117 protein-coding genes and 2 pseudogenes (2 of these 119 cut by a window edge) are annotated in these 110,282 nt (G+C 62.3%); 50 read left to right on the plus strand and 69 right to left on the minus strand.

Annotated features, from left to right (window positions below):
• The 5 genes from XH98_RS01220 to XH98_RS01240 all read left to right on the plus strand — a co-directional run.
• Positions 1-269, plus strand: partial view of an ABC transporter substrate-binding protein gene (locus XH98_RS01220; RefSeq protein ID WP_271601487.1) — the 3' end only. It extends 676 nt beyond the left edge of the window; 269 of the gene's 945 nt are visible here — the last part of the coding sequence; its start codon lies off the left edge, out of view; the stop codon is at positions 267-269.
• A gap of 64 nt (positions 270-333) precedes the next feature.
• On the plus strand, positions 334-1,107 hold the full coding sequence (locus XH98_RS01225; protein WP_271617533.1) for an ABC transporter permease: 774 nt from the start codon (positions 334-336) through the stop codon (positions 1,105-1,107).
• Complete coding sequence (locus XH98_RS01230) at positions 1,104-1,889, plus strand: ABC transporter ATP-binding protein (RefSeq protein WP_271617534.1); 786 nt, start codon at positions 1,104-1,106, stop codon at positions 1,887-1,889. The genes XH98_RS01225 and XH98_RS01230 overlap by 4 nt, the downstream gene beginning before the upstream one ends.
• Entirely contained in the window at positions 1,882-3,120 is a 1,239-nt protein-coding gene (locus XH98_RS01235) for a Zn-dependent hydrolase (RefSeq protein ID WP_271617535.1), read from the plus strand. Before XH98_RS01230 ends, XH98_RS01235 begins: the two co-directional genes overlap by 8 nt.
• 265 nt (positions 3,121-3,385) lie before the next feature.
• Positions 3,386-4,429 carry an FkbM family methyltransferase gene (locus tag XH98_RS01240; protein ID WP_271617536.1) on the plus strand — a complete coding sequence of 348 codons (1,044 nt, stop codon included), beginning with the start codon at positions 3,386-3,388 and terminating at the stop codon, positions 4,427-4,429.
• 19 nt (positions 4,430-4,448) lie between these two features.
• Here XH98_RS01240 and XH98_RS01245 read toward each other — a convergent pair whose 3' ends face one another.
• The 5 genes from XH98_RS01245 to XH98_RS01265 all read right to left on the minus strand — a co-directional run bounded on the left by XH98_RS01245 (position 4,449) and on the right by XH98_RS01265 (position 8,316).
• Positions 4,449-5,339 (minus strand): sigma-70 family RNA polymerase sigma factor, encoded by an 891-nt coding sequence (locus XH98_RS01245; protein ID WP_271617537.1) that lies wholly within the window; start codon positions 5,337-5,339, stop codon positions 4,449-4,451.
• Positions 5,340-5,359: 20 nt separating this feature from the next.
• Complete coding sequence (locus XH98_RS01250; RefSeq protein ID WP_057750972.1) at positions 5,360-5,668, minus strand: hypothetical protein; 309 nt, start codon at positions 5,666-5,668, stop codon at positions 5,360-5,362.
• 320 nt (positions 5,669-5,988) lie between these two features.
• Entirely contained in the window at positions 5,989-7,470 is a 1,482-nt protein-coding gene (locus tag XH98_RS01255; RefSeq protein ID WP_271617538.1) for an aldehyde dehydrogenase family protein, read from the minus strand.
• A 26-nt stretch (positions 7,471-7,496) separates the two neighbouring features.
• Positions 7,497-7,748: a hypothetical protein gene (locus tag XH98_RS01260; RefSeq protein ID WP_271617539.1), complete on the minus strand. Its 252-nt coding sequence runs from the start codon at positions 7,746-7,748 to the stop codon at positions 7,497-7,499.
• Between the two features lie 55 nt (positions 7,749-7,803).
• Positions 7,804-8,316, minus strand: a complete 513-nt coding sequence (locus XH98_RS01265) for an Lrp/AsnC family transcriptional regulator (RefSeq protein ID WP_057750980.1) — start codon at positions 8,314-8,316, stop codon at positions 7,804-7,806.
• Positions 8,317-8,450: 134 nt separating this feature from the next.
• On the opposite strand from XH98_RS01265, the gene XH98_RS01270 reads away from it, so the two are divergent.
• Genes XH98_RS01270 through lpdA form a run of 5 tightly spaced genes read left to right on the plus strand, consistent with a single transcriptional unit; the run spans position 8,451 to position 13,656 of the window.
• The gene (locus tag XH98_RS01270) at positions 8,451-8,717 is read left to right on the plus strand and encodes a hypothetical protein (RefSeq protein ID WP_271617540.1); all 267 of its coding nucleotides are present in this window, start codon (positions 8,451-8,453) and stop codon (positions 8,715-8,717) included.
• Positions 8,714-9,973, plus strand: coding sequence for a 3-methyl-2-oxobutanoate dehydrogenase (2-methylpropanoyl-transferring) subunit alpha (locus XH98_RS01275; RefSeq protein ID WP_057750986.1), 1,260 nt, complete (start codon positions 8,714-8,716; stop codon positions 9,971-9,973). The genes XH98_RS01270 and XH98_RS01275 overlap by 4 nt, the downstream gene beginning before the upstream one ends.
• Before the next feature lie 3 nt (positions 9,974-9,976).
• Positions 9,977-10,990: an alpha-ketoacid dehydrogenase subunit beta gene (locus tag XH98_RS01280; protein ID WP_271601497.1), complete on the plus strand. Its 1,014-nt coding sequence runs from the start codon at positions 9,977-9,979 to the stop codon at positions 10,988-10,990.
• Between the two features lies 1 nt (position 10,991).
• A complete protein-coding gene (locus tag XH98_RS01285; RefSeq protein ID WP_271617541.1) occupies positions 10,992-12,251 on the plus strand; it encodes a dihydrolipoamide acetyltransferase family protein in 1,260 nt (419 codons plus the stop codon).
• A gap of 7 nt (positions 12,252-12,258) precedes the next feature.
• Positions 12,259-13,656 carry a dihydrolipoyl dehydrogenase gene (lpdA, locus tag XH98_RS01290; RefSeq protein ID WP_271617542.1) on the plus strand — a complete coding sequence of 466 codons (1,398 nt, stop codon included), beginning with the start codon at positions 12,259-12,261 and terminating at the stop codon, positions 13,654-13,656.
• A 146-nt stretch (positions 13,657-13,802) separates the two neighbouring features.
• Here lpdA and XH98_RS01295 read toward each other — a convergent pair whose 3' ends face one another.
• The 3 genes from XH98_RS01295 to XH98_RS01305 all read right to left on the minus strand — a co-directional run bounded on the left by XH98_RS01295 (position 13,803) and on the right by XH98_RS01305 (position 16,816).
• Positions 13,803-14,621, minus strand: coding sequence for an ATP-binding cassette domain-containing protein (locus XH98_RS01295; RefSeq protein ID WP_442868531.1), 819 nt, complete (start codon positions 14,619-14,621; stop codon positions 13,803-13,805).
• On the minus strand, positions 14,597-15,679 hold the full coding sequence (locus XH98_RS01300; RefSeq protein ID WP_157083617.1) for an ABC transporter permease: 1,083 nt from the start codon (positions 15,677-15,679) through the stop codon (positions 14,597-14,599). The genes XH98_RS01295 and XH98_RS01300 overlap by 25 nt, the downstream gene beginning before the upstream one ends.
• A gap of 117 nt (positions 15,680-15,796) precedes the next feature.
• On the minus strand, positions 15,797-16,816 hold the full coding sequence (locus tag XH98_RS01305) for a sugar ABC transporter substrate-binding protein (protein WP_442868532.1): 1,020 nt from the start codon (positions 16,814-16,816) through the stop codon (positions 15,797-15,799).
• A 216-nt stretch (positions 16,817-17,032) separates the two neighbouring features.
• Here XH98_RS01305 and XH98_RS01310 point away from each other — a divergent pair, with 216 nt between their 5' ends.
• From XH98_RS01310 to edd, 4 genes are read left to right on the plus strand one after another with little or no spacing between them, the layout of a single operon-like run.
• Positions 17,033-18,268 (plus strand): ROK family transcriptional regulator, encoded by a 1,236-nt coding sequence (locus XH98_RS01310; protein ID WP_271617544.1) that lies wholly within the window; start codon positions 17,033-17,035, stop codon positions 18,266-18,268.
• 34 nt (positions 18,269-18,302) lie between these two features.
• Positions 18,303-19,259 carry a carbohydrate kinase family protein gene (locus tag XH98_RS01315; RefSeq protein WP_271617545.1) on the plus strand — a complete coding sequence of 319 codons (957 nt, stop codon included), beginning with the start codon at positions 18,303-18,305 and terminating at the stop codon, positions 19,257-19,259.
• 58 nt (positions 19,260-19,317) lie between these two features.
• The gene (zwf, locus tag XH98_RS01320; protein WP_271617546.1) at positions 19,318-20,796 is read left to right on the plus strand and encodes a glucose-6-phosphate dehydrogenase; all 1,479 of its coding nucleotides are present in this window, start codon (positions 19,318-19,320) and stop codon (positions 20,794-20,796) included.
• 49 nt (positions 20,797-20,845) lie between these two features.
• Positions 20,846-22,675, plus strand: a complete 1,830-nt coding sequence (gene edd / locus XH98_RS01325) for a phosphogluconate dehydratase (protein WP_271617547.1) — start codon at positions 20,846-20,848, stop codon at positions 22,673-22,675.
• A 213-nt stretch (positions 22,676-22,888) separates the two neighbouring features.
• Here edd and XH98_RS01330 read toward each other — a convergent pair whose 3' ends face one another.
• The gene (locus XH98_RS01330; RefSeq protein WP_271617548.1) at positions 22,889-23,146 is read right to left on the minus strand and encodes a hypothetical protein; all 258 of its coding nucleotides are present in this window, start codon (positions 23,144-23,146) and stop codon (positions 22,889-22,891) included.
• A 528-nt stretch (positions 23,147-23,674) separates the two neighbouring features.
• Here XH98_RS01330 and XH98_RS01340 point away from each other — a divergent pair.
• The gene (locus tag XH98_RS01340) at positions 23,675-23,857 is read left to right on the plus strand and encodes a hypothetical protein (RefSeq protein ID WP_271617550.1); all 183 of its coding nucleotides are present in this window, start codon (positions 23,675-23,677) and stop codon (positions 23,855-23,857) included.
• A gap of 49 nt (positions 23,858-23,906) precedes the next feature.
• Here the strand turns inward: XH98_RS01340 and XH98_RS01345 are convergent, their stop codons facing one another.
• Both XH98_RS01345 and XH98_RS01350 read right to left on the minus strand, forming a co-directional pair.
• On the minus strand, positions 23,907-24,215 hold the full coding sequence (locus XH98_RS01345; protein WP_271617551.1) for a hypothetical protein: 309 nt from the start codon (positions 24,213-24,215) through the stop codon (positions 23,907-23,909).
• A gap of 18 nt (positions 24,216-24,233) precedes the next feature.
• A complete protein-coding gene (locus XH98_RS01350) occupies positions 24,234-24,545 on the minus strand; it encodes a PilZ domain-containing protein (RefSeq protein ID WP_271617552.1) in 312 nt (103 codons plus the stop codon).
• 627 nt (positions 24,546-25,172) lie between these two features.
• Here XH98_RS01350 and XH98_RS01355 point away from each other — a divergent pair.
• Positions 25,173-25,523 (plus strand): hypothetical protein, encoded by a 351-nt coding sequence (locus XH98_RS01355; RefSeq protein ID WP_271617553.1) that lies wholly within the window; start codon positions 25,173-25,175, stop codon positions 25,521-25,523.
• Positions 25,524-25,530: 7 nt separating this feature from the next.
• On the plus strand, positions 25,531-25,815 hold the full coding sequence (locus XH98_RS01360; RefSeq protein ID WP_271617554.1) for a PilZ domain-containing protein: 285 nt from the start codon (positions 25,531-25,533) through the stop codon (positions 25,813-25,815).
• Positions 25,816-26,067: 252 nt separating this feature from the next.
• Here XH98_RS01360 and XH98_RS01365 read toward each other — a convergent pair whose 3' ends face one another.
• Positions 26,068-26,316, minus strand: a complete 249-nt coding sequence (locus tag XH98_RS01365) for a hypothetical protein (protein ID WP_271617555.1) — start codon at positions 26,314-26,316, stop codon at positions 26,068-26,070.
• A 478-nt stretch (positions 26,317-26,794) separates the two neighbouring features.
• On the opposite strand from XH98_RS01365, the gene XH98_RS01370 reads away from it, so the two are divergent.
• Complete coding sequence (locus XH98_RS01370; protein ID WP_271617556.1) at positions 26,795-27,184, plus strand: response regulator; 390 nt, start codon at positions 26,795-26,797, stop codon at positions 27,182-27,184.
• A gap of 160 nt (positions 27,185-27,344) precedes the next feature.
• Here the strand turns inward: XH98_RS01370 and XH98_RS01375 are convergent, their stop codons facing one another.
• A complete protein-coding gene (locus tag XH98_RS01375; RefSeq protein WP_271617557.1) occupies positions 27,345-27,482 on the minus strand; it encodes a hypothetical protein in 138 nt (45 codons plus the stop codon).
• 2,220 nt (positions 27,483-29,702) lie between these two features.
• On the opposite strand from XH98_RS01375, the gene XH98_RS01380 reads away from it, so the two are divergent.
• Positions 29,703-30,101: a hypothetical protein gene (locus XH98_RS01380; protein WP_271617558.1), complete on the plus strand. Its 399-nt coding sequence runs from the start codon at positions 29,703-29,705 to the stop codon at positions 30,099-30,101.
• Positions 30,102-30,597: 496 nt separating this feature from the next.
• The gene (locus XH98_RS01385) at positions 30,598-31,212 is read left to right on the plus strand and encodes a LabA-like NYN domain-containing protein (RefSeq protein WP_271617559.1); all 615 of its coding nucleotides are present in this window, start codon (positions 30,598-30,600) and stop codon (positions 31,210-31,212) included.
• Between the two features lie 917 nt (positions 31,213-32,129).
• On the opposite strand, the gene XH98_RS01390 is transcribed toward XH98_RS01385, so the two are convergent.
• Both XH98_RS01390 and XH98_RS01395 read right to left on the minus strand, forming a co-directional pair.
• Complete coding sequence (locus XH98_RS01390) at positions 32,130-33,158, minus strand: glycosyltransferase family 4 protein (RefSeq protein ID WP_271617560.1); 1,029 nt, start codon at positions 33,156-33,158, stop codon at positions 32,130-32,132.
• A gap of 79 nt (positions 33,159-33,237) precedes the next feature.
• The gene (locus XH98_RS01395; protein WP_271617561.1) at positions 33,238-34,857 is read right to left on the minus strand and encodes an alpha-amylase family protein; all 1,620 of its coding nucleotides are present in this window, start codon (positions 34,855-34,857) and stop codon (positions 33,238-33,240) included.
• Positions 34,858-35,549: 692 nt separating this feature from the next.
• On the opposite strand from XH98_RS01395, the gene XH98_RS01400 reads away from it, so the two are divergent.
• The 5 genes and pseudogenes from XH98_RS01400 (at position 35,550) to XH98_RS01415 (ending at position 38,266) form a co-directional block, all read left to right on the plus strand.
• Positions 35,550-36,626, plus strand: a complete 1,077-nt coding sequence (locus XH98_RS01400; protein WP_333931490.1) for a YihY/virulence factor BrkB family protein — start codon at positions 35,550-35,552, stop codon at positions 36,624-36,626.
• A 27-nt stretch (positions 36,627-36,653) separates the two neighbouring features.
• Complete coding sequence (locus XH98_RS01405) at positions 36,654-36,797, plus strand: hypothetical protein (protein ID WP_271617563.1); 144 nt, start codon at positions 36,654-36,656, stop codon at positions 36,795-36,797.
• A gap of 7 nt (positions 36,798-36,804) precedes the next feature.
• Positions 36,805-36,921, plus strand: a pseudogene (locus tag XH98_RS40980) (winged helix-turn-helix domain-containing protein); the annotation flags it as partial.
• A 108-nt stretch (positions 36,922-37,029) separates the two neighbouring features.
• Positions 37,030-37,704, plus strand: coding sequence for a hypothetical protein (locus XH98_RS01410; RefSeq protein ID WP_271617564.1), 675 nt, complete (start codon positions 37,030-37,032; stop codon positions 37,702-37,704).
• A gap of 7 nt (positions 37,705-37,711) precedes the next feature.
• Entirely contained in the window at positions 37,712-38,266 is a 555-nt protein-coding gene (locus tag XH98_RS01415) for a tetratricopeptide repeat protein (protein WP_271617565.1), read from the plus strand.
• 2 nt (positions 38,267-38,268) lie between these two features.
• Here the strand turns inward: XH98_RS01415 and XH98_RS01420 are convergent, their stop codons facing one another.
• From XH98_RS01420 to XH98_RS01430, 3 genes are all read right to left on the minus strand, one after another.
• Complete coding sequence (locus tag XH98_RS01420) at positions 38,269-38,673, minus strand: DUF1003 domain-containing protein (RefSeq protein WP_271617566.1); 405 nt, start codon at positions 38,671-38,673, stop codon at positions 38,269-38,271.
• Entirely contained in the window at positions 38,673-39,080 is a 408-nt protein-coding gene (locus tag XH98_RS01425; protein ID WP_271617567.1) for a low affinity iron permease family protein, read from the minus strand. The genes XH98_RS01420 and XH98_RS01425 overlap by 1 nt, the downstream gene beginning before the upstream one ends.
• 377 nt (positions 39,081-39,457) lie before the next feature.
• Positions 39,458-39,922, minus strand: coding sequence for a thermonuclease family protein (locus XH98_RS01430; protein ID WP_271617568.1), 465 nt, complete (start codon positions 39,920-39,922; stop codon positions 39,458-39,460).
• Between the two features lie 832 nt (positions 39,923-40,754).
• On the opposite strand from XH98_RS01430, the gene XH98_RS01440 reads away from it, so the two are divergent.
• Positions 40,755-41,006 carry a hypothetical protein gene (locus tag XH98_RS01440; protein ID WP_333931491.1) on the plus strand — a complete coding sequence of 84 codons (252 nt, stop codon included), beginning with the start codon at positions 40,755-40,757 and terminating at the stop codon, positions 41,004-41,006.
• A gap of 393 nt (positions 41,007-41,399) precedes the next feature.
• Here the strand turns inward: XH98_RS01440 and XH98_RS01445 are convergent, their stop codons facing one another.
• Entirely contained in the window at positions 41,400-42,560 is a 1,161-nt protein-coding gene (locus XH98_RS01445; protein ID WP_271617570.1) for a L,D-transpeptidase, read from the minus strand.
• Positions 42,561-42,982: 422 nt separating this feature from the next.
• Between XH98_RS01445 and XH98_RS01450 the strand changes: the two genes are divergently transcribed.
• The 3 genes from XH98_RS01450 to XH98_RS01460 all read left to right on the plus strand — a co-directional run bounded on the left by XH98_RS01450 (position 42,983) and on the right by XH98_RS01460 (position 45,755).
• On the plus strand, positions 42,983-43,684 hold the full coding sequence (locus tag XH98_RS01450; RefSeq protein ID WP_271617571.1) for a hypothetical protein: 702 nt from the start codon (positions 42,983-42,985) through the stop codon (positions 43,682-43,684).
• A gap of 276 nt (positions 43,685-43,960) precedes the next feature.
• A complete protein-coding gene (locus XH98_RS01455) occupies positions 43,961-44,167 on the plus strand; it encodes a hypothetical protein (RefSeq protein WP_271617572.1) in 207 nt (68 codons plus the stop codon).
• Positions 44,168-45,572: 1,405 nt separating this feature from the next.
• Positions 45,573-45,755 carry a hypothetical protein gene (locus XH98_RS01460; protein ID WP_271617573.1) on the plus strand — a complete coding sequence of 61 codons (183 nt, stop codon included), beginning with the start codon at positions 45,573-45,575 and terminating at the stop codon, positions 45,753-45,755.
• Between the two features lie 116 nt (positions 45,756-45,871).
• Here the strand turns inward: XH98_RS01460 and XH98_RS01465 are convergent, their stop codons facing one another.
• The 8 genes from XH98_RS01465 to XH98_RS01500 form a co-directional block, all read right to left on the minus strand.
• Positions 45,872-46,129: a hypothetical protein gene (locus tag XH98_RS01465; protein WP_271617574.1), complete on the minus strand. Its 258-nt coding sequence runs from the start codon at positions 46,127-46,129 to the stop codon at positions 45,872-45,874.
• Positions 46,130-46,522: 393 nt separating this feature from the next.
• Entirely contained in the window at positions 46,523-47,080 is a 558-nt protein-coding gene (locus tag XH98_RS01470; protein WP_271617575.1) for an HdeD family acid-resistance protein, read from the minus strand.
• Between the two features lie 121 nt (positions 47,081-47,201).
• Complete coding sequence (locus tag XH98_RS01475; protein WP_271601516.1) at positions 47,202-47,681, minus strand: DUF992 domain-containing protein; 480 nt, start codon at positions 47,679-47,681, stop codon at positions 47,202-47,204.
• Positions 47,682-48,275 carry a hypothetical protein gene (locus XH98_RS01480; RefSeq protein ID WP_271617576.1) on the minus strand — a complete coding sequence of 198 codons (594 nt, stop codon included), beginning with the start codon at positions 48,273-48,275 and terminating at the stop codon, positions 47,682-47,684.
• Between the two features lie 2 nt (positions 48,276-48,277).
• Positions 48,278-49,411: an AI-2E family transporter gene (locus tag XH98_RS01485; protein WP_271617577.1), complete on the minus strand. Its 1,134-nt coding sequence runs from the start codon at positions 49,409-49,411 to the stop codon at positions 48,278-48,280.
• Between the two features lie 21 nt (positions 49,412-49,432).
• Positions 49,433-49,651, minus strand: coding sequence for a hypothetical protein (locus tag XH98_RS01490; protein ID WP_271617578.1), 219 nt, complete (start codon positions 49,649-49,651; stop codon positions 49,433-49,435).
• Positions 49,652-49,683: 32 nt separating this feature from the next.
• Positions 49,684-51,123 carry a basic amino acid/polyamine antiporter gene (locus tag XH98_RS01495; protein ID WP_271617579.1) on the minus strand — a complete coding sequence of 480 codons (1,440 nt, stop codon included), beginning with the start codon at positions 51,121-51,123 and terminating at the stop codon, positions 49,684-49,686.
• A gap of 153 nt (positions 51,124-51,276) precedes the next feature.
• Entirely contained in the window at positions 51,277-51,510 is a 234-nt protein-coding gene (locus XH98_RS01500) for a DUF6894 family protein (RefSeq protein WP_271617580.1), read from the minus strand.
• A 234-nt stretch (positions 51,511-51,744) separates the two neighbouring features.
• Here XH98_RS01500 and XH98_RS01505 point away from each other — a divergent pair, with 234 nt between their 5' ends.
• On the plus strand, positions 51,745-52,458 hold the full coding sequence (locus tag XH98_RS01505; protein ID WP_271617581.1) for a Bax inhibitor-1/YccA family protein: 714 nt from the start codon (positions 51,745-51,747) through the stop codon (positions 52,456-52,458).
• A gap of 11 nt (positions 52,459-52,469) precedes the next feature.
• On the opposite strand, the gene XH98_RS01510 is transcribed toward XH98_RS01505, so the two are convergent.
• The 7 genes from XH98_RS01510 to XH98_RS01540 all read right to left on the minus strand — a co-directional run bounded on the left by XH98_RS01510 (position 52,470) and on the right by XH98_RS01540 (position 57,282).
• On the minus strand, positions 52,470-52,976 hold the full coding sequence (locus XH98_RS01510; protein ID WP_271617582.1) for a DUF1269 domain-containing protein: 507 nt from the start codon (positions 52,974-52,976) through the stop codon (positions 52,470-52,472).
• Between the two features lie 187 nt (positions 52,977-53,163).
• Complete coding sequence (locus tag XH98_RS01515) at positions 53,164-54,936, minus strand: complex I subunit 5 family protein (RefSeq protein WP_271617583.1); 1,773 nt, start codon at positions 54,934-54,936, stop codon at positions 53,164-53,166.
• On the minus strand, positions 54,936-55,289 hold the full coding sequence (locus tag XH98_RS01520) for an NADH-quinone oxidoreductase subunit K (protein ID WP_442868533.1): 354 nt from the start codon (positions 55,287-55,289) through the stop codon (positions 54,936-54,938). The genes XH98_RS01515 and XH98_RS01520 overlap by 1 nt, the downstream gene beginning before the upstream one ends.
• Positions 55,277-56,230, minus strand: coding sequence for an MnhB domain-containing protein (locus tag XH98_RS01525; protein WP_271617584.1), 954 nt, complete (start codon positions 56,228-56,230; stop codon positions 55,277-55,279). Before XH98_RS01525 ends, XH98_RS01520 begins: the two co-directional genes overlap by 13 nt.
• Positions 56,227-56,520: a monovalent cation/H(+) antiporter subunit G gene (locus tag XH98_RS01530; protein ID WP_271601525.1), complete on the minus strand. Its 294-nt coding sequence runs from the start codon at positions 56,518-56,520 to the stop codon at positions 56,227-56,229. The genes XH98_RS01525 and XH98_RS01530 overlap by 4 nt, the downstream gene beginning before the upstream one ends.
• Positions 56,517-56,807 (minus strand): monovalent cation/H+ antiporter complex subunit F, encoded by a 291-nt coding sequence (locus XH98_RS01535; protein WP_271601526.1) that lies wholly within the window; start codon positions 56,805-56,807, stop codon positions 56,517-56,519. The genes XH98_RS01530 and XH98_RS01535 overlap by 4 nt, the downstream gene beginning before the upstream one ends.
• Positions 56,800-57,282 carry a Na+/H+ antiporter subunit E gene (locus tag XH98_RS01540; protein ID WP_271617585.1) on the minus strand — a complete coding sequence of 161 codons (483 nt, stop codon included), beginning with the start codon at positions 57,280-57,282 and terminating at the stop codon, positions 56,800-56,802. Before XH98_RS01540 ends, XH98_RS01535 begins: the two co-directional genes overlap by 8 nt.
• A gap of 316 nt (positions 57,283-57,598) precedes the next feature.
• Here XH98_RS01540 and XH98_RS01545 point away from each other — a divergent pair, with 316 nt between their 5' ends.
• The 7 genes from XH98_RS01545 (at position 57,599) to XH98_RS01575 (ending at position 67,236) form a co-directional block, all read left to right on the plus strand.
• Positions 57,599-58,654 carry an efflux RND transporter periplasmic adaptor subunit gene (locus tag XH98_RS01545; RefSeq protein ID WP_271617586.1) on the plus strand — a complete coding sequence of 352 codons (1,056 nt, stop codon included), beginning with the start codon at positions 57,599-57,601 and terminating at the stop codon, positions 58,652-58,654.
• Positions 58,651-61,713 carry an efflux RND transporter permease subunit gene (locus XH98_RS01550; RefSeq protein WP_271617587.1) on the plus strand — a complete coding sequence of 1,021 codons (3,063 nt, stop codon included), beginning with the start codon at positions 58,651-58,653 and terminating at the stop codon, positions 61,711-61,713. The genes XH98_RS01545 and XH98_RS01550 overlap by 4 nt, the downstream gene beginning before the upstream one ends.
• A 144-nt stretch (positions 61,714-61,857) precedes the next feature.
• Positions 61,858-63,291 (plus strand): basic amino acid/polyamine antiporter, encoded by a 1,434-nt coding sequence (locus XH98_RS01555; protein ID WP_271617588.1) that lies wholly within the window; start codon positions 61,858-61,860, stop codon positions 63,289-63,291.
• 26 nt (positions 63,292-63,317) lie between these two features.
• On the plus strand, positions 63,318-64,580 hold the full coding sequence (arcA, locus tag XH98_RS01560; RefSeq protein ID WP_271617589.1) for an arginine deiminase: 1,263 nt from the start codon (positions 63,318-63,320) through the stop codon (positions 64,578-64,580).
• Positions 64,581-64,943: 363 nt separating this feature from the next.
• Positions 64,944-65,711 carry a sensor histidine kinase gene (locus XH98_RS01565; RefSeq protein WP_271617590.1) on the plus strand — a complete coding sequence of 256 codons (768 nt, stop codon included), beginning with the start codon at positions 64,944-64,946 and terminating at the stop codon, positions 65,709-65,711.
• 88 nt (positions 65,712-65,799) lie between these two features.
• Entirely contained in the window at positions 65,800-66,429 is a 630-nt protein-coding gene (locus XH98_RS01570; protein ID WP_271617591.1) for a response regulator, read from the plus strand.
• A gap of 171 nt (positions 66,430-66,600) precedes the next feature.
• A complete protein-coding gene (locus tag XH98_RS01575) occupies positions 66,601-67,236 on the plus strand; it encodes a response regulator (RefSeq protein ID WP_271617738.1) in 636 nt (211 codons plus the stop codon).
• Positions 67,237-67,398: 162 nt separating this feature from the next.
• Here XH98_RS01575 and XH98_RS01580 read toward each other — a convergent pair whose 3' ends face one another.
• The 12 genes from XH98_RS01580 to XH98_RS01635 form a co-directional block, all read right to left on the minus strand.
• Positions 67,399-69,246: a putative bifunctional diguanylate cyclase/phosphodiesterase gene (locus XH98_RS01580; RefSeq protein WP_271617592.1), complete on the minus strand. Its 1,848-nt coding sequence runs from the start codon at positions 69,244-69,246 to the stop codon at positions 67,399-67,401.
• Positions 69,222-69,503 carry a PAS-domain containing protein gene (locus XH98_RS01585; RefSeq protein WP_271617593.1) on the minus strand — a complete coding sequence of 94 codons (282 nt, stop codon included), beginning with the start codon at positions 69,501-69,503 and terminating at the stop codon, positions 69,222-69,224. The genes XH98_RS01580 and XH98_RS01585 overlap by 25 nt, the downstream gene beginning before the upstream one ends.
• Positions 69,504-69,530: 27 nt before the next feature.
• On the minus strand, positions 69,531-70,886 hold the full coding sequence (locus XH98_RS01590) for a globin-coupled sensor protein (RefSeq protein ID WP_271617594.1): 1,356 nt from the start codon (positions 70,884-70,886) through the stop codon (positions 69,531-69,533).
• A 60-nt stretch (positions 70,887-70,946) separates the two neighbouring features.
• Complete coding sequence (locus tag XH98_RS01595) at positions 70,947-71,408, minus strand: protoglobin domain-containing protein (RefSeq protein ID WP_333931495.1); 462 nt, start codon at positions 71,406-71,408, stop codon at positions 70,947-70,949.
• Between the two features lie 217 nt (positions 71,409-71,625).
• The gene (locus XH98_RS01600) at positions 71,626-72,621 is read right to left on the minus strand and encodes a PAS domain-containing protein (protein WP_271601538.1); all 996 of its coding nucleotides are present in this window, start codon (positions 72,619-72,621) and stop codon (positions 71,626-71,628) included.
• A 132-nt stretch (positions 72,622-72,753) separates the two neighbouring features.
• Complete coding sequence (locus XH98_RS01605; protein WP_271617595.1) at positions 72,754-73,023, minus strand: DUF3551 domain-containing protein; 270 nt, start codon at positions 73,021-73,023, stop codon at positions 72,754-72,756.
• Positions 73,024-73,215: 192 nt separating this feature from the next.
• Positions 73,216-74,139 (minus strand): LysR family transcriptional regulator, encoded by a 924-nt coding sequence (locus XH98_RS01610; RefSeq protein ID WP_271617596.1) that lies wholly within the window; start codon positions 74,137-74,139, stop codon positions 73,216-73,218.
• Positions 74,140-74,185: 46 nt separating this feature from the next.
• Positions 74,186-74,662 carry a hypothetical protein gene (locus XH98_RS01615; RefSeq protein WP_271617597.1) on the minus strand — a complete coding sequence of 159 codons (477 nt, stop codon included), beginning with the start codon at positions 74,660-74,662 and terminating at the stop codon, positions 74,186-74,188.
• A 13-nt stretch (positions 74,663-74,675) separates the two neighbouring features.
• Positions 74,676-77,825, minus strand: a complete 3,150-nt coding sequence (locus XH98_RS01620; protein ID WP_271617598.1) for an efflux RND transporter permease subunit — start codon at positions 77,823-77,825, stop codon at positions 74,676-74,678.
• Complete coding sequence (locus XH98_RS01625) at positions 77,822-78,898, minus strand: efflux RND transporter periplasmic adaptor subunit (RefSeq protein WP_271617599.1); 1,077 nt, start codon at positions 78,896-78,898, stop codon at positions 77,822-77,824. The genes XH98_RS01620 and XH98_RS01625 overlap by 4 nt, the downstream gene beginning before the upstream one ends.
• Positions 78,895-80,010, minus strand: coding sequence for an efflux RND transporter periplasmic adaptor subunit (locus tag XH98_RS01630; RefSeq protein WP_271617600.1), 1,116 nt, complete (start codon positions 80,008-80,010; stop codon positions 78,895-78,897). Before XH98_RS01630 ends, XH98_RS01625 begins: the two co-directional genes overlap by 4 nt.
• Positions 80,007-80,756, minus strand: a complete 750-nt coding sequence (locus XH98_RS01635; RefSeq protein WP_271617601.1) for a histidine kinase dimerization/phosphoacceptor domain -containing protein — start codon at positions 80,754-80,756, stop codon at positions 80,007-80,009. The genes XH98_RS01630 and XH98_RS01635 overlap by 4 nt, the downstream gene beginning before the upstream one ends.
• Positions 80,757-80,989: 233 nt before the next feature.
• Between XH98_RS01635 and XH98_RS01640 the strand changes: the two genes are divergently transcribed.
• A complete protein-coding gene (locus tag XH98_RS01640) occupies positions 80,990-81,643 on the plus strand; it encodes a TetR/AcrR family transcriptional regulator (RefSeq protein WP_271617602.1) in 654 nt (217 codons plus the stop codon).
• A gap of 40 nt (positions 81,644-81,683) precedes the next feature.
• Here the strand turns inward: XH98_RS01640 and XH98_RS01645 are convergent, their stop codons facing one another.
• Both XH98_RS01645 and XH98_RS01650 read right to left on the minus strand, forming a co-directional pair.
• Entirely contained in the window at positions 81,684-82,331 is a 648-nt protein-coding gene (locus XH98_RS01645) for a TetR/AcrR family transcriptional regulator (protein ID WP_271617603.1), read from the minus strand.
• Positions 82,332-82,335: 4 nt separating this feature from the next.
• On the minus strand, positions 82,336-82,773 hold the full coding sequence (locus tag XH98_RS01650) for a hypothetical protein (RefSeq protein WP_228749192.1): 438 nt from the start codon (positions 82,771-82,773) through the stop codon (positions 82,336-82,338).
• Positions 82,774-83,263: 490 nt separating this feature from the next.
• Here XH98_RS01650 and XH98_RS01660 point away from each other — a divergent pair, with 490 nt between their 5' ends.
• From XH98_RS01660 to XH98_RS01700, 9 genes are all read left to right on the plus strand, one after another.
• Complete coding sequence (locus XH98_RS01660; protein ID WP_271617605.1) at positions 83,264-83,464, plus strand: hypothetical protein; 201 nt, start codon at positions 83,264-83,266, stop codon at positions 83,462-83,464.
• Positions 83,461-83,643, plus strand: coding sequence for a hypothetical protein (locus XH98_RS01665; protein WP_271601550.1), 183 nt, complete (start codon positions 83,461-83,463; stop codon positions 83,641-83,643). The genes XH98_RS01660 and XH98_RS01665 overlap by 4 nt, the downstream gene beginning before the upstream one ends.
• The gene (locus tag XH98_RS01670; protein ID WP_271617606.1) at positions 83,637-83,855 is read left to right on the plus strand and encodes a hypothetical protein; all 219 of its coding nucleotides are present in this window, start codon (positions 83,637-83,639) and stop codon (positions 83,853-83,855) included. The genes XH98_RS01665 and XH98_RS01670 overlap by 7 nt, the downstream gene beginning before the upstream one ends.
• 58 nt (positions 83,856-83,913) lie before the next feature.
• Positions 83,914-84,195, plus strand: coding sequence for a hypothetical protein (locus tag XH98_RS01675; protein WP_271617607.1), 282 nt, complete (start codon positions 83,914-83,916; stop codon positions 84,193-84,195).
• A gap of 23 nt (positions 84,196-84,218) precedes the next feature.
• Entirely contained in the window at positions 84,219-84,818 is a 600-nt protein-coding gene (locus tag XH98_RS01680; RefSeq protein ID WP_271617608.1) for a PepSY domain-containing protein, read from the plus strand.
• A gap of 37 nt (positions 84,819-84,855) precedes the next feature.
• Positions 84,856-86,022: a DUF3734 domain-containing protein gene (locus tag XH98_RS01685; protein WP_271617609.1), complete on the plus strand. Its 1,167-nt coding sequence runs from the start codon at positions 84,856-84,858 to the stop codon at positions 86,020-86,022.
• A 29-nt stretch (positions 86,023-86,051) separates the two neighbouring features.
• Positions 86,052-86,843 carry an acetoacetate decarboxylase gene (locus tag XH98_RS01690; RefSeq protein ID WP_271617610.1) on the plus strand — a complete coding sequence of 264 codons (792 nt, stop codon included), beginning with the start codon at positions 86,052-86,054 and terminating at the stop codon, positions 86,841-86,843.
• Positions 86,844-86,912: 69 nt separating this feature from the next.
• Positions 86,913-87,176, plus strand: a complete 264-nt coding sequence (locus tag XH98_RS01695) for a hypothetical protein (RefSeq protein ID WP_271617611.1) — start codon at positions 86,913-86,915, stop codon at positions 87,174-87,176.
• Positions 87,177-87,272: 96 nt separating this feature from the next.
• Positions 87,273-87,878, plus strand: a complete 606-nt coding sequence (locus tag XH98_RS01700; RefSeq protein ID WP_271601557.1) for a hypothetical protein — start codon at positions 87,273-87,275, stop codon at positions 87,876-87,878.
• Between the two features lie 117 nt (positions 87,879-87,995).
• Here the strand turns inward: XH98_RS01700 and XH98_RS01705 are convergent, their stop codons facing one another.
• The 12 genes from XH98_RS01705 to XH98_RS01760 all read right to left on the minus strand — a co-directional run bounded on the left by XH98_RS01705 (position 87,996) and on the right by XH98_RS01760 (position 97,317).
• Complete coding sequence (locus XH98_RS01705; protein ID WP_271601558.1) at positions 87,996-89,030, minus strand: Gfo/Idh/MocA family protein; 1,035 nt, start codon at positions 89,028-89,030, stop codon at positions 87,996-87,998.
• Positions 89,031-89,036: 6 nt separating this feature from the next.
• Positions 89,037-89,486: a type II 3-dehydroquinate dehydratase gene (aroQ, locus tag XH98_RS01710; RefSeq protein WP_220001223.1), complete on the minus strand. Its 450-nt coding sequence runs from the start codon at positions 89,484-89,486 to the stop codon at positions 89,037-89,039.
• 13 nt (positions 89,487-89,499) lie between these two features.
• Positions 89,500-90,246 carry an amino acid ABC transporter ATP-binding protein gene (locus XH98_RS01715; RefSeq protein WP_220001157.1) on the minus strand — a complete coding sequence of 249 codons (747 nt, stop codon included), beginning with the start codon at positions 90,244-90,246 and terminating at the stop codon, positions 89,500-89,502.
• Between the two features lie 61 nt (positions 90,247-90,307).
• Complete coding sequence (locus XH98_RS01720; protein ID WP_271601560.1) at positions 90,308-91,135, minus strand: transporter substrate-binding domain-containing protein; 828 nt, start codon at positions 91,133-91,135, stop codon at positions 90,308-90,310.
• 51 nt (positions 91,136-91,186) lie between these two features.
• Positions 91,187-91,843, minus strand: a complete 657-nt coding sequence (locus XH98_RS01725; RefSeq protein WP_271601561.1) for an amino acid ABC transporter permease — start codon at positions 91,841-91,843, stop codon at positions 91,187-91,189.
• A 10-nt stretch (positions 91,844-91,853) separates the two neighbouring features.
• Positions 91,854-92,522, minus strand: coding sequence for an amino acid ABC transporter permease (locus XH98_RS01730; protein WP_220001160.1), 669 nt, complete (start codon positions 92,520-92,522; stop codon positions 91,854-91,856).
• A gap of 51 nt (positions 92,523-92,573) precedes the next feature.
• A complete protein-coding gene (locus XH98_RS01735; RefSeq protein WP_271601562.1) occupies positions 92,574-93,428 on the minus strand; it encodes a shikimate dehydrogenase in 855 nt (284 codons plus the stop codon).
• A 15-nt stretch (positions 93,429-93,443) separates the two neighbouring features.
• Positions 93,444-94,271 (minus strand): shikimate dehydrogenase, encoded by an 828-nt coding sequence (aroE, locus tag XH98_RS01740; protein ID WP_271617612.1) that lies wholly within the window; start codon positions 94,269-94,271, stop codon positions 93,444-93,446.
• A gap of 3 nt (positions 94,272-94,274) precedes the next feature.
• Positions 94,275-95,501 carry a CaiB/BaiF CoA transferase family protein gene (locus XH98_RS01745; protein WP_220001163.1) on the minus strand — a complete coding sequence of 409 codons (1,227 nt, stop codon included), beginning with the start codon at positions 95,499-95,501 and terminating at the stop codon, positions 94,275-94,277.
• Complete coding sequence (locus XH98_RS01750; RefSeq protein WP_271617613.1) at positions 95,498-95,968, minus strand: MaoC family dehydratase; 471 nt, start codon at positions 95,966-95,968, stop codon at positions 95,498-95,500. Before XH98_RS01750 ends, XH98_RS01745 begins: the two co-directional genes overlap by 4 nt.
• A 13-nt stretch (positions 95,969-95,981) precedes the next feature.
• Positions 95,982-96,368 (minus strand): VOC family protein, encoded by a 387-nt coding sequence (locus XH98_RS01755; RefSeq protein ID WP_271617614.1) that lies wholly within the window; start codon positions 96,366-96,368, stop codon positions 95,982-95,984.
• Positions 96,369-96,372: 4 nt separating this feature from the next.
• On the minus strand, positions 96,373-97,317 hold the full coding sequence (locus tag XH98_RS01760) for a ketopantoate reductase family protein (RefSeq protein WP_057751140.1): 945 nt from the start codon (positions 97,315-97,317) through the stop codon (positions 96,373-96,375).
• A 104-nt stretch (positions 97,318-97,421) separates the two neighbouring features.
• Here XH98_RS01760 and XH98_RS01765 point away from each other — a divergent pair, with 104 nt between their 5' ends.
• Both XH98_RS01765 and XH98_RS01770 read left to right on the plus strand, forming a co-directional pair.
• Entirely contained in the window at positions 97,422-98,390 is a 969-nt protein-coding gene (locus XH98_RS01765) for a LysR family transcriptional regulator (protein ID WP_057751143.1), read from the plus strand.
• A 79-nt stretch (positions 98,391-98,469) separates the two neighbouring features.
• Entirely contained in the window at positions 98,470-99,369 is a 900-nt protein-coding gene (locus XH98_RS01770) for a LysR substrate-binding domain-containing protein (RefSeq protein ID WP_057751146.1), read from the plus strand.
• Positions 99,370-99,459: 90 nt separating this feature from the next.
• Here the strand turns inward: XH98_RS01770 and XH98_RS01775 are convergent, their stop codons facing one another.
• The 8 genes from XH98_RS01775 to XH98_RS01810 all read right to left on the minus strand — a co-directional run bounded on the left by XH98_RS01775 (position 99,460) and on the right by XH98_RS01810 (position 108,973).
• Positions 99,460-100,923: an amidase gene (locus tag XH98_RS01775; protein ID WP_271617615.1), complete on the minus strand. Its 1,464-nt coding sequence runs from the start codon at positions 100,921-100,923 to the stop codon at positions 99,460-99,462.
• Between the two features lie 17 nt (positions 100,924-100,940).
• Positions 100,941-101,738, minus strand: a complete 798-nt coding sequence (locus XH98_RS01780; RefSeq protein ID WP_271617616.1) for an FAD binding domain-containing protein — start codon at positions 101,736-101,738, stop codon at positions 100,941-100,943.
• An 11-nt stretch (positions 101,739-101,749) separates the two neighbouring features.
• Positions 101,750-104,137 carry a xanthine dehydrogenase family protein molybdopterin-binding subunit gene (locus tag XH98_RS01785; protein ID WP_271617617.1) on the minus strand — a complete coding sequence of 796 codons (2,388 nt, stop codon included), beginning with the start codon at positions 104,135-104,137 and terminating at the stop codon, positions 101,750-101,752.
• A gap of 2 nt (positions 104,138-104,139) precedes the next feature.
• Positions 104,140-104,631, minus strand: coding sequence for a (2Fe-2S)-binding protein (locus XH98_RS01790; protein WP_194479802.1), 492 nt, complete (start codon positions 104,629-104,631; stop codon positions 104,140-104,142).
• Positions 104,632-104,652: 21 nt separating this feature from the next.
• Entirely contained in the window at positions 104,653-105,753 is a 1,101-nt protein-coding gene (locus XH98_RS01795; protein ID WP_057751153.1) for an ABC transporter ATP-binding protein, read from the minus strand.
• A gap of 2 nt (positions 105,754-105,755) precedes the next feature.
• The gene (locus tag XH98_RS01800; RefSeq protein WP_271601572.1) at positions 105,756-106,661 is read right to left on the minus strand and encodes an ABC transporter permease; all 906 of its coding nucleotides are present in this window, start codon (positions 106,659-106,661) and stop codon (positions 105,756-105,758) included.
• The gene (locus XH98_RS01805; RefSeq protein ID WP_271601573.1) at positions 106,658-107,536 is read right to left on the minus strand and encodes an ABC transporter permease; all 879 of its coding nucleotides are present in this window, start codon (positions 107,534-107,536) and stop codon (positions 106,658-106,660) included. The genes XH98_RS01800 and XH98_RS01805 overlap by 4 nt, the downstream gene beginning before the upstream one ends.
• A gap of 75 nt (positions 107,537-107,611) precedes the next feature.
• Positions 107,612-108,973, minus strand: a complete 1,362-nt coding sequence (locus XH98_RS01810; RefSeq protein ID WP_271617618.1) for an ABC transporter substrate-binding protein — start codon at positions 108,971-108,973, stop codon at positions 107,612-107,614.
• A 234-nt stretch (positions 108,974-109,207) separates the two neighbouring features.
• On the opposite strand from XH98_RS01810, the pseudogene XH98_RS01815 reads away from it, so the two are divergent.
• Positions 109,208-109,285 (plus strand): annotated as a pseudogene (locus XH98_RS01815) (YciI family protein); the annotation flags it as partial.
• 63 nt (positions 109,286-109,348) lie between these two features.
• On the opposite strand, the gene XH98_RS01820 reads toward XH98_RS01815, so the two are convergent.
• Positions 109,349-110,282, minus strand: partial view of an MFS transporter gene (locus XH98_RS01820; RefSeq protein ID WP_271617619.1) — the 3' portion only. Its footprint extends 392 nt past the window's final position; 934 of the gene's 1,326 nt are visible here — the last part of the coding sequence; its start codon lies beyond the right edge, outside the window; its stop codon occupies positions 109,349-109,351.

A 110,282-nucleotide genomic window follows, 5' to 3' on the forward strand; every position in this document is an offset into this window, starting at 1 on the left:
CCGACAGCTATTTCGAATCGCTCGAGATGATCGCCAAGGACCAGGCCAAGTCCTATGAGATCATGGGCGCCGACGTGAAACAGACCGGCGAGCAGTTCGGCAACTCGGCAAAATATCTGCGCTGGCAGGACAAGGCCGCGAACCAGAAATTCTTCGCCGGCGATTTCCTCGCCTTCAACAAGGATGCCGCCGACCTTCTGCTCGAAATCGGCATCATCAAGTCGGCGCCGAAGGTCGAGGACCTCTTCGACGCCAGCTTCATCAAGTAAGACTTTCCCGATTGCCGGTTCCGCGGAGACGCGGGACCGGCTCGACCATTCGGATCAACTATCGATGCGTCCCCTGGATTCCGTGACATCGAAGCAGCGCGTGGCCTATGGCCTCGCTTTCTTCGTGCTGTTCGTCGCCCTCTGGTCGTGGGCAACCTTCGGCGGCCATGTATCGAAGACGTTTCTCGCCAATCCGCTGACCATGGTGCAGGAAGGCTACGACCTGCTGGTTAAGCAAGGTTTTGTATTCGACATCGGCATGACGATCTGGCGCGTCGTCGGCGGGTTCGCGCTGGCTGCGATCATCGCGGTGCCGCTCGGCGTGCTGATGGGCGCCTACAAGCCGATCGAAGCCTTCCTCGAGCCCTTCGTCTCCTTTGCGCGCTATCTGCCCGCCTCGGCCTTCATTCCGCTCCTCATCCTGTGGGCCGGCATCGGCGAGTTGCAGAAGCTGCTCGTCATCTTCATCGGCTCGGTGTTCCAGGTTATCCTGATGGTCGCCGTCACCGTCGGCGCGACGCGGCGCGATCTGGTGGAAGCCGCCTATACGCTCGGCGCCAGCGATCGCGGCATCATCCGCCGCGTGCTGCTGCCCTCCTCCGCACCCGAGATCGCCGAGATCCTGCGGCTGGTGCTGGGCTGGGCCTGGACCTACGTTATCGTCGCCGAGCTGATCGGCTCGTCCGCCGGCATCGGCCACATGATCACCGACAGCCAGGCGCTGCTCAACACCGGCCAGATCATCTTCGGCATCATCGTGATCGGCCTGATCGGCCTGCTCTCGGACTTCATGTTCAAGGCGTTCAACGCCTGGCTGTTTCCGTGGAGGCTGGCATGACGATCCTCAAGGTCGAGCGGGTCTCGCGCACCTTCCCGGCGCGCCACGGCAATGCGCCGACCCACGCGCTGGAGCCGACCGACCTCACCATCGGCAACAACGACTTCGTCACCATCCTCGGCCCTTCCGGCTGCGGCAAGTCCACCCTGCTGCGCATCGTCGCCGGCCTCGACCGTCCGACCAGTGGGCGCGTTACGCTCGACGGCCGCGAAGTCACCGGCCCCGGCGCGGATCGCGGCATGGTGTTCCAGTCCTACACGCTGTTTCCCTGGCTCACCGTGCGCGAGAACATCGCCTTTGGCCTGCGCGAACGCGGCGTGCCGGAAGGCGAGCGCAACAAGGTGGCCGACGCCTTCATCCGCCGGGTGGGGCTATCAGGCTTCGAGAACCACTGGCCGAAGCAGCTCTCCGGCGGCATGCAGCAGCGCACGGCGATCGCGCGCGCGCTTGCCAACGATCCAAAAATCCTGCTGCTCGACGAGCCCTTCGGCGCGCTTGATAACCAGACCCGCGCCCTGATGCAGGAAATGCTGCTCGGCATCTGGGAACGCGACCAGAAGACCGTGCTGTTCGTCACCCACGACATCGAGGAAGCGATCTTCCTCGGCAGCCGCGTCATCGTCATGAGCGCCCGTCCCGGCCGGATCAAGGCCGAGATCGCCGTGGACCTGCCGCATCCGCGCTCCTACAAGATCAAGACCACGCCGGAATTCGTCCAGCTCAAGGAACGGCTGGTCGAGGAAATCCGCACCGAGGCGCTGAAGGTTGCCGAACATGCCTGACATCAATCTGCACGCCGACGGTCAGCGCGTCCTCGCCGATCTCAATGCGCTCCGCGCCTTCGGCGCCTACAAGACCGGCGTGCACAAGCCGACCTTCTCCGAGCCGCACAGGCAGTCGCTGGACTGGCTGGTGCGGAAACTGCCCGAGGCCGGCCTCACCGGCGGGATCGATGGTATCGGCAACATCGTCAGCACCAGCGCAAAACCCGGACCGAAGCTGCTCGCCGGATCGCACCTGGAAAGCCAGAACTATGCCGGCTGGCTCGATGGGCCGCTCGGTGTCGTCTATGCGCTCGAAGCGGCGCGCGTGCTCAATTCCGATGCTTCCGTGAAAGGCGCGGTCGAAGTGGCCGCATGGTGCGATGAAGAGGGCCATTTTGGCAGCTTCCTCGGCTCGCGCTCTTATGTCGGTCAGGTCAGCGAGGCCGAGATCGACGCGGCGCGCGACCGCACCAACGGCCGCACCATGCGCGATGCCCTGGCCGACATGGGGCTGGCTGGACGTCCGCGTATTGCCGCCGAACCGGGGCGGCACGTCGGCTATCTCGAAGCACATATCGAGCAGGGCGACACGCTCGAGAGCGGCAAGCTCGCGATCGGCGTCGTGACCTCCATCGTCGGCATCTGGCAATATCGCATCACTTTCACCGGCGAGCAGAACCACGCCGGCACCACGCGTATGGCGGTGCGAAAAGACGCAGGGCTCGCGCTGGCAAAATTCTGCGTGGCGATCGACGAGCGCTTTCCAGCCGCGTGCGGGCCGCGCACGGTATGGACCACCGGCCGCATCACGCTCGATCCAGGCGCGCCAAGCATCATTCCCGGCGGCGCGGAGATGCTGTTCCAGATCCGCGACGACGATCCCTCCGTCATCGCACGGCTGGAGCAGTTGCTGAAGACCATGGCGGATGAGGCGACAGCCAAGGGCCCCTGCATCGTCAGCGTGGAGAAAATCCGCACCGGCGCCCCCGCCATGATGAACACCGGCATTCAGGACGCGATCGAGGCCGCGAGCAAGGCGCTTGCCGGGGGACGATCGCTGCGCATGCCGAGCGGCGCCGGCCACGATGCGCAGATGCTGGCGACCGTCATGCCTGCGGGCATGCTGTTCGTCCCGTCGATCGGCGGCATCAGCCATCACTGGACCGAAAACACCACCGATGCCGACATCGTCACCGGCGCGCAGGTTTTCGTCGACGCATGCCGGCGGATCCTGGCCGGACCGCGCTAAAGCGCTCCCGAATCAGCGACGGCCCGCCCCCGCGCCTTGATGGACGAGGGCGCCAGCTTCGCACCAGCATCGCACCGGAAACTCTCTCAACCGGGCGCACCGGCCGCGCCCGGTGGACCCCGCAAGCACGGCTGACCGCGAACTGACGGCACGAGAGGATTCTGCCGGCCGCCGGCTCAAGAGAGGTTCAGCCATTCACATGTCTTCAAACGTTCAAATGTCTCCAGAGGTCGCAATTTCGTTCCTGTCTCACCTGCAGGCCAAATTGTACGAGATTGCCACGAGAGATCTTGAACAGAACCACGAGGCGGATCGTTATGGACCCGAGCCCAGGCGAACGCTGGGCCCCGATCTCCAAAAGCATCAGAGCAGGCTCGAGGCCATCGCGCGATTGAAGAACTCGAAGACGCTTCCTCTGGTCTTGCTGGATACCTATCAGTTGCTGCAGGACGACTATTCCAGGGACGTCCTGCTGGAGTTGTACCTTCAACGCGTGATCGGGCACGACCTCGTCAAGATCTTCCGAAACTCTCCGAAATACTGGCAGGAACGGAGCCTGGCACGGAGGCTGCAAACGAACTGCCTGCCTGCGAAAAAAATCAGGAATATGAACTTCGAGTTGACTCATTTCGATCTGAAGGAGATCGGCTACGATCTCAATCTGTTTTCCGCTCCCATCGGGATCGACGCCACCTTCCTGAAAACGCAGTACGAGTACAGCGGGGTCAAGCCGGCGATCGCAGCGAAGACCGGGGATGTCGTCATCGAGGCCGGAAGCTGCTACGGCGATACGAGCCTGTATTTTGCATCGAAGGTGGGACCCACGGGGAAGGTCATCGGATTTGAATTCATACCTGACAATCTCGATATCCTGCGTCAGAACCTCGAACTGAATCCAAGATATCGGTCAAATATCGAGATCATCGAGCGACCGGTATGGGAGTCATCCGACAAGATTCTCTATATGCTGAACAATGGTCCGGGGAGCCAGGTTTCCGAACGCCCCCTCTCCCACGGCGCGACCGAAATCAGAACCGTCTCCATCGATGATGTGGTTCGCGACAGAAATCTGCCGCGTGTCGATTTCATCAAAATGGACATCGAGGGCGCCGAGCTTTCCGCGCTCAAGGGCGCCGTGCGCACGCTCGATCGGTTCAAACCGACATTGGCGATCTGCGTCTATCACAAGCCCAATGACTGGGTCGAACTTCCCCTCTTCATCAGTTCCTTGAACCTTGGCTACAAGATGTGGCTGGATCATTTTACGATCTACCCCGAGGAAACCGTGCTGTTCTGCAGGGCTGTCTGAAGCAGGCTGGAAGACGAGTTCACCCTCTATCGACCACGCACTCCGCACCATCGATGACATACGCCGCGTGACGAAAATCCCGGATGGTGGCGAGCTTGTCGGCGGACCAGTTCAGCAGCACGAAATATTTGGGCCGCCCGTTCGGCTCATTCGGATCGAACACCAGGATCGCCGGACGTCCCTCGACCTGTCCCGCCTCTAGGTGCCAATCGCTGACCTTCGAATAATTGCCGAAATAGCGCGACACCTCAGCCTTGCCTTTCAGCCGGGTGCGGTTGACGAGCTCGAGCCTGACGTCGTCGGCGATCATGGCGCGGATCGCGTCGAAGTCGCGGGCATTGAAATGGCTGACATAGGCGTTGAGCCGCGTCCGGTCGGCCTCCGACAGGCCCGGCTGCGGCACATCGTCAGGCTCCTCGGCGAACTCACGCAGCTGCGTGCGCCCACGATGCAGCGCGGCCTTCACCGCGGACATACTGAAATCCATGATGTCGCAGACCTCGGCAAGCGAGCAGCCGAGCACGTCCATCAGGATCACGCTGGAGCGCTGCGCCACCGGCAGCCGCATGAAAGTCCGCAGGCTGGTCGCGGCGATCTGGCGGCTTTCGACATCGTCAAGCTGGCCGGCGATCATCTCCACCTCCTCAGCCGAATGCAGCGCCGCCTGCCGGTTGCGGCGACGCAGGAAATCCAGCGCGGTGTTGTGCGCGATGCGGAACAGCCAACCTTGCGGATTGACGACGGGCGAGACCGATGGCAGCGCGTCGATCGCCTTGATCAGCGCATCCTGCAGCACGTCCTCGCCGTCGATGACCGAGCCGACCATGCGGGCGCAGTAGCGATGCAGCTTCGGCCGCATCCGCGCCAGCAGGGCCTCGATATCGACGGTGGCCAGCGGGTCTGGCGCCATTGCTCCTCCGCCTCGCCTGGTCAGGACTGGTCCAGCATACGATAATTGCCGACGATCCTCACATCACGAACCAGCGGCGGCTCCGCGCAGCGGTCCCGGATGCCGTCCTGGAACGCCTGAAACGCCTTCAGCTTCGGGATCGGGCTCGATCCGTCCTCGGCCGCGGCCTCGACGAGATGGATGAAGGTGTCGTCCTCCAGCCGCAGCGTGAGATAGCGCACGCCATCGGGGCTGGCCGCCTTCAACTCCGCAAATACGGCCGAGACCAGCTCGGCGTTCCGATCGGCCAGCTCCGGCTTGGCCTTGTATCTGATCAACGTCCTTCGCATCGCGCGCTCCTCAGCTATTCACCTGGTTGCTCGTCGCGCCATCGTCCACAGTAGCAATACTTTCCCGGAAGGCCGATGCCGCGTCACCCCCAGGACGTTTGACGACCGCTCAAGGATTCGGTCCGCAAAAGATTATTTCGGGACGCACCCTTTCCCCCGGCGAGCGGCCGCTGGTGGTGACGGGATTGCTGATGCAGGCGGTCGGCCTCGGCTGGATCGCGGAGATCGCGAGTCCCGCCGTGACCTACTCCGCTCTGGTGGCGCCGCTGGTGCTGGCCGGCGTCGTCGGGACTGATCGCCAGGCCGACAGAATGATCGGATCAGTCCAGCTTGATCCAGACCCCCTTCGTGTTCAGGTACTCGTCGAGCTGTTCAGTGCCGCCCTCACGGCCATATCCGCTCATCTTGTAGCCGCCGAAGGGCAATGCAGGATCGATGGCGTGGTAGGTGTTCACCCAGACCGAGCCTGCGCGCAGGCTGCGCGAGACGATGTGGGCCTTGCTCACGTCGCGCGTGAAGACACCGGCCGCAAGCCCATATGGCGTCGCATTGGCCCGTTCCACGGCTTCATCGAGCGTGTCGAACGGCAGCGCGGAGATGACAGGACCAAAGATTTCGTCACGGGCGATCTGCATGGTGTCGGAGACGCCGGCGAACACCGTCGGCTCGACGAAGTTGCCCTTGGCGAGGTTTCCTTCCTTCAACCGCCTGCCACCGGCCACGATCTTCGCGCCCTCGTCGCGTCCGCTGCGCAGGAAGCCTTCAACCTTGTCGAGTTGCCGCTCGGAAACGAGGGGGCCGATGTCCGTCGAGGGATCGGCGCCATCGCCAATTTTCAGGGCCGAGGCAAACTTGCCCAGCCGTTCGACCAGTTCGTCGTGAATGGCCCGCTCGACGAACAGCCGCGAGCCGGCGATGCAGATCTGGCCTGAATTTGCGAATGCCGCCATTGCGGCAATCGGAACGGCCTTGTCGAGGTCGGCATCGGCGCAGACGATGACGGGTGACTTTCCGCCAAGCTCGAGCGACACCCGCTTGAGGTTACCGGCCGAGGCACGAATGATGGCCTGCCCGGTTGCCGTGGAGCCCGTGAAGACGATCTTGTCGACGCCTTGATGTTCGGCCAGAGGCGCACCGGCCTCCGGCCCGGTCCCTGTCACGACGTTGACGACGCCGGGCGGCACGCCTGCCTCGTTCATCAAATCCGCGATCAGGAGCGGCGTCAGCGGCGCCTCTTCCGAGGGCTTGAGCACGATCGTACAGCCGGTCGCCAGCGCAGGTCCGATCTTCCAGACCGACGCCGCCGTGGGCGCGTTCCAGGGAATGATCGCGCCGACCACGCCGACGGGCTCCTTCCGCGTGAACGAGACGATGTCGCCTGGAAGCGAATTGTCGATCGTCTGCCCGTGAATCGCGGTCGCCATGCCGGCGTAATATCTCAGCATGCCGAGCACGCGAAGCTTGTTCGCCCGCGTCCTCACGATCGGCATGCCCATGTCCGCCGTGTCGGACTGGCTGATCTCCTCCCAATGCTTCTCAAACAGATCGGCGATGCGCAGCAGCAGCGCCTGCCGCTCGAATGGCTTGAAGCGGCTCCATGGTCCGACAAGGGCGCGGCGAGCGGCGGTGACGGCGATGTCGACGTCGCCGGCATCGCCACGCGGGACACGGCCGATCACTTCGCCCGTTGCCGGGTTGCGCGTCTCGAAGACCTTCCCCGAGCGCGCCTCGACCCACCTGCCATCAACGAACATCTTGCGAGTTCGGCCGTCTACGGGAAATCGGATCTCGGTCTTTGTCATTCGCTCAGTCTTTCCTGTCTCAACGCTCATTCTCTGGCCGGGGCTGCCGGCTTCGCCTTGCGAAGCAGCTGTGCCAGGTCCGAAATATAGGCTCGGCCATGGCCGCCTTCGACCACGGCTGCGATGGCAGAGCGGACGCCGTCTGCGATCGCCTTGGAGGCGCCGGAGCCGTTCGCCATCGTCTGGTCGTAACCGATATGCTTTAGCGCATTGGCGACGAAGAATGGAACGGTGCCGACGTCACCCGTCATCAGGGCCGGAAGAGGCACATCGATCATTGAGAAAGACTGATACCCCGTTCAGGATTACTGTGGTGACACGGGACGCATTTGGCTAGACCTGCACCGAGGTCAGCTTTTTCAGGCAGCGCAGCGCAAACGATGAGCGGCTGTGGCGAATGCCTGGAATGCGATAGAGCTTCTCGCGCAGAAAGCGTTCGTAGCCGGCGGTGCTTTCGACCGCGACCTTCACGACGTAGTCGTAGTCGCCGGTGGTGAGATAGGCCTCGATCACCTCCGGCAAGCTCGTCAGCAATTGGCCGAAACGCTCGAGCATCTCCTCATCGTGGCGATCGAGCGTCAGCTCTATGATAACCGTCTCGGGCAGGCCGAGTTTGTCCTGATTGAGCAGCGCAACGTAGCCATCGATGTAGCCCTGCGTTTCCAGACGCTTCAGCCTGTTCCAGCACGGCGTGGTGGAGAGCCCGATTCTTTCGGCGAGTTGCGCCGTGGTCAGGCGTGCATCCTGCTGCAGGGCGCGCAGGATCTTGCGATCGATCTCGTCGAGCCGAAGCGCATCCTTGCGCGGTGCCTTGACCGGCCTTGTGGCACGCCTGGCTGGCGCCATACCGAGAACTTCTTTCTGGATTTTCCAACAATATGTAGAAAATTCCTCCTAGCTATCCATGGTATACCGAGATTAATGGAACGACAATCCTGACGTTTGGCAGTACCGTTTCCTAGAAGAATGAGATCAACGCGGTGTTTTTGCTCGAACTCCAGACCAGCGATATGCACGCCGCACTCGGCCGCCTGCTCGACCAGACGCGTGTCGCGGGACTACGGCTCGCGGCCGTCAGCGCACGGGCGGACGCGAGCGAATGCCGCATCTCGGCTTCCATAGACATCGATGATCGCGACGCTGTCGACCGGATCGCTCGCCGCGTCGGCGCGTTGTTCTGCATCGATGCGATCGAGGTGAGAGGTGAAAGCCAATGCCCGACTCGGACCTCACACATGACACCATGAGCCCGCGGCGCGAGGTGGCTCCATCCCCCGCGCCTGCGCCACTGAAGCTGCACGTGCCCGAGCCGGCAGTGCGCCCGGGCGGCACGCCCGATTTCTCGAACATCCGCATCCCGCGCGCCGGCCAGGTCGATCGTCCCAGCGTCGACGTCGATCCCGAGGCCATCCGCGATCTCGCCTTCTCCGTCATCCGTGTGCTCAATCGCGACAGCGAAGCGGTGGGGCCCTGGGCCGGGGCGCTCTCGGACAGTGAATTGCTCGAGGGCCTGCGCCACATGATGACGCTGCGTGCGTTCGATGCGCGCATGCAAATGGCGCAGCGCCAGGGCAAGACCTCGTTCTATATGCAGCATATGGGCGAAGAGGCGGTGAGCTGCGCCTTCCGCAAGGCGCTTCTTCCGGGCGACATGAATTTTCCGACCTATCGCCAGGCGGGGCTCTTGATCGCCGGTGGCTACTCGCTGGTCGAGATGGCCTGCCAGATCTACTCCAACACGCACGATCCCCTGAAGGGGCGCCAATTGCCCGTGATGTATTCCTCCAGGGAACACGGCTTCTTCTCGATCTCGGGCAATCTCGCCACCCAGTACATCCAGGCGGTCGGCTGGGCGATGGCGTCCGCCATCAAGAACGACACCAAGATCGCCGTTGGCTGGATCGGCGACGGCGCAACCGCAGAATCGGACTTCCATGCCGCGTTGGTGTTCGCTTCGACATATCGCGCGCCGGTCGTGCTCAACATCGTCAACAATCAATGGGCCATCTCGACCTTCCAGGGGATCGCGCGCGGTGGCTCCGGCACGTTCGCCGCGCGCGGTCTCGGCTTCGGCATTCCGGCGCTGCGCGTCGACGGCAACGACTACCTCGCAGTCCATGCGGTCGCGAAATGGGCTTGCGAGCGCGCACGCCGCAATCTCGGCCCGACCCTGATCGAACACGTCACCTACCGCGTCGGCGCTCACTCCACCTCCGATGACCCGGCAGGCTATCGGCCGAAGACGGAATCCGACGCATGGCCGCTCGGAGATCCCGTGATCCGGCTGAAGAACCATCTGATCGTTCGCGGTGCCTGGTCGGAGGAGCGGCACAAGCAGACGGAGGCCGAGATCCTCGACACCGTAATCTCGGCGCAGAAGGAGGCCGAAAGCTACGGCACACTCCATTCCGAGCAGCGGCCTACGGCACGCGACATGTTCGAGGGCGTGTTCGCCGAGATGCCTCCGCATCTGCGCCGCCAGCGCCAGGAAGCCGGAGTCTGAACCATGACACGCCGGACCATGATCGAGGCTATCAGGGATGCCATGGACGTGATGATGTCGCGCGACGACGGTGTCGTCGTGTTCGGCGAGGATGTCGGCTATTTCGGCGGCGTGTTTCGCGCCAGCCAGGGACTGCAGGCGAAATACGGAACGAGCCGCTGCTTCGATACCCCGATCAGCGAGCTCGGCATCGTCGGCATCGCGGTAGGCATGGCGGCCTACGGATTGAAGCCCTGCGTTGAGATTCAGTTCGCCGACTACATGTATCCAGCCTACGACCAGATCGTCTCGGAGGCTGCACGGCTGCGCTATCGCTCCAACGGCCAGTTCACCTGCCCGCTTGTGGTTCGCATGCCGACCGGCGGCGGCATCTTTGGCGGGCAAACGCACAGCCAGAGCCCGGAAGCGCTGTTCACCCACGTCTGCGGTATCAAGACCGTCGTGCCGTCGAACCCGCGCGACGCCAAGGGTCTGCTGATCTCGGCCATCGAGGATCCCGATCCCGTCATCTTTCTCGAGCCGAAGCGTCTCTATAACGGTCCGTTCGACGGCCACCATGACCGGCCGGTGACGCCGTGGTCGAAGCACGATCTAGGCGAAGTCGACGACGGCCATTTTGCAATTCCGCTCGGCAGCGCCGCGATCCGCAGAGAGGGCAACGCCGTCACCATCCTCGCCTACGGGACGATGGTTCATGTCGCCGAGACCGCCGCGAACGAAACCGGTATCGACGCCGAGATCATCGATCTTCGCTCACTGCTGCCGCTCGATCTGGATACCATCGAAGCCTCGGTGAAGAAGACCGGACGCTGCGTCATCGTGCATGAGGCAACGCTTACCTCCGGCTTCGGGGCCGAGCTCTGTGCGCTGGTCCAGACGCGATGCTTCTATCATCTTGAAGCTCCCATCCTGCGCGTCGCCGGCTGGGATACGCCCTACCCGCACGCGCAGGAATGGGACTACTTCCCTGGCCCGGCGCGCATTGGCCGCGCGCTGATCGAAACGATGGAGGCCTGAGATGGCCGAGCGCGTGGTCAGGCTGCCCGACGTCGGCGAAGGCATTGCGGAAGCCGAACTGGTGGAATGGCACGTGAAGGTCGGCGATGTCGTTCGTGAGGACGCCGTGCTCGGCGCCGTCATGACCGACAAGGCGACCGTCGAAATCCCCTCGCCGGCTGATGGACGCGTCACCTGGCTCGCCGGCAATGTAGGCGACCTTCTCGCCATCGGCTCGGACTTCGTGCGGATGGAGGTCGATGGCAAGAGCGAGCCGACGCCGGAGGCGGCGAAAGTGGCATCACCCGCGGCAAGCGCCGAGGCCAAAGGGGCGGATCACGGCGCAACCATCCCGCGCGCGCCGGCGGGTGCACAGAAATCGAAGCCCTCCGCTGCGCCACTCCATCACGCGGCCGAACGGCCTTTGGCCGCTCCTGCCGTCCGGCTCCGTGCGCGCGAAGCTGGCGTCGACCTGCGGCAGATCCGCGGCACCGGTCCGGCTGGGCGGATCACTCACGACGATCTCGACGCTCTTCTCTTGCGCGGCCGCGCTGGAACGCCAGCGACGCCGCACCAGGCCCAAACTGCTGTCACCGACATCAAGATCGTCGGCTTGCGGCGCAAGATCGCCGAGAAGATGTCGATTGCGAACGCGCGCATCCCGCACATCACCTATGTCGAGGAGGTCGATGTCACGGCGCTCGAGGATTTGCGCGTGAAGGTCAACGGCCGCAAGCTGCCGGACAAGCCGAAGCTGACATTGCTGCCGTTTCTGATGCGCGCGATGGTGCGCGCGATCGCCGAGCTGCCGCATCTCAATTCCCATTTCGACGATGAGGCAGGGATTGTGCACCAGCACGCCGGCGTTCATATCGGAATCGCCGCCCAGACCCCGACCGGCCTGATGGTCCCCGTCGTCAGGCATGCCGAAGCGCGCGACCTCTGGGGTTGCGCCAGTGAGATCGCCCGGCTTGCGGAAGCCGCCCGAAACGGCAGCGCCACCCGCGACGAACTCACCGGCTCAACCATCACCATCACATCGCTCGGCGCCCTCGGCGGGCTGGCGACGACGCCCATCATCAATCACCCGGAGGTCGCGATCGTCGGCGTCAACCGGATCGCGATCCAGCCGCACTGGGACGGTTCGGCTTTCGTACCGCGCCAGATGATGAACCTGTCGTCCAGCTTCGATCATCGGGTGATCGATGGTTTCGATGCCGCTCAGTTCGTGCAGCGCATCAAGCTGCTTTTGGAGACGCCGGCCATGATCTTCATTGACTGAAAATGCGATGACCGAGATCAGCTGCAAGCTCCTCGTCATCGGCGCCGGCCCCGGCGGCTACACCTGCGCGATCCGCGCCGGCCAGCTCGGCATCGATACGATCGTCATCGAAGCCGAAAGGCCGGGTGGCACCTGCCTCAATGTCGGCTGCATTCCCTCGAAGGCCCTGATCCACGCGGCCGGCGAGTATGAAACGATTGCGATTGCCGCCGGGGGCAAGAGCCTGCTCGGAATTTCGACCGCAAGGCCGTCGCTCGACTTCGCCAAGACCATCGCCTGGAAAGACGGCATCGTCAGGCGCTTGAACGGCGGCGTGGCCGGCCTGCTGAAGAAAGCCGGCGTCAGGCTGATTCCCGGGCACGCTCGCTTTCGCGACGGCAAGTCGATCGAGGTCAAAACGCAATCCGGCTCGCAGATGATTCATGCCGAAGCGGTGGTGATCGCGACGGGGTCTGAGCCGATTGCGATTCCGACTCTGCCGTTCGGAGGTCGCGTGATCTCCTCCACCGAGGCCCTTGCGCTCACCGAGATTCCGGACAGGCTGATCGTGGTCGGCGGCGGCTATATCGGTTTGGAGCTCGGCACGGCGTTTGCAAAGATGGGCGCGGCCGTCACGGTCGTCGAGGCCGCTCCACGCATTCTGCCGCAATATGATGCCGAACTGAGCGCGCCTGTGGGAAGGCGCCTCGCCGCGCTCGGGGTGGGCGTTCTGACAGGTGCGAAGGCGAAAGCTCTCGTTTCGGACGGTACAGCGCTCGCGGTCGAGACCGCCGACGGCCAGCAGACGACCCTCGATGCCGACAAGATTCTGGTGACGGTGGGCCGCAGGCCTGTGACATCAGGATTCGGCCTCGAGACCCTCGATCTCGACATGAACGGATCTTTCATCCGGATTGACGACCGATGCTGTTCTTCGATGCGCGGCGTCTTCGCCATCGGCGACGTCACGGGCGAGCCGATGCTGGCGCATCGCGCCATGGCGCAAGGCGAGATGGTCGCGGAGATCGCCGCCGGCCGTCACCGCGCCTGGGACAGGGTTTCGATCCCGGCGATCTGCTTCACCGATCCCGAGATCGTCACGGTCGGCTTGTCGCCGAGCGAGGCAAGCGGTCAGAGCTTCGACATCAAGACGGACCGCTTTCCGTTCAAGGCCAACGGCCGCGCACTGACGCTGGAGCGCGAGGACGGCTTCATCCGGACCGTGGCGCGGGCGGACAATCATGTTCTGCTTGGCATCCAGGGCGTCGGAGCCGGTATCGCCGAGCTCTCTGCGGCCTTCAGCCTGGCACTGGAAATGGGCGCGCGGCTCGAGGACGTCGCCTTCACCATTCACGCGCATCCAACCCAAAGCGAGGCCTTCCATGAGGCTGCTCTGAAGTTGCTGGGCCACGCAATTCACATCTGAAACATAGAGGGAGAAGCCGTGAGCCGGAGAAGGGACCGACAGCTACGTGCTCGGCAAGATCAACGTCAACTCAGTCTTCCCGATCCCGGATGGCGCGCCGGCAGAGCTGCGCAGATGAGAATCTGTTCTCCGGCCCCGGCGCGCAGTCACGCGGCAACTTCGATCGGTGCCTTCGCGCCGGTCATGAAGGCAACCGCATCCGACATCGTGTAGGCCTTGGGATCGATCACCGTGAGCCGCCGACCGAGTCGATGAATATGGATGCGATCGGCTATTTCGAACACGTGCGGCATGTTGTGGCTGATCAGGACCACCGAAACGCCACGCCGCCGCACATCGAGGATCAGTTCCAGCACCCGACGCGATTCCTTGACGCCGAGCGCCGCAGTCGGTTCGTCCATGATGACGACGCGCGAGCCGAAGGCCGCAGCCCTCGCAACCGCCACACCCTGGCGCTGACCGCCCGACAAGGTTTCGACCCGCTGATTGATACTTTGCACGGTCATAAGGCCAAGCTCGGTGAGCTTCTCGCGGGCGATGCGCTGCATGGCCTTGCGATCGAGCATGCGGCCGATCGTTCCGAGCGGCCCAGCCCGGCGCAGTTCGCGGCCGAGGAACATATTGTCGGCGATCGATAGGCTGGGCGACAGAGCAAGCGTCTGGTAAACCGTCTCGATGCCGGCCGCCTGAGCGTCGAGCGGCGAACGAAATGCGACTGTCTTGCCGGCGAGTTTGATCTCGCCTGAGTCCGGAACCAGTGCGCCCGAGAGCGCGCGGATCAGCGATGACTTTCCGGCACCATTGTCTCCGATCACGGCCAAGATCTCGCCCGGATAGAGATCGAAGTCGGCATGATCGAGCGCCGTCACGCGGCCATAGCGCTTGTTGAGGCCGCGTGCCTGAAGGAGCGGAGTTGTACCGGGAACGTTCGATCCTGTGCTCATGCCGACACCTTGCGAATCCATTGATCAAGCGCCACTGCGATGATGATCAGCCAGCCGACGGCGAATTCTTGCCAGAGCACGTCGACATCGGACAACGCGAGCCCGTTGCGAAATACGCCGACGATCAGCGCGCCGATCAGCGTGCCGATAATCGAACCACGCCCGCCGAACAGACTAGCGCCACCGACGACCACCGCAGTGATGCTGTCCAGATTGGCTGTCTGGCCGGCCTGCGGGCTGATCGACCCAATGCGTCCGATCAATGCCCAGGCACCAAGCGCGCAAATCACGCCGGCGATCACATAGACACTGAAGAGAATGCGGTCGGTCCGGATGCCGGAAAGCCGCGCCGCATCGGGATCGTCGCCCACCGCATAGAGATGGCGCCCGAAGGCGGTGCGATTCAGCACGAACCAGATCAACGCCACGAGGCCGAGCATGAAGAAGGAGCCGTAAGTGAAGCGGGCGCCAAGAATGTTGACCGGCGTTCCCAATGCCTGCAGCAGCGGGGCGATTTTCGCGACCTCCTGCGAACGGATGGTCTCGGACGCCGAATACCAAAGATTGAGCGCGAAGAAGATCGACCACGTCCCGAGCGTCACGATGAAAGGCGGCAGCTTGAGCCGGGTCACGAGCGTACCGTTGATCACGCCGCAGCCGGCACCTGCGGCAACGCCGACAACGAGCGCGATCGGAGCCGGCAGTCCCATGGTGACCGCGAGCTTGCCCATGATGACGGAGCACAGCACCATGATGGCCCCAACCGAGAGATCGATGCCGGCGGTGATCACGATCAACGTCTGCGCCGCCCCGATCACGCCGATGATCGTGACCTGCTGGATGATCAGCGACAGGTTGAACATCGACAGAAAACGCGAGCCGACGGTGAAGCCGAACGCCGCAACGCTGAGCAGCAGCACGATCGCCGGCACTGCTGTCGGATTGGCGTGCAGGAAATGCTGAAGCTTCTGCAGCGGCGATCGCGCACGAACCTCGAACTCGGCGACGCGACTCTCGCCCTTGTCGAGCACGAGCTCGAAAGCCTGGGCAACCGGGCGGCTACTGCCGATATCGGTCATGACCATTTTCCTCGTTGCATGCGGGGATCTGCCCGTCCGATCGCGGAAGGGTTTCCGGCTTTTGGCGCCCGGCTCGCGGGCGCCAATCCTTGGCGGCGACGACAGTCAGAGCTGCGATCAGCCCCAGCACTTCTTCAAGGCAGCAGCGCTGTCGATCGACGGCATTTCGCCAACAGGCTTGTCGGTGACGAGTTCGACGCCGGTATTGACGAAGTCGAGACCGGGCGACGCCTTCGGCTTGCCGCCGCCGGTGGCAAAGGTCTTCACCGCCTCAACGCCCTTCGCCGCCATCAGCAGCGGGAATTGCATGGAGGTGGCGCCGATGACGCCGTCCTTCACGTTGCGCACGCCAGGGCAACCGCCGTCGACCGAAACGATCAGCACGTCCTTGTCGCGGCCAACCGAGCGCAACGCCTCGTAGGCTCCCGCCGCCGCAGGCTCGTTGATGGTATAGACGAGCGAGATGTCCGGATTCTTCTGGAGCAGATTCTCCATCGCCTTGCGGCCGCCTTCCTCGCTGCCGAGCGTCACATCGTGACCGACGATGCGCGCATCCTTCTCGTCACCGATCTTGGCGGGGTTGCCGAGATCAATGCCAAAGCCTTTCAGAAAGCCCTGATCGCGCGCGACATCGACCGAGATCTGGTTCACGTTGAGGTCGAGCAGCGCAATCTTCGCCGATGCCGCCTTGGCGCCCAGCGTCTTGGCAGCCCATTGGCCGATCATTTCACCGGCCAGGAAATTGTCGGTGGCGAACGTTGCATCAGCCGCATTCGCCGGATCGAGCGGGGTGTCGAGGGCGATGACCAGAATGCCCGCCGCCCGCGCCTTCTCGACAGCGGGGACGACCGCGCGGGAGTCGTTTGGTGTGATCAGGATGCCCTTGGCACCGGCGGCGATCAGGTTCTCGATAGCCGCGACCTGGCTCTCATTGTCGCCGTCGACCTTTCCGGCAAACGAGCGGAGCTCGACATCATTCGCCTTGGCCGCCTGGTCGGCGCCGGCCTTCATCTTCACGAAGAACGGGTTGGTGTTGGTCTTGGTGATGAGGCCCACGATCGGCTTGTCGGCCGCGAAACTGCTGGTGGCGCCCAGAGCCAGCGCGAACGCTGTGAATAGTCCGAGTGACTGACGCATCAATTCCCTCCTCATTAGTCGTCTTGTTGGCCTGCACGGTTTCGACCGCGTGGTGGGGCATCCTAGAGAGCGCAAAACGACCTTGTCAATAAATAAATCATCCCGACTTATTAATTGACACGCATCGCCATCTGCGGTCATTGTAGCGGCCGACTGCCGGGAACGGCCAATTGACCTGTCGCAAGGACGGATTCCCCGGATTGTGAGGAGCCGAAGATGGAAGAAACAGCCGCGGTTGCTGGAACTACGGTGGCCTTCCCCGGCGACAGCCGCGGCACCACTCAAACCGGCGTGAGACTGTACAACGAGCGCCTGATCCTCTCCCTCATTCGGCGCCATCGTAGTCTCGCCAAAGTCGAGATCGCGCGCCTCACCGGGCTTTCGACTCAAACCACGACGGTGATCATCAATCGGTTGGAAGCCGACGGACTGCTCCGTGCAGGCGAACCGCAGCGAGGCCGCATCGGCCAGCCGTCGGTCCCCTATTCGCTCAATCCGGACGGCGCGTTTGGACTGGGCCTCATGATCGGCCGTCGCAGCTCCGATCTGGTGATGATGGATTTCGCCGCCGGCATCCGCGCCAGACGACGCGTGATCTACTCCTTCCCGGCCCCCGAAGAGATCATGACATTTGCCGAACGCGAGATGCCTGGTCTTCTCGCCGAATTGCCAGAAGCCCAGCACGACAGGATCAGCGGCATTGGCGTCGCGATGCCATTTGAGTTGTGGAATTGGGAAGCTGACCTGCAGACGCCACCCGGCGCGCTCGGCAAATGGCGTGACTTCAATGTTGCTGCCGAACTGTCGCGCCGTTTCGCCCCTTGGCCGGTGCGCGTCAGCAACGACGCGACTTCGGCATGCGCAGCCGAACTCACCTTCGGTGCTGGCGCGGCGTATCGGGATTTTGCCTATTTCTACATTGGCGCCTTCATCGGCGGCGGCATCGTTCTGAACGGCAGCCTCTTCCCGGGACGCAGCAGCAATGCCGGCGCGCTCGGTTCCATGCCGATCATGCGGCGGGAGGAAAATGGTGAGGCAAGCCTTCAGCAATTGATCCGCACCGCTTCCATCTATCAGCTCGAGCGCCGACTGATCGCCGCTGGCCGACCGGGCACCGACATCTGGCTCTCGCCCGACGACTGGTCGAGCTTCGAGGAACCGCTGGAAGCGTGGGTTTCCGAGGCGGCCGCAGCGCTGGCGCAGGCGATCACCGCCCTGCTCGCAGTGATCGACTTTGAAGCCGTCATCATCGACGGTGCCTTTCCGGTCGATGTGCGCCATCGCCTCGTCGAGCGCACAAAGGAACATTGGGCCGGTATGGACCGGCAGGGCCTCACCGACGCTGTCGTGGTGGAGGGCTCGATCGGGCGCGATGCGCGCGCGATCGGCGGCGCGGCGCTGCCGTTGCTCGCGGCGTTCGCTCGCGACCACGACGTGCTCTTCAAGGATTGAGCATGGTCGTCCTGATGAACGAGGGTCACGCATTATGATTCTTGTCTGTGGCGAAGCCCTGATCGATCTGTTTGTGACGGCGCACGGCGGGTCCGCGATGTCGACCCATGCCGTTGCCGGCGGCTCTCCCTTCAATGTTGCTGTTGGTCTCGCTCGGCTCGGGGTTCGAACGGCCTTCCTGAGTGGCATCTCGCGCGATCATTTCGGCGCATTCCTCGCGGACAGGCTCGCTCGCGAGGGCGTGGACGACAGCTTTCTCGTGCGAAGCGACCGGCCGTCCCCGATCTCGATCGTGGCGACGACCGGTGACGGCCAGCCAAACTATACTTTCCACGGCGAAGGCGCGGCAGATCGCTCGCTGAGACTTGCCCATCTCCCCCGCACGCTGCCGGACGATATTCAGGCCCTGACCTTTGGCTCTTATTCCATGGCTGTCGACCCGGTCGGCTCCACGTTTGCCGCGCTCGCTGAGCGGGAGCATGGCCGCCGCGTCATCAGCGTCGATCCGAACGTGCGACCGACCGTCGTCGGCGACATGAAAAGCTGGGCCGTCGCCGCGGAACGCTTCTACCGGACGGCTACAATGATCAAGGCGAGCGACGAGGATGTCCGCATTGCGTGGGGTGGTCGTGCCTCGATCGCCGATGCGGCCGCCTACTGGCTCGCGTGCGGCGCGCATCTGGTGGTCGTGACCGAGGGAGCAAAGGGCGCAACCGCCTTTTCGACCACTGGCAGCGTCTCGGTGCCCGGTCGTTCCACGGTCGTGCGCGACACCGTGGGCGCCGGCGATACATTCCACGCCGCGCTGCTTGCGCAGCTTGCGAAAACCGGCCGGCTCCGTCCCGAGGCCATTGCGGCGCTCGAGCCGCCGGCAATCCGCGAGTTGCTCGCTTACGCGACGGCTGCCGCTGCCATCACGGTGTCCCGCGATGGAGCCGACCTGCCGACCGCCGCCGACATCGATGCGAGTACGGAGCCATGCCATGCTTGACAGAGTGACGGACACAACGCGGCACATCAAAGAGGCTCGAATTGAAGAGGGGGCGGGCATGACAAGCCGCGTCATCCCGGTGGCCCCCTTCGTCCTGACCGTTTTCGGCGTGACAGGTGATCTCGCACGCCGCAAGCTGTTGCCGGCGCTGTTTCGCCGCGATTTCGCCGGCCAGTTGCCGGATGACGCCACCATTCTCGGCGTCGCGCGCGGTGCAATGTCGCGCGATGACTTCCTCGCCATGGTGCGCGAGGCGATCGTGCAACATGTGCCGGCATCGGAAACGACGGGAGCGGAACTCGATCGCTTCCTGGCTCGCATCTCCTACATGGCCGCCGACGCGGAAGGCGAGCATGGCTGGACCGAACTGGCGGCGGCGCTATCGGCCTATGCCGACCGCATCCAGGTCCACTATCTGGCGACGGCACCGCATCTGTTCGGGCCGATCTGCGAAAGGCTCGGTCACTACGGTCTTTCAAAGGGCGATTCCCGCATCGTCATCGAGAAGCCGATCGGCAAGGATCTCGAATCCGCAATCCGGTTCAATCAAACCGTCGGGATGATTTTTCCGGAGGAACGCGTCTATCGGATCGATCACTATCTCGGCAAGGAGACGGTGCAGAACTTGATGGCGCTGCGGTTCGCCAACGCGCTGTTCGAACCGCTGTGGAATGCCGCCCACATCGACCATGTGCAGATCACGGTCGCCGAATCCATCGGCGTGGAGGAACGCGGCCCCTACTACGACAAGTCCGGCGCCCTGCGCGACATGGTTCAGAACCATCTTCTGCAGCTGCTCTGTCTGGTGGCGATGGAGCCGCCACATTCGCTCGAGGCCGACGCCGTGCGCGACGAGAAGCTCAAGATCCTGAAGTCGCTCGAACGGATCGACGAAACGAACGCTGCATTCCTGACCGTACCGGGCCAATACCGCGCCGGCGCATGCAATGGCATCGCCGTGCCCGGCTACGCGGAAGAGATCGCAGATCGCCCAAGCTCGACGGAGACGTTCGTTGCGCTCAAGGCGGCCGTTGCAAATTGGCGCTGGACCGGCGTTCCCTTCTACCTGCGCACCGGAAAGCGGCTGCAACAACGCAGCTCCGAGATCGTCGTGACCTTCCGCAAGGTCCCACATTCGATTTTCAATTCGAATTCGGCAAAGGCGTTGCAGACGCGGCTCGTGATCCGTCTGCAGCCCGACGAGGGAATCAAGCTCTGGCTGATGATCAAGGAGCCCGGACCGGGCGGCATGCGGTTGCAATATGTCCCTCTCGACATGAGCTTTGCGGAAGCATTCGACGTCTCCGTGCCGGACGCTTACGAGCGGTTGTTGATGGATGTGGTCCGTGGCGATGCGACCTTGTTCATGCGCCGGGACGAAGTGGAAGCGGCATGGCGCTGGATCGACCCGATCCGTCAGGCGTGGAGCCGGATGAATGAAATCCCGCGTCCCTACGTTGCCGGCAGCTGGGGCCCCTCCGCCGCCGTCGCGCTGATCGAACGCGACGGCCGGACATGGATGGAGGACGGTCCATGACCACGGAGCAGCTTATTGCCCATGCCAAGTCCGCAGTCAGGAGGCGTGTATGACGATCGAAGCAAAGGTCAATGCGCGGGTGGCCGAAGTGACGGACCGCATCATCAGGCGCAGTCACGACAGCCGAGCACGCTACCTCGACCGTATTGCGAACGCGGCGAGCACGCCGGTCCGCCGGCGGCTCGGATGCGCCAACCAGGCCCACGCCTTCGCGGCCTGCGGCGGGCACGACAAGAAGCTGATGCAGGACGGTCACGTTCCCAGCCTCGGAATTGTCACGGCCTACAACGATATGCTCTCGGCGCATCAGCCCTACGAGCGTTTCCCTGAACTCATCCGACGGAGCGCGCGCGCAGCCGGCGGGGTCGCCCAGGTCGCGGGCGGCGTACCGGCGATGTGCGACGGCATCACCCAGGGCGAGGCGGGAATGGAGCTCTCGCTGTTCTCGCGCGAGGTCATCGCCTTGTCCACCGCGGTCGCACTGTCGCATCAAACCTTCGACGCCGCGGTGTTTCTCGGCATTTGCGACAAGATCGTGCCGGGCCTCGTGATCGGTGCATTGTCGTTCGGGCATCTGCCCGCGGTCTTCATTCCATCCGGTCCGATGACCTCGGGCCTCGCCAACGACGCAAAAGCAAAAATCCGGCAGGCTTACGCGGAAGGAAAGGTCGGTCGCGACGCCTTGCTGGAAGCCGAGGCGCAGGCCTATCACGGCGCGGGGACGTGCACGTTTTACGGCACCGCCAATACCAACCAGATGCTGATGGAGATCATGGGCCTGCAGCTGCCGGGCGCATCCTTCGTGAACCCGAACACGCCCCTGCGCGATGCGCTCACCTGTGCCGCCACCGAACGCGCGTTGGACATCACTTCGCTCGGCAATCAGTATATCCCGATCGGTCGCGTGCTCGACGAGCGCGCCTTCGTCAACGGCATCGTGGGGCTGCATGCCACCGGCGGTTCAACCAATCTGACGCTGCATCTGGTTGCCATGGGCGCGGCGGCCGGCCTTGCTTTGACCTGGGACGATTTCGCCGACCTTGCGGAGGTGACGCCGCTGATCGCGCGGATCTATCCCAACGGCTCCGCAGACGTGAATCATTTCCATGCCGCCGGCGGCATGAGCTTCCTGATCCGGGAATTGCTTGCTGCCGGGCTCCTGCACCGCGACGCCCTGACCGTCTGCGGCGCCGGGCTCGAGGCGTACCTGCAAGAGCCGCGGCTCGATGTCGGGGGAATGCTGACGTGGCGCGATGGACCGGCCGCAAGCGGCGATACCGCCGTGCTACGGGGGATTTCTGACCCGTTCCAAACCACAGGCGGCCTTCGGGTTCTGAACGGCAATCTCGGGCGCGCCGTCGTCAAGACGTCCGCGGTGGCGCCGCAGCGCCATGTGATCGAAGCACCGGCTCGCGTGTTCCATTGCCAGGAGGATCTGCAACGGAGCTTCGCTGCCGGCGAGCTCACGGGTGATATGGTTGCGGTGGTGCGTTTCCAGGGCCCGAAGGCAAACGGAATGCCGGAACTGCACAAGCTGATGCCGCTCCTCGGCGTTCTTCAGGACCGCGGGCTGAGAGTTGCACTCGTGACCGACGGGCGGCTTTCGGGCGCGTCGGGCAAGGTTCCCACAGCGATTCACGTGACGCCTGAAGCGGCTGACGGCGGTGCGATTGCGCGGATTCGCGACGGCGACGTCATCAGGCTCGACGCTGTCACCGGCCGGCTTGACGTGCTCGTCGCCCCGGGCGAGTGGGCCGCGCGAGCCTGCGCGCAAGCCGATCTCTCCGCGGCGCATACAGGGATTGGCCGCGAGCTCTTCGGTTTCTTCCGCGAGCGCGTCAGCTGCGCAGATCGCGGCGCAAGCGTTTTTGTGACGTGAATGCAAAAGGGGGCCGGCGCAGTTGAGATCGGTTTGCATGGATAACTCGTTGCCCGGCGCGATTTGCCTTCTTGCCTGATGATGGCTCCATCCGGCTCGCAGCGCCGCGCTCATGGCCCGACGCTCTCGCGGCGTGTTTTCACCCGAGCTTTGCCTTGTCATTTCATTCTCTTGCTGCCCTCAAAACCAGAGTAGACCGGCGATCAGACGGGCTCAAGGCTGGTGCTGGCGCACCCCCGCCTTCGGCGGCTGACGTTCCAGCTCATCCCGAGCAGTACGCGCTACCGTCGGCGCCGTCTCCAGCGCGACATCGCGCTTCAGCGCTTCGGGCCGCAGGCGCCGACTAGGAAGTTCATCCCAATAGAAGCAGCGGCTCGGCCGACCATCGCCGTACCGCACCTCGAAGCTGCCGCAGTCGGGCACAGCCTCGTGCTTTATGAGGCGGATCGAAGTGATCTTCGACGCTTGCATGCCACTCATCAAAGCAGCGATGCAAGTAGCTCGCAAATTAATCCATAGTGGGTCGCATCATCGGCGAGCTACTGGCAGTCGTGGGCGTTGAAACGAGCAGCCTTGCATTCTCTCGACCACCGATCTACTCGCCTTCGATCACCCTGTCCTTTGTGGACCGCAAGCTGCGAACGTAATAACCCCGCCGCTGAACAGCCGATTTGATCTCATCGCTCACCTTCAGAATTCTTCGTCTACTCTTGCGCCACCTCTTGCCGGAGTAAGCTGCCGGGATCGGCGAGCCCAATTCTAAAACGAGCAAGTCGCTCGTCCCGTTGCGACGATAGACATCAAACACGTTCCGCCCCCGCGATCTTTTAATTTGAACCAAGAATGGAATGCGCTTTGGTCGTGTGAATGGACCAGCTTAGAGCCTAGGATGATCGCGCAGGTTGCAGCCTCCCAGCAACATATTCTGCTTGTGAATTGCGGGGAAAATGCCCGGGCATTAACACGTTCAACTTAGCTTTCTGTTTGGATGTTGTCCAAATGCCACGTCAACGCACCAATTCTGGTCTCGATCAATACGAGCTTGCGGTCGATGAGATCGTCGCCGCTTGTGACGGTGATCTGCGCGGCGCACTGAGAGCGCTGATGCTGCTGAATGAGCAATTGGAGCAGCGATTGGTTCTGATGAGTGAGGTCCGTTCTCCACATCAGCGGCTGCATTAGGCGGAAGTTCGCCAACACTCCGGCATAGCAGATGACCCGAGTTGCGTTTTCACATACGCAAATGGCTGATCGTCCTTAAGATCTTTTCCAGTGTCTCAGTAATCTGACCTGCGCGCCCATCATCGGCAAGAAGCTGCTGTAGCTCGCTTATGTTGTCGTCGAGGGCCATCGAGAGCAATGCGCTTTGTTGTTGTACTAGCGGGTCGAGCCCGCCCCTGGCCAATTTGCGGATCAACAAATCATAAGCATCTCGCATATCCGCAACGTTTACTGTTCTCCATTCGTGGTCGATAGTTGCTTCTGTTGCACAGTGCGCGATGCAATCCAACATCGCGGATGTAAAGCTTCGCATATCCATTTTGCACAATGCCCCGTCCTACCGCGAACCTATAACCGCTGGTTGAGGGTTTCTCTTTGTCTTGGCGCTAACAAACCGAACGCCAACGCGTGTCCCGTCAACCCAAATCAGTTCGCACCGTCGAAATGCCAGTCCCGTAGACGATAGCACCAGAAAGAATTCCTGTGCCTTCAGCGGCTCGACCGAGCCCGCCACCTCAAGCTGGGCACCCGTTGTTGAAGCGTCAAGGAGGATGCAGCTTCGCTGCCATGTCCCATCTACGCCCATGATCCTGACAGTATGCTTGTGGTCAAACCGGACGCGTTCCGATCTTCGTTTGCTTCCAAGCATTTGCAATTCTCAAGCAATTATCCATCCTTGAAGGAGTGCAGCGCCTCCTCGCGCGCCGCTTCCGTAAACACTTGAGCCTCGCAACGAGCACAATGGATTGAAATAGAACCTTGCGAGCGTTAGGCGCAGGACCGCTACGAGCGCAGCTCCGAACTGCTGAGTTTGAAATGACCCTTGCCGGAAACTGGTGCTCCGGCAGTCCCCTTGAACGACTAATTTCGGTGAACGGAGTTTCACACAAAACATTTAAGAGAAAGTTATGCGATTGCATCACGAGATCGCGCGCCGTCAGAGTTGCATACAGAAATGTGCACTGCCGCCTCCCGTAAGCTGCGGCATTAAGGGATGAGACTGATCTTAATTGAGCGGATCGTTACTAGTGGTGATGCTGCGGAGGTCGCACATGAAATGTAGGGACCTATCTACTCGATTTCGCTCACCACCTCATTTGTGGACCGCAAGCTCCGAACGTAATAAGCTTGTCGCTGAACGACCAACTTGATCTCATCGCTCACCTTCAGAATTCTTCGTCTGCTCTTGCGCCATCTTTTGCCGGAGCACGCTGCTGGACGCCCGTTCGATGATCCGATCATGCCCCGGAGGGGCACTGGCTGTGGACGCTGCGGGATGCTGACCAGACCGTTCGCTGCCACAGCGGGGGTGACCCGTCGTAAACGATTTTATAGGTCGCTTCTGCTAGGTCTTCTGGCTTTCACCGGCAAAGCCACCGGGCAAAAGATTGCAATGACCTCAAAAATCGATTGTGAACTAGCGCACTTGGCTCGCGAAATCGCAAATAGGCAACGGTATATCGAGGACCAAGTAGCGCTGGTCGATGTCCTGGAGCGTGATGGACACGAGGTCCTCGACCATGGGAAGGCCATCGCGAAGGACCGCTCAGACTTGCCTCTGCAGATCGCACGGCAGTTCCGTCTCTTGGAGGAAGTTGCGAGCCAAGAGCCGTCGATGGACGCATGAGGGGGGCATGAAGGAGCGTCGAGAGATAGAGCGCACGAATGTCGACGAAGTCGCTTACATTTCGGGTGACCGCGCCAGCTTACGTTGCCGCGCGTTCAACATCTCGGAAAAAGGAGCGGCGATTGAGCTTCCGACGCAGCAACAGATGATGCCCGACTTCAAGCTGATGTTGGAAAAGGATCGTATTGTTAGACATTGCCTTTTAGTCTGGTCGAGTGGCAATCGGATCGGCGTCATTTTCACGGGTGATCCGTTGGATGGGGCAGACTTCGCGCGAGCGAGTGAACCTTGATACCGCGCCTCAGCGACGGAGAGGGTGAGCATTTGGCGCACTCCATGAGCCGCCTCTAGCTCGTCCTTCGGGCTCGGCGTCAGGGGTACCGGGCTCGGCGTGTCCAAGGTGGCGCACGGCGCGCTTGTGCTGTATGCGCTTGGACTGGTTATAGACACCAGTCGCCTGTGGCACGGTCTCACCGTCGTCCTTGGTCACGGCGTGGTCGAGGCACTTGGCAATTGCGGCCTCTGAGAAAACGCTTCACCAGCATCAATCGTATTGCCGCTCGATGTTGGGAAACATCGTCTCCGCCGAAGCTCGCAGCATATCGAGTAGCATTCGCGCCTCTTGGAGCTGATGCCCCAGTTTGTGTTTATTGTCGCTTGGAGGGCAGTCCTCGATCAGCGCACGGGCGTGCTGCAGCGAGAGATCGAGCAGAATTATCGCGCGGCGAATATGGTGAGCGGTCTCGACCGCGTGCTTAGAAGCGGATTTCGGAAATGGCACAACATTGCTCATGGAAGAAACCACCAATGCAATTTGCCGGAAGTATAATGTGCCGCTACGCTTTTAAGGCGATTGCAATTTTCCTGTGTCCTTTTGTGCAGTGTTTTGTGAGCGGCCTTAACCGACCGTTAACCATAGATTAAGGCATTTGGCTTCGCACACCCGGACGACCTTTCTGAAAACCTTTGACCCCGGCGTCGATCCTCAACCCGGCGCCGGGTTCATTGGCGGCGGCGTCCGCGACACACCCGTCAATGATAAAGGTTCCGGCGCAGTGCCTTCAGCAGTTCTCTCGGATTCATGGGCATGCGGACAATGGGTTTGCCAGCCTTCGAGCACGGTGTCGTCGTCGGGATCGCCGATGCGGCGGAGGGTGAGCATGCGGCTCAGGTCTTGTAAATTGTGCGCATTTCCTAACATTTGTTAGGAACCATGATCCCGTCCCCGCGTAGTCCGGCCAAGCCAACTGCGGTGGGGAGAACTGCAATTCATGGAGCAAATGCCGATAGTGCTTGTCGTCGAGGATGACGAACTGCTTCAGGGCGTGGTCAAGGATGCATTGTCAGAGGGCGGCTTTGACTTCATGACCTGCGCCTCCGGCGAGGAGGCAGTAACAGTGCTCCACAGCGGCGTCACAACGTACAGGGCGCTAGTGACCGACATCAACCTCAAAGGCCGAATGAGTGGGTGGGAGGTCGCGCGAAACGCCCGCCAAGCTGATCCTGATCTCGCCGTCGTCTACATGACTGGCGCAGCGGCTGACGATTGGCCGGCTGAAGGCGTGCCGGGAAGCATCCTGCTACAGAAGCCCTTCGCTCCCGCCCAACTGGTCACCGCGGTGTCTCAGCTTCTCAACAAGGGATCGCCGTCCTCAAGCTGAGAAAATATCGGGAGCAAAATGTACATACAGCTATAAAAAGGCCTCAGCTCCGGGGCTGGCGAGAGCTGAGGCCTTTTGCTGCGGTCTCACTGTGTCGAGGCGCGATGTCCGAAAAACATGAATTTGGGTCCGGCTGTTTTGTTCCCCGCAACTGGGGGCCTTAGTTCATCTTGCGGCGGAAGCTGTCTGCGATTTTCCGCTGCTCTTCGATGTCCTCGCGGACCATCTGTCGCAACTCATCGATGGACAGCGGTTTCGGGCTGGCGACCGGCTTCTCCGGCAATTCTTTGTTCGCCATGGCTAATCATCCCAAATGAGCCGCTTGCATTCGGTACAACGATAGACGATGGCCGTTCCACCCAGCTCAGTGTCTTGCAGACGTAGATATATGCTTATCGTATCTGCCCCATGATCCGGGCAGGCGATCTTTTGCTTCGGCTTCGCGCCCTCTGGTGTTTCCATGCCTTGCGTGTCTTCGATGACAGGCGGGAGCGCTCGTCTGCCTCAGCAACGACGCCCGAGATCGTTGCCAGTGTAAGACACCATACAACAAATGTTGTGCGCTTATCATTTAAGCAGGTTAAACACGCTAGAGTGGCAAGCGGCACTGGAGCGTTGCTGCTGGAGCGTGGTGAACCAGCGGAAGGGCCGCCAACGGCGGCCCGGAAGTCGTTCAATATGGGAACACTCCATAGCTGCGAAACTGAAATTACGTTCGCAACGGCCACTCCCTCGGTTCGGCAGCTTGCGCTGATCGGGATCAATGCGCCGGGCTCGCCTCCGACCGAAGTCGTCAGAGAAGAGAGGCGTTCACCTTAGAGCGCACCCGGTGACAAAAGTCGTCCAGCAGCTTTTGTGTAGCCTCTAAGTTTGCCACCAGCCGCTCGGCATGCTTCCTTCCACTTACAACGTTAGCATGATCAAGGCTCATCTTAGGTGCTCAAGGGAGCGCAGCCGGTCTACACCATCGCTCTAGACCTGAAGATGCAGTTTCAAGGACTCAAACCGGCTGACAGCGTGCCTTCATTAAAACAAAAATCTGGAATCGCCCTTTTCAGCAAGCAGAATCATCGATTAGTCTACCGAGGTGATCTAAGCTTCTCGGGGCGAAGGAGCATGGAAGAAGAGTCGCGACCTGCACCATCGTGCTCGCGGCTTCGATGCAGTCGAAATTTCGTGTTTGAAATGTAAAGCTTCAAAAATGCGGCTCGTCTTTATTGAGCCTCATAGCAATGCGTTGGAAGAACGTCGCTACGTGTGCGAGTTCTGCGGCCACAGCGAGAGTTATCTCATCCGTCCTTCCGACTTTCGCTAAGATTGTTGAGCAGGCGCGTCTCCTGGGCGGGCTGGGTGGTGAGCGCTCTTGGAAACATCGTCGGATCACCGCGCTCTGTGCGAGCTAACCGCGTTTTTGCAAGCCGGACACTCATAGGTCCGACGCTCCTGCCGGGCTGCTAGAGGATCTACTTCAATCAACATCATTTCGATGTTGCAAGCCGCGCAGCTCGGAACTGTCATGATCAATCTTCAGCCATTTATCGTGCGGACGACTTCTTACGCGAAATGCATCCGTTGGCAACTCGCAAGTTTCGTCTCAGGAAGCTCACCCTTCCGGACGCACCATCCACAGCTCAGGCCATTCCAAACGTCTATTTGAACGGCGGAATCATATTTTAGTCTTGCCGACCGGATCGCCAAATCCGTTCGAATTGATCTCCCGCAGCAAATGGCAAAAAAAGAAGCGACGGTCCGCGCAGTAAGCGAAAATCTCAGGCAGGACCTCGGGCAAGGTTATCATCATCGAAGGCTGGTCCAAGTAGCTCTGAAAGCAACAAGCCGTCGCGCCTAGATGTGAGGCTTCCCGGCCATCAACTGAGTTGGCTTATCCTGAAGTCACTTGGGGAGACCGGCCACGTGCCAAGAGGTTTCACGCTGGCTGTCGTGCCGGACAGACTAAGCTGGCCCGCTGTCGTCGGGAGCCGCAGCCGCAGGTTCATGACTCCAGAATTTGTGAGGCGGCTCAATAAGATCGAACTGAAGCTACGATCCGAGCACGCATTCGGGGACTAGTACGTGGCTCTGCGACTTTGAAATGCCGAGCAACGCCTATCGTTCTCAGCGCGACGGCGTGGCAGCTTCGCCGGAGACGGAAGCGCGCCCTCCCAACATTGAGCGGCGCCCGCCGTTGGTACGGCGGGCAGCTTGCTCGACCTTTCCAAAAACGTTCGGGTATCCCGCCCTGACGAGCGATCGTCGTCAGCTACCTCGCGGCCAGTACATGGCAAACAGCGCGCGTTTCGCGATCATAATGATGCGGGCGTTTGAGGACTGTTGCACAACGACGGACCAATCTCTGCTGTTCAGCGGGCTCCAAAGAGGCGATGGCCGCACCGACATTGGCAGAGTTCAGCCCAGCCAAACCGGAGTTACTGCTCCCATTGGCGAAACCGTTGTTTGCCGGGCCAGGAGTTCCTGAGGCTCCGGGGCCTATTCCAACTGTTCCAAGTCCGCCGACGCTATGGCCAACGTTACTTGCGCCGCCAGTACCGAGACCCGCTCCCGTGCCACCACTCAGTCCGGCAACGCCTGCGCCAGTTCCTACTCCAGCTCCGCCTCCGCCGATTCCCAACCCTCCGCCAGCTCCCACGCCGCCGACGCCAGCACCTGCTCCAGCTCCAACGCCAGCAGTACCTACTCCGGCGCCTGCCGCTGCGCCGACACCACCAAGTCCGGCACCACCACCTACACCCGCGCCATCACTGCCAACTCCGGCGCCAGCGCCCGCGCCGATCCCACCAACACCCGCACCCACTCCAGCACCGACGCCACCGCTACCTACTCCCGCACCAGCACCTACACCGCCGACGCCGCCAACCCCGGCGCCCACACCGGCGCCGACTTGGGCATGCACAATTGATACTGCTGCGGACAATGCAACGCAGACCGTGACCGCATAGAAAAACTTCGTTCGCATATGCACCTCCATGGACTCGGGGCGTCTTTGAAAGGACGCTTCCAACAGGATGTCTGTTCGGAGGGAAGCTGTGATTTGTGCGTCCGTTCCCGCGAAAGCTGCAAGGCAGTTAATGGGACGCAAAGAGCATTATGGGGATTAGAAAGATCGACCTGCGGATCAGCGCCCCGCATGTGGTTCACAGCCAATCCTTGGCTCCCTTTCGGGAAGACATTCAACACGATCCGAGGGAACATTCTCAATTTCACAACGTTCGGTTATTCCAACCCGCTTCCTGAACAACTTCGCATCACATGTTCCAGTCTGCCGCCAAATTCGAGCTCAAGAGAAGCTTTGCAGCGCGGCAGCAGAGTATCGGCGCATCGTGGTTGAATTCCAAGTTCGTTCAGCTTCAACCCATGGGATCGCTCACCGCGATCCATGACCGCGGCCTGCGCCCATGCCATCAGAGACCTTCAACAAGCTTGCCATTTTCGTAGACGGGCCGAATCTGCACGCAACAGCCAGAGCGCTCGGCGTCGATATCGACTTCAAGCGCCTTCTGGCTCATTTCCAAACCTTTGGCACGCTTGTGCGGGCATTCTACTACACGCCTATCTTCCACGACCAGGAGTTCTCCTCAGTTCGTCCGCTTGTCGATTGGCTAGACTATAACGGCTTCACTGTAGTGACCAAGGAAGCCAAGGAGTTCACCGACAGCAGTGGTCATCGCAAAGTACGAGGCAAGTTGGCAGTCGAACTTGCCGTCGCTGCTGCGCAACTCGCCAAGCATCTTGACGAGGTCATCCTGCTTTCGGGAGACAGCGATTTCCGTTCCCTTGTTGCATCGCTTCAGCGCCGAGGAGTGCGCGTCACGGTCGTATCTTCCCTTGCATGTCAGCCGCCGATGATCGCTGATGATTTACGCAGGCAGGCCGACGCATTCATTGATCTCAGGGAATTGCAAGACAGGCTATGCCGCGCTCCCGTTAAACATTTTGCTCGAAGTGGAAGGCGCTCTCAGAGTAGGGTGATGCCTATTCGGCCAAATAAGAACCGCGCGCCAGAGTTCTGAGACCTGCAGGTTACGAAACCAACGTCCTGCTTTCTCGTTGTTGGTGTGAGTCGAGCAAAGGAGGCGCTTGTGGTTCGTCTGCTTATTGCGATCCTTTGCGCGCATGTGAGCTTGGCGGTAAGCGGCGCGTCGGCTACTGAGATTGACGGGGAATACATAGTCGTTCGAGACCCTCTCACGCATAAGTGCCGGGTAAGCGAAGCGACCGGCCTAGCTCCTTCGAACCGCGTGGACGAAAGGATCAGTTACCCGACGCGGAGAGACGCTGAAATCGGACTGTCCGTGATGAAACCCTGTATGCTGGCGTCGCAACACGCCGCTTCCCGCACGGCTGGAACTTTGCCGAAATAAGTTTCGATGCGTGACACCGGAGAAACGACGGCTGCAGACACGGGTCGGCGACGAAGTACTCAGACCAGCGCCTGCGGCGTAGCCCCAATATCCCTCGATCGAGGATCAGGCCAGTAGAAGCACGCCGGGCAGCAGCAGAAAATATCCTGGCGCGCCCGTCTGCATTTGGAGCGCGATCTGCAGGACGGCGCACACGATCATGATGCAAGCTGAGATCGCGTAACTTAGGACGACTGGTAGCGAGTGCTGCACAACGAGTGGATAGAGCCTGTTCATGGAGTTGAAAACCGTGGGCAGGGCCGTTCCCCTCGCCGCTGCAGCAATTCCGGGCGGCGGTCCCGGGGTTGGACCGTCGTGCGGGACAAGTACCGTTGGCCTGGCTCATCGAGCTAGACTGGAAACTACCGCCTATCCCGCTAAACGACGGTCGTGACATAGCCGAGAGTCGCCGGCTTCCCGGATTGCCTTGGTTCGCTCGTTCACAGCTGGCGCGAGGCGAGCCGCCGCGCCGAATTGCCACCCGCAAGGGGCCCTGAATTCACGCCTTCTTTTGCAGCGGGGCCGAACTAGCAGCCTCGAAGGATTCGACGGTAGTGGCGCACGTAATCCTCAGCCATCCTCCTCGCGGTAAAGCGCTCCTCAAACCTTGCTCTGACGTGCCGCCGATCGATGCTCGAAACTCTTCGGACCGCCTCAATCGCTTGACTCTCGTCGTCGACGATGAAGCCGGTGATCCCTTCGTCGATGACCTCGGGGACTGACCCGGATCGGTAGGCGATGACGGGTGTGCCGCACGCCATCGCCTCGATCATGACCAAGCCGAACGGTTCGGGCCAACGGATGGGGAAGAGCAACGCGGCAGCCTCTGCAAGGAAGGGCTGCTTGGTCGTGTCATTCACCTCCCCGACCAGCTCGACCTGCTGCTTGTCGACATGGGGCTCGATATGCTCCCGAAAATAGCCGGTTTCTGCTCGCGGGACTTTCGCCGCGATGCGGATGGGCATCCCAACTGCCCGGGCAATGCGAATTGCTTCCTCGGGCCCCTTTTCGGCCGTCAGCCGTCCGAGAAACGCCAAGTACTTGCCGGGCTTAAAAGACGGAAGAAATTGGCCCGCCGGCAGGCCGTGGTAGATCGTGCCGCACCAGTTGGCGTCGGCCAATGGTCCGCGCTGGTGATCGGATATGGAAACGAAGCACGCTTTAGGAAACTCCCTGACGACGGCCGGCAAGTCGGGCAGATCCAACCGTCCGTGCAAGGTCGTCACGAAGGGGATGCCCGACCTGGTGAGCGTCGGCAGATGCAGCCAGTCGATGTGGGCATGGACAATGTCGAACTCCTTAGCCCGGCGCGATACCGCTTCCAACAGAACGGCGAGTGCCGCATTAGGATCTGTGCGAGACCGTCCGAGCCGCAGCGCGCGTGGCCATACCGGATGCAGCATGCCGCGCGTCTTTGAATCTCCGCTGGCAAACAGCGTCACCTCGTGTCCGAGCTCGACGAGCTCGTCGACCAGCCAGGCGACGACTCGCTCGGTGCCGCCGTAGAGTTTAGGGGGCACGCTCTCTGCGAGCGGGGCAATCTGGGCTATTCTCATTGAAGTTGTCCAAGAAGAGCCGGCTCGGCCTACTGTCCCTCGTTCTTGCCGCGCTGCCATTCCGCGTTGAGCATGACGGCTACTCGATCCTAAACCAGCGGTATCCGTAACCATCAATCTCGATAGCGGCATCCGTTCCGGCTTTCGACTGATAGATCCTGTTGCCGAATAGATCGATCAGCTTCCGTCCAGCCGGCAGCTCGGCAACGGTGGTGCTGCATTTCTCCTGCGACAGGTTGTGCAGCACGAATACAGCTTTGCCCTGCCAGACAAAGTGCTCGACCAGGACGGACGGGCAATCGCTGCGGGGGATTGTCAACTCGCCCCAACCGATTTCCGGGCAGGACTGACGCATCTCAACCAGACGCCGTAGCCAGTTGAACAGCGAATCCGGGTCACGCTGTTGCGCGGCCGCATTCACCTTGGCGGGGGCATAATCGCCGTCATGGATGATATGATGAAGCAACCGAGCCGCTGGCGGCGCCGAGAAGCCGGCATCTTTGGCGTCGGTCCATTGCATGCACGTCCGCACGGGCCAGCGCTCCGGCAGCGAGAGATCGTCACCCATGCCCAGCTCGTCCCCATAATAGATGACCGGGGTGCCGGGAAGGCTGAACATCAGACTAAATGCGAGCTCGATGCGCCGGCGATCATTTTCGAACATAGACGCAAGCCGTCGGCGAATCCCGCGTCCGTATAGTTGCATTTTGCGCGTCGGCGCGAATGCCGCGTAGACTTCCTCGCGCTCTTCCGGCGTCAGGCGCCCCAAGTCCAGCTCGTCGTGGTTGCGCAGGAACTGAGCCCATTGCGCGAACTGCGGCAGCCGGGGCAGCGCCGACAGGCAGCGCTGAAGCGGCTCCGCACTCTCGCGCGCAAGTGCGAGGAATAGGTGCTGGTTCAGCAGGAAAGCGAACATCAAGTGGATCCGCGATCCGTCACCGAAGTAATGGTTGAACTCGGAGGGCGGAACATTAGCCTCAGCCAAAAGGACTGCATCCCCTTTTCGCCAGGAGAGGAAATTACGCAAATCGGCAAAGAATTCATATCGCCGCGTCGCCGGACGATCGGGCCGGACCTCCTCCACGACGAACGGGGCGGCGTCGATGCGGAATCCGGAGACGCCGAGTTCGAGCCAAAAGCCGAGTATCTTGAAGATTTCCTCCCGGACGGCTGGGCAGGCGATGTTGAGATCAGGCTGGTGCTGGTAGAAGCGGTGATAGTACCAGGCTCGTGCGCTGAGATCGTAAGTCCAGACGCTTAGCTGAAACCCGGGAAAGACCACCCCTTCGGTGCTGTTTTCCGGCTCTGTATCCGACCACACGTAATAATCGCGGTAGGGGGATGAAGGATCGCAGCGGGCCTGCTGAAACCAGGGATGCCGGTCCGACGTATGGTTGATCGGAAGGTCGACGATCAGCCTCATTCCGCGCAATCTTGCTTGATGGCTGAATTCGACGAAGTCTCCGAGGGAGCCGTGGGCCGGGGCTACATTGTAGTAATCCGTGACATCATAGCCGTGATCGAGGCCGGGACTTGGATAGAAGGGCAGCAGCCACAAGCAGTTCGCGCCGAGCTGCGCGATATGATCAAGCTGCTCCGCGAGCCCCTTGAAATCGCCGATGCCGTCTCCGTTGCCATCCTTGTAGGTCGCCACGTTGAGGCTGTAGATAACGGCGTTCTTGTACCAAAGGTCGAGCATCCAGACATCCGAAGGGCGGCGGGCGCACCACCCGGGACAGTCTGGGCGGGGTTGAACAACTTCTCCAACTCCGGGAAGATGTGGAAGTTTCGTCAGGGATTTCGGTCGAGCAGCGTAAACTCAACTCAAGGGTTGATCGGGGCCGCGATTTAGGTCCTGGGCCCACGGGGAGTTTCGGCAATTAATCGGAACTCACGTTGCGGCGTTTCGCCGGCGAATTTCACCCGTAGCAAAGGGCGGGCGCCGATTGCTGCTGGTGCACGGGCTATCCGTCCCAGCTAGGGCTCGTTTTCCCTCGGCCTGTCGAGATCCCGCAGACGCTCGATCAACGATTCCAGAAAACCCGGCGCTGCGGATCCGGCACGACATTCGAACGAAGGCGGTCTCCGATCTCCTGAACGATCGCAAGGGTGTAGCGGTGATCCAGATCGACTGAATTTTCCATGGCGCAACCTCGACGGAAAAACTTCGGCAAGACCAAATAGTTTCGCCGCGCGGGTGCTTTCAGCCGAACTCGCTACAGGCGGCGGGACGCCCTCCGCGGTGATCCACCCAAGAGCTAGGGAACGCACCGCTCGCCGTCGTTACCAGGAACGCAATCTCCGACGCGCAATTGAATTGCGCGGAGGAATTCAATGGCTCGAACAGAAACGTCGGAAGGCAAATGGAGCGTCGCTGCGGCGCTCGGGCTGATGGCGGTCGCGCTGGTGTGGGACCGCATCGTTCCGCCCGAGCATGTCGTCCACTCCGAAGAGGGCGGCAAGTTCCCTGAGGACGGAGAAGCTGAACGGGACGCCACGCCTGCGGAAACGGCGACCGAAGGCGGAGATCGCGGACGCAATGCCACCTCGCCCGCCGACATCCCGGCAAGAGGATGGAAGGATATCCTCTGGCGCGTCTACGGCAACATCGGCGACCACCGAATCCTCGCCTTGGCTGCCGGCATAACCTACTACACCCTGCTGGCAATATTCCCCGCAATCGCCGCGCTTGTCGCCATCTACGGGCTCTTCGCGGATCCCAGCACCATCGCGAAGCACCTCGATGATGTCGCCGGCTTCATTCCGGGCGGGGCCGTCGACGTCGTCCGCGAGCAGCTCACGCGTGTCGCGACGAAGAGCAACCGAACCCTCGGCTTGGCGTTCTCGACTGGCCTTGTCATCTCGTTGTGGAGCGGGAATGCCGCGATGAAGTCGCTCTTCGACACTCTGAATATCGTGTACGGCGAGCAGGAGAAGCGTGGCTTCTTCAAACTGAACGCGATCTCGCTAGGATTCACGCTCGGCGGCATCGTCTTCGTTCTCGCGGCGCTCGGCGGAGTCGTCGTCATTCCTGTAGTTCTGCAGTACGTCGGCCTCTCGAACAACGCCGACCTGCTGATCCGCATCGGACGCTGGCCTGCCCTCTTCGTGGCGCTCGCGTTTGCCCTCTCCTGCATCTATCGCTTCGGACCCAGCCGCGAAGCGCCCCAATGGAAATGGATCACTTGGGGTAGCGCCGCCGCGACGCTGCTTTGGCTCGCCGCATCGGGCCTGTTCTCGTTCTACGTGGCGAACTTCGGCACCTTCAACCAGACCTACGGGTCCTTGGGAGCCGTCATTGGCTTCATGACCTGGCTTTGGATTTCCGCGATCGTGATCCTGCTGGGGGCAGAGCTGGACGCGGAGATGGAGCACCAGACCGCGCGCGACACCACGACCGGAAGACCCAAGCCGCTCGGTGTAAGGGGCGCCAAGATGGCGGATACGTTAGGAGCGGCGAGATCTTGAACCGCCGCGCCGTGCGAGGCTGACGTCATGAACCGCTCCTATCTCATCCAGATCCTCGTGCCAAAGCAGACCGGCGAGGGCCACCCTGTTTCCAAGGAATGGTTCGAGGCTTTCTTGCAGGAGCTGACGGACAAATTCGGCGGGGCGACAAGCTTCGTTCGATCTGCTTGATTACCTGATCCGAAATCGAGAGCGCGCCGTCAGCAAAGACGATCTCATCAACGCCGTTTGGAACGGACGTATCGTTTCCGACGCCGCCCTGACGACACGCCTGAATGCCGCTCGGCGCGCAATTGGCGACACAGGCGAGAAGCAGCGCCTAATAAAAACATTGCCGCGCCAAGGATTCCGCTTCGTGGGTCCTATATTTGAGGACCAGGAGCGCGCTGTTGGGCCGGCTGCCTTGGCCACGCATGGCGGTATGGCGCCTTCAGCGCCCCGCCTTTCCATTGTTGTGCTGCCTTTCGCCAATCTTAGTGCTGACAAGCAGCAGGACGACTTCGTCGATGCGATTACAGAACACCTTACCACCGACATATCTCGCCTTCCCGATTATTTCGTCATTTCATGCAAGACGGCTTTCGCATTCAAGGGCAAAACTGTAGATGCTCGACAGATTGGCCGCGAGCTTGGAGTTCGCTATGTGCTGGAAGGCAGCGTCCAGAGCCGGACCGATCGCCTGCGTGTGAACGCGCAACTCATCGACGCTGAATCAGGCGCTCACCTTTGGGCCGAGCGATTCGACAAGCCGCGGGCAGATCCTTTCGAGATGCAAGATGAGATCATAGCCCGGATTGCCCGGGCCATGGATGTCCAGCTAGTGGCGGCGGAGACCCGGCGTCTAGAGCACAAGGAGTCAGAGGAATTAGATGCAGTCGACCTCTCGCTTCGGGGGTGGACGGTATTTTTCAACAGAGTGTCAGTCGCCGGGGCACGCGAGGCACGTCGTATATTTGAGGAGGCGCTCCGCATCGACAATACCAACATCGATGTACTAATGGGTTTGGTCGAAACTCACTTATGGGAAGTCAACGCCTACATGTCCCAAGCGCGTGCTGAGCAAAGTCAGTTTGGCTGAAGCAGCAATGTCCACAGCGTCAGAACTGACACCACTCACGGCCCGCATGCACTATTGTCGCGCCGCGTTGATGGTTGCCCTGCGAGCACCAGAGGGAGCCTTTCGCGAAATTGAACTTGCCATGAACTTGTATCCTGATTTGCCCTATGTTCACACGAGAGCAGGCTGGGTTAAGATTTTTCTTGGGCGTGGCGAGGAAGCCGAAGGCCATGTGACCACCGCGATGCGCCTCAGCCCGCGCGATCCTATGCTCGGAAGCTGGTACGCGGTTCTTGGTCTTGCGGATCTGCACCTCGGTAGGCTTGACAAGGCTGTGGACCGTTTGCGGATGGCTATCGGGATTGCTCCCAACAATGAGCTCCCCTACTTCTATCTAGCAGCGGCTTTGGCTCTTCAGAACAGTAAAACGGAAGCGGGGCAGGCCAGCGAACTGGGGAGGCGGCTCGCTCCCATCTTTCGCATCGGTAAGTGCCGCGCTGAAGTCCAAAGCGATAATCTAGTCTTCTTACAGCAGCGAAATCGAATTTATGAAGGCATGGTAAGGGCCGGCGTCCCAGAGTGATGTCATTTCACAAGACTAGGCCTCTTCGGCGTTTTCGCGCTCCTGGAGATCTTGAGCGATCTGGTCGACCGACGTTTCATTCGCCAGTTCGTCGTCCCGGCAGTCCTCGTCATTAATACCCAGGCGCCGGCAATTTTCTGCAATATTCTCAACGACCGTGTTGCCTCGCGTTCAGCGAGGAACGGGGATGAATCAAGGGCATGGTCGGGGAAAAAACCGTTCACGGCAATCCAGCACACCACGGCGATGCATTGCAGGACGATAAACTGTACGGTGCCGACGAAGGACCCGATGGCATGAAAAACGCGGTGATGGGAAGCAAGTTTCTCTTCCTCCCGCTTTTCGAGCATCAAAATAGTATCAATATTTTTTACTGATTCTCGAGGTGGCGCAGAAAGCGGCAACATCAGCTTGCCACCTGCTCGGCGGCACGTCGCGCTGACTTTCGCGTTCGGTCAAGTGTCTCATCGCCAACCTTCTCGGCCAGCGCGCGCTCTTCGCATTTTGAGCGAAGCTCGTCGATCTCTTCGTCTGTGAGATGCTCAATGCCGACGAGCGAATTGCGAGCTGAGCTCACGCCGATGAGTTCATCCAGCTTCACTTGAATAGCCGCGTTATCCCGATTTTGCGAATTCTGGATCAAAAACACCATAAGGAAAGTCACGATAGTGGTACCGGTATTGATGACCAGCTGCCAAGTGTCTGAGAAGTGAAAAAGCGGACCGCTGATGGCCCAGACTATCACGACCCCTGCAGCTAAGAGGAAGGTCGATGCGCGGCCTGCCGCTAGGAGCACGGTGCGAGGGGGACACATTGCCCTAGAATAATTGCGCTGCTTTTTGCACTGCTCTTCTCTGTCTCTTGGGCCCTGGCAGAGACCGCAGGCAAAACGATCTCCCCTGAAGAGGCCTCGAACTATCATGGCCAAACGGTGACTGTGCGAGGTGCCATCTCGGCTGACACGACATCAGGACGAGGAAACAGGTTTCTCAATATGGGCGGCACCAATCCTAACCAAGCCTTCGCCGGGTGGATACCGACCAAGAATGCCGGCACCTTTTCAACTTTGCCAAACGTTACCGGCAAGACGTGCAGTATCACCGGTCGAGTCCAACCCTACAAAGGAAAGCCAGAGATCGTCCTGAGTTCACCGTCCCAGGTGAGGTGTGAATAATTGAGCGGGCGGACCCGCTAATCCGAGCAGGCCCCTGGCCGGCCCCCAAGCCTGATGCACTCGCGAAATCGCCACGGCTCAACAAAACTGCCAGACCATATTCCGCGCTCATCGCGGCGGGCTTCGTTCTGCGCCTCGGCATAGCGGCCCTGGCTGTATCGCGGCCAGTCCAGCGCTAGCCCCTGCCGCGCGAGCCAATAGGCGAGATCGGTCCCGCCAGCTGCACATGCAGCGACGGTGCGCCCGTAGCGGTCGAGTGTCATCGGCGTGCACGATACTGGACTACCCGCGATGAATGCCGCTAGCTCGTTGGCGGCTTTTGCTCCGCACCTGTATTGCAGACTGTCGGGACCGCGGCAAAGCTGAGCGCTCTCCGGCGCATCAATGCCCCAGAGCCGGATGCGGGTGCCATGAATCTCGAGGGTGTCGCCGTCGATGATGGTGGCGCGGCCAATCAGGTCAGCACTGAAGGCTGCGCTCATACACACAACGAGCGACAACACGGCAGCGGCGCGATATCGGAAGGCCGCTAGGCACAAATCCAAATGATCACCAGCGTTATCGGAAGGCTGATACCCAATGTGCCAGCAATCATCAACGCAAACGCATAAAGCCAATTTCCATCGGGCTGCGCTGCTCGGTCGGACATAGCCCGTTACTCCATCGAGCTGCCCCGAGCGGAAGTTGAACCGTTATAGTTAACGAAAGGTTAACGCGTCTTTCTTTGAGCGAATACCAGGGTTTGTGCTGCCGCTTGGCCTTCCTGGTTTGTACTCCGCGCAACGATCCCGATCCGTCTTCTCGCAGCGGCGACTTCAGCGTCTTGGGTCTTCCAAGGCGCTCGCATCAACTTGTCGCGCTTCAACCATCCAATTTGGCGATGTCGTCACGAAGCCGTAGATCTGACGCGGCCCCATCGCCGGCGTAGACTTGGTGGCGCGCGATCACCGTTCGGCGGGGCATTGTGGTTGCCGGTGCTTTTGAACCTGCCTACGTCCGTGCTTGGCATCCCGCAGCCTACGCACGTAGTAGCCCTGCCTCTGAACGGCCACCCAAATCTCGTCGCTGGCCTTGGAAACTCGTTTTTTGCTCTTCCGCCATTTGCTCGATGAACGGAATGTCGGAATCGGAGACTCTTTGCTTATGACGAGCAGATCATGCTTGTCATTGAAATAGACCTCAAACATCTCTTACCCCCGACCGACCAACCTCTGGACGTGCACAGGGGCTGCTACTGTGCGATGCGGAAAGCTTGTTGAAGTTCGAGCCTGAACACGTTCAGACGCAAGTCCCGCAACCTGTGCGAGGGAAACGGTGCACAATTATATCTCAAGCACCAGTTCCCACTTGTATGTTGTTTGCATGTTGCGCTCACCCACCAGTTCTCTTCTTGATCAATACGAGCTAGCGATTGACCAGATCGTCGCCGCTTGTGACGGTGACGTGCGCGGCGCACTAAGAGCATTGATGCTTGCCAATGAACAGCTAGAGCAAAGGTTAGAGCGGATAAGCGCTCAATTGGAAGATCAGCCAGTGGATCATCCGCCAAAGGAATTTCTCAACTAGCCGTATTCGCTGGCAGAGCAGGCATGCCGGCTATCAACTGCTCCTGGATAGGTCTTACTGCTTGGGACCCATCGCGTCATTTCGCAGCGCGGAGGTCGGACAATGACCTTGGCTGTGAAAGCTCCGCGACGGCTGAACCCGATAGGACAAGCTGTTCGTCGAAGGCCGATCTGCGCTCATGCTCGCAGCAACTTCAATCGAGTTGGCGAACTGAAGAACGTGGTTCTAGCCGGTTTTCGACTGTTCGCGTTTTTACACAGCCAGACTCCAGAACGGAGCTCGCGCCGCTTTGGCCTAGATGCGGACATCAAGAATTTTGCACCAGAATTGCGGTCGAACAATTCCAACGGGTTTGCGCAGCGGCGCTGTTTATTGGTGGGTTGCGTCGCCGCGTCAATGCGTTACCACGATGAAATCCGTATCTTTACCGGTCTCATGGCTAAATCCACTGTCGGAAATAATCAATGAAGAGGCCGGCGTCAGAAGTTTAGAGATCCTCTCAACCGTATCCTGAGGAATTTCGATGCGGTTGAGGACAGCGTTGGCCTGATCGGGCGATGGTACCGATAGGGCGGTTTGCTTCACGGGCGCCTCGCGCCCTCTCGTGGCACCGTCGATGCGAGGAAATTCGTCCGGAATCGACACGACGGTCCAACGAATAGCCGTTCCCTCGTTCTGGAATTCCATTGCGGTAAACACGTGCGTTCCCAGCGGCTCCTCCGGATTTTCGATGTTGACCGGGACATCAAACAACGGCGTGAATCCCTGACGCACGAACAGCTTGCTCAACTTACGACTGACGAAGATGGAGATTGGGGCGATCTTTTTTGGCGCGCTTGCAGCGGGAACCGAGCCCGGCACCTGGAGACTGGCGGCTTCCGGAGTCTCAGCGTTTGAAACCTGTGATCCCTGTGTTGCTGCGGCTGTACCGATGCTCTTGGTTGCGGCGGTGGCAGTCTGGAATTCCGATGAAGCGGAGGCGGCCATCGGCTGAAGAAGATGCGGATTGGTTATCTCGACCGGCTGGACATCACCGTGCGCAATGATCACGCGCGTGCCGCGCTTCGTGAGATGCCAGAGTCGAACGGCAAAATCATTTTTCAAACGGATGCAGCCGTGTGATGCCGGATGCCCAGGCACAACACCGGCGTGCAACGCTATCCCTGACCAGGTGATGCGTTGCATGTAGGGCATGGGGGCGGCGCTATAGATATTTGAACGGTGCCATCGTTGTTTGCTGATAACGCTGAACACGCCGAGGGGCGTAGGATGCCCCTCCATTCCCGTGGACACCGAAGAGCGTGCTATCAGGGCGCCGTTGTCGAAAAGCGAGACTCGTTGGTCTGCTATTGAGATGATGATCTGGAGTGGACCCTTCGGAAGGGGCTCGGGCGCGGTTTCGGAGTTTGTCTGCCGGTGGTGGTGCTTGTGTTTGTAGGGAGTGTATTGGCCCGGCCAGAACGTGTGTTGGAGTCCAAACAGAAATTGAGCGTGTGCGATCCCCGCAGGGAGCATGAAAATGGCGAATACAGCCGTTGTTATCGCGCGCTGCATTGCTCGTAATCCCTGAGCGAACATCCCCCGGTCCATAGGCGCGATTCCATCGTTTCGAAACGATGTGCGAAGGCCCCGCCTGATGCGTCATCCCGAACAGCGCGCCAAGTCTCTCCTTTAAATCTGGTCGAAGTGGGTCGAAAATTGGACCGTACTCATGAACGTGGAAAACATGCTTGGCGATATCTAGACCGATTATGCTAACCTCTACCACGGACGCCTCCCTTAAGTGGTGCTCCACACCTCCACTTTGGCACATCGATGCCGTCGGCGGGGCGTCCACCCCATCATAATTGCGGTGGGAGTTGCCGTTGAGAGGGGCGGAATTGCTTGTGATCGACGCCTTGCAATCGGGCAACATGTTTTGGAGAAATTGACGAGTGGCGGTTTGCGCCATTGCGCGACCCACATTGATCCCAAGAATGAGCTTCTTCGCATGCTTGGCTTTTCTAGACGGCTCCGGCAGAGCCTATGGAGACGACGGCATCATGAACCCGCGGCGATTTGCGATAGTGGCGCCAACGTTTTGCGGAACGGTCGTTCTCGCGGGGTCGATCGCTGGCTGGCTGGCTTCAGCGGCCGGCACCCAGAATGCCCGCGCAGTGCCAATCGAGGACCGAGCAGCATCTCTTGCCACCGATCGGCTCGCGGATGAACCGCAGGCAATCGCAATGGCTAACGCCTTTGTCGCAAACACCGTTGTCGCGAACGCTACTGTCGCTAGCGCCGAAGCGCCGACGGCCGCCGAACCCGCGGCAGGGACCACTACCGACACGACGGCGGTATCGGATAAACCGGAGTCGATCGTCGCGTTGCCCGATCCGTCCCAGATGCTGTCGGCCGATTCACCGCCAGTGCAGGAATCGGCGGACTCGGGCCACCGTGATGTCGCCCAACCGGCGCCGACAACGTGCGGTGCGTCCGGCGGTTCCTCCAACGCGGGGCCGCAGGATTTCCGGTATCTCATTTGTTATGTTTGGTCTGAACTGCCGCCTGCCGAGAAGCCGGCTGCGATCGTCTTGCGTTCGTTCAAGGACATCCCGATAGGAACCCCGGTGGAAGAGATCAAGCGCGCGTCCGACGCTTTCGGTCTCGATTTCACTTTCATGAAAGGCGGTAGCTAAGGTCGAGTCCGGTTTCGATCCCAAGCAACGCACCGGGTCATATATCGGACTGTTCCAGTTGAGCAAATATGAGTTCGGCAAATTCGGACCGGAGACATTCTCAATCCCCGCGATAATGCCGTTGCGGCAGCCTACAAGGTCATCATCTAAGGCATTCTGTTTCAGTGGGTGACGCACAGGGAGCCGGACTTGAACGATCTCTACCTGATCCATCAGTAGGGCTGGGAGGGCGCCGCGGAGCACCTCAGCCAACCCAATCGCATCGCCTGGAAATCGATGTGCGCCACCAGCGAAGGCAGGGAGAAGGGCGAAAAATGGTGCAGGCGCGCGATCTGGCGCAATACACTTCCGGCCGTCAAAAAGGCGTGGAAATCGGTCGAGAAGCTGACGTCGGACGCGTTCGTCGGAATGTGGCGCGAGCGGGTTGCTCATTTCTATTCGAAATACCTGACCACCGCCGATGCCGAGCGGGCGCACCAATAAATTTCCGTTGAGTGTTTGGCAGGAGTTGCCACACCCTCGGGCCGACACCGCCGCTGGTCGCGCGGCTGCACTTTACGTCGGGTCGTTCCTGCTGCGCGCTAGCGCCTTCTCGGACATTGGTTTCGGTCGTTAGGAGATCCGCTTTCGAGGGCTGAGGGGAGGTAGCTGTGAGTTATCAGGCCACGCGTCAGCGCCACTACGGCCAGCGCACAGGCGATGGCTGCTTCCGGAGCGCGAGAAAGTGCAAAAGGGCGACCGAAGCCCGCCCCCTCGCCTGCCATGCGTTGCCTTGCATGACCGTTGGCAACCGCGGTGCTTGTACCTGCGGCAAGCAGGCAAACCGATCGATAGGTTGTTGCGTTTTCGTCCCAAGCGGGTGTTCCCGGGACGCCGGCGCGGCCGACAACGTGTAACGATAGCGACGAGCGCGCCCCACAATCCCGCGCCATGCGCGGAGTGTGAAACTAGGGCCTATTAGGGCCCAGCCGGTTCGGCCGGGCTTCCGCTCCTCGGACGAGAAGCCGGACAATGCCTTCAATTTCAGGAGCTTCCACCGTTGTTCGATAGATCGGAAAATCGCTTGCCGCAAGGACCACACGGTTTTGCCGTACGCTAGGGTTCGCGAGATCGCCGCATGATCGTCCGGCCTTGTCGACGTTGCCGGAAGCATGCAGGCGAGACGAACCTGACAGCGCCGTTCGTCCGCGCGCGGTTACGGGCTCACAGGGACTACCCGCCCTGCCCGCACCTCTCGCGCCCAACGCTGGCCGCGTCCACCGCAAGCCCAGCTTGTGAAAGTGACGACGTACGATCGCCCCTCAAGGATGAGCCGGGATGGCGCGAAACATACGTAATTTCCGAATTTCGGTAAAGTGAAATATTTTTGGGGTTGACGAAAGGCGAAACAGGAGCGATTGGTCGCAAGAGACGGCACCGCTACAGTCCTCGCGCAAATTCGCCGCTAACGTTGTTCCGATCGAAACAGCGAAGAAGCCTGCTCTGCGAACTCTTACGCCGCTTCCTGAGGTCGTAGAAATTCGTGCGTAACTCTCTCGGTCCCATTGCTGCCGGCGACAATGTTGGACCCGCGCATGATCGCGCCATCGAACCGCGGCGCCGGCGAACGTCAAATTGTCGACTACCGGTGGCTCGGAGCGGGCGCCAGCTGCTGGGAGTCGTGGGTGCAAAAAAACCCCAGCTTCACAAAGGATGGTGAGCTGGGGCAAGTTCACCTTCTCGCCCAGGATCACGAACCTGGGCTATCGGGAAAACGTGGCAATCGGTCCGTCGTTCCTCGCGGTCGCGAAGGTTGAAGCCCCGCAACAAGGTATGTTGTTGTGAATTACGGGGAAAATGCCCCCTTAGTGACACGATCTACTTAGGTTTCTGTTTGGATGTTGTTCGCATGTCACGCCAACGCACCAACTCTGCTCTTGATCGATACGAGCTTGCGGTCGATGAGATCGTTGCAGCTTGTGACGGTGATTGGCGCGGCGCGCTCAGAGCGCTGATGTTGCTGAATGAGCGGCTGGAGCTGAGATTGGAGCAGATGAGTGGGGTTCATCCTCCTCACCAGCGGCTGCATTAGTACGCAGGACGGGTTGAGACGCCGTGTCTCGGCATCCCGGGCCAAGGATTTGTGAATTTGCGCCAATGATCGAGCAGTCGCGGGAGCCGGGCCGGCTCAGATCCCTGCCCCGCGCGTTACTCCCGCGGCCTCCGATCGCTGCGTGCGGGCTCGTCGTAGCCCTTGCGGCGGCTGTAGAACATCAGGGCCGTCAGGCCGCTGCCGATCACAAACATCAGGACGACAGCAACTCCAAGGATGACATTGCGGTAAAGCGGCATTGGTGAGGTGGCTTGCCACACCGACGCGCAGTACCAGACGGCCAGAACAAGAAGAGCTGCCAGAGCCGCAGAAAGGAGCCAATGCCTGGTGTTGTGCACAATTGCCTCCGTCATAGGAACTCGGGACCCGAACAAGCTCCGCGACAAATCTGCCGCCGCCGGGATGTGAGACTTTCGCGGCGGCGTTGCTAAACCCACCGCCAGCCGCAATGACGACGACCGCGATGCCACCAGCAAACCCAGCGACGGCGCCGGCGCGGCGGCGGGCGGCCCCAGCCGGGAGCAGGTCCCCAGCCAGGTCCCCAGCCGGGACCCGGTCCCCACTGCGCCTGGGTCAGGAGATCCGACCGCCCGGCGGCCTTGGCAAGATCGGGAGCCATCGGCATCGCTTCTGCGGCCTCAATGAAACGAACCCCAATCGCGCCGATCGCTGCGGCGGCAACGGCGTTCCGGGCAAAGCCAAGAAAAGCTCGACGGTTGGGAGCGTCCATCATCTTTCTCCTCTTGTTATGCAGTGCTTCGCGCAGCGTGAAGCGCGTAGAGCAGCCAGGCGAGGCCGTGCGAGATCAGATCGACGCCCAACAGGAAGCCGAGCGCCCAGGCGCTGATGGTGGGAAAGCCAAACAGGATGAGCAGCCCGGCAAGGACCGCGAAGAGACCGGAGACCAGCATCATCCAGCCGTTCTGCCGCCAATAGGCGAAACTCAGCACGCATCTGATGACACCGGATGCGAACAGCACGGCGCCGAGAAAATAGGTCAGGATCAGGGCGCCCGCAGCCGGCTGAGTCAGAAGCACGAGTCCGAGGGCGACATAGAGTGCGCCGAGCAGGATCTGCCACAGGAAGCCGCCCCACCCCCTGGTCCAGAAGGCATGGACGATCTCGAACGCACCCGCTGCAATCGCCGCCAGCCCGATCAGTTTCACGCTGATGACGGTCGCGAACACCACATCGCCGAGCACCGCGACGCCGGCGCCGATCATCACGATGCCGAGAAGGACGCAGACCCACAGGGGCGGAGGACCCAGCGCTTCGACGCCGGACCGGCCGTCGTAGACCGTCATGCCATCCTCCTGGACCGCGATCATCTGCCTGGCATGATAACTTCGACCCCGCGGCCTCGGCATCCGACGAAACCCTGAGCAAGGAAGCGGGAAATCCAACGTCGTCACCCGCTGTCGCGCGCTATCGCCGGCCGCGTGGGCCCAATGTCAGATTGGTGACGCCGGCCGCGAGATTGAGCCCGATCGATCGCTCGATCGACAGTGGCTGCAACATGATACTTCGGCGCGAACCGCCAATCAGAACGTTGGCTCCGAGGCCCGGTCCTAGAGCGATGGCGCCGCTCGCTCCCACATAGTTCCCGCGCAAGGTGGCGGGGCCGATCCGGGAATTCCTGGCGAGGACGCCCCAGGACAAGGTGCCGGCCGAGGTCACGCCAAGGTCGAGACCGATGCGCCTGATGCGCCCCTCATAGATATAGGGTTGACCTGTCCTGCGCGCGTAGAACACGCAGCGCAGCGCTTGCGCCGATCCAAGGACCAGCCCCACCCGCGGCTCACTGAAGCACAACAGTCTGCCGACCCGGAATGCCTCGGCGCGGGCGGGCAAGGCGGTGCATATCAAGGCGAACGCACCGATGAAAACGAGCCGCATTGTTCGCATTCAAGCCTCCCTGTGGTTGTTGATGGATCTCGTCGCTGGCCGTCGGTCCTGGCGAAGCCAGAACGTGATGCCGAGCCCGATCAGCAGCACGGCACCCAGCAGGAAGAAGAAGACCGACTGCTTCAGCCAGGATATCGCCGGGACGGTCAAGCCCATCGCAAGGCCGAGGAAGGAGATTTGCAGCGACAGAAGGCTGACGCCCGCGAGAAACGTGCCGAGTGCGAGCAAGGTCAGCAGGACGAGGCCGGTCGCCGGTGTGGGAAGCAATTGCTGCACGCCCGACACCAGCATGATGTTCATGGTGACCAGGACGGCAACCCAATGCAGCGCCTGGGTCCAGATCAATCGGAGCTGGGCCTCCTTGCCCTCCGCCTCCGGCCATTTGGTGACGACGCAGACGACGCCGATGGACAGCGCCAGGAACTCCCAATAGCCGACAAGCGACTGGTGGGACACGTTGGTATAGGCGACGCCCGCGATGGCGAGCACCAGCGCCACGACATAGGGCAATTGCTGCCACAGGAAGTGAGCCATCCCCGAACCCGGTGCGGAGCTCTCCGTGCCATCGTTCCGTTCGACTTCGACGTCGCTCATGGTCATCCACTTACGAATGTTTGGCGTTCAACCTTTTCTTGCAACGTCCGCCTGGGATCATCCTCAAGCCAGTCCTCGACATAGAACCGGATGATCGCAACCCGCCCGACAGCGACCGCGGGCATGGCGAGCGCGATGCCCATGACGCCGAACATCGCGCCCAGCAGGACGATCGCAACCAAGGTCCAGGCAGGAGGAATTTCGACGGCCTGGCGCTGGATCAACGGGCCGATGACATAGCCCTCCACCGACTGGATGATGGTGTAGACCACGATGGCCCAGATCAGCAGTGAAGCGCCGAGCGGCATTGCCACGAGGGCGATCGGAATCGCGGCCATGATCGGCCCGAGATACGGGATGAAATTGGACAGGCCCGCCTGCAATCCGAGCACGAAGGGACCGGGCAGCCCGATCAGATAGAGCGCGATCCACACGCACAGCGTCATGAGGATGATGCGGACCAATTGCCCGACGAACCACAGCCGCATGACGGCGCCCATCTCGTCCATGACGGCGCTCGCTCGCGCGCGATACGACCGCTTCATCAGCATGACGAGGCTGTCGCGATGGCTGATCGGATCAAACGCGAACAGGATTCCGAGGAACAGGATCACGAGAGCGCCGGTCAGCAGGCTCGATGCGCCGCCAAGCACGATCTGGGCATGGCTAATCAACCGGCCCTGGTCGGAAAAAAGCCATTGCGAGAAATTGCGGCCGCCTTCCGGCCCAAGCAGCTCCACGCCGTACGACAGCAGATGCGCCTGGACGATGTCGAGTTGGGCGTCCATCACCTTGATCAAGTTCCGCGTCTGCTCCGGCAGCTTGCCCGCGCCCCAGTCGAGGCCGAACCCCGCGACGGCCGATAGCAGCAACAGCACCAGCGTCAGCCGCCAGGCACGATTGAGCGGGACGACCGGCGCCAGGGCCCGCGCCGACGCATCGAGAAACGCCGCGCACAGCACACCCGCGAAGATGAGCAGGAGGCTGGAGACCGTCTGCCAGACCAGGAACAGCGCGACGCCGACGGCGAGCAGGCTCAGTCCCGTCCCCAACACGCTGCGCGGTCCGGCATCGCGGCAAGGTTCGTCGCCTCGCGCGACTTCGTCGTATCTCTCGCCTGGACTCGCATCGTTCATGGGTCGACCAATGTGGTGGTCTTACTGCGGCGCCTGAACCTGGCTGCGGACGCGGCGGCTGCCAAAGTGCGGATGCTTGCCGCCGCGATGACGCCAGTACCGGTGCTTGGCCGGGGTCACGTTGGTATTGGGCGCCGCGGTCGTGGCAGGCGCGTTCGACTGGGCAAAGGACAGGGTCGGCGGTGCGGCAGCCGCCGCCATTCCGATCAGGATCAGGGTGCCGAAGAGCGTGATTTTCATGTTCGCCTCCAAATGATCAGAGGTGGCTCAATTCAGATCGAGATGGCTCCGGTCGCGAGTGCATAGATGCCAGCGCAGGCGGCGATCGCGATCGCTGCAAACAGAACGGCCTCGAGCGGTGTGAAGGTCGCTTCCTTGCGTTCGCGCTTCGCCAGAAAGAACAGCAACGTGCCGGGCGCATACAGAATCGACGACAGCAGCAGAAACTTGGGCCCGCCGGCGTAGATCATGCCGATCGCGTAAAGCGTCGCGATCATCGCGCGGATCCAATCGACGATACGAGCCCGCTCGAAGGCCTCGTAGGTCTCGCCGCGCGAGGCCAGCTTCAGGCCATAGGCCGCGACCAGGAAGTACGGAACCAGCGTCATCGCGCTGGTCATCTTCAGGGCGAGCGCGAAGGCGTATTCGGCAAACCAGGTCACGAGCAGGAAGAGCTGGATGACGCAATTGGTGAGCCAGAGCGCACCGGAGGGAACGTCGTGCGCGTTTACGCGGGCGAGAAACGAAGGCATGGTGCGATTGATGCCCGCAGAATGCAGCACCTCGGCCGCCAGCAGCGACCATGAAAGATAGTTGCCGAGGATCGAGATCAGCAATCCGACGCTGATGAACACGCCGCCCCAGCGACCAACCATCGCTTCCATGACGCCCGCCATCGACGGCGTCGGGAGGCCCGCCAGCTGTTGTCGCGGCAGCACGCCATACGACAGCAGCGTCACCAGGACGAGAAGGCAGAGAACGGTCAGAAAGCCGACGACAGTTGCAAAGCCGATGTCAGCGCGGTTGCGGGCATAGCGGGAATATACGCTTGCCCCCTCGATCCCGACGAAGACAAATACCGTCAGCAGCATCGTGCTGCGGACCTGGGTGAACACATCGGAAGCATCCGGCGCTTGCGTTCCCCAGAAATTCCCGGTGAACACATCGCCGTCGAGGGTGATCGCGGCAACGACAATGAACAGGAATATCGGGATGACCTTGGCGTAGGTCGCCACGGTGTTGAGCGCGGTCGCGCCCTTGATGCCCCGCAGCACCAGCACGTGCACGCTCCACAGGAGCACGGTTGCGGAGGCAATGGCGATCGGTGTCGAGCCGTCGCCGAACACCGGGAAGAATATTCCCAGCGTCGCCTTGATCAGGATGAGGCAGGCGACGTCGGCAAGACAGCAGCCGATCCAGTAGCCGACGGCCGAGGCGAACCCGATATACTCTCCGAATCCAGCCTTGGCATAAGCGTAAATGCCGGCATCAAGGTCGGGCTTGCGCTGTGACAGCGATTGGAACACCAATGCCAGCATGAGCATGCCCGTGCCTGCGATCACCCAGGCGATGATCGCTCCGAATGCGCCGGTGGCTCGTCCGAACGATGCCGGCAATGCAAAGATGCCGGAGCCGACCATCGACCCGATCACCAGGGCGATCAGGGCGTTGCGGGAGAGCTTCTGGTTGGCCTCGTTGGTCGAAGGAGCCATGAGGACGGCCTTCCAAATCCGGGACGAAGCCGGCACCGATGGCGGCCAATCCCGGTGCAGAGCCTAGAGGCACCTCTCACCTTCGGACATCAGGGATTCTCTGTAGGAGCCAGAGCAGGAATTCGGCCCGTGCCGGAGCCCGGCGAGCCGCTTTCAGGGCTTGGCGGCGGGTGCAGCCGGGCCCTCATCGCCACCGCATAGCGGCGATCCGGGAAGAGCGGCGCGCGCTACGAAGACGACACCGGCGCGGAAGAATTCGCCGGCCTTCGCGAGCTCGGCGGCGATCCGCTGGGCGTGCAGAACGGCTGCGTCGTCACTGGCATGGTCGCAGCCGATGCCATCGGGACAAAGACCGTATTTGTCGACGATATGGAAGAAGAAGCGCATGCCGCAGAATTAAGCCGGATCACGGCCGGCTTCCAAGTGACAAAGCCGTAAGAGACCTACGCCAAAGGGATGAGAGGCGGCGCCAGATTGCGCAATCGTCATGCGCGGGATGGTGCCGTGAAGGCGGGGTTGCAGGGGTTTTCGCCAGGGGCACTCGGGTGATTGTCCGATGTCGTCGCCTGGTCCTGGAGGGTAGCGTGCCCCTAGCTCCGCGAGTTCAGGAGGAGGCAAGCGATGTCAAACCTTGACCAGAACCTTTCGACATCAGGCCCGATCGGCACCGGCACGACTGCGGTGGACGCCGGATTGCGCAACTACATGATGCGCATCTACAACTACATGGCTGCGGGTGTCGGCCTCACTGCGGTCGCCGCGTGGGTGACCTACCAGCTCACCGGCCCGGCGCTGCTGCAAAGTCCCTTGATGTGGGGGTTTATCCTGGCGCCGCTGGCGCTGGTGTTCTTCATCGGCACGCGCATCAATACGCTCTCGGTATCAACGGCCCGCCTGCTGTTCTTCGTCTACGCAGCGCTGGTCGGCGTGTCGCTCTCGACCTTGTTCCACATCTATACGAGCGCTTCGATCACCCGCGTATTCTTCATCTCCGCCGCAACGTTCGGGGCGCTCAGCGTCTTTGGCTACACGACGCGGCGCGACCTCTCCGGTCTCGGCACCTTCCTGTTCATGGGGCTCATCGGCGTCATCATCGCCAGCCTGGTGAACATCTTCCTGCGGTCGACCGGGCTCGACTGGCTAATTTCGATCGTAGGCGTCGGCGTCTTTGCCGGGCTTACGGCCTACGACACGCAGCGGATCAAGGCGATGTACGATGCCGGTGACGATGAAACTTCGGCGGGCCGCAAGTCGGTCATTTCAGCGCTGTCGCTCTATCTCAACTTCATCAACCTGTTCATGATGATGCTACGCCTGTTCGGCGGCCGGCGCTGAACGGCGGCCGTTTAAGCCGCCGGCCGCTCCGCGGCAGCGCTTGCGAGCGCGTCGCGCAGAGCCTGTTCCTTGGCGTCGTCCAGCGACGTCTTCAGCACCGTTCCGCCGGCGTCCTTGATCTCCTTCAGCACCTTGTCGGCCGTCATGTTCTTGATCAGGACGAACAGCGCGGCGTTGCCGGTGTGCAGAGAGCCAGCCAGCTGCTTCATGAAGGCGTCATCGATGCCGAAATCGGACAATGCACCGCCAAGTGCGCCGGATGCCGCGCCGATCGCGACACCGAGGATCGGGTTGAGGAAGATCACGCCGATCAGAAGACCCCAGAAGCTTCCGGTCATCGCGCCCATCGCGGTGGTGTTAACGAGTTGATTGAGCTTGATGCCGCCGGGCTCCGTTTTTACGGCGATCACGGCGTCGCTTATCGTGATCAGATACTCTTTCTGCAATTTGAGAAGGCGCTGACGTACCTCCTCGGCTTTCGCTTCGGACGGATACACGATCGCGACGAGATCGGACATTGAGACCTCCGTTTCCATTGGGACAGGTCCGCTCAGGACCGACTGGCCCCGACTGCACAGCACGAAATCCAGGATAGAGCGTGAGCCGCCACCCCGGCATCCGACAAAACCCCAGATGCGAAGGATGTTTTTCCGGTTCGTGTGATGCGACCGAGATTGACTGCCCCGCACTCGCCTATTCGAGTGTTCAATTCGTTCCAAACATCGAAGCGGCGAGCAGCACCGTCACGGCGAGCATGCAGATGCCGGCCACCGGCCATTGACGGAGGACACGATCGCCTCGCTCGACAAGGCTGCCAAGCCGCAGACAGGCGCGCCGAACAGGGCCTAGCACGCGCGTCAGATCTTTCCAGGCCATCGTGCCGGCCAGCTGATATGGCCAGGGACCGAGCAGGACCGCGAGCGCTGCGCCTCCGAGCACGGTTGCGAGCAATTTGACGAGCGCTTCGACGCCGAACAGTTTCGATTCCAGAGCATACGGGATCGGCAAATACGGCTGCCATGGCACCAGGCCGAGCAACAGCGAGCAGAGCGCCAAGGCAAGCGCCGCCAAATCGCTGCGGCGTCGCGGCCTCGCCGCGAGGGCAACCGGCTGGTCCGGAGGCGAAAGCGCGTGGGCAAGGACCACCAGGACGTACGCGGCCGTGAACATCCCGCCAAGCTGGAGCACGCCAGCCCACCACCACTGTCCCGTCCTCGCCGTCTCCTGGAGCAACAATTCCTTCGCGAGCGAGGCACCGCCCGGCTGAAGTCCCATCAGTGCGAAGCCGGCCAAGGCGAAGGTCATGACGCTCAGGGGCAGCGCGCGTGCGGCGCCACAGATCCCAGTGATGCGATCATGGCCCAGGCCGGCGTAGATCGACCCGACCGCCATGAACATCGCCGCTTTCGCGGTGGCATGGCAGATTGCCTGTATCAATCCACCTGCCAGGGCCGGTCCGGTCTCGAGCCGGCCTGAGGCATCGAGGGCGAGTGGAAACAGCAGGAAGAGGTACCCGATCTGCGCCAATGTCGAATATGCGACGAGCAGCTTAAGGCGCTCCTGCCGCAGGGCGAGGATGCTCCCGACCACGATCGCGCCGGCCCCCAGCGTTGCCAGAATCTGTGCGGCGGCAAAGCCCGGGAGGGCGGGCAGCACGTCGAACCAGAGCCGCAGGAGGATGAAGAACGATCCCTTCACGACCAGTCCGGACAGGATTGCGCTCGCTGCGGCCGGGGCGCCGGCGTGAGCGGGTGGCAACCAGAGGTGCAGCGGAAACAGCGCGGTCTTTGCGAGGAGGCCTGATATCATCAGCGCCGCCGCAATGAACGCGCCGGGCTCTGCGGAGAGACGATGAGACAGCAGCAGGATATCGAGCGTGCCGTAGAGGCCATAGAGCAGAGCGGTGCCCATGAGGTAGAGGACCGACCCGGCCAGTGCGAACAGCAGATAGCGCAGCGCAGCCCGAAGCGTCTCCGCGCGGCCCTCGAGACAGACCAGCGGCACCGCTGCGAACGTCAGCAGCTCCAAGGCAACGTAAAGGGTGAAGAGGTCGCCGCCGACAAAGATGGTGTTCAGCGCGGCCCAGATCGCCATCAACAAGACCCAGAATGCGAACGGTACCCGCCGGCTTGCTGCTACGGGATGAGAATCGGCCGCTGCATAGGCGCCGACCGCACAGATTACGATCGCCGTGGTCGCCAGCATCAGCGCAGACAAGCCGTCCGCGCGCAACGCCACCCCCAGCGGTGGCGGCCAGGCGCCAAGAAGATAGACGATGAGACCATCGCCTCGCGGCAAGGCCAGCAGAATGGCCACGGCGATTGCAATCCCGGCCGGCATGACGGCAAGGGCGACGTGCCGGACGTAGCGCTCGCTCAGAACGAACGCCAGCAGCACGCCTGCGGCAGGCACCACGATCGACAGCACCAGCAAGCGGCCATCCGCGGTCGCCACCAGCGAGGCGGCGGGGGCCAGCATCAACCACCGAACCGATCGGAGCGCGGCCTCGTCGGCGCGTCGCTATCCAGCGTGGCCGAGCCGGTCGTGTGGAACAGCCGGAGTAGCAAGGCGATCGCCAGGGCTGTCGCCGCGAACGCGACCACCACTCCAGTAATGACCAAGGCCTGCGGCACCGGATCACTGCCCATCCCTGCCACCGCCCCTCGCCGCCCAACCACGCCGAACAGGAGGAACACGCCGCTACCGAGCAGATTGAAGGCGATGATCTTGCGAAGGGGATGCGGATTCGTGATCAGGCCGTAGAGCCCAAGTCCGACCACGGCAGCACCGCACAGTCCAAACACCGTCACGGTGCCCATCACAGTGTCCATGGCTCCGCGTTCCGCTCCGGCGCTCCGGCGAGCAGCAGGCCGAGCGTTGTCGCGATCGTCAGGACCATTGCGACCTCGATCCCGAGGATCAGCGGCTTGGCCAGCGGCGGTGGATAGGACAGGAATGCAGCGCCGAACAGAAGGCCCGCGAGGCCGACGACCAGGAACAAGCCAGGCCCGGCCACCAGAATGAGCCGTAGACGTCGGCTGCTCACCGGTGGTGTGTCCGCCAACCCGGCCATGATGGCCAGCAGCCACATCGAGGCGAGAATCGCGCCGCCCTGAAAAGCTCCGCCGGGATGGTTGGCGCCCGTCCAGAAGACATAGATCCCGACGACAATGCCGACGGGCGACAGCAAGCGTGCGAGAAAAGCAAGAACGCCATGTCGATCGGCCTGGTGGCGCGGTCCCGGACGGCCGCCCCAAGCGAAATCAGGTGCAAGCGACCAAACGCCGACGATGGCCAGCACGAGTACGACCTTCTCAAGCATGGTATCCATCGCCCGGAACGCCATCAGGACGTTGGTCACGGGATTGGACAGGCCTGTCGCCCAGGCATTTGCGACAGCCGCCCGAGCGAGCGACGGAGCAGGATCGGGCAGCAGCAGGATCGCGCCGGCGAGAGCTGCGGCCGTCAACGTCGACAGCGCAGCCGCGCTGGCCCGCAGCAATTTGCCCGGCGCTGCTTCCGCCATCGGTTCGGCATCGCGCAACCGCGCGGCGGCACCCAACAGCAAGACGCCGCCGAGCCCTCCGCCGATGGCCGCCTCGGTCAGTGCGACGTCGGCGGCATCGAGACGCACCCAGACGAGCGCCACCAGCAGTCCATAGGCAACGAAACCGACTGTCGCCGCAAAGGTCTCGCGGACAACGATGGTCCAGGTGCCGAGCCCCAGCAAGACCGCGGCGAGCATGATTTCGAAAGCCGTCGCGATGCTCATCTGGTCGATCCGCCATGGCGCGCGGCGCGCGCAATCAGTTGGGAGACCGTTGCGCCTGCGAGCAACACGAGCAGCCAGATACTGACCAGCTTCAGCGCGTCTCGAAGCTGGCCTGCTTGCGGGAGCAATCCGAGCACGACGAGACCGAGGCCGAGATTGTCCGCCTTGGTGAGTGCGTGCAGGCGCGTCAGCGTATCGGGAAAGCGAAGCAGACCGACGGTACCGGCCAGAAAGAAGAACGCGCCCGCCGACACGGCCGCTATGCTGATCATGTCGCGTACCAGGCTCATTCGGTCTCCGTTGATGCGATCCCGTCGGCTTCGAACCGGGAAAGCCCCTTCTTGACGAACGCGATGGAGGCGAAGGTTGCGAGGAGCGCCAAAGTCAGCGCCACGTCGACTGCCGCAGGGACGCCCGCGACAGTGCCGAGCAGCAGCAGCGCCGCAATACCTCCGGTTCCGATCAACTGCGTCGCCATCACGCGGTCGGCGTCTCCTGGACCCCGCAGGATCGACACCAGCCCAAGCGCCAACATCGCCAGGATGAAGCCGACCGCGGCCGTCAGGAACTCAGTCATTGTAAAGCGCTCGAACCAAGGCATCTTCCTCCGTAGCAAGCTCCGCCATCACGGGCTGCTCGACATCGAGGCAGTGATAGAGGATCTGCGCGTTTTCCTCTCCTGCCGGCACGGTGCCAGGCAGCAGGCTGGTGAGCGTTGCGAACACGTTACGACGCGGGCCGGGTGGCAGACCGGTCGGAAACGCGACAAATCCCGGGCGCAGCGGCAGCCGTGGATCGAGCGCGCGCCTTGCGACATCCGCTCCGGCAACGACAGAGTGGACCAGGAAGAGCAACATCAGCCGGCAGAGTGCGCCAGGCGAGAGCCGCGAGTTGCCGGGCGCCAGCAAACGCAGGCTCGTCCAGGTCGCCGCGGCGACGGCGATTGCCGCTGCAGGAACGTCATCGAGGGCGGCGCCGGCAAGGACGAGCCAGAGGCAAAGAAACAATGCCCCTCGCGACGCCGCGCTCCACCAGCGAACTCGGCAACGCACGTCTCGTCTCCCTGAGGACCCGGCCATTGAGCGCGAAACACTGCGCTCCTGATCGGACCTGCGATATCGGGTGATCGCCTGATCGGGTGTCGGGAATTCCCTAGAGCATCGCCGGAGCCGCCGCGATTGCATCCAGCAACATCGGGTAGATTTACCGATGTGTGCGGCCGATCCCTTGGGCAAAGCTACCAATGGGCGAACCCGCAGAATCTCCAACTCCAGGAGAGCCCGCACGGCAATATTTTCCCAACTTGAAGGGCTGCTGATGATGTGCGGCCGCCGAACGACACCTCGACAAGTCTTTGCACCGATCCTGATGGCAGCCGCCTCCGCGCTGATCCTGGCTGCGTGTGGACGCGACACAGAAACCAAGGAATCGCCGCCGCGCCCGGTCCGAACCACGACGATCGAGAAGCGCGAGGGCGTCGTGCCGTTGACCTTCACGGGTCGCGTGGAGGCCGAGGACGAAGTCAGCGTCGCCTTCCGTATTTCGGGACGCCTGCTTGCAAACGACATCAAGCTTGGTGACAGGGTCGAGGCCGGCCAGTTGCTGGCCCAACTGGAGCCGCAGAACGAGCTGAACACTTTGCGGCAGGCGAAGGCGGCCCTTTCCGCGGCACAGGGACAGTTGACGCAAGCGCGCAACCATTACGAACGCCAGGAGACACTCTTGGCGCAGGGATGGACGACGCGCGCCAATTTCGAGGCGGCAACGCAAGCGCGACAAACGGCCCAGTCGCAGGTCGAGGCGGCGGAGGCACAGCTAAGTTCGGCACACGATCTCGTGGGCTTCACCGAGCTGCGAGCCGACGCGGCGGGCAAGATCATCGCGACCGGACCACCCGCCGGCGAGGTCGTTCAGGCCGGCCAGATGATCGCGAGGATCGCCCGACAGGACGGCCGCGACGCCGTCTTCGACATCCCGGCTCAGATGATCAGATCGGCGCCGGAGGGCGTGCAGGTCACGGTCAGCCTGACGGATGATCCGAACATTACGGCAAAAGGCCGTATTCGCCAGATCGCAGCGCAAGCCCATGCCATCACCCGCACGTTCGAGGTCAAGGTCGGCTTGACCGATCCGCCGGCAGCGATGCGGCTCGGCGCGACGGTGAACGGGCGCGTCGAAATCAGCTCCGGGCCGACGATCGACATACCGGCAACCGCGTTGACGCGGATCAATCAACAGCCGGCCGTGTGGATCCTCGATCCGTCGACGAACCTCGTGGCTGCGCGCAACGTTGAAATCCTGCGTTTCGACCAGGCACAGGTGACCGTCTCGCAAGGATTGGATGCCGGAGAGATCATCGTCACCGCGGGCGTTCAGGCCCTGCATCCGGGCCAGAAGGTGCGCGTGCTCGGGTCAGAGCCATGACCGGGCTCAACCTCTCCGAATGGGCGCTCAAGCATCGCTCGCTCGTCGTCTATGTCATGATGGTTGCCGTGATCACCGGGAGCCTGGCGTATTTCCGGCTTGGTCGAAACGAGGATCCCTCGTTCATCATCAAGACCATGGTGGTTCAGGCGGCCTGGCCGGGGGCGACGGCCGAAGAGACCATGAAGCAGGTGACGGAACGGCTCGAGCGTCAGTTGGAGCAGACGCCCCATCTGGACTTCCTGCGCAGCTCCACCCAGGCCGGGCTCGTCACGATCTTCGTCAACCTGAAAGGAAGCGCGAACGCAAGGCAGGTTTCCGATGCCTGGTACGAGGTGAGGAAGAGCATCGGCGATATCAGCCACACCCTCCCCTCGGGAGTCATCGGCCCGGGCTTCAATGACGATTTCGGTGACACGTTCGGCATCGTCTACGGCTTTACCAGCGATGGCTTCACCCAGCGGGAGTTGCGCGACCATGTCGAGGATATCCGCTCCCGATTGCTTCGCATCCCGGACGTGTCGAAGATCGAACTGATTGGCGCACAGGATGAGGTGATCTTCGTCGAATTCTCCAAGCAGGAGCTTGCCACCCTGGGCATCGATCGGGCGGCCCTGCTCGCCGCGCTGCAGGCGCAAAATATCGTCCGTCCAGCCGGCACGATCCAGACCGGCAAGGAAAGCATCTCCATCCGGGTTTCAGGCAGATTTCAGTCGGAGCAGGACATCGCCGCCGTCAACTTCGTCGCAGGCGGTCGCACGCTTCGCCTGAGCGACATTGCGCAGGTGCGGCGGGGCTATGTCGACCCGCCGCAACCGATGTTCCGGGTCAATGGCCAGCCTGCCATCGGGCTTGCCGTCGCCATGCGGGATGGCGGCGATATTCTTGCACTCGGCAGGAACATCAAGACCGTGATGGGGCAGATCACCGCCGACCTCCCGATCGGAATCGAGCCGAGCCTCGTCGCTGACCAGGCCGTGGTGGTCAAAGGCGCGATCGGCGAATTCATGACCTCGCTCCTGCAGGCCATCGCCATCATCATGGTGGTGAGCTTCATCAGCCTCGGAATCCGTCCGGGCCTCATCATCGCGCTTGCCATCCCGTTGACGCTGGCCATCGTGTTTCCGATCATGGAGATCGCCCGCATCGACATGCAACGGATATCGCTGGGAGCGCTGATCATCGCGCTCGCGCTGTTGGTCGACGACGCGATGACGACGACCGATGCGACGCTGAACCGGCTGGCGCAAGGCGACAGCAAGATCGACGCCGCGACGTTTGCCTATCGTAGCCATGCCTTTGCCATGCTGGCCGGAACGCTGGTGACAATCGCGGGCTTCATTCCGGTTGGTTTTGCGGCGAGCTCGGCCGGCGAATATACGTTCTCGCTGTTTGCCGTGGTCGCGATCGCGCTCCTTGTGTCGTGGTTCGTTGCCGTGATCTTCACGCCGCTGCTGGGCGTTCTCATTCTTGTTCCACCGCAACAGAAGAGCTCCGCTGCGCCCGGCAGGATATTCCGCTTTTACCGGAGTTGCCTCATACTGGCGATGCGGGCCAAGTGGTTGACGATCGCGATCTCGCTGGCGCTCTTCGTCGCCTCCGTTCTTGCGCTTCCGTTGATACCGCAGCAGTTCTTTCCGTCGTCAGACCGGCCCGAACTGCTTGTGGATCTCAGCCTGCCACAGAATGCATCAATCTTTGCCAGCGAGACGGCAGCGAAGCGTCTGGATGCGGCTCTGGCCAGCGACCCTGATGTCCATCACTGGAGCACCAATGTGGGACGTGGTGCAATCCGCTTCTATCTTCCGCTCAATGCAGAGCTTCCGAACGATTTCTTCACGCAAGCGGTCGTCGTGGCAAAGGACGTTGCGGCGCGCGAGCGCCTGCACGTGAAGCTGGAGCGCCTGCTCGCTGAGGACTTTCCGGCTGCGGTCGCGTCGGTTTCGCCTCTCGGCCTCGGCCCGCCGGTCGGATGGCCCTTGCAATATCGCGTGAGCGGACCCGATCTCGAGCAGGTACGTGAGCTCGCGCTCAAGGTCGGGCAGATCGTCGCCTCCGATCCGCGCACCAAAAGCATCAATTTCGATTGGATGACACCGCAGCGCGAGCTGCGCATTCGCGTCGATCAGGATGAGGCGCGTCGTCTCGGGCTGAGCTCGCAGGCGATATCGGCCGTGCTGAACACCATGATTTCAGGCGCAACCGTCACCCAGGTTCGCGACGATGTCTATCTGGTCGCCGTGGTGGCGCGTGCAGTCGATGAGCAGCGAATGTCGCTGTCCAATCTGCGGACGCTTCAAGTGCCGTTGCCTGGTGGAACGACAATATCGCTCAGCCAGTTTGCGACATTCGAATTTCAACAGCAATATCCGCTGATCTGGCGACGCGACCGCGTTCCCACGCTGACAGTGCGTGCCGACATCAGCGACGGATCATTGCCGAATTCGGTGGTGGGTGCTCTGTCGCCAGCCATCGAACAGTTGAGGAGGACGCTGCCTGCCTCTTACGATGTGGCAGTCGGCGGGACCGTGGAAGAAAGCCGGAAATCGCAGGCATCCGTACTCGCCGTGGTGCCCATGATGCTGTTCGTCATGGTCACGGTTCTGATGGTCCAGTTGCAGAGCTTTCCACGGCTATTGATGGTCGCAAGCGTGGCGCCGCTCGGAATGGTCGGCGTCGTCGCGGCCCTGTTGCTCTCCGGCAGACCGATGGGCTTTGTCACGATTCTGGGCGTTCTCGCTTTGCTGGGCATGATCTGCAAGAACGCCGTGATCCTGATTGGCCAGATCGATGCGGAGCGTGCCCAGGGCAAGAGCCCCTGGGAGGCGGCGGTGGATGCCAGCAGTTCCCGCTTCCGTCCGATCATGCTGACGGCGGTATCGACCGTCCTCGGCATGATTCCGATTGCTCCAACCGTATTCTGGGGACCGATGGCTGTTGCAATCATGGGCGGCCTGCTGGTTGCGACCGTCCTGACCTTGGTCCTGCTGCCGACGATGTACGTGGCCTGTTTCGGCGAGAAGGAACGCACCGGCGCTCCCGCACCGGCGCCGTCTTGAGCCGTCGTTTCCGGCGAGGGAAATCCCGGCCCTCGACTAGGTGATCACCCGATATTCCAGGCTGTGCCCAAGGCGCATGGTGCAACGACCGGGCAAGTCAATCGGCCGGGATGTAGCGCACCCCTCGTGTCGCGAGGTCTCCCCATGACTGGGACGCCGTCAATCCAGAAACTCTCTCTGTTCGCGTTGACCGCGATGGTGGTCGGCTCGATGGTCGGCTCGGGCATCTTCTCGTTGCCCCGCACCTTCGGCATCGCCACCGGCCCGTTCGGCGCCATCTTTGCCTGGTGCATTGCCGGTGGCGGCATGTACACCCTCGCGCGGGTGTTCCAGACGCTGGCCGAGCGAAAGCCCGAGCTCGATGCCGGCGTCTACGCCTATGCCAAGGCGGGGTTCGGCGACTATCCCGGCTTCTTATCGGCATTTGGGTACTGGATCGGCAGCTGCATCGGCAACGTATCCTACTGGGTCCTGATCAAGTCGACCCTGGGCGCTTTCTTCCCGGTCTTCGGGGAAGGTAACACGGTGACCGCGATTGTCGTCGCCTCGATCGGAATCTGGCTCTTCCACTTCATGATCCTGCGCGGCGTGCAACAGGCGGCCGCAATCAACACGGTCGTCACCATCGCCAAGATCGTGCCGATCCTGGTCTTCATCGTCATTCTCGCGTTTGCATTCAAATACGACATGTTCCGCGCCAATTTCTGGGGCGGCGAAGGCATGCCGGACAAGAGCCTGTTCGACCAGATCCGTGCGACCATGCTGGTCACGGTGTTCGTGTTTCTGGGGATCGAGGGCGCCAGCGTCTATTCACGCTACGCCAAGGAGCGGTCCCACGTCGGCTCGGCGACGATTTTGGGCTTCGTGATCGTCACCAGTCTCATGGTGCTCGTCACCATGCTGCCTTACGCGGTGCTTCCCCGCGCGGAAATCGCCGAGATGCGGCAGCCGTCCATGGCGACGGTGCTCGAGGCGGTGGTCGGGCATTGGGGCGCCGTCTTCGTCAGCATCGGGCTCCTCGTCTCGGTGCTCGGAGCCTATCTTGCATGGTCCCTGATCTGCGCCGAGGTGCTTTCGGCGGCCGGCCGGACCAGGGACATGCCAGCCCTGTTCGGAACGGAGAATGCGAACAAGGTCCCGGCCGCGGCGCTGTGGCTGACGAATGTGATCGTCCAGCTCTTCGTCATCAGCACCTATTGGTCGCAGGACGCGTTCGCGTTGATGCTCAATCTGACAAGCGTGATGTCACTGATTCCGTTCTTCCTGGTCGCGGCCTACGGGCTTCGGCTCGTCAGGCGGGGCGAGACCTATGAGAAGAGCGGCAGTGAGCGAACGCGCGACACGATCTTCGCCGGCATCGCCTTCGTCTACACGCTGTTCCTGATCTACTCTGCCGGGATGAAGTTTCTGCTGCTGTCCCTGATCCTCTACGCGCCTGGGACGGCACTGTACTTCTGGGCGCGCCTGGAACGGAAGGCGAAGGTCTTCACAGCTGTCGAGTGGGGCATCTTCATCGCAGCCGCTGTCGGCGCGGCTGTCGGAATCCACGGATTGGCCACTGGCTACATTACGATCTAGGCAGCAAAACTCCCGGGAGAATTCCCATGGCAAATCAGACGTCGGCCACTTCGATTCGCTTTGGTGTCCATTCCGAGGTCGGCCAGTTGAGGAAGGTGATGGTCTGCTCGCCCGGCCGCGCCCATCAGCGCCTCACGCCGTCGAATTGCGACACCCTGCTGTTTGACGATGTGCTGTGGGTGGAAAACGCGAAGCGCGATCACTTCGACTTTGTGCAGAAGATGCGCGACCGCGGCGTCGACGTCGTCGAGATGCACAACCTGCTGGCGGAGACGGTCGCGATCCCCGAGGCCAGGAAGTGGATTCTCGACAATCAGGTCGTTCCCGATCAGGTCGGCCTTGGCCTCGTCGACGAGCTTCGCTCCTACCTCGAGGGCCTCAAGCCGCGCGACCTTGCGGAAACCCTGATCGGCGGCGTGTCGACCCATGATTTCCCGGACGCACATGGCGGTGAGACGCTCAAGCTGGTCCGCGAAGCGGCAGGCATGACCGAATATCTGCTGCCGCCATTGCCGAACACGCTGTACACACGGGATACGACCTGCTGGATCTACGGCGGGGTCACGCTCAACTCACTCTATTGGCCTGCGCGCCACGAAGAGCCGATCCTCACGACGGCGATCTACAAGTTCCACCCGGATTTCGCCGGAAAGGTGAATGTCTGGTGGGGCGATCCGACCAGGGATCACGGACTGGCCACACTCGAAGGCGGCGACGTGATGCCGATCGGCAAGGGCAATGTGCTGATCGGATTGAGTGAACGCACCTCGCGTCAGGCGATCAGCCAGCTCGCTGCGGCTCTGTTCAAGCAGAAGGCGGCCGAGCGCGTCATCGTGGCTGCCATGCCGAAGTTGCGCGCGGCGATGCATCTCGACACCGTGTTCACCTTCGCCGACCGCGATTGCGTGCTGCTTTATCCCGACATCGTCAACAACATCACGGCGTACTCCTATCGGCCGGCCGACAATGCCACCGGCATCGAACTACGGAGAGACGAGAAGCCGTTCGTGGAGGTCGTGGCCGAATCGCTCGGCCTGAAGAGGCTGCGCGTGGTCGAGACGGGCGGCAACGCCTATATGCGCGAGCGAACGCAGTGGGACAGCGGAGCTAACCTGGTTTGCGCCTCACCAGGCGTCGTGTTCGCCTATGATCGCAACACCTATACCAACACGCTGCTGCGCAAGGAGGGGATCGAGGTCATCACCATCGTCGGCGCCGAGTTGGGCCGGGGTCGCGGAGGCGGACACTGCATGACCTGCCCGATCATCAGGGACGCGGTGGACTACTAGGCGGATCGTGTGGACCGGCCGTGGCCGGCGTGTCACGGCCGACCGCCACTTTAGGCGAGATGGAACTCACGATCATCGAGTTCCGATCGTAGCAGCGAAGCGTGGGCCTCCGCGTATGGTTCGTGAAGGCCATTCGCGGCGCTTGCACATGTCCGACTGCGGCACAAACTGCATACTCGAACCTGTGGGCTTTCACAGATTCGAGAACTCGCCCCTGCAGCAGTGCAACTTGTTTGTGCCCGCAACCTAACGGTGTATAACATTTGTGCCCCACGGGCGCGCGCATTCGTCCGATACGCCCAGTTGGGCAGGCAGGAGACGCTCGATATTGAGATTCGATGTCGAGCGTCACCGGAGAAGTGAGTGCGTGCCGTGAAGCCACATCGCTCTTCCCCCAGCGAGCTGGATCATCCGATCTTCAATTTGGCTTCCATCCAGGAGGATATCCAGCAGCGGATTGCTTCCGATCTGCACGATTCGACATGCCAGCATCTGATCGCTGCGAGCCTGGGCCTGATGCGGATCCGGCGGAGCCTTTGCGATCCGGCCGCGACCGAGCGGCTTTGCCAGGAGATCGACGCGTCGATCGACGAAGCGCTCAGGGAAATTCGCGCCTTTGCCTATTTGCTGCATCCGCAGAATCTGACGCTCGAGAGGCTGAAGGCCACGATCGAGCATTACGCGGATGGTTTCGCGGTGCGCACGTCGCTGCGGGTCACGACCAGAATCGCGCCGGAGGTGGATCTGTTGCCGTACGAAAAGCAGCGCTCGATCCTGCGAGTTGTACAGGAGGGCCTCACGAACGTGTTCCGTCACGCGAAGGCGACGGAAGTGGGTATCGTCCTTGATGCGGCCAAGAGCGAGCTTCGGCTGACGATCAGCGACAACGGGTGCGGGTTTCGAGCCGACCACGCCAGGCCAGGCGCGAGGGCGATATCGATCGGCGTCGGAATTCCCGCAATGAAAGCGAGACTTCAGCAAATCGGAGGTTCGCTCGAGATCTACTCCGATACGACGGCGCACCGCTCCGGCACGATACTTCGCGCCGTCTTTCCGCACGGTCTGACGCCGAACAGGCGCAACTCGCGCAAGGCCGGCACTGTGATACGAGGGGCAACGAGAACACTGTGAGGAAACAAGAACACTGAACACCGATGGCAGGCGAGAATAGAGCCATTCAAGCCGGGCCGCCGTGTGAATGACCCCGGAGTACTCGGACATGAAGCGTTTCCTTATCGCTGATGATCATGAAGCCGTGCGATCAGGTTTGCGGGCAGTGCTCGAGCAGCGAACGGATTGGGAAGTGGTCGCCGAAGTGAGCGACGGCGGCAAGGTGTTGAGCGCGGCAATCGAGAGTCAGCCGCATGTCGCGATCGTGGATTTTTCGATGCCGCGAATGACCGGCGTGGAGGTTGCGCGGCGGATCAGGGAATATCCGTTGCCGACGGAAGTCTTGATCTTCACGGTGCACAATTCCGGCCTGCTTGCGGAGCAGGCGTTCGAGGCCGGTGCACGCGCGTTCCTGGTCAAATCGGATGCAAACAGATTGCTTCTGGCAGCCGTCGAATCGCTTCTGGTGCATAGGCGGTTTTGCAGCGTGAGTTGCCCGAGTGGAGCGAACCGGACATCGTGCGGCAATGCCGACCAGTCCCACGGGCTCACGCCGCGCGAGCAACTCGTCGTCAAGCTGGTTGCGGAAGGTTACAGCAACAAAAGCATCAGCACGATCCTGAACCTCAGTGTCAAGACGACGGAGGCGCATCGGGCGGCGGCCATGCGCAAGCTGGACGTGAATTCAACTGCCGGCCTGGTCCGATACGCCGTACGCGCCTCGCTCGTCGAGGCCTGAGGGCGCATCGGCCCCGGCGATGTCGTGAGCGAGGGCGCCAGCTGAGTAACTTCGCAGAAGCATCTCAGGGTTTTGCAGGATAATCCTGCGACGTGCGATCGATAGGATCGTTCGACCTTGCCGCCGCCGGTCATCTGCTCGACTGTGGCCGGAACAACGAGAACGACGCCCGTGAAACGCATCTTGATTGCGGATGATCATGAAGTCGTGCGCTCCGGGCTGCGCGCAATCGTTGAAATGCAGCCGAACTGGATTGTTGCGGGCGAAGCGAGCAATGGCGAGCAGGCCATCGCGTTGGCCGTGGAGGCGAGGCCGGACATCGTGATCGTCGACTACTCGATGCCACTCATCAACGGACTAGAAGTCAGTCGCCGTCTCAGGGCGCTCCATCAGCGTACGGAAGTGTTGATCTTGACGATGCATGAGGACGAGGAGCTGCTGACGGAAGCGGTTCTGGCCGGCGTCCGCGGCTTTCTGTTCAAGTCGGATGCCAAGAAGCACCTCATTTTCGCGATCGAGGCGCTGCTCGACGGAAGACCCTATTTTACCAGCGCCCTAGTGGAGAAGCTCCTGCACGACTACCAGCTCAACAAGCAGGGCAAGTCGGGCATGCTGCTGACGTCGCGCGAGCAAAGCATCGTCCAATTGATCGCGGAAGGGCATACCAACAGATCCATCAGCGTCGTTCTGAAGCTGAGCGTGAAGACGGTCGAGACCCATCGCGCCTCGGCGATGCGCAAGCTCGGAATGTCGTCAACGGCCGAACTGGTCCGGTATGCGATCCGCAAGAAGCTGGTAGTGCCGTGACTATCCGTTTCTGTCTCAATCTCGAAAAACAACCCCATGCACAGTAGCCGACGCATTGACGCCGCTGCGATATTTCGTCTTTTACGAAAATCGCTTGATCCGTCGGGCAAAACAGGGGCATGATGTCAGGATCAAGCAGCTGAGCGTCAACCATGCGCCGGTTCACAAGCCCGGCTTGCATCCGACAACCGCGCTCGCCCTCTCCAGCGGGCCAAATGGCGCAGGCTTGCCCAGCAGATAGCCCTGCACCGAATCGATTCCTTGACCCCGCAAATACGCAAGCTGCTCCATTGTTTCAACACCTTCCGCCGTGACCTCCACATCGAGGCCGCGGGCCAATGTCATGATGGATGCGACGACCGCCCTGCTCGCCGGCTTGCCCGGCAGCTCGCTCGTGAACGAGCGGTCGATCTTGAGCTTGTCGAACGGGAATGAGACGACCGAACCCAGCGAGGCATAGCCGACGCCGAAGTCATCCAGGGCAAAGGTTATTCCAAGGTCCTTCAACCGGCGAAACAACAGGAGATTCTCCTCTCTGTCCTGCAGCAGCATCGATTCCGTCACTTCGAGCTCGAGCCGATGCGGCGGAAGGCCGGTTTTCATCAGCACGCCGATGATGGAGTCGAACAGCAGCCCTCCCCGGAATTGAGCCGGAGACAAATTGACCGCAACCCTGAGCTCCGCGGGCCACGATGCGGCGTCTGCGCACGCCCTTTCCAGGGTCCACCGTCCCAATGCCTCCATCAGCCCGCTATCTTCGGCAACTCCGATGAACTCATCTGGATAAAGCAGGCCCCGAGTGGGATGGCGCCATCGCACCAGCGCTTCCGCGCTGCGCGGCCGCAGGGATTCGGCCTCGCAGATAGGTTGATAGTGGAGCTCGAACTCGCCGCGCGCAACCGAAGCCCGGAGCTCATTGACGAGCCGATTGCGGTCTTGCGCGCGGCTGCGCATTTCATCTTCAAAGACATGAAATCCGCTGCGCCCGTCCGATTTGACTCGATACAGAGCCAAGTCGGCCTTGTAGAGCAGCTCTGGAACCGTAACACCATGCAACGGTGCAATCGAGATGCCGATGCTGACGCCGACCGAGGCCTCCTGCGACTCGATCGAGAACGGTATGGCGATCGCCTGCAGCAGATCGATCGCGAGCGCTTCGGTCTCTTTACGATCGTCGGTGGAGCTGGACTGCACGATCGCGAATTCGTCACCGCCCAGGCGTGCGATCAGGGCAGTTTCTGGAACAACCGAGACAAGACGTCCGCTTAGCTGCTTGAGCAATGCATCGCCGGCGGCATGACCGAGCGTGTCATTCACATGCTTGAAGCCATCGAGATCAAGCAGGTAAATGATCAGCTGCTGCCGTCTTGCCTGTACTCGGGATAGCCGTTCCGAAAGATCGTCCAGAAGAGCAGCACGGTTCAGAAGACCGGTCAACGCGTCATGGCGGGCCGCATGACTGAGCTGCGCTTCGGCCTTCTTTCGGGCAGTAATATCGACCCGGATCGCCATGTAGGCAACCGGCTTCCCGTCAGGGCCAAGCTGGGGCGTGATCACGGTGTCGACCCAGTACAGCTCGCCACTTTTGGCCCTGTTGCACAGCTCGCCCCGCCAGACGCCTCCTCGGGCGAGGCAACGGTACATCTGGCGAAAAACCTGCGATGAATGAACCCCCGATTTCAGGAGACGGTGGTTGCTTCCAACCAGCTCCTCCCGATTGTACCCGCTGATCTCGCAAAACCGATCGTTGGCGTAGGTGATCGTGCCGCGAACGTCCGTGATCGCGACAATGACGGCCTGGTCGATTGCGTACTGCCTCTCGATCAGCTCCTGCCTCGCTTCTTCGGCCCGGACCATTGCGAGGCGAAGCTCGGTCACATCGCGGTGCCGTTCGACGAAGCCACCGTCCGACATCGGATGCATATCGAGCTCGACGAACGACCCGTCCTGCAATTCATAGGTGGTGCGGAACGCTTCGCGCCGACCTATGGCCGCCAGATAGCCGGCCAATTTGCCTTCGCCCCGACCACCCGGGCATGGCGGCTTATGAGAACATCCTCGGCGGGGCGACCCGGCGAGACCTGCGAGGACGTCAGCGAATAGAGGCTGCGGTGCTGTTCATTGGCGATCACCAGCCTGGATCGCCAATCGAAGACACACAGGCCATGAGAGCTGCTTTCGATGGCGGTGTGGAGCAGCTGCTCCCAGTTCACCTCGCGCTTCGGCGCGCGTCCGCCGACCCCGAAATCGATCGTTGGTTGAGTCATTGTGCCGCCAGACTTTTGAATGTTGCGCTAGGCTGCTCGAATTTCGGCAAAGAACGTTTCCACCTCCGACCGGAGGGCCGCAGCCTGCACCGAGAGTTCTTCGGACGCGCCCAGGAGTCTTGCCGCTGTCTGCCGAGTTTCAGTGGCGGCTTGGCTCACCCCGGTGATATTGGTGGATACCTGCTGCGTGCCCTGGGCTGCCTGCTGGATATTTCGCGCAATCTCGGCGGTCGCAACGCCCTGCTCTTCCACGGCCGCCGCTACGACGGTCGCAATCTCGCTGACGGAGCCGATGGTGCGGCCGATATCCTGGATCGCCGCCACCGCCTCCTTGGTTGCGCCCTGAATCGAGAGAATCTGCTCTCCGATTTCGCCAGTAGCCTTCGCCGTCTGCTCCGCCAAGGCTTTGACCTCGGAAGCAACGACAGCGAAGCCGCGCCCGGCCTTCCCGGCTCGCGCGGCTTCGATTGTGGCATTGAGAGCAAGCAAGTTAGTCTGTCCCGCGATTGTGCTGATCAGCTCAACCACGTCGCCGATCCGCTGCGCCGCCTTCGCAAGGCTCTGGACCGTGTCGCCGGATCGCGCTGATTGCTCGACCGCAATCCGGACGATCTTGGTCGAGTCGGACACCTGACGGCCGATCTCCTGAATTGACGAGGTCAGTTGCTCGGTGGATGCGGCAACCGCCTGCACATTCGTCGACGCTTCTTCCGAAGCTGCCGCCACCGCGCCGGACTGCTGGGTCGATTGCGAGGAGCTTGCCGCCATGGCATTGGCTGCGCTCTGGAGACTGTCCGCCGAACCATCGACGGTGTCCAACACCCTTTTCATCCGGGAATCAAAGCTGCGGATCGCAGCGCGGACCTTCTCCTGCCGCCTTTCCCGCTCGGCAAGCATTGCCTCCTGGTAGACGGAGATGGCGATTTCCATGTCGAGCATCACGGCGCAATTCACCGCGCTCAGGATCTCGCAGAGGCGCCTTTGCCTCCAGCGATAGCGCCGCGTGGCGAGCGCCACGAGCTGGTTCAGGACAAAATTATATCCACCAATGTACCAACGTGGCTCCAGGCCGATCTTGTTGTGGATCATGCCGATGGCACGGACACCCTTCAGGTACTCGGCATCGAACCGCCCGTTGAACAGCCGCGCCCAATGCGTGCCCTGGGCTGATTTCAGCCTGGGAATATCGTTGCCGATCAACGCGGCAAGCTGAGGCTCACTCGTTACGTGCCGGTAGAAACCGTCGAGAATGCGTGGAACGGCCGGCTCGGCGATGGCCCAGAATTCCCGCAACAGCTCCCCCGTGCGGGGCGCAATTCCCATGAAGCGCAGTCTCGCCTGGGCGTGCTGATCGGAGGTGGCGCAGGCGGGCAGGTCCGTCATGGTCTGGTCCTTTCAAAAGTGACCGTGAAAAGAACTACGGGAATCCGGCACCGAACCGGCTCAGTCGACGAGCCAGTCGGAATAGCTTGAAAGGGTGAGCGCCATGTCGACGGCCACGTATTTTTCGCGTGTGACGACGAGCGCCACCTTGAGCGGCGGTGGGATCGAGGCGTCGAACAGCAATTGTTCGGTGAACCGGGACTTCATCAGGGCGTAACCGGCGACGTACCACCTGGGATCGAGGCCCAGTTCGCGGTGCATGATTCCGACCTTGGTCGCCCCGCGCAGATAGGCCTGATCGAATCCGCTGTTGAACAGCGAATGCCAGTGCTCCTTTTGCTTGACCATGAGCCGCTTGATGCTGCGCTCATCCAGCAGGAAGCCGACGTGCGACCGCCGCGTGCGCCGGTAGAAGTCCGCGATGACGAGGTCACTCGATTCGTCGAGCAAGCCCCACAGCCGCTCGGCCAGAAGCTGAGTGCGCGTGTCGATTCCGAGATATCGAATGATTAGCGTCATCATGCTTGCACGTCTCGCCGGAGCTCCACGTGCAGAACAATAATGCCGACCCTGCTAACCTTCTGTTAGGCAAAATTGGCGGCTGCGAAGCGAATTGCGCGCCCATTGCCTGTGTCCGCGCACCTCACTTCGGCAGTTTAGAGCCAAATTTGCGGTGATGGTCATCGATAGGCGAATGCAGCGACAAATCTTGCGGAATCAGCCCCGGCGATGCGCCAAATTAGCGAGGACGCACACCCGGTTTTCCGGCCTCCGGAAACAAAAATTCGACACCGGCGCTCGCAAACGCGGCTTCGATGCCGGCAAGCGCCGGATCGTTGTGTGGCGGAGCGCCGTCCGCCTCTTCCAGTCGCCGAATGGTCGCACGCGAGATCCCCGCAGCGTGCGCCAAATCCTTGACCGACCACCGCACGATCCCGCGCGCGGCCCTGATTTGCGCCCCCGTGATGCGGTGGGCACCGGCGCGCGCCGTATTGCGGTCGAGATCAACACTGATCCCCAGCCACTCCTTGATATTGCCTGCATCATCCAGCAGCGGCTGGCCGGTGGAACGCTTCCATTTGAAAGTACCGTCGGCCTGGAGAAAGCGGTGCACGACGTCATAGCCACGCTTCTCCCGGCTCGCGGCCGCACAAACTCTGAGCATCTTCTCCTGATCATCGGGATGGACGAGCTGGAGCCAGCCAGATTCGGACGCAACGATCTGGCTGCCATGATCACAATTGACGACTTCGTGGATTCGACCGTCCGATTTGGCGATCCACACCACGGCTCCCGCAGCCTTGATCAGGGCACGGTACCGCTCGTCAGCAATCCGCAGCCGGTTGAGCTGATCCTCGCGGGTCGTGATATCGGTGCAGACACCGATGGCCTTCTCCGCCGCCCCCTCCGGGTCAACAAAGACGATGATCTGACAATAGATCCAGGCGATGTTGCCGCCGCGGCGAATGACGCGGAATTTCCGTCTGATGGTCGAGGCCTCTTGGATGACCCGCTCCACCTCGGCCTGCGCGCCTCGATCGTCCGGATGGGTAACCTGGAGGATCGCCGCAAAGGATGGCACTACCTTTCCCGGCTCGATGCCCAGAAGATCATGATACCCGCGAGACCAGTGCATCTCATCGGTACGCAGATTCCAGCTCCACAGTCCGCACCGCAGCTCACGCTCGATCAGACCGAAGCTTTCTTCGGTGCCTCTCTTCAAGAGGTCCAACATTTTTTTGCTCTTGATAGTCCAAAGACCTGACACTTAACGAAGTCAGGAACATTGTCCAGCGGTGCGCCAGCCTAGTAGAGCAAGGTTCTGGCGCGAATTTGCGCCAGAACGCTCGGCAAGATCGGGAACGCCTTAGTGGTGTCGACGGCCGCTGTTTTTCGGAGCGTATGCAAAGGACTCGGCCTGATAGAAGGGATCGCGCGTGCAGCTTCCGCCGCGACCGGAAATCATGGCAAGGCACTGCTCCATGGTATCGAAGCCGCAATTCCGCGGCGATCCCAAGGTGTAATCCACGCGGCAAAACTCATAGTTCTTCGCGCTTGCTGGCTCTGCCATGCCCCAGAACGTCGCAGCGGCGAGCGCCGCCGCTGCGATGGTGCTCAAGGCGATCGTCTTGGTCATGTCTACTCTCCGTGCGTTCGGGTCGGTGATGAAACCGACGGACGGTTACCCGGCGCCAGCGTTCGGAAAAAGCAGACACAGCGCGAAAGACTGTCTCGCGGATTGAGCCAATCCAATCGACCAGTCGGGCACATGGCGTGAATAAAGTCGTGAATGTTGGAACGACCCGCCGCTGCAGGCGACCTCTTCGAGCTACACGATCGCTTCTTCGGACAAGGCCGATTGTTCGGTGCGGATCTGCCGAACCTGCTCGATGACGAAATCCATTACCAGACGGGTGCGGGGCGCCAGATGTCGGCGTGACGGGTACACCAGGCTGAAGGGCAGTCCCGGCGAAGGATAGTCGCTCAAGAGACGGACGAGATCGCCTCTGCGGAGGTCATCGACCACCTGCACGAGCGGAAGAAAGGCAATGCCATATCCGACACGAGCCGCAAGATGGACCGCGGCGCCATCATTGGCGAGCATGCCGCCCGACACACGAACCTCCCGCGCGGTGTCCGGCCCTGCAAAGGCCCAGATGTCCGATCCCGGGCCGATGTCGTGGATGATGCAGGGATGGCTTGCGAGTTCGACCGGATTGCGCGGCTCGCCGTGCGCTGCGATGTAGCTGGGCGCCGCGACCACGACACGGGCCGCTATCCCGATCCGCCGTCCGACGAGGGACGCATCGACGATGTCCCCGACCCGCATGGCCAGGTCCAGGCGGTCTTCGATCATGTCGCCGAACCGGTCGTTTACAACAAGTTCGACCTTGAGGCCGGGATTGCTCGCCAGCAGCGCCGGCAGTCGCGGTGCGAGAAAATGGCTGGCCGCGACCATGATCCCGAGGCGAACCAGGCCCACGGGCGATGCGCTCTGTCGTCCAAGCGCAGCTTCGATGGTCTCGATGCCTTCGAGCACCGGGCGCGCGAGATCGAGCAGCATCTGTCCGTCGTCGGTCAGGCTGAGCTTGCGGGTCGTCCTGTGCAGCAGACGAACGCCAAAATGCTCCTCGAGAGAGGAGATCTGCCGCGCCACGGCCGCCTTGCTGACGTCGCGCTCGCGCGCCGCAGCCGAGAATGAGCCGGTCTCGGTGACCCGCACCAGTACCGCCAGGGCGCTTACGATGTCCATGTCGCGTTCAGCCGGACTGCGCTCGTTAGATGCAACGTGCTCACGGCTAGTCGCAGACGAGATACCTGCTATGGCGTCTATAAACGTAGTAGCAGTCGCTACTCGAGTAGCCGCCCGAGCGCGCGCCGCCATAGGCGTACCCGGCATAGGCGCCGGCCGCGTATGCGCCGGCATAGCTCGCAGCGCGCGCTCCATATCCATATCCGTGCACACCGCCATAGCGATAGCCGGCACCGCCGATGTTGACCGCGGTGGTCCGCGCGGCGTTCACGACGGTCGGCCCGCCGCTGACACCTCGCGCGGCGAGATCGGCGCGCGGCCCCGCTGCCGGACCGAGGCGAGGACCGCCAAGTGCGGCGGGACCGGGACCTGCGAAGGCTGGAGGCGCTGCTGCAGCCATGGGTGGAGGGCCCGCGGGCGCCATCGGCGGCGGCGGAAATTGCGCAAATGCAACAGAGGGGGCGAGCGAACCCGCCGCGATCGTCACAGCGATGGCAACCGCTGAAAGGGTCTTCGAGGGCATCATCATCTCCATTTTAGATTTGGGGCTCGAGCACAGGCTCTGGCGCGTCGCGCGCGGGCCTCCGTTCGGCCGGTGCTTCGTGCGCAACGGCTTCGTCGGCATGTGAAGGTGATTCATCCGCCTGGTCAGGATGAATCCTGAACCACGCGACATACAGCGCCGGCAGGAACAGCAGCGTCAGCAGCGTGCCGACGATGATGCCGCCCATCATGGCGTAGGCCATCGGACCCCAGAAAATCTCGCGCGCGATCGGAATGAGCGCGAGACTTGCGGCGGCAGCCGTGAGCAGGATCGGTCGCATGCGGTGCTCGGTTGCTTCCACCACGGCCTCCCAGGCCGGCCTGCCCTCCTTCTTTAGATCCTCGATCTGCACGATCAGGATCACGGAGTTGCGGACCAGGATGCCGATCAGGGCGAGCACGCCGAGGATGGCGACGAAACCAAGCGGCGCGCCGCTCGGCAGCATGGCCATGACGACGCCGATCAGCGCGAGCGGCGCAACGGCGAACACCAGGAACAGGCGCGAAAAGCTCTGCAACTGCACCATCAGCACGGTCGCCATGACGAACAGCATCAGCGGTACGACCGCGATGATCGGCCCCTGGCTCTTGGCGCTCTCTTCCACCGAGCCTCCGATCTTGATCGCGTAACCCGCGGGCAGCTGCTTGGCAAATTCCGCCACCCTCGGCGCGAGCTGGTCGACGACCGTCTTCGGCTGCACATCGCTGACGACGGCGGCCTTGAGAGTAATCGTTGGAATCCGTGCGCGCCGCCAGATCGTGGGCTGCTCGAGCTCATAGCGCAGATTGGCGACGGCGCCGAGCGGCACCGATTGACCGCCGAGCCCGGGCATCTGAAGGTCGCGCAGTGTATCGATCGAGGCGCGTTCCGCTGCGGTCGCGCGGCCCGTGACATTGACGAGATAGATGCTGTCACGCACCTGCGTGACCGGCGTGCCCTGGAGCACCGAGTTCAGGGTGGTGGCGATATCCTCCGAGGTGACGCCGAGCTGGCGCGCCTTGTCCTGGAGCACATCGACCTTGACGACCCGCGCGGGCTCCATCCAGTCGAACACCACGTTGCCGAGGTCAGGACTGCTGCTGACGACGCCGGCAAGCTTTTGCGCGAGGTCGCGGACCTCGGCGATATCGGGCCCGCTCAGGCGGTATTGCACCGGACGGCCGACAGGCGGGCCGACCTCGAGCAGCTTGACGTAGGTGTCGGTGCCAGGGAAGGTCTTCCGCAAATAGTCCTCGAACTGCGACTTGAGACGGTCGCGCGCGGCGATGCCGCCTTTGGTCACGATCACCTGCTGGCCGAACCAGGTGTTGGCGGTCTGAACATCGAACGACAGCACAAAGCGCGGCGCGCCGGTGCCGACATAGGTGGACCAATGCTCGACCGCATCGTTGCCCTGCAACTGCTCGCGCTCGAAGCGGGTCATCTGGGCGTTGGTGTCGGTGATCGAGGCATTCTGCGGCAGGTTCCAATCGATGACGAGCTCGGCTCGGTCGGACGAGGGAAAGAACTGCTGCTGCACGAACTGCAAGCCGAACAAAGCGAGCAGGAAGGCGCCGGCCGTCACCGCAATGGTGCTCCAGCGGTGATGCATGCAGAACAGCAGGAGACGCGCAAACATCTGCGCGACGCGACCTTTTTGCTCGTGATGTCCCTTCATCCTGGCCGGCAGGATGGTGACGCCGAGCAGCGGCGTGAACAAGACCGCCACGATCCAGGAGACGATCAGAGATACCGCGATCACCACGAACAGGGTGAAGGTGAACTCGCCGGCATTGCTGCTGTTGAGCCCGATCGGGATGAAGCCGGCCACGGTAACAAGCGTTCCCGTCAGCATCGGAAACGCGGTCGACGTATAGACGTGGGTGGCCGCCTTTTCGAGGGGATCGCCGATCTCGAGCCGCGCCACCATCATCTCGACCGCGATCATGGCATCGTCGACCAACAGGCCAAGCGCGATGATCAGGGCGCCCAGCGAAATGCGCTGCAGCGAGATGCCGCAATAGGCCATCACCACGAAGGTGATCGCGAGCACGAGCGGAATGGCGATGGCGACCACGAGACCTGCCCGCAAGCCCAGGCTCAGGAAGCTGATGCCGAGCACGATGATCACGGCCTCGAACAGCGCTTCGGTGAAGCCAGAGACCGCATGTTCGACCACGACGGGCTGGTCGGCAACGAGATGGACACCGACGCCGATCGGCAGGTCGGCGATGATCCCGGCCATCTCTTTCTTCAGCGCCTCGCCGAACTGGAGCAGGTTGGCACCGGACTTCATGCCGATCGCAAGTGCAATGGCGGGCTGACCATTGTATCTGAACAGCGTTGACGGTGGATCGGCATAGCCGCGCGTAATGGTCGCGACATCGGTCAACGGGAAGAAGCGGTCGTTGATGCGCAGATTGACCGCCTTCAGGCTCGCCTCAGAGGTGAACTGGCCGTTGACGCGGACGCTGATGCGCTCCGGACCCTCCTGGAACACGCCGGAGGGCGCCACCGCGTTCTGGCCTTGCAGCGAATTCATGATGGCGTGGACGTCGAGGCCGAGCGCCGCGGTCTTGCGGGTGGAGAATTCCAGATAGATCACCTCGTCCTGCGCACCGAGAATGTCGACCTTGCCGACATCCGGCACCGTCAGCACCTTGGCCCTGATATCCTCGACCTGGTCGCGCAGCTGTCGCTGGCTCAAGCCGTCGCTGGTGAAGGCATAGACGTTGCCGAACACGTCGCCGAAACGGTCGTTGAAGCCGGGCCCGATCACGCCTTGGGGAAAATCGCCCCTGATGTCGGCGATCATGTTGCGGACGCGCACCCAGGTCGGCTTGACGTCGGCGGCCTTGGTCGAATCGCGCAAGTAGACGAACACGGTGGTCTGGCCCGCGACCGTCACGCTCTTGGTGTAGTCGAGCGATTCCAGCTCCTCCAGCTTCTTCTCGATCCGGTCTGTGACCTGACGGGTCATCTCCTCAGGGGAGGCGCCCGGCCACTGCGCCTGGATCACCATGGTCTTGATGGTGAAGTCGGGGTCCTCCTGCCGTCCCAGCTGGAGATAGGCAAACAGGCCGGCCGCCATGAAGGCGATCATGAAATACCAGACGAGCGAGCGATGGCCGAGCGCCCAGTCGGAGAGGTTGAACGACTTCATGGCTCTTGATCCTGTTGAATGCGGACGTGCTGTCCCGGCTTGAGGCTGTGAACTCCGGCGGTGACGATTCGAGCGCCTGCGGCAAGCCCGCCGGTGACGCGGATGCCTGCCGGTTCGGCGACGCCGTCGATCTTCTGCAACGAGACGGTGCTGGTGGTTTGGTCGACCACCCAGACGAATTCGGCGCCGTCCCTGGCGAGCACCGCTGATGCGGGCAGGCGCAAGACCTTGCCCTGGTCCTTGCCGAGCCTGGCCGTGACCGTCGCGCCAAGGCGGAAGCTTTCGGGCGGATTGTCGAGCGCAATCCGAACGCGGCGCAGCCGCGTCAGCGCATCCGCCTGCGGCGCGATTTCACGGATCCTGCCCTCGACCTCGACGGCGGGAAGGAGCTGCAGGCTGACGGTGAAGGCGAGACCCACCTCGAGCGGCACGGGAAAGTCTTCCCCGATATCGACGACCGCCTCGCGAATGTCCGGCCGCGCGACCGTCACCACGGTTTGACCTGGGGAGACCACCTGGCCCACTTCCGCTCCAACAGCGGTGACGACGCCGCCGAAATCGGCCTTGATCTGGGCATAGCCGAGTTGCTCGATTGCTTTCGTCAGGCTCGCCTGCTCCTGTGCGACGCTCGCTTCGGCTCCGGCGCGCGCTTGCTCGGCATTGTCGAGTGTCTGTTTCGTGGTCGCCTCGCTGGTGATCAGCGTCCGTTGCCGCTCCTCCGTGGCCCTGGCCGTCGCAAGCTGCGCCTCGGCCTTCGCAAGCTGGGCTTTGGCAGCGCGAACGGCGAGATCGAGCGCGGTGGGATCGATCGTGCCGATGATTTGTCCTTCGCCGACGATGTCGCCAACATAGACCGGGCGCGAGGTCAGCCGTCCGAGCACGCGAAAGCCGAGGTTGGTCTTGTAGCGCGGCTCGACGACGCCGACGGCAATTGTGCTGTCGCCGCTGTTCGGCTTGGCCAGCATCGAGAGCACGGGGCGCACGGGCTCCGGCGCGTTCGTCTCCTGCTGACACCCGGCGAGCAGCGAGGCCGCCGCGAGCGTGCCGGCAATCATCATGATCGGTCGCTTCATGACCGTCCTCCCGCTTCAGTAACAGACTGGCCAACGCTCAAGAGCTTGCCGCCGTCGACGACGACGCGCTCACCGGGCTCGAGGCCAGCCTTGATCAGCACCTGCCCGGCCTCGTATGCGCCGACCGTGACCGGCTTCAGCGACGCCGTCTGCGTCCTGGGGTCGACGGTCCAGACGGCAGGCTTGCTGCCCGCGGCCATCAGCGCGCTCCAGGGCAAGGCGATCTCGTTCTGAGGCTTCGCCTTGACCGTTCCGGCGACGGCGCTGCCCAGTGTCATGGCGGCCGGCGGATTCTCGATGGACACCTTGACGCGGATCGTGGAGCTCTTCGCGTCGATCACAGGTGAAATCTCTCTCACCTCGCCCGCTGCCGTCACATCGGGATCGGAGACGAGCGCCAGCGTGACGCGGCGGCTGTCGGTCTGGCCGAGGAAGGCGGACTCATAGACCTCGAAGACGGCATCCCGCGCCCCGTCCTGCGCGAGCGAGAACACGGGTTGCGCGGCCGGCACGACCTGGCCGACCTCGAGATTTCGCGCGGTAATCACGCCGTCGGCTTCGGCGCGCAGCACGGTATAGCCAAGCGCGTCCTGCGAGGTGCCGAGCTGCGCCCGGGCTGCCTCCAGCACGCCGACCGCCGTTCGCAGGCCCTCCTGGGCCTGATCGTAGACGGTGCGGGTGGTGAAGCCGCTCGCGATCAGCGCGCTCTGGCGCTCGAACGTTGCCTTCGCCACGCGCAGCTGAGCTTCGGCGGAGGCCACTGCCGCGGTCGCAGCATCCACGTCGGCCGCCTGCTCGGCCGGATCGAGCCGGGCGAGGACGTCGCCCTTGTTGACGTGAGCACCAACGTCCACGGTGCGAGCAACCACACGTCCGCTGACGCGGAAGGAAAGATCGGCACGGAAGCGGGCCTGGACCTCTCCCGTCAACGTGATGGCGTCTTGCCGGTCGCGCGGCTGCACGATCGTGGTCCGGACCAGCGCAGCCCGCGTCGCCGTCTGCGCCGCGTGATCATTGCAGCCGCTCAGTGCGATACTGACGAGCGCGCCCGCTGCGGCGAAAACCTTCACCGCACGCGGCGCCATGATCGGATGGGAGGATCGGCTGGTCATGGCGCGACCGTCGGATGGGACAGCGTCAAGAGCCCGGCGAGCGCATCCGTGGATCGGCGGGAAGCGAGCGCTGTGTCAGTCGAAGCGGTGGCTCGCGTGCGGCGCGGCGCCCTCATCTGGCGCGTCGCGATGGTCCAGTTTGCGTCCCGTTCGCGCTCGGTCAGCGGGAACGAGAGGACGATCGAGGTGAATTCGGTGCCAAAACCCTGCTCGATCCGGCCGCCGAGCGCTCTGGCGATATCCCGCGCGATCCGCAATTCGCGGTCTGAGGCATCGCGCGCCGGACGCGAGCCGTTGTCCAGGATCACGCAGTTCACCAGCGCGCCGGTCCGCGTCAACTTGACCCTGATCTGCCCCGGTCTCGCCTCGAAGCAGGCGTGCCGTGCCGCGTGCATCACGAGCTCGTGGACGATCAGCCCCAGATGCCAGCAGCGCTCCGGCTGCAGCGCGAGGGACTGCGTCGCGAATGCCAGCTGAATGTTCATCCGGTCCAGCACCGCGCGCCGCATGCCGCAGCCCAGCTTGCGAATGGAGGTCGCGGCGTGGATCAGCGTATCGCCCGCGGGCATGGCCAGCGCACGATGCACATCGGAATAGCCCTGCAGCAGCTCGACCACGTCGCTCAGCGCGCATTTGGCTTCCGCTCCCTCGACCCGGATCGCCGCGGCGGAGACCAGGTCGATGGCGAAGGCAACGCCATTGCTGACCCTGTGGTGCAGCTCCCGCAGCAGCGTGCCTTCCTGCAAGCCGGACGGCCCTCGGTTCAACAGAGTCACATCATTCTCCTCATTTGGATCGAACGATCCGGCCAAACGTCCACCTTTGCGGCCCGGATCATCCGGGGCGCTCGCCAGGCCTGCCGAGCAGAGCCAGGCTAATAATAAACTATACCGTATATTTTCTTTTTCTTGCCTTTCTTTGCAGACCATGTCAAGCGGGAAAGCGACATGCACAGACTCGTGATTTCGGAGGTCCAAAAATGAAGAAGACGAAGCGAGGCAGACCGCCCAAGGATCTTGCAGGCGACGCGCAGGCGCGCATCCTCGATGCAGCCCAGCAGCTGTTTCTGGAGAAGGGCTATCGCAGCGCCAGCATCGACGACATTTCCGAACTCGCGCCCGCGAGCAAGCCGACGATCTACGCCCACTTCCCCGGCAAGGAAGCGCTGTTCGCGGCGGTGGTGGCCCGCACGGTCGAGGGATTGACTGATTTCAAGGGATTCTCGCCGGAAGGCCGCACCATCGAGGACAAATTGATGAACCTCGGGACCGAAATCGTGGAACGGTTCGTGGAGGAATCGGTGGACTTGGTCCGCGCCACTATCGCCGAATCGCAGCGATTTCCCGAACTGAGCCGCAACGTTCATGACACCGCACGCGATCGCTCTCAGTCCGCGGTGTCCCAACTGCTGGACGACGCCACGCAGAAGCTTGCGCGCGCCCCCAAGGGTCCTTTCAGTGCCACGCGAAGCCGCGCCACGGCGCAGATCTTTCTCGACCTGATCGTGCTGCCAATGCTGTTCCGGTCGCTCGTCGGCGAGACACCGAAGGACCTGAAGAGGGAGCTTCCCGGCTTCGTGCGCGAGCGCGTCGGATTCTTCCTGGCGGCCTGCGAGACGGACTGGTCGCACTAGAATTGCGGCAAGTCTTATCTTCGGCGCGAGCGACGCTGCTTCAGCCGGCCCTGAGCTGCCCATGAGGTATCACCTTGGCCGGCTGCAACGATGGCGCGCGACGCAAAGCGCTCGTACAAAATCTCAACATTTCTTCGAAGCTTGGTCGCAGCACCGCAGCGCCGACCCGCGATGGGTTGAGATGGACGTCCATGGCTTCCAGCAGGCAGCAGGTCAGCGCCATCGGGCTGCCGCCCTGCAGTTCGCCGCGTGCTTGCCCCGTGCCGATGATTGGTCGCACCAGCCCCCGGATCCTGTCGTGATAGGCGAGGACGACTGTCCAGTTCTGACGAGCAGCCAACGCCACCAGATCCTGCACGCGTCGGTGCTTCGCTGACCGACCTTCGTTGCAATCGGCAATCGCTTTCAGGATCGCCGCCAGGCGCTGCAGCGCCGGCCCCTGGGTCCGGGCCGCCTCAGCTGCAGCACTGACCGTCTCGTCGAGTAGCGCTCCGACCACAGCCTCTTCAATCGACCGCTTCGAGGGAAAGAAGCGGTAGACGTTGGCTGAGGACATCGACAAGCGCCGTGCGATGTCGGCGACTGTGGTCTTGTGGTGGCCGATCTCGCAATAGAGCTGGAGAGCCGCCTGCATCAGCCTGCGGCGGGCATTCTCGTTCCCTGCCCTGTCACCAATCTGCTCGCTCATGATCTCACCGTGCCGGAAGATTCATGAGCTCGCTGCGGCAGGCTTCGCCGAAATCCCGCAAAGGGTCCATCTCTTCGATGAAGTCGGGCAAGTCGACGAACGTCCGGTTTGGCGACAGGTAGGTCTCGATGATGAGGCGACCGGTGCGCTCGGCGGCGTGCACGACCTCATCACTCGACAGGATCCGCATACGGCCCACCAGCGTGTACAGGCTGACAAGTTGCGGGATCTCGGCCCTGTCGCTGACCAGCGCGTCGGCATAGAGCCGTGAGGCTTCCTCGATGAAGCTGCGGTACAGCCGCTCGCGCTTCGAGAAGGCGCGGGCATGATGACGCTCGCGAAGCCGCCGGCGCCGGCTGAACCACCCGCTGACAATCGTCGAGACCGCTCCGAACGCCGAGCCGCTGAAGGCAGCCAGGGCCGGTATATACACCGCGCTCATGAGATCGCTCCTGTCTCCTGCCGCGATGCCGATGCAATTCAGGGCAGCAACCCCGCCGCACCGGTTGCGGCATCAATCCTTATCTGCCCCTGGCCGAACCGGTGCTGGCTTGGTCGAACACCGCCTTGCACGCTTCGCTCAGGTTCGATTTCCTCTGCCGCAGACAGGCTTCGACGCCCGACGGGTCCGGAATGTAGGCGCTGCACAGACGAAAGGCGTCCGGCGCACAGGCCGCCCTCTGCTCCGCGGTGCCCTGGTTCTCCTGAGCTGATGCTGATGCTGATGCGCTGCCAAGCGCAATCACGACCGCTGCGAACAATATTTGCGTCAATCTCGTCATGTCAGATCCTTTCTTTGCTCGAGGCTTCTGGTTGGGCGGAGCCTCACCGCCTTGATCCTGCACACGCGCTTGTGAGGTCCTCGTCTTGACAGCATTCGCCGCGCGTGATTTATATGAACTATACGGTGTATTTTATTAATGAGACGGAGAATGTCAACCTTGCTGTTCGCATTGATGCGCGAAAATCCGCTGCCCGGACTTGCCGCCGCATCGCTGAACATCGTCGTCGCCATGTGCCTCGTGGCGCTGAGCCTGCTGCTCGGCATTACCATCGCGATGATCGCGTCGGCTCATTCGCTCGCCACGCGCGATCCCGCCCCCAACCGGCTGCAGCGGAGGACGGTCGCATGACGCCTGCCCTGCTGATTGCCCGCGACTGCATCATCTATTGGGTCAATGTCTGGCTCGCGCCGGTCGAATTCGTGTTCGACGAGATCGAGTCCGAGCTCGCGCGCAGAAACGCCGCGGCTGAGGACTTCGAACGCCCTGCGCAGCGACGTGAGATCACGACCGGTGGCGCGACATGTTGAACTTCATCGAGGTCTTTGACGTGATGGAAGTGAATCCGATCAGCCGGGAGGCGGTGTGGATCGGTCTTACCGGAACGCGGACGGCACTCCAGCGCGACGGATTCATGATCGACCCGAAGGCAGGCGCCTTTTGTCCGGCGGACTGGCTCGACGAGCGCGGCTATCTCGACGCCGAACTCGCACGCCGGCATCCGCGTCCGTGGGGCATCTGACGATGAGACTGTGTGATTCCACCGCCGGGAGCGAGCTGTGGTGAGCCGACGATCCGCCATGTTCATGCGCGCAAGGCAGCCGATCGATAGCGCGCTTCCTCTGCGCGGCTATTTCCTGTCGGTGGGCGGAGCTCTGGTCTGCTTGTTGTGGTTGGCGGACTGGGCGCTGCCGGCGCAACTGCCGGGTCGCTTTTCCGAGCCGAATCCCGCACGGCCTGAAATCCGCATCCACTCCGACGTGAAGGGACCGGAGCTGGTCACGATCGATACCAATCAGCCCCTGCCCGCGCCCTCCGACAAGGAGATCGTCGTCGCCCACGCCCCTGTTGCAGGCGACTGACCAACCCAATCGAGATTGATCCGATGTCGAAGAACCATTTGTTTGCAGCGATCGTGTGGTCCGCGGCGCTCGCCGCGACCGGAGCGGCCGCTGATGTGCGGAATTCCGCTGATGCAAGCAAGCAGGCCGTGAGCGAGCAGAGCGATGCCGAAGAGGCAGCCATCCGCCGCGTGCTTTCGGAGTTCCGCACCACCCGCGTCCCGCTCAGCCAGGCGATGGCGATAGCGGAGCGCCTGCACAGCGGATCGAAGACGGCCGACATCAGCTTCGAGATCGCAGGCCCGGCCGTCTATCGCATCCGCACGCTCAGAAATGAGCGCGTCTGGGAAAATGCCATCGATGCAAAGACCGGAGACGTCACGGGCAAGGAGACGACATTTTCACTCAAGGAGCTCGATCGGGAAGATCTCGCCAAATTCGTCGCCCTGAAATGGATCAAGCAGGAATTGTCTGATGCCGTGCAGGTCGCCGAGAAGGCTGCAGGAGGCAACGCTCTTGCCGGCGGATTGATGCGACAAGACGGCAGGCTCAACTTCGTGGTCGTCGTCGCATCCGGGGACCACTTGAAGGAAGTGATGCTCGAGCCGCCCAAGATCAGAGGCCAGACTTCGGGCGATCGTTGACACGAGCCTTCCCATCAATCCTCAAAGAGCAAACTCAATGAACTTCCAATCCCGGTCACAGTTTTCATCCGCACAGCGGCAATTGCCATTCGATTGCATCGCCCTGCTGTTGCAGGGCGGGGGTGCGCTCGGTGCCTATCAAGCCGGCGTCTATGAAGCCTTGGCCGAAGCCAGCATTCATCCCGATTGGGTCGCCGGCATTTCGATCGGCGCGATCAATGCCGCCATCATCGCCGGCAATCCGCCGGAGTCCCGCGTCGACCGTTTGCGCGATTTCTGGACCCAGGTCACTTCGACGGCGCCGTGGGAGTGGTCCGCTCTCAGCGATTGGGCAAAGACCGACAGCACGCGCAACCTCATCAACCAGATGAGCGCCGGTCTTGCGGCCACGTGTGGCGCAACCGGCTTTTTCTCCGCCCGTCCCATCCTGCCCTGGCTGCAGCCCGGCGGAGCCAGCGATGCGACCAGCATCTATGACACGCGCGCGCTCAGGACCACGCTGGAGCGCCTGGTCGACTTCGATCGTCTCAACGCCGGGCTGACGCGCTTCAGTGCCGGCGCCGTCAACGTCCGAACCGGGAATTTCGTCTATTTCGACAACACGACACATACCATCCAGCCGGAGCACATCATGGCCAGCGGCGCGCTGCCGCCCGGCTTTCCGGCCGTCGAAATCGAGGGCGAGCACTACTGGGACGGCGGCCTCGTCTCCAACACGCCGCTGCAATGGGTGATCGAAACTGATGCGCCGCAGGACATGCTCGCGTTCCAGGTCGACCTCTGGAGCGCGCGCGGTCAACTTCCGCGCAACATGGCCGAAGTCGTCACGCGCCACAAGGAAATCCAGTATTCGAGCCGCACGCGCGCCAGCACCGACCAGTTCAAGCGGGTGCAGCGCCTGCGGCGCGCGCTGACGGATCTGCTCGGCCGGCTGCCGGAGGATCTCACCCAGCATGAGGACGTGAAGCTGCTCAGCACCGCGGTCTGCCGCAACGTCTACAACATCGTTCATCTGATCTATCGCGCGCGCAATCACGAAGGCCATTCCAAGGACTACGAGTTCTCGCGGCTGTCGATGCAAGACCATTGGCGCGCCGGCTATCACGATGCGCTACGCACGCTGCGCCATCCCGAGGTGCTCGCCCGGCCTACGAGCCCCGACGGGGTCTTCACCTTCGATCTCGAACATGACGGCCGCGAATAGCCCCAACCCATCGCGTGGAGAGAACACTGATGCGCGAGACTGATGTGAAGCAACGCGCCTTCGCCATGCCGCTGACCAATCCGGCCTATCCGCCCGGGCCGTACCGGTTCGTCGATCGCGAATACCTGATCATCACCTATCGCACCGATCCAGCCAAGCTGCGAGCCGTGGTGCCGGAGCCGCTGGAGGTCGACGAGCGAGAGGCTCTCGTCAAATACGAGTTCATCCGCATGCCCGATTCCAATGGCTTCGGCGACTATACGGAAAGCGGGCAAGTCATTCCCGTCTGCTTCCGCGGACGCAAGGGCGGCTACACGCACTGCATGTTCCTCAACGACGAAGGACCCATTGCCGGTGGGCGCGAGCTATGGGGCTTCCCGAAAAAGCTCGCGCAGCCGACGTTGAGAACCGAGATCGATACCCTGATCGGCACGCTGGATTACGGCCCGCTGCGCGTCGCGACGGGGACGATGGGCTACAAGCACCGCGAGGCCGATCTGACGAAAGTCAAGGCAGCGCTCAGCGAGCCGAACTTCCTGCTCAAGATCATCCCGCACGTCGACGGTAGCCCGCGAATCTGCGAGCTCGTTCAATACCGGCTCGAGGATATCGCGCTGAAGGGCGCCTGGACCGGGCCTGCGGCCCTTGCGTTGACGCCACACGCGCTGGCGCCCGTGGCCGAACTGCCGGTACTCGAGATCATCTCCTCCGTTCACATCCGCGCCGACCTCACGCTCGGCCTCGGAACGGTGGTGCATGATTATCTGCGGCAGCCGGCGCGCGGCTCGATCCGAGCCGGTGAGAGGGCCCTGGTCTTTTGACGCCAGTTGCGCGTCGCGTCCGGGGGCGACGCACAGATCCTGCGCGCACGTTATGAAGAAGCATATGAGATGGACATTCTGAGCATGTCTCCTGTCAAGCAAGCCAACCGGAACGAGACCAGGCACTGTTTCCAGCTCAACTTCGCGGAAGATAACCGTCATGGGAACGCCCTGCGCGTCTGCGAGGCGCTTTTCAGTGAGGATGTGCTGCCACGCGATGCCAAGCTGATGGCCCCGAGCGACTTCTACGCAGCGATTGCCTCCGGACCATCTCGCACTCGGCCAACAGCCAGGGACGAAGAGGTAACGTTGCTTCCCTTTCTCGCGGCATGAGCGACCTCGCACCAAACGGCGAGGCAATTGACCCAGGTCAACACGAGCAAAGCCAGGCCCGGACATCATCCGGCTCGAACAGTCACGGAGACGATCATGTCAGAACAGAGCAGCATGCATTTTTACCTGAATTGGGCCAAGGAGCGCATCGACGAAATGGATGCCGCCCTCGCCTCGTTCGAGGTCAAGGCGGGCGAGGCCAAGGCGGAATCCAAGGTCAAGGCCGAGCAGATCATCGCCGACCTGAAGAAGCGCCGCGACGAATTTCAGGTGCAGCTCAAGGCACAAGCCGAAGCCGGCGAGGCAGCCTGGGCACGCAACAAGACAGAGCTCGAAAAGCAGTGGAACGGCTTCGAGGCGCAGATGAAGGTTTACTTCGAGAGCGCCGGCAAGCAGCTCGAGCAGCAGCAGGCTACGTTCAAGGACATCGCCGCCGCGCAGACGAAGGCTTGGCGCGAGGCCGCCGACAAGTTCCGTGAGGCGGCTGGCAAGGTCGCCGCAACCCATACCGGGGATTTCGATGCGGCCCTCAAGCAGATGAAATCCGATGCGTCAGAGGCGGAGGCACGTCTGCAGAAGCTGAAGCAGGCTGGCAGCGAGTCGTGGACGGTGCTGGGCGCAGCGCTCGCCGAGTCTCGCAAGGCGTTCGATCAGGCCAATCAGGCGGCTTGGAATGCGCTGAAGGGCTCTGGCGCGAGGTGAAGCTCAACCACGGGCCGGCAAATCCCCCGGGACATCTGCACCTATCGGCCTGCGAATTTCGGACGGCCGACATTTCCAGACGCGGATATCTCGGGGAGGACGCCATGCGTTTCGGTATCAAACCGACACGAGAGCTCCGCTTTCCGCCGCGCGCTTGACCGCGTCGATCACCCCGAGGGTTTTCAACCCTTCGCGCCCGCTCACCACAGGCTCGGCCGTACCGCGGATAACCCCGCAGAAATTGGCGATCTGCAGGCCAAGCGGGTCTTCCTTCTCGTAGCTCAACCGCTCGCGCTCGATCGGCGCCCACCAGCTCGCCTTGCTTGGGTGATGCCATAGGTCGAGTTGCGGAATGGCCAGCGATGCCCTCGTGCCGCCGATCTGGTAGCACGCCTCCTGCGTATGGGTGTAGGCCGGGTTCTCACCGGCGGTGAATTCCCAGCTCCAGGGCGACTGGATGGTATCCGAGACATTGACCGTTCCAAGCGCGCCGGAGGCGAAGTGCAGGATGATCACCGCGGTCTCCTCGACCGCGTTTCCGCGCAGCCGATTGGATTGCGCGGCTTGCACCGCGACGATATCCCCGCACAGGTACCGCAACAGGTCGACATCGTGGATGAGATTCAGGAAAACAGGCCCCGCCCCTTTCTCGCGGCGCCAGGCCACGTCGAAATAGTCGTCCGGCTTGATCAGCCAGAACATGCCATGCACCGACACGATCTGGCCGAGCCGGCCGCTGTCGATCTCCGCCTTGGCGCGCTGGATCATCGGATTATGCCGGCGGTGATGGCCGGTGAGCAGCGGCACGCTCGCCCGCTCCGAGGCTTCGACCAGCCCCTGCGCTGCGACGATCTCATCCGCCAGCGGCTTCTCGATCAGCGCCGGGATGCGAGCTGCGATACAATCCATGCCGTTGGCCACGTGCATCTGGTTGGGGGTGGCGACAACCACCCCCTCCGGCCGATTTCCGGAGAGCATGTCCTGAAACGACGGAAACCAGTCCACCTTCAGCGATGCCGCCAGCTCTCGGGCCGCCGGCATCGGATCGACGATTGACGACAGCGTCGCCTCCGGCCGCGCGAGAACGTGCTCGATGTGTCGCTTGCCGATGAGGCCCGCTCCCATGACCGAGAGGCGGACGGGTGCGCTCATGCGATGCTATCCCTTCGTCTCATCAAGCAGCTTGGCCACACGCCGCAAGCCGAGCAGGTACCCTTGAGTGCCGAAGCCTGCGATGACCCCATCGGCCCGTTTGGAGATAAACGAGTGGTGACGGAATTCCTCGCGCTTGTGCACGTTGGAAATATGCACCTCGATCACCGTGCCCTCGAACGTGTTCAAAGCATCCAGGATGGCGACCGACGTATGGGTGAAAGCTGCGGGATTCATCACGATCCCGGCAGCCGTCTCGCGCGCCTCGTGGATCCAGTCGATCAACTCGTATTCCCGGTTGGATTGATGGAAGCGAATCTCCAGGCCGAGCTCCTTGCCCAGCGCCCGACAGTCCCGCTCCACATCCGCAAGCGTCTCGTGACCATAGATGTGGGGCTGGCGCTTGCCGAGCAAATTGAGATTTGGGCCGTTGAGGACGTAAACTAGACGACTCATAAGAGAACTCCGTTCAGTGATGGGCGAGGATTTCGCCAAGGAACTGCCTGGTGCGGGCATGCTGTGGATTGCGGAAGAACGCCTCGGGCTCGCCTTCTTCGATGATCTGGCCTTCAGCCATGAAGATGACCCGGTCGGCGACCTGGCGGGCAAAGCCCATCTCGTGGGTGACGCAAATCATGGTCATGCCGTCATTGGCGAGGCCGATCATCGTATCGAGAACCTCCTTGACCATCTCGGGGTCGAGCGCCGAGGTCGGTTCATCAAACAGCATGACCTTGGGCTGCATGCAGAGCGCGCGCGCGATCGCCACACGCTGTTGCTGTCCGCCCGAAAGCTGAGCCGGATATTTCTCGGCCTGGTCGCCGATGCGAACGCGCTCGAGATATTTTCGCGCGGTCGCTTCCGCCTCAGTCTTGCCGATGCGGCGCGCGCGGATGGGCGCGAGCATGCAGTTCTGCAGGACAGTCATATGCGGAAAGAGGTTGAAGCTCTGAAAGACCATGCCGACGTCCTGACGTACGACATCAATGGCCTTGATGCTGTCGTCAAGCCGATGACCGTTCACCACGATGCTGCCCTGCTCGATCGCCTCGAGACGGTTGATACAGCGGATCAGCGTCGACTTGCCTGAGCCAGACGGGCCGCAGAGCACGATCTTCTCGCCCTTGCGCACGGTGAGATTGACGTCACGGAGAGCCTGGTACCCGCCGTACCATTTCTGCACGCCCTTCATTTCGATCAGGATATCGTCCTGCATGGATTCGGCTCCGATATCGGACGGCGGCCAACGCGGATCGCGCGTCGGCCGCTCGCAATGGCTACTGAACTGTGAAGGGAACGCCGGGGACCGAGTCCGGGAAGATCGGCACGGGCGCCTTCATCCATTTGGCGTAGAAGCTGGCCAGCTTGCCGTTCGACTTGATCTGGTCGATGAACTTGTTGGCCGTTTCGTTCCACTCCTTGTCGCCGAGGCGGGTGCAGGCCCCGTTATACAGAGCGGTGAAGTGAAGCTTGGGCTCGAACCCGAGCTCCGGCTTTGCGGCGTTCAGGCGCTGCGGGTAGAAGCTGTTCGCGCCGACGGCCTGCACCTGGCCCGAGAGCAGCGCCTGGATCGTGGCCGCATCATCATCAAACCTGCGGATTTCGGTGCCCGCCGGAGCATTGTTGGTGACCTGGGTGTCCTGCGTGGAGGATCTCGGAACGCCGATCACGAACTTGGCCATGTCGGCATTGCTGTTGATCGGGGTTGCCTGGGCCGCCACCAGCGTAATCTCGTTGGCAACATATGGCTTGGAATATTGCACCGCCTTTGCGCGCTCGGGCAGCATGGCCATGGTCGCGAACAGAATGTCGACGCGGCCCGTGGTCAGCGCCGGAATACGATTGGCCACCGCGAGCGGAACGAACTCGGCCTTCACGCCGAGATAGTCGGCGAAGGCGCGGCCCATGTCGGCGTCGATGCCATCCTGCTTTCCCGAGCTGTCCACATAGCCCCAGGGCGGATTGTCGCCCTGAATGCCGATGACGACGACGCCCTTCTTCTTCACATCGTCCAACGTGCCGGCCTGCGATTTGCCCGCGATGGCGACGGCCGCCAATGCCAGCAGCGCGGCTCCGAACTGGCGACGACTACGTGAAAACAACATAAGTATCTCCTCCTGGTGATGGCTGTTTGTGATTGAATAGGTGCGCCGTTGCTACCTTTGGCTGGCCAGGGCGAGCCTGGCCTCCATCCGGCTGCCCCACCATGACAGTGGCCAGCAGAGGATGAAATACATCGCGCCGACCACGCCGAAGACGAGCAACGGCTGGAAAGTCTGGTTCGATACGATTTGACCGGCGCGGGCGAGTTCGATGAAACCGACGATGGCGGCGAGCGACGTGCCCTTGATGAGCTGCACGAGATAGCCGATCGTCGCGGGCAGCGAGATGCGGATTGCCTGTGGCAGCACGATATCGCGCATGCGGGACGAATAGTGCAATCCGAGCGCCATCGCCGCCTCGGTCTGGCCACGCGGCACAGCCTCAATCGCGCCGCGCCAGATCTCGCCAAGGAACGCGGAGGCATTCACGGTGAAGCCAATCGCCACCGCGACGAAGGCGTCGAGCTTCAGCCCGGTGAGCGCCAGGCCATAATACACGACGAAAAGCTGCAGCAGCAGTGGCGTGCCCTGGAATATCCCGATGTAGATGCGGGTGGCCCATTCCACGCCCTTGTGACCACAGGTGCGCAGCAATGCGACGGCCAGCCCCGCCGTGCAGCCGCCAACGAATGCGACCAGCGTCAGCAGCACCGTCCATTGCAGCCCACGCAGCAGGAAGCCGAACTCGGGAAGACCAAAATGCGGTGTCATGATCGCCCCCTCAGCGTGTCGGATAAGAGAAGAAGCGGTGAGAGATCGCCGCAAAGCCCAGCATCAACAGCCAGGAGATCGCGAGATAGAGGAAGGTGACGGAGAAATACACCTCGAAACTACGGAAGGTATCGCTTTCGATGCGCTGGGCAACCGACGTCAATTCGTAGGCTGATACCGCCGAACAGATCGACGAGGTCAGCGTCAGCATGATGAACTGGCCCGTGAGCGAGGGGTAGATCGCACGAAGCGCGGGCTTGAGCACGATGAACCGGAACACCTGGCCTTTGTGCAGTCCGAGCGCGTAGCCGGCCTCCACCTGTCCTTTATGAATGGACTGCACCCCGCCGCGGATGATCTCGATGGCATAGGCGCCGCCATTGACACCGAGCGCGATAATGGCGGTCGCGGTTGGATTGAGCTTCAACCCGATCAGCGGCAGCGCGAAGAACAGAAAGAAGATCTGCACCAGGAAAGGCGTATTGCGCACGACCTCGACGAAGCCGATCACGACGGCCCGCAACCAGGCCGCTTTCGAATCGCGTGCCGCGACGCCGGCGACGCCGATCACCATCGCGAGCGTCATGCCGGCGAGCGCCAGGCCCAATGTCCCCACGCACCCCCACAGCAGGGCGGGCATCGCATGCCAAACCACCGAGAAATCGAGCGTATAGCCCATTAAGCGTTTCCTCTCGGGCGTTGTGCGTGCCGCTCGCCCATCGGCCAGACGTCACCCACCCAGGGATGCAAAAGTGGCGAAGAAGACGTCCGGATCAGGTGAGATGTCCGTGAACAGACGAAATGCCTCGGTGCCCTGGAAGATCGCCATGCCGCCACCGTCGACGGTGCGGCAGCCGAGGCTACGTGCCGTGCGCAGCAGGGCGGTTTCCAGCGGGAAATAGACGATCTCGGCGACCCACAGATCGGGACGCAGCAGATCCGTCGGCAGCGGCGTGCCTGGATATTTGTCCATGCCGATCGGCGTCGCGTTGACGATTCCGTCGGCGGCAGCGACGTACGCGGCAACATCCTGGCCAGCCCTCAAGCGCCCCTCCGCAAATCGGGGAGACAAGCTATTTACCAAACTCTGCGCTTTGGCCAAGTCGACATCGACAATGGTCAGTTCCCGCACGCCGAGCTTCATGAGCGCGAAAGCAACCGCCGCGCCCGCTCCGCCCGCGCCAAACTGGACGACCCGACCGAGCGGCGCACCCTGCATGTTGCGGCGAAAGTTCTCGGCAAAGCCGAACCAGTCGGTGTTGTGGCCGGTCATTCGACCGTTCCTGATGACCACGGTGTTCACGGCACCAAGCGCCTCGGCGTCGGGCGAAAGCTCGTCCAGGAGTGGGATGATGGCCTGCTTGCAGGGATGGGTCACGTTCAGCCCGTCAAAGCCCATCCGCTTTGCCGCCATCAGCAATTCGGGCAGCGCTTCTGCTCCAAGTTTCAACTCAGTCAAGTCAATCTTCTTGTAGAGATAGCGGATGCCGGCGGCGTCAGCAGCCGCTTCGTGCATGGGCGGAGTGCGCGACGCAGCAATGCCGCTGCCGATCAGGCCGACAAGGAAGCTGGGTTTGGGATGCATATTCGGTATCGCCCTTCAGCTCAAGGGGATGGTCAGTTCGGCGATGACCTGAGCCGTGCTCGGCCGAACGCCGCGCCACCAGGCAAAAGCTTCAGCGGCCTGCTCGACCAGCATGCCGACGCCGTCGGCCAGCTTGGCGACGCTTTCGGCGCGGGCCGCTTGCAGAAAGGGAGTTAGCCCCTTGCCGTAGGCAAGTTCGTAGGCCAGTTTTGCACCGCGAAAGACATTGCGCGGAAGCGGCGGCATCTCGCCGCGCAGGCTGGCCGACGTCGCGTTGACCACGACGTCATAGCCCTCGGCAAGGTCGGCCAGCTCAGCGTAGCCGCTGACCATCAGGGGGCCGCAGCCCGCAAACTCTTCGGCCAATGCGACCGCCTTCGACAGCGTTCGGTTGACGAGAACCAGCTCGGACGGCTCCTGGCGCAGGAACGGCAGCAGCGCGCCACGCGCCGCCCCTCCAGCCCCGAGCATCAGGACGCGCCGGCCGGCCATCGAGACGCCGAGATTGACCGTGATGTCCCGTACAAGGCCGATCCCGTCGAAATTCTCGCCAATGATCCGATCGCCGACGAACTTCAGGCAGTTTACGGCGCCAGCTCGGTCGGCGCTCTCTGAAAGCTCGTTTGCGTAGGCGAAGGCATCGAGCTTGAACGGCGCGGTGATGTTCAGCCCCTTTGCGCCCTCTGTCCGGAATTGATCAACCCGTTCGCTGAAACCGTTGAGGGGACCCTCGATCGCCTCATAGACAAGGTCCTGTCCTGTCATCCTGGCGAAAGTGCCATGGATGAGAGGTGATTTGCTGAAGCCGATCGGATTGCCGATCACCGCATAACGGTCGCTCATCGCTCACTCCTGCACTGCGACTTCGTTGTAGAGCACGCCGTCACGCACCATCGCCTCAACGAGATCGGCCGACAGACCCAGCGACTGTGCAATCCGGCGATTGTCCTGGCCCAGCAGCGGCGCTGGAGTACGCACGGTGGTATCGCAATCGGAGAACCGGAACGGCAGGTTCGGCAACGTCACCTTGCCGAGCACAGGATGCTCCTGCTCGACCAGCATGCCGCGCGCCTGAATCTGCGGATCCTTCACGACCTCCTCGATGGTCTGCACGGGAGCCGACGGCACACCTGCTTCGTCGAGTGCAGCAAGACAGGCGTCCCGAGAGGGTTGCGACAGCGTCCAGGTGCGCACAATCTCCATCGCTTCGGCATAATGGGCGTTGCGCGCGGCAGGCGTGGTGAAGCGTTGGTCGGATGCCAAATTGTCTCCCCCGATCAGGCTCGCCAATCGTCGCCAAGCATCGTCGACCTGCGCAGCGATGACAAGATTGCCGTCCTTGGCCGGAAACACGCCGTAGACGGTCGAGTCCGGCTGTCCGCTTCCGGTCTGCTTCGGCAGGTCGGTCCCGCCGGAGAGGAAGTAGCGCTGCACGGCATAGTCGTGCATCGAGACCATGCAGTCGTACAGCGCGAGATCGATATGCTGGCCTCGCCCGGACGACGCGCGGCCGACCAGCGCGGCATTGATCGCAGCCACGCCGTGAATGCCGGTATACATGTCGGCCAATGGCATCCGCAGCAGCGGCGGCGCTTCACCGGGATTGCCCAGTTGCGCCAGAGCGCCCGACATCGCCTCTGCGATCAGGCCGAAGCCCGGACGATCGGCATAGGGGCCGGTGTGGCCATAGGCGGAGACCGAGCAGTAGATCAGTTTGGGATTGCGCGCCGACAGCGCCTTGTAGCCGAGCCCGAGTCGATCGAGCGCGCCGGGGCGATAGTTCTCGATGAAGACATCGGCCGTGTCGACCAGCTTCATCATCATGTCCAGACCGCGCTTGTCGCGCAGGTCGATGCACAGGCCCTGCTTGCCCATGTTCTGCTGCAGGAAGTAGCCGGATTGTCCGTCCTTGAAATAGCCATGGGCGCGGCCCGCATCGCCTTGCTTGGGACGCTCCACCTTGATGACCTCAGCGCCCATCGCGGCGAGGCAACGCCCCATGAACGGGCCTGCCAGGAAATGGCTGTAGTCGATGACGCGAATGCCTTTGAGAGGCAGATCTTGTGCGGTCATGCCTGCTCTCCCGCGGCGTTGGTCTTCGGGCGCATCGGAATCATCAGGCGGTGCTCGCCGAGCTGCACCACATCGCCGCGCTGATTGATCAGCTCCGAGGGCAGCACCACGATGCCCCACCCTTCGCGCTTCGTGGCGCGCATCGAGCCAACGCGGAACTTGACGTGCACGGTGTCACCGAGCTTGATCGGCAGCTTGAAGTCCCAGGTCCAGCCCAGCGACATTCCCGGAAGGAAGCGGTAGTCGGCGCGGGTCTTCAAACCGTCGGCCAGCGACAGGCCAAACAGCCCGTGCGCGACGCGCGTGCCGAAGGGCGTGGTCTTGGCGTATTCCTCGTCGACATGAACAGGCGTGAAATCGCCTGTCAACTCGGCATAGGCATTCACCATTGCTTCGGTGACCGTCACCGCGGGGGTGACGCATTCGTCGCCGACCTTGGCATCGTCCCAGTAGCGCTCATCGCTCATGTCGCGTGTTCCTTTAGGCCCGTGGATTGATCGCCAGCGCCGCTTCCACGGTGCCCGCGCTGGCTTGCAAGATTTCGACGTTCAGCCCGCCCGGCAGTTCGAGCCAGTTCGGCCCGGCGGACAGCGCTTTGGCGCCCCATGCAGCAGCACGGGCGAGCACACCTTCGTAGTCGTCGACCATGATGCCGAGATGGGCGAGACGCCCCTCCGGTCCGACGAAGTTCGGATCCTCGATGAGTTGCACGCTTCCGAGCACCCATACCTGGCGCGGGCGCGCGCCTTCGGCCGCTTGCTCGTCGCGGATACCGAGGCCAAGCACCTGGCGGAAGAAATCGACGTGGCGGTCGACATCCGGCACCCGGATGGCAACGTGTTCGACATAGGCGCGGGGGAGCGTCATCGCCTCAGGCCTTTCCAGGATAGTCGGTGCGGGCATATTCCAGGCCCTTGACCAACGCAACGATGGTGGAATTCACGGGGGTGGGCATGTTGAGCTTGGCGCCCCAGCGCACGACCGAGCCGTGAATGTAATCGACCTCGGTCAGATTGCCCGATTGCAGGCTCTGCAGCATCGACGTCTTGAACTCGGGCGGCAGCCCGGCAGATGCCATGGTCCACGCGCGGCGCGGATCGGTGATCGAAATCTTCACGCCTGCGGCCTGCGCCACCATGATGCCCTCGGAAATCGCCGCGAGCGCACACTCTTCCAGGACCGGCAGTGAATAGAGGCCGCCATAAGTCAGCCCGGTGACGGCGGTGATTCCTCCTCCGGCGACGTTGATGAACAGCTTGTCCCACATCGTGCCAAGGATGTTGTCGCTGAGCAGCGTGAGAATGCCGGCACGATTGAACGTCTCGGAAATCCGCTGTGCGCGTTCGGTCAAGCGTCCATCGAGCTCGCCGATGATGGTTTCCTTGCCGACCACTCCGGAGCGAACATGACCCGGGCCGAGCAGCACGCCGCCAACATAGGTCTTTCCTGCCATGACCCTGTTACGACCGACTTCCTCCGCAAGGATGTCTTCGTGGCCAAGGCCGTTCTGCAGCGACATCACGACCGTCTGCGGCCCGATGATCGGCGCGGCCGCCCGGATCGCATCCCGCGTGTGGTAGGATTTGACGAGGACGATGACGAGGTCCGCCACCCCACCGACCTCGGCCGCGGAGGTGCACGCGGTGACCTTTGCAATGCTCTCGACATCGCCTTCCAGCATGCGGAGGCCATGCGCATTGATCGCTTCGACGTGTGCACGGAACGGATCGATCAGGAAGACGTCTGCCCCGCCCCGCGCCAGCGTGCCGCCGATCGTCGAGCCCAAAGCCCCCGCTCCGACAAAGCAGATTCTCATCCGAACTCTTCTCCCTGCGCAACTTTTGGCGTTGGAAGCCCGGATAGCAGCCGGCGGAACATTTTGATATGCTATGGGACTTATATTGATTATTGTGAATCGCAATGACGCGTCGTGACCTGCCCCACACCAACCTGCTCGACCCCCGCCTGCTCAGGCTGTTCGACGCGCTTTTCACCACGGGCAGCGTCACCAAGGCGGCCGAGAGGCTGGGTCAAAGCCAGCCGACGGTGTCGATCTGGCTTGCCCGCCTGCGGCAGGAACTCGACGATCCGCTGTTCGTCCGTTCGCCGGAAGGAATGCTGCCGACGCCTCGGGCCGAGGCGCTTATCGGCACCGCACGGCAGGCACTGGAAATGCTGCGGCGGCTGGCCGAGCTGCGCACGGACTTCGATCCTGCCACCGCCAAACGGCGCTTCAGCATCTGCATGACGGACGCGAGCCATGTGACGCTGCTTCCAGCCATCCTCGCCCATGTTCGGCGCGTCGCGCCGGGCATCCGGATCGAGGCGGCGCAGATCGGCACGGATACTCCTCACATGCTTCAGTCCGGCGAGGGCGATCTCGCGCTCGGCTACATCTCCGATCTTGATGCCGGCCATTTCCAGCAGGCGTTGTTTCCGCAGGATTGGGTCTGTTTGGCGAACGCTCAACATCCTCGCATCAAGGACCGCATCACGCTAAGAGATTTCAGGCGTGAGGCTCACGTGCTCATTCGGTCCGGCACGGGGCATCAGCTGCTCGCTGACGCCTCCCGCGAACAGGGGATCGAGCGGGACATCGCGCTGGAGCTGCCGGGCTTTCTCGGCCTGCCCGCGATCGTCGGAACCACCGACCTGATCGCCACGCTGCCGCGCCACATCGGCGAAACCCTGGCACACTATTACGGGCTGCGCGTGCTCGCGTGCCCGCTACCAATCCCCAGCTTTACAGTCAAACAATACTGGCACGCCCGATTCCATCATGATCCCGCAAGCCAATGGTTGCGCGGGGTTTGCGCCGAGCTTTTCCAGCAACAGGACGTCCGCGGCCTGCATCGCTCAAGCCGACCGCCGAGACGCAAGCCGACTTGACTGGCGGCCATCGTGCTGACCGCGGAATGGGTCGTCTAGCATGGGAATTGCATAGTTCCTGAGCAAAACGGATTGCCTTATGAACCTGATCAGTCTCGATATCCGTATGCTCAGATCGTTGATCTCGGTTGTCGAGACCGGCAGCATCACCGAGACTGCGCGCCGGCTCGGCCGCACTCAACCGGCCATCACCTTGCAGCTGCAGCGGCTGGAGGAGCTGACCGGCAAGCAGCTCTTTCTCCATGGCGGGCGCCGGCTCACGCTGACCGAGGATGGCACCACGGTCCTGACCTACGCCAAGTCCATCCTGCGGCTGCACGACGAGCTGATCTCGCAGCTGGCTTCGCAGGAGATCGAGGGCCAGGTCGTCCTCGGCACGCCGGATCTCTACGCGGCCTTCATGCTGCCGTCGATACTCAGCGTATTTCGCAAATCCTTTCCGCGTGTACAGGTCGAGCTCAACTGTGCGCTCTCGACGCCGCTGGTCGGCCTCGTCAAGCGCGGCGATGTCGACATCGCGCTCGTCACCCGCATGAATGATTTCACCGGCGGCCAGGTGGTCCGCCGCGAGCAGCTCGTCTGGATGACCGGCGAGCAATCCGCCGCGCATCAGGAACGGCCGATTCCGCTCGCTCTGCTGCCCCCGGGCAACATCTATCGCGACTACGCGATCGACACGCTCGAGCGCGCGAACCTGCGCTGGCGCGTCGCCTGCGTCAGCGAAAGTGTCGGCGGCCTGCAGGCCGCGGCCTTCGCTGGCATGGCCGTCACCGTGCTCGGCCGCAGCGCGCTGGTCCCGGCGATGCGCGAGATCGGATCCAGCGAGGGATTGCCGCCGCTGCCGAAGATCGAGCTGCTGCTCTACAAATCGAGCGGCGCCACCTCAAAGGCGGCGACCGCGCTGCATGACTACCTCGCGCACTATTTGCGCCTCGACGAAGAGCTCAGCGGCCGCGGCATTCCGATCGAGCTGGGCTAGGCCGCCCAACGCTCGAAAACAACCCCATGCACAGTAGAACGGCCCTTGATTGCAAAGGGGTTTTTCGCGCGCTGGCGCTTCCCCCTCCGACTAGCGCAACGCAACCCGCGGCCAGAATTTTGCCCAGGGCTGCGCCTGCTCGAAGGCGGCCGCGATACGGAAGATTGTCGGCTCGTCGAGCCAGGGCGCGATGACCTGAAGCCCGATCGGCATGCCGTCGCGGTCGAAGCCGCAGGGCAGCGTCGCCGCCGGCAGACCGGCGAGATTGATCGGCCAGGTGAAAGGCGACCAGCCGAGATGCGGATCGACCTCGCGACCGTCGATCTTGCCGACGCCGATCTGCCCAGCCTCGAAGGCGGTGACAGCGACGGTCGGCGTCACCAGCGCATCGACGCGCTCGAACAGCTTGACGAAGGCACTGCGCGCCTGGCCGCGGCGGTAGCTCGCTTCGATATAATCCGTGCCGCTGTAGCGGCGGCCGGCGCTGACGATATTGCGATAATCCGCTTCGGAGCTGGCGAGATCGGCCGTCGTCTTGGTCGCGACCGCAGCGGCTTGTTCGGTGAAAGCGATGGGCTTCAGAGTATGCTCCAGGATGCCGGGGTCGAGACCGGGGCCATCCATGGTGACCTGCGCGCCGCAGGAATCGAGAATGGCGAGCGCCTTGCCAAAGGCCGCGCAGACGTCAGGGCTAACGGCGGCATAGCCGAGATCGGCGCTGGCGCCGATGCGAATGCCGTCCAGCCGGCCCGCATCCGTATCGAAGCGGCGCGCGGACACCGGAAGGCTTGCGGCATCGCGCAAATCGTAAGCAGCGATGATCTCCAATGTCAGCGCGGCATCCGCGACCGTGCGCGTGATCGGCCCGGTATGAGCGAGCGAGGCCCAGGACGGCGGCGAGAACCCAGGTGAGCGCGGCACGAGGCCGAAGGTCGGCTTCAGCCCAAACACGCCGCAGAAGGACGACGGCACCCGGATCGAGCCGACGCCGTCGGTGCCGATCGCGATCGGGCCGCAGCCGGCGGCGACGCCTGCCGCCGCGCCGCCGCTCGATCCGCCGCTGGTACGACCGGGATTCCAGGGATTACGCGTGATGCCGGTGACGGGGCTGTCCGCCGTCAGCTTGTAGCCGGACTCACAGGTCGTGGTCTTGCAGGTGATGATTGCGCCCGATGCCTTCAGCGCCGACACCACGGCGGCGTCGGCATCGGGCACAAAGCTCGTGTTCATCGGCGAGCCGGCATAAGCGGGCACGTCCGCGACGAAGACGAGATCCTTGATCGTGACAGGGACGCCGGCGAGCGGCCCCCTGGCTTCACCCGCGCGCATCTCCCTGGTCAGACGATCGGCTTCCACCCTTGCCTGCTCATACATCGGTGTCACCACCGCATTGCAGGCTTCATCCGTGGCTTTGAGCGCGGCAATGGTGTCGTCGATGACATCGCGCGGGGTGAATGCCTTGCGCCGATAGCCGGCCATGATCTCGGTTGCAGAAAGCGCGCCAAGGCCAGTCGGCGCCGGCGGGAAGGCCGCTCGGCCGGAACCATCAATCATCATCAACCCTTAGAGAGCTAGCTGAGCGCCGCGTCGACGGCGCGCTTGGCCATCACCGTGACGAGATGCGCACGGTAATCGGCTTCGGCATGGATATCGGAGGTGAGGCCGTCGGTATTGATCTTGATCGCCGCAATCGCGGACGGATCGAAATTCTCCGACAACGCCGACTCCATCGGCGGCACGCGGAACACGCCCGGACCCGCGCCTGACACGGCGACGCGGACGCCATCGGCGAATTTCGCGACGAACACGCCGACCAGCGCATAACGCGACGCCGGTGCCTTGAACTTTGCGTAGCCCGCTTTCAGGGGCACGGGGAAACGGATCGCCGTGATGATCTCGCCCGGCTCGAGCGCAGTCTCGAACAGGCCCAGGAAGAACTTGTCGGCCGCGATCTCGCGCTTGCTGGTGACGATGGTGGCGCCAAGGCCGAGCACGCCGGCGGGATAGTCCGCCGCCGGATCGTTGTTGGCGACGGAGCCGCCGATGGTGCCACGGCTGCGCACGGCGGGATCGCCGATCATCGAAGCCAGTGTCGCGAGCCCCCGGATCTTCGTTTGCACCAATTTTGAGGCCGCCACCACCGCATGCGGCGTCATTGCGCCGATGGTGATCGTGGTGCCGTCGTCGGCAATGCCCTTGAGGGAGCCCAGCTTCGACAGATCGATCAGCGCAACCGGGCTCGCCAGCCGCTGCTTCAGCGTCGGGATCAGCGTCATGCCGCCGGCGATGAGCTTGCTGTCCTCGATCGAGGTCAGCAGCTTGGCGGCATCCGGGATCTCATCGGGCTGGTGATAGGCGAATGGCTTCATTGTTGTCCTCCCTATTCCGCCGCGACCGGCAGCGACGCGTTTTGCAGCAGACGCCAGATCCGGTTCGGCGTCGCCGGCATGTCCACGTGAGTCACGCCGAGATGCGACAGCGCGTCGACGACCGCGTTTATGACGGCGGCCGGCGAGCCGATGGTGCCGACCTCGCCGCAGCCCTTCACGCCCATCGGCGTGTGCGTGCAGAGCGTCGAGTGGGTCGCAACCTTCATCATCGGCAGATGATCGGCGCGCGGCATGCAGTAATCCATCAGCGAACCCGACAGCAGCTGGCCGGAGCCTTCGTCATAGACCGCGTTCTCGAACAGCGCCTGGCCGACGCCCTGGACAATGCCGCCGTGAAGCTGCCCTTCCACGATCATCGGGTTGATGACCGTCCCGACGTCATCGACTGCGGTGTAATTGACCAGCGTCACCGTGCCGGTCTCCGGATCGACCTCGACCTCGGCGATGTGGCAGCCGCCGGGATAGGTGAAGTTGACGGGATCATAATAGGCCTGCTCTTCGAGTCCCGGCTCCAGCACTTCGAGCGGATAGTTGTGGGGCACGTAGGCGGCGCCCGCGATCTCCTCGAAGGTCTTCATGCGGTCGGTACCGGCGACGGAGAACCTTCCGCTTTCGAAGTGAATGTCGGCTTCCGCCGCCTCGAGCAGATGTGACGCGATCTTCTTGCCCTTGGCGATCACCTTGTCGGTCGCCTTCGACAGCGCCGCGCCTCCGACCACGAGGGAGCGCGAGCCATAGGTGCCCATGCCGAACTGAACGCGATCGGTATCGCCGAACACGATGTCGACATTCTCGAAGGCGACGCCGAGCTTGTCCGAGACGATCTGCGCAAAGGTCGTCTCGTGGCCCTGGCCGTGATTGTGGGTGCCGATCATGACCGTGACCTGGCCCGTCGGATGCACGCGCACCGTGGCGCTCTCGTAGAGGCCACCGCGCGCACCGAGGCGTCCAGCGAAGCGCGACGGCGCAAGGCCGCAAGCCTCGACATAGGTGGAGTAGCCGAGCCCGCGGAACCTGCCCTTGCGCGCGGAAGCTGCCTTGCGCGCACCGAAGCCCTTTACGTCGGCCGCGACCAATGCGCCGTCGAGGCAGCCCATGGGATCGCCGGAATCGTACTGCACCAGAACAGGCGTCTGATAAGGATACGCCTCTTTCGGAATCATGTTGCGGCGGCGGATCTCGACGCGGTCGATCCCCATCTCGCTTGCCGCAACATCGACGATACGTTCCAGCACGAAGGTCGCCTCGGGCCGGCCCGCGCCGCGATAGGCGTCGACGGGGACGGTGTTGGTGAAGACCACCTTCACATTGCAGTAGATCGCCGGCGTGGTGTAGACGCCGCTGAGCAGCGGGCCGTAGAGATTGGTCGGAATGTTCGGCCCGAAGGTCGAGAGATAGCCGCCCATATTGGCAAGCGTGTTGACGCGAAAGGCGAGGAATTTTCCGTTTTCATCCAGCGCCAGCTCGGCCTCGGTGACGTGGTCGCGGCCGTGGCGATCGGAGACGTAGCCCTCCGAGCGGCTCGCAACCCATTTCACCGGCCGCTTGACCCGCTTGGCGGCCCAGGTGATCACGGCCTCCTCGCCGTAGTGGAACTGCTTGACGCCGAAGCCGCCGCCGACGTCGGGTGCGACCACGCGCAACTTGTGCTGCGGGATGTTCAGCACCAGCGCGCCCATCAGGAAGCGCACGACGTGCGGAAACTGGCTGGTGGTCCACAGCGTGAAACGGTCCGTGCCAGGCTCATACTCCGCGATCGCCGCGCGCGGCTCCATGGGATTGCCGATCAGGCGGTTGTTGACGAGGCTCAGTCTTGCGACATGCGCGGCCTTGCGGAACGCAGCCTCCACCGCGGCCTTGTCGCCGAGCTCCCAGTTGCAGCAGATGTTGTTCGGCACGTCGTCGAACAGCTGCGGCGCACCGGACCTGACGGCCTCGAGCACGCCGACCACGGACGGCAGCACCTCGTAATCGATCTTCAGGAGCTCGGCTCCCGCATTGGCCTGCTCCGGCGTTTCCGCGATGACGAAGGCGACCATGTCACCGACGAAGCGCACTTTGCCCTGCGCCAGCATCGGGAACGGCGGCTCCTTCATCGGCGTGCCCTTGGCGTCCGTGATACCCCAGCCGCAAGGCAGCGAGCCCAGGCCGTCGGCCTTGACGTCGTCACCGGTCAGGACCGCGATCACGCCAGGTGAAGCCAGCGCCGCGCTCTTGTCGATGCCGCGCAGCACCGCATGACCATGCGGCGAGCGCACGAACACGCCTGATGTCATGCCGGGCCGTTTGATGTCGGAGACGTAATTCCCGCGGCCGGTGAGGAAGCGCTGGTCTTCTTTCCGCTTCGGTGCAGCGCCGATGCCGATCACATTGCCCATGGTCACTCTCCCTTGGCGGCGTTCATGGCGGCAGCGCCTGCCATCACCGAGACGACGATGTTCTGGTAGCCGGTGCAGCGGCAGATGTTGCCTTCAAGGCCATGGCGGACGTCGGCCTCGGTCAGATCAGGCTTCTCGGTCGCGAGTGCGACCGCCGTCATCAACATGCCCGGCGTACAGAAGCCGCATTGCAGACCGTGATGCTCGCGGAATGCCTCCTGCATCGGATGCATCTGGTTCGAGCCGGGCGCACCTTGCAGGCCCTCGATGGTGAGCAGCGTCGCGCCGTCGAGCGCGGGCGCCAGCAGCGTGCAGCTCTTCACCGGAAGCCCATCGAGATGGACCACACAGGCGCCGCACTGGCTGGTATCGCAGCCGATATGGGTGCCCGTGAGATTGAGCTGTTCACGCAGCAGCTCGGCAACGAGCGTTGCCGGCTCGACATCGACAGTGGTTGGCCGGCCGTTGAGGGTGAAGGATATCTGCACGGTCATACTCCTGTGCGCGACGGGGCTTTAGGCGAGTGGCAACGCGCTGCCGGTGGCCCATGTGGCCATGACGACATCGCCGACGGTGAAGGGATCTGCGAAGAAGGTCTTTTCCGGCACGTAGGCGACGAACTCGTCATCGGGCACGGTGTCGAGCATGACCTTGACGAAATAGCCCTGGTATTCGATCGCGAGCACGCGGCTCGGCAGGGACGTGGTATAGCCTGATGGCAAGTCCCTGCCCGGCCTGACAAGCGCGACGTCGTCGCGGCGCACTGCGATATCGACCTGGTCGCCGACGTTGACGGTGGGTCGTGCCTGGAGCGGCACCTCGATGCCGGAAGGTGCCGCGAGCGTGAAGCTGGCACCGTTGACCTTCTCGACCCGGCCCGACAGCACATTCTGGCCACCCATGAACTCGGCGACATAGCGGTCGTGTGGATGGGCGTAGACATCGCGCGCGGCACCCGCCTGCTTGATCCTGCCCTGCTCCATCACCACCACGAGGTCGGCAAGCGCGATCGCCTCGAGCTGGGTGTGGGTGACATGGATGAAGGTGATGCCGAGCTCCTGCTGCATCCGCCTGAGCTCCTGGCGCATCTGGACGCGGAGCTGCTCGTCGAGCGCGGAGAGCGGCTCATCGAGCAGCAGCACGCGCGGCTCGGTGATGGCAGCGCGCGCCAGCGCAACACGCTGCTGCTGGCCGCCGGAGAGCTGCGCCGGCAGACGATCGGCGAACTGCGTCAGCCGCACCTTTTCGATCATGGCATCGGCGGCACGCAGGCGATCGGCCTTGGACTGGCCGCGGACACGCAAGGCAAAGGCGATGTTCTCGCGCACGGTCAGATGCGGGAACAGGGCGTAGGACTGGAACATCATCGCAGTGCGGCGCTGCACCGGCGCGAGCCCCACAACGTTCTGGCCGCCGATCACGATCTCGCCGGCTGTGGGGTCCTCGTGGCCGGCAATCATGCGCAGGATCGTGGTCTTGCCGCAGCCGGACGGGCCGATGAAGCAACAATAGGCACCGTCGTCGATCCTGAGATTGACGCCGTCGACCACGTTAGTCACGCCGTCAAAGCTCTTGCAGACACCGGCCAGTTCGATATCGCCGCGATCGTTCTTCATTCCTAACCCTTTGCCCGGCTGCCGCGCTTCTTCTGGATCAGTACGATGGTGCCGAGGCTTGCACCGATGACGATGAAGGAGACGATTGTGGTCACCGTGCCCAGCGCGTAGAGCGAGGGCGACGTGACGTTCAGCGTCATGCTCCAGATCTCCAGCGGCAGCGTGTTCAGCGAGCCCGCGGTCTGGAGACTGCGTGCGAATTCGTCGTAGGACAGCGTGAAGCCGAACAAGGCCACCGCGACGAGGCCGGGCGCCAGCACGGGGATCATCACCAGCCAGACCGACTGCCAGCGGCTGGCGCCGAGATCATAGGCCGCCTCCTCCCAGACATGGTTGAAGCGCGACATCACCGCGAACATCACCAGCACCCCGAACGGCAGCGTCCAGGACAGTTGCGCGCCGAGCGCCGAGGTGTACCAGCTCGCGTTCAGCCCCAAGGCCTGGAACAACAGACCCGTGCCGAGGCCGAGCACGAGGCCGGGCGCCACCAGGCTGCCGATCATCACGTAGAAGACGACGGTGTCGCCGCGGAAGCGCTTGCGAAAGCCGAGACCGGCAAGGAACGACACCACCACCGTGATGATGGTGACGATGACCGCGAGCTTGATCGAGCGGTCGAAAGAGCCTTTGACGTCTCCGGTCCGCACCTGGGTGAAGAGATCGACGAACCAGTGCAGCGATTGTCCCTTCATCGGGAACACGAGGCCGCCGCGAATGTCCTGGAACGACAGGATGTAGATGCAGAACATCGGGCCGTAGAGCGCGAACACGTAGGCCGCGAACAGCGTCGCCAGCACGTAGAAGGTCCAGGGACGGCCGCCCTTGCTCGGCGCAATGGCCTTGGTCGATGCCGGCACCACCGTCTTGGAGGTCTCGGTCTTGGGCATGTCGGCAAGAATCGCGCTCATCGCGTGATCTCCTGCCTGATGTCGACGGTGCGCAGGATCAGCGAGACGATCGCAACCAGCACCAGTGTCAACAGCACGGCGCTCGCCGCTGCGGTCGGATATTGCAGCACGCCGACGTCCTCATAGAACGCGCTGACCACGGAAGCCGAGCCGCCGCCGGACATCACCTTGACCACGAAGAAGTCGCCCATCACGATCGAGACCACGAAGATGGTGCCGAGCGCGATGCCGCTCTTGGACATCGGCACCACGATCAGGCGCATGATGTCGAGGCGGCTGGCACCCGCGTCGATCGCGGCCTCGATCAGTTTCTTATCGATCCGCGCCATGGAATTGAAGATCGGCACGATCATGAAGATCGTGAGCTGATGGACATAGGCAATGACGACAGCGAGGTCGGAGAACAGCAGAATTTCCAGCGGCTGACGGATCACGCCCATGGCGAGCAGCACCTGGTTGATCAGGCCTTCCTTGCCGAGCAGCGGGATCCAGGAAATCATTCGGATGATGTTCGAGGTCCAGAACGGCACGGTGCAGAGCAGGAACAGGCCGATCGCCAGCAACTGGTTGCGGACGTGAAACACCAGGAAATAGGCGACGAAGAAGCCGATGAGCAGCGTGAATATCCAGGTCAGCACCGTGAACTTGATGGTCGCCAGATACAACTTCAGCGTCAGCGCCGAATGCAGCACCTCGACATAGCTTGCCAGCGTGAAGCCGGGCGTCAGCCCGCCAAACCCATCGGTGGCAAAGAAGCTCGCGGCCAGCACGACCAGGATCGGCGCGACGAAGAACGGCACGAGCACCAGGACCAGCGGCGACACATAAAGCCAGCCGGCGAGATTGGCGCGTGATGGGGTTTGACTGGGCTGCATCTCGACAAACGCCTTCGGTCCTTGTCGCCGGCGCGTCGCCGCGCCGGCTCTCGCTTACGTCAGGGAAAGCAGGTTTCAGGCCACTTTGAAGTCGTTCCAGCGCTTGTTCATATAAGCCGCCTCGTCCATCAGCGTGTTCCAGCACGAGATGTTCTTGACGCGGTCGAGGAACGAGCCGCCGTCACGCTTGGTGCCGGCCTTCTCCATCGCAACACCGTAGGGATCATTGACGACTTCAGGTGCGGGCTGGCCCTCGTACCAGAACGCCCATTCGGCCGGCGTGAGGAATTTCTTCGCGGTCGACGGCACCGGACTGTAATAGCCGTAGCGTGCGACGAAGCCGCCCTGCCAGCCGGACAGATACCAGTTGAGATATTCGTAGGCGGCGTCGAGCTTCTTGCCGGAAAGGTGCTTCATCAGGCCCATGCCGTTGCACCAGCCGCGGTAGCCTTCCTTGCCGTTCTTGACGTTCACGGGCGCGTAGACGCAGGGGATTTCCTTGACGCGCACCGCGGCGACTGCCGGCGACCACATCGACTGGATCACCACCTCGCCCGCGGCCATCAGCTGCACCGACTGGTCGAAGGTGGTCCAGGTCGCGCGGAACTGGCCCTGCTTCTTCAGCTCGATCAGCTTGTTGCAGGTGAAGTCGATCTCCTCCTTGGTCATGTTGCCCTTGTTGCCGTACTTGATCAGCCCGGCACTCTCGAAGCAGAGCGCGGCGTCCATGATGCCGATCGCGGGCACGTCGAGGATCGCGGCCTTGCCCTTGAATTTAGGATCGATCAGGTCCTTCCACTCGGTCACTTCGTGGCCGACGAGGTCGGGGCGATAGCCGATCGAGTCGGCGTTGTAGACCTGTGGCAGGAAGGTCGCCCATTCGGTGACGCCGTCGTTCAGGTCGGTCGCATCAGGCTTGGCGATATACATGGCCTCATAGGGCGAGATGCCCTGGCGGGGGATCTTGTGGCCGTCGATCTCGCCCTTGGTGAAGATCGGCAGGATGTTGTCGAATTCCTTGATCTTCTTGACCTCGATGCCCTGGATGACGCCACGCTTGGCGGCGAGCTTGGCCTGCCAGCCCTCGAGGTCGGCGATATCGACCGTATTAGGCTGGCTTATGAAGCGGTTGATGGCGGCCGAGGTGTCGAGGTTCTGCATCGTCACCTTGAAGCCGAGATCCTTGGCGGCCTGGTCGCCGATCGCCTTCACCACCGAGTAGGAGACGCCGACATGGCGCAGCTCGATGTCCTTGATCTCCTGCGCCCAGATGGTCGGGAATCCGCGGATCGCGTCCGACCCCGCGGCTGCGCCCGCAACTGCAGCCGCACCCTTCAACAGCGTGCGCCGGCTCAGCTTTTTCGCAGACTTGACGTTCGCCTCGGCCCCGGTTCCCGACGGATCGGAAGTGAACGTCCCCTTCGTCTCATCAGACATGGCAACCCTCGCTGGTTACGATGAACGCTTGCACCGATCGCCATTGATCGGCTGCGGATGTGATCCATACGCGCGAGGCTAGGGGCGGGAATTTGCGAAGTAAAATTGGAAGTAAAAATTCGCGGCATAAGCGCCACTAATGACTCAACTCTCTGCACGTCATCACGGCACGCGGCCCACGAAGGCAGCAGCGGTCGCGGGTCGTCGATCACTCGCTCGCTTGCCAATTACCGCGCCGATCCGTTCGCCGCGGCGGGCATCTGGGAGAAGGTCACGATCACGGGATTTCTGCGGCGACAGGGCCGAACGTGACGCGTCCTCGAGCTGGGCTACGCGATCGCCTCCTCGGCGCCTCACGCCTGAACGCGGATTCGCTTAAGCCGTCTCACACGCGAGCGACGAAACCGGATCGCCTGGCCGCAATTGCCAGTACACGACAAGGAGACAGAGCCCGCCGATCGCTGCCAGCGCGCCGCCGACGATCGAGAGAGCCGAGCCGAGAGTGCCCTGGAAGAATTGCGCGGCGACAACGGCGACCAGCGTCGGCGCGATCGCCGTTCCGGTAATGCCGACCCAGGCGAAATGGACCGCCGTGATCTTGCCGATCGCAGCTCCAGGCGACAGATGCACGATCGTCGATGTGCCGATGGTGAACAGGCTCGCGGCCAGAAGATTGAAGACAGCGAGCAGCATCCAGACCGCAACGATGGACCCCGCGACCGGAACAAGGACTGCCGGTAGGAAGATCAGCGCCGAGATCCCCACACCCAGGGCCGGGATCGCCGGCAATCCGAACCGGCGATAGACGGCATCGACGAGAAAGCCGGCGATGAACTGGCTGGCTGTGCTGAGAAACAGGACGATGAGACCATAGGTCAGTCCGATCTCGCCGGCCGGAATCTTCCACACGCGCCCGAGAAAGGCCGGTATCCAGGACGAGTACGCCACCGACAACATGATCGTTGCGGCATTCGCCAGAAACAGCGGGACGAAGACGAGCCAGCGATCGCGAACGGCTTCGAAGGCGTCCCTGAGAGCGATAGGTTGACCCGTTCCGACGGACCGCCTCGCCGGCTCCTTGAACGTGTAGACGAGCAAGGCCACCGGTAGCGCAATCGCGCCGCACGTGATCAGCACGAGCTGCCATGAGCGAACGGTGATCCCCAGCAAGGGTAGAACGTAGCTCCCGCTCTCCCCCACGAAGTGAAGAATTGCGCCGCCGCCCAATAGCGCCAGTCCGCCGCCGATGCTCGCGCCCATGGCCCAGATCGCGACAGCCCGCCCGCGAAACCGGGGATGGAAGGCGTCT

It is taken from the genome of Bradyrhizobium sp. CCBAU 51745 (genome assembly GCF_028128715.1).
Classification (GTDB): Bacteria; Pseudomonadota; Alphaproteobacteria; order Rhizobiales; family Xanthobacteraceae; genus Bradyrhizobium; species Bradyrhizobium manausense.

Excerpts from the sequence above, each read along its gene's own strand:
- XH98_RS01670 (WP_271617606.1), top strand. The coding sequence starts at position 83,637 with ATGTTGAACTTCATCGAGGTCTTTGACGTGATGGAAGTGAATCCGATC.
- zwf (WP_271617546.1), top strand. The coding sequence starts at position 19,318 with ATGACAAGCCGCGTCATCCCGGTGGCCCCCTTCGTCCTGACCGTTTTC.
- XH98_RS01630 (WP_271617600.1), bottom strand. The coding sequence starts at position 80,010 with ATGACCAGCCGATCCTCCCATCCGATCATGGCGCCGCGTGCGGTGAAG.
- XH98_RS01365 (WP_271617555.1), bottom strand. The coding sequence starts at position 26,316 with ATGAGCAATGTTGTGCCATTTCCGAAATCCGCTTCTAAGCACGCGGTC.
- XH98_RS01260 (WP_271617539.1), bottom strand. The coding sequence starts at position 7,748 with ATGATCGATGTGCCTCTTCCGGCCCTGATGACGGGTGACGTCGGCACC.
- arcA (WP_271617589.1), top strand. The coding sequence starts at position 63,318 with ATGGCAAATCAGACGTCGGCCACTTCGATTCGCTTTGGTGTCCATTCC.
- XH98_RS01680 (WP_271617608.1), top strand. The coding sequence starts at position 84,219 with ATGTCGAAGAACCATTTGTTTGCAGCGATCGTGTGGTCCGCGGCGCTC.
- XH98_RS01300 (WP_157083617.1), bottom strand. The coding sequence starts at position 15,679 with ATGACCGATATCGGCAGTAGCCGCCCGGTTGCCCAGGCTTTCGAGCTC.
- XH98_RS01780 (WP_271617616.1), bottom strand. The coding sequence starts at position 101,738 with ATGAAGCCATTCGCCTATCACCAGCCCGATGAGATCCCGGATGCCGCC.
- XH98_RS01460 (WP_271617573.1), top strand. The coding sequence starts at position 45,573 with ATGTCACGCCAACGCACCAACTCTGCTCTTGATCGATACGAGCTTGCG.
- XH98_RS01360 (WP_271617554.1), top strand. The coding sequence starts at position 25,531 with ATGAAGGAGCGTCGAGAGATAGAGCGCACGAATGTCGACGAAGTCGCT.
- XH98_RS01555 (WP_271617588.1), top strand. The coding sequence starts at position 61,858 with ATGACTGGGACGCCGTCAATCCAGAAACTCTCTCTGTTCGCGTTGACC.
- XH98_RS01665 (WP_271601550.1), top strand. The coding sequence starts at position 83,461 with ATGACGCCTGCCCTGCTGATTGCCCGCGACTGCATCATCTATTGGGTC.
- XH98_RS01735 (WP_271601562.1), bottom strand. The coding sequence starts at position 93,428 with ATGCATCCCAAACCCAGCTTCCTTGTCGGCCTGATCGGCAGCGGCATT.
- XH98_RS01550 (WP_271617587.1), top strand. The coding sequence starts at position 58,651 with ATGACCGGGCTCAACCTCTCCGAATGGGCGCTCAAGCATCGCTCGCTC.
- XH98_RS01700 (WP_271601557.1), top strand. The coding sequence starts at position 87,273 with ATGTCAGAACAGAGCAGCATGCATTTTTACCTGAATTGGGCCAAGGAG.
- aroQ (WP_220001223.1), bottom strand. The coding sequence starts at position 89,486 with ATGAGTCGTCTAGTTTACGTCCTCAACGGCCCAAATCTCAATTTGCTC.
- XH98_RS01315 (WP_271617545.1), top strand. The coding sequence starts at position 18,303 with ATGATTCTTGTCTGTGGCGAAGCCCTGATCGATCTGTTTGTGACGGCG.
- XH98_RS01515 (WP_271617583.1), bottom strand. The coding sequence starts at position 54,936 with ATGCTGGCCCCCGCCGCCTCGCTGGTGGCGACCGCGGATGGCCGCTTG.
- XH98_RS01490 (WP_271617578.1), bottom strand. The coding sequence starts at position 49,651 with ATGAAAATCACGCTCTTCGGCACCCTGATCCTGATCGGAATGGCGGCG.
- XH98_RS01475 (WP_271601516.1), bottom strand. The coding sequence starts at position 47,681 with ATGCGAACAATGCGGCTCGTTTTCATCGGTGCGTTCGCCTTGATATGC.
- XH98_RS01510 (WP_271617582.1), bottom strand. The coding sequence starts at position 52,976 with ATGTCCGATCTCGTCGCGATCGTGTATCCGTCCGAAGCGAAAGCCGAG.
- aroE (WP_271617612.1), bottom strand. The coding sequence starts at position 94,271 with ATGAGCGACCGTTATGCGGTGATCGGCAATCCGATCGGCTTCAGCAAA.
- XH98_RS01650 (WP_228749192.1), bottom strand. The coding sequence starts at position 82,773 with ATGAGCGCGGTGTATATACCGGCCCTGGCTGCCTTCAGCGGCTCGGCG.
- XH98_RS01405 (WP_271617563.1), top strand. The coding sequence starts at position 36,654 with ATGAACCGCTCCTATCTCATCCAGATCCTCGTGCCAAAGCAGACCGGC.
- XH98_RS01330 (WP_271617548.1), bottom strand. The coding sequence starts at position 23,146 with ATGCAAGCGTCGAAGATCACTTCGATCCGCCTCATAAAGCACGAGGCT.
- XH98_RS01275 (WP_057750986.1), top strand. The coding sequence starts at position 8,714 with ATGAGCCCGCGGCGCGAGGTGGCTCCATCCCCCGCGCCTGCGCCACTG.
- XH98_RS01765 (WP_057751143.1), top strand. The coding sequence starts at position 97,422 with ATGACGCGTCGTGACCTGCCCCACACCAACCTGCTCGACCCCCGCCTG.
- XH98_RS01380 (WP_271617558.1), top strand. The coding sequence starts at position 29,703 with ATGGCCAACGTTACTTGCGCCGCCAGTACCGAGACCCGCTCCCGTGCC.
- XH98_RS01470 (WP_271617575.1), bottom strand. The coding sequence starts at position 47,080 with ATGACGGTCTACGACGGCCGGTCCGGCGTCGAAGCGCTGGGTCCTCCG.
- XH98_RS01465 (WP_271617574.1), bottom strand. The coding sequence starts at position 46,129 with ATGACGGAGGCAATTGTGCACAACACCAGGCATTGGCTCCTTTCTGCG.
- XH98_RS01620 (WP_271617598.1), bottom strand. The coding sequence starts at position 77,825 with ATGAAGTCGTTCAACCTCTCCGACTGGGCGCTCGGCCATCGCTCGCTC.
- XH98_RS01625 (WP_271617599.1), bottom strand. The coding sequence starts at position 78,898 with ATGAAGCGACCGATCATGATGATTGCCGGCACGCTCGCGGCGGCCTCG.
- XH98_RS01445 (WP_271617570.1), bottom strand. The coding sequence starts at position 42,560 with ATGCAGCGCGCGATAACAACGGCTGTATTCGCCATTTTCATGCTCCCT.
- XH98_RS01425 (WP_271617567.1), bottom strand. The coding sequence starts at position 39,080 with ATGTGTCCCCCTCGCACCGTGCTCCTAGCGGCAGGCCGCGCATCGACC.
- edd (WP_271617547.1), top strand. The coding sequence starts at position 20,846 with ATGACGATCGAAGCAAAGGTCAATGCGCGGGTGGCCGAAGTGACGGAC.
- XH98_RS01480 (WP_271617576.1), bottom strand. The coding sequence starts at position 48,275 with ATGAGCGACGTCGAAGTCGAACGGAACGATGGCACGGAGAGCTCCGCA.
- XH98_RS01715 (WP_220001157.1), bottom strand. The coding sequence starts at position 90,246 with ATGCAGGACGATATCCTGATCGAAATGAAGGGCGTGCAGAAATGGTAC.
- XH98_RS01415 (WP_271617565.1), top strand. The coding sequence starts at position 37,712 with ATGTCCACAGCGTCAGAACTGACACCACTCACGGCCCGCATGCACTAT.
- XH98_RS01495 (WP_271617579.1), bottom strand. The coding sequence starts at position 51,123 with ATGGCTCCTTCGACCAACGAGGCCAACCAGAAGCTCTCCCGCAACGCC.
- XH98_RS01795 (WP_057751153.1), bottom strand. The coding sequence starts at position 105,753 with ATGAAGAACGATCGCGGCGATATCGAACTGGCCGGTGTCTGCAAGAGC.
- XH98_RS01450 (WP_271617571.1), top strand. The coding sequence starts at position 42,983 with ATGAGCTTCTTCGCATGCTTGGCTTTTCTAGACGGCTCCGGCAGAGCC.
- XH98_RS01805 (WP_271601573.1), bottom strand. The coding sequence starts at position 107,536 with ATGCAGCCCAGTCAAACCCCATCACGCGCCAATCTCGCCGGCTGGCTT.
- XH98_RS01535 (WP_271601526.1), bottom strand. The coding sequence starts at position 56,807 with ATGACTGAGTTCCTGACGGCCGCGGTCGGCTTCATCCTGGCGATGTTG.
- XH98_RS01785 (WP_271617617.1), bottom strand. The coding sequence starts at position 104,137 with ATGGGCAATGTGATCGGCATCGGCGCTGCACCGAAGCGGAAAGAAGAC.
- XH98_RS01400 (WP_333931490.1), top strand. The coding sequence starts at position 35,550 with ATGGCGGTCGCGCTGGTGTGGGACCGCATCGTTCCGCCCGAGCATGTC.
- XH98_RS01505 (WP_271617581.1), top strand. The coding sequence starts at position 51,745 with ATGTCAAACCTTGACCAGAACCTTTCGACATCAGGCCCGATCGGCACC.
- XH98_RS01390 (WP_271617560.1), bottom strand. The coding sequence starts at position 33,158 with ATGAGAATAGCCCAGATTGCCCCGCTCGCAGAGAGCGTGCCCCCTAAA.
- XH98_RS01600 (WP_271601538.1), bottom strand. The coding sequence starts at position 72,621 with ATGTTGGACCTCTTGAAGAGAGGCACCGAAGAAAGCTTCGGTCTGATC.
- XH98_RS01430 (WP_271617568.1), bottom strand. The coding sequence starts at position 39,922 with ATGAGCGCAGCCTTCAGTGCTGACCTGATTGGCCGCGCCACCATCATC.
- XH98_RS01250 (WP_057750972.1), bottom strand. The coding sequence starts at position 5,668 with ATGCGAAGGACGTTGATCAGATACAAGGCCAAGCCGGAGCTGGCCGAT.
- XH98_RS01810 (WP_271617618.1), bottom strand. The coding sequence starts at position 108,973 with ATGTCTGATGAGACGAAGGGGACGTTCACTTCCGATCCGTCGGGAACC.
- XH98_RS01285 (WP_271617541.1), top strand. The coding sequence starts at position 10,992 with ATGGCCGAGCGCGTGGTCAGGCTGCCCGACGTCGGCGAAGGCATTGCG.
- XH98_RS01610 (WP_271617596.1), bottom strand. The coding sequence starts at position 74,139 with ATGGACATCGTAAGCGCCCTGGCGGTACTGGTGCGGGTCACCGAGACC.
- XH98_RS01595 (WP_333931495.1), bottom strand. The coding sequence starts at position 71,408 with ATGATGACGCTAATCATTCGATATCTCGGAATCGACACGCGCACTCAG.
- XH98_RS01695 (WP_271617611.1), top strand. The coding sequence starts at position 86,913 with ATGGACATTCTGAGCATGTCTCCTGTCAAGCAAGCCAACCGGAACGAG.
- XH98_RS01500 (WP_271617580.1), bottom strand. The coding sequence starts at position 51,510 with ATGCGCTTCTTCTTCCATATCGTCGACAAATACGGTCTTTGTCCCGAT.
- XH98_RS01640 (WP_271617602.1), top strand. The coding sequence starts at position 80,990 with ATGAAGAAGACGAAGCGAGGCAGACCGCCCAAGGATCTTGCAGGCGAC.
- XH98_RS01455 (WP_271617572.1), top strand. The coding sequence starts at position 43,961 with ATGTGCGCCACCAGCGAAGGCAGGGAGAAGGGCGAAAAATGGTGCAGG.
- XH98_RS01745 (WP_220001163.1), bottom strand. The coding sequence starts at position 95,501 with ATGACCGCACAAGATCTGCCTCTCAAAGGCATTCGCGTCATCGACTAC.
- XH98_RS01615 (WP_271617597.1), bottom strand. The coding sequence starts at position 74,662 with ATGCCCTCGAAGACCCTTTCAGCGGTTGCCATCGCTGTGACGATCGCG.
- XH98_RS01570 (WP_271617591.1), top strand. The coding sequence starts at position 65,800 with ATGAAGCGTTTCCTTATCGCTGATGATCATGAAGCCGTGCGATCAGGT.
- XH98_RS01760 (WP_057751140.1), bottom strand. The coding sequence starts at position 97,317 with ATGAGAATCTGCTTTGTCGGAGCGGGGGCTTTGGGCTCGACGATCGGC.
- XH98_RS01730 (WP_220001160.1), bottom strand. The coding sequence starts at position 92,522 with ATGGGCTATACGCTCGATTTCTCGGTGGTTTGGCATGCGATGCCCGCC.
- XH98_RS01725 (WP_271601561.1), bottom strand. The coding sequence starts at position 91,843 with ATGACACCGCATTTTGGTCTTCCCGAGTTCGGCTTCCTGCTGCGTGGG.
- XH98_RS01340 (WP_271617550.1), top strand. The coding sequence starts at position 23,675 with ATGCCACGTCAACGCACCAATTCTGGTCTCGATCAATACGAGCTTGCG.
- XH98_RS01245 (WP_271617537.1), bottom strand. The coding sequence starts at position 5,339 with ATGGCGCCAGACCCGCTGGCCACCGTCGATATCGAGGCCCTGCTGGCG.
- XH98_RS01520 (WP_442868533.1), bottom strand. The coding sequence starts at position 55,289 with ATGGACACTGTGATGGGCACCGTGACGGTGTTTGGACTGTGCGGTGCT.
- XH98_RS01675 (WP_271617607.1), top strand. The coding sequence starts at position 83,914 with ATGTTCATGCGCGCAAGGCAGCCGATCGATAGCGCGCTTCCTCTGCGC.
- XH98_RS01605 (WP_271617595.1), bottom strand. The coding sequence starts at position 73,023 with ATGACCAAGACGATCGCCTTGAGCACCATCGCAGCGGCGGCGCTCGCC.
- XH98_RS01375 (WP_271617557.1), bottom strand. The coding sequence starts at position 27,482 with ATGGCGAACAAAGAATTGCCGGAGAAGCCGGTCGCCAGCCCGAAACCG.
- XH98_RS01690 (WP_271617610.1), top strand. The coding sequence starts at position 86,052 with ATGCGCGAGACTGATGTGAAGCAACGCGCCTTCGCCATGCCGCTGACC.
- XH98_RS01485 (WP_271617577.1), bottom strand. The coding sequence starts at position 49,411 with ATGAACGATGCGAGTCCAGGCGAGAGATACGACGAAGTCGCGCGAGGC.
- XH98_RS01355 (WP_271617553.1), top strand. The coding sequence starts at position 25,173 with ATGCTGACCAGACCGTTCGCTGCCACAGCGGGGGTGACCCGTCGTAAA.
- XH98_RS01750 (WP_271617613.1), bottom strand. The coding sequence starts at position 95,968 with ATGAGCGATGAGCGCTACTGGGACGATGCCAAGGTCGGCGACGAATGC.
- XH98_RS01265 (WP_057750980.1), bottom strand. The coding sequence starts at position 8,316 with ATGGCGCCAGCCAGGCGTGCCACAAGGCCGGTCAAGGCACCGCGCAAG.
- XH98_RS01645 (WP_271617603.1), bottom strand. The coding sequence starts at position 82,331 with ATGAGCGAGCAGATTGGTGACAGGGCAGGGAACGAGAATGCCCGCCGC.
- XH98_RS01755 (WP_271617614.1), bottom strand. The coding sequence starts at position 96,368 with ATGACGCTCCCCCGCGCCTATGTCGAACACGTTGCCATCCGGGTGCCG.
- XH98_RS01770 (WP_057751146.1), top strand. The coding sequence starts at position 98,470 with ATGAACCTGATCAGTCTCGATATCCGTATGCTCAGATCGTTGATCTCG.
- XH98_RS01660 (WP_271617605.1), top strand. The coding sequence starts at position 83,264 with ATGTCAACCTTGCTGTTCGCATTGATGCGCGAAAATCCGCTGCCCGGA.
- XH98_RS01395 (WP_271617561.1), bottom strand. The coding sequence starts at position 34,857 with ATGCTCGACCTTTGGTACAAGAACGCCGTTATCTACAGCCTCAACGTG.
- XH98_RS01235 (WP_271617535.1), top strand. The coding sequence starts at position 1,882 with ATGCCTGACATCAATCTGCACGCCGACGGTCAGCGCGTCCTCGCCGAT.
- XH98_RS01790 (WP_194479802.1), bottom strand. The coding sequence starts at position 104,631 with ATGACCGTGCAGATATCCTTCACCCTCAACGGCCGGCCAACCACTGTC.
- lpdA (WP_271617542.1), top strand. The coding sequence starts at position 12,259 with ATGACCGAGATCAGCTGCAAGCTCCTCGTCATCGGCGCCGGCCCCGGC.
- XH98_RS01225 (WP_271617533.1), top strand. The coding sequence starts at position 334 with ATGCGTCCCCTGGATTCCGTGACATCGAAGCAGCGCGTGGCCTATGGC.
- XH98_RS01590 (WP_271617594.1), bottom strand. The coding sequence starts at position 70,886 with ATGACGGACCTGCCCGCCTGCGCCACCTCCGATCAGCACGCCCAGGCG.
- XH98_RS01585 (WP_271617593.1), bottom strand. The coding sequence starts at position 69,503 with ATGACTCAACCAACGATCGATTTCGGGGTCGGCGGACGCGCGCCGAAG.
- XH98_RS01530 (WP_271601525.1), bottom strand. The coding sequence starts at position 56,520 with ATGAGCCTGGTACGCGACATGATCAGCATAGCGGCCGTGTCGGCGGGC.
- XH98_RS01255 (WP_271617538.1), bottom strand. The coding sequence starts at position 7,470 with ATGACAAAGACCGAGATCCGATTTCCCGTAGACGGCCGAACTCGCAAG.
- XH98_RS01370 (WP_271617556.1), top strand. The coding sequence starts at position 26,795 with ATGGAGCAAATGCCGATAGTGCTTGTCGTCGAGGATGACGAACTGCTT.
- XH98_RS01310 (WP_271617544.1), top strand. The coding sequence starts at position 17,033 with ATGGAAGAAACAGCCGCGGTTGCTGGAACTACGGTGGCCTTCCCCGGC.
- XH98_RS01305 (WP_442868532.1), bottom strand. The coding sequence starts at position 16,816 with ATGCGTCAGTCACTCGGACTATTCACAGCGTTCGCGCTGGCTCTGGGC.
- XH98_RS01800 (WP_271601572.1), bottom strand. The coding sequence starts at position 106,661 with ATGAGCGCGATTCTTGCCGACATGCCCAAGACCGAGACCTCCAAGACG.
- XH98_RS01295 (WP_442868531.1), bottom strand. The coding sequence starts at position 14,621 with ATGGATTCGCAAGGTGTCGGCATGAGCACAGGATCGAACGTTCCCGGT.
- XH98_RS01705 (WP_271601558.1), bottom strand. The coding sequence starts at position 89,030 with ATGAGCGCACCCGTCCGCCTCTCGGTCATGGGAGCGGGCCTCATCGGC.
- XH98_RS01775 (WP_271617615.1), bottom strand. The coding sequence starts at position 100,923 with ATGATTGATGGTTCCGGCCGAGCGGCCTTCCCGCCGGCGCCGACTGGC.
- XH98_RS01230 (WP_271617534.1), top strand. The coding sequence starts at position 1,104 with ATGACGATCCTCAAGGTCGAGCGGGTCTCGCGCACCTTCCCGGCGCGC.
- XH98_RS01280 (WP_271601497.1), top strand. The coding sequence starts at position 9,977 with ATGACACGCCGGACCATGATCGAGGCTATCAGGGATGCCATGGACGTG.
- XH98_RS01420 (WP_271617566.1), bottom strand. The coding sequence starts at position 38,673 with ATGTTGCCGCTTTCTGCGCCACCTCGAGAATCAGTAAAAAATATTGAT.
- XH98_RS01720 (WP_271601560.1), bottom strand. The coding sequence starts at position 91,135 with ATGTTGTTTTCACGTAGTCGTCGCCAGTTCGGAGCCGCGCTGCTGGCA.
- XH98_RS01345 (WP_271617551.1), bottom strand. The coding sequence starts at position 24,215 with ATGGATATGCGAAGCTTTACATCCGCGATGTTGGATTGCATCGCGCAC.
- XH98_RS01545 (WP_271617586.1), top strand. The coding sequence starts at position 57,599 with ATGGCAGCCGCCTCCGCGCTGATCCTGGCTGCGTGTGGACGCGACACA.
- XH98_RS01525 (WP_271617584.1), bottom strand. The coding sequence starts at position 56,230 with ATGAGCATCGCGACGGCTTTCGAAATCATGCTCGCCGCGGTCTTGCTG.
- XH98_RS01685 (WP_271617609.1), top strand. The coding sequence starts at position 84,856 with ATGAACTTCCAATCCCGGTCACAGTTTTCATCCGCACAGCGGCAATTG.
- XH98_RS01385 (WP_271617559.1), top strand. The coding sequence starts at position 30,598 with ATGCCATCAGAGACCTTCAACAAGCTTGCCATTTTCGTAGACGGGCCG.
- XH98_RS01350 (WP_271617552.1), bottom strand. The coding sequence starts at position 24,545 with ATGCTTGGAAGCAAACGAAGATCGGAACGCGTCCGGTTTGACCACAAG.